This window comes from Klebsiella sp. RHBSTW-00484, from assembly GCF_013705725.1.
Lineage (GTDB): Bacteria > Pseudomonadota > Gammaproteobacteria > Enterobacterales > Enterobacteriaceae > Klebsiella.
In genome coordinates, this window is the sequence record NZ_CP055481.1 from 1,369,623 (window position 1) to 1,484,965 (window position 115,343).

The window sequence follows — 115,343 nt, forward strand, 5'->3', positions numbered from 1 at the left end:
CAGAAGGCGAAGATCGAGAAGCTGGCCCGCGATCACGGGCTGATGAATGCCGTCACGCCGCAGCGTGAAAACTCCATGGCCTGCGTGTCGTTTCCGACCTGTCCGCTGGCGATGGCCGAAGCTGAACGCTTCCTGCCATCGTTTACCGATAAAGTCGAGGGAGTGATGAGCAAGCATGGCGTCGCTGATGAGCATATCGTCACCCGCGTGACCGGCTGCCCGAACGGCTGCGGCCGCGCGATGCTGGCGGAGGTGGGTCTGGTGGGTAAAGCGCCGGGCCGCTACAACCTGCACCTCGGGGGTAACCGCAGCGGGACGCGTATTCCGCGCATGTATCGGGAAAATATTACCGAGTCGGAAATTCTCGACTCCCTTGACGAACTGGTAGGGCGCTGGGCGAAAGAGCGTGAAGCGGGTGAAGGCTTCGGCGACTTTACGGTGCGTGCGGGCATCATTCGCCCGGTGCTCGACCCAGCCCGGGATTTCTGGGAATAACTCAGCATCGCCCGGCGGCGCAACGCTTACGGGTGTATGAATTTTGTAGGCCGGGCAAACGTAGTGCCGCCCGGCAAAACAGGCAAGCGAGGTTCTTATGTCCGTACTGGATCTAAACGCTCTGAACGACCTGCCGAAGGTAGAACGCGTGATGGCGCTGGCGGAAACCAACAGCCAGTTAGAAAAGCTGAGCGCAGAAGAGCGTGTCGCGTGGGCGCTGGAAAACCTGCCGGGCGAATACGTGCTCTCTTCGAGTTTTGGTATTCAGGCGGCGGTAAGCCTGCATCTGGTCAATCAGGTTCGCCCGGATATTCCGGTCATTCTGACCGACACCGGCTACCTGTTCCCGGAAACCTACCAGTTTATCGACGAGTTAACGGACAAACTCAAACTCAACCTTCAGGTCTACCGCGCAAAAGAGAGCGCCGCCTGGCAGGAAGCGCGCTACGGCAAGCTGTGGGAGCAGGGCGTTGAAGGCATTGAGAAATACAATGACATCAACAAGGTTGAGCCAATGAACCGGGCGCTGGAAGAGTTGAACGCGCAAACCTGGTTTGCGGGCCTGCGCCGCGAGCAGTCCGGTAGCCGCGCGCATTTACCGGTGCTGGCCATCCAACGCGGCGTATTTAAGATTCTGCCGATCATCGACTGGGATAACCGCACCGTCTATCAGTATCTGCAAAAGCACGGGCTGAAATATCACCCGCTGTGGGATCAGGGTTATTTGTCGGTGGGCGATACCCACACTACCCGCAAATGGGAACCGGGAATGGCGGAAGAAGAAACGCGGTTCTTTGGGTTGAAAAGAGAGTGCGGGCTGCACGAAGGTTGAAAGATTAATATGAATCCCGGCGCTGCCGGGATTTTTTTACGTAAATGGTTAATGAGTTATTCGGTGCCTTTCTAAATTTTTCCGTTATTGTTGAGTGCGGTAAACTCCGGCTGCGGGCAATTCTGACCAAAGTTTTCTGCCCACGGAAACGGTGCACCGTTTTTCACGTAGCGCTTGTACAGACGTCGTGCTGATTGGGGATCCCGAGCCCATATCCATCCTGTCGCATTGCACAGTACGGCGGCATAGGCCTGTGATTTGCGCGGCAATAAATCGGCGGCTTTCTCTGCAAGCTTCACCGCCTGCCAGCGATAGTGCATAAAACGGTTATCCTGCTTGGGTTGCGAGAGCTGAACGCGATACCGCTCACCGGCGCTAATCCATGATTTGGTCGCCGGATTTTCTTCCGGGCCCCAGTCGTAATAGGGCCATGAATACCAACCCTCATAGAGCGCAAAATCCGGGGCCATCTCATAGCCCGTCAATTCCATCCCCTGATGGCGCAGAATCAGCGCGGCTTGCCACCAGTCCTGCGCTGTAGCCGTTTTTTGCCCTTTTTTTGGCAGGGTATTGATAAATGAAAGCGCCCTTTCCCGATCCTCAGAAATGGCAAAATAAGTCAGTGCTTTTTGATACTGACCTTCACGCATCAGACGGCGGGCGAGCAGGGCGCGCAGTTTGACATCGGCGGTGTAGCGATTATCGTAACCCGTGTTTTCCGATCGAGCGGATAAAGGCGGATTCGGCGCAGGAACATATTTATCCACAAACGCGGTAAGCTCTTTTACTGTCAGCACCTGCTCAGCGATCTGCGCCAGATCCGGCCAGTAGCTGTCTTTGGCTTTGTACATTAAGCGCATCGCGTCCAGATAATCGTTGCGGTTTAGCGCCAGTACCGCCTGCTCAGCATTGATGCGGCAGAGTGGGATAACAAACTCATCGCCAACAATCTCACTATTATCAGGCTGAGGGCCCCATACTTCGTTTACTGGAAACGACGCGGCGGCTTTTGCATACCATGCGGTCGCGGCTTTTACATCTCCCTCTCGCAGCGCCATTTTGGCTTGCACCCATGCGGTTAGCCCATTTTCTTTAGCATTTTTCAGCAGCAGGGTCACCAGAGGGTACTGACCATTGCGGTAGGCAAGGGCGATCAGACGATCGCTGCCGGGCATGTCGTAATTTATTTTCTGCGCCAGCTTCGCTATCACCTCATTATGGTAATTTTTGATCTCTTTCTCGTTATTGGGTCTGGGTTCTGGCTCGAACAAGGAATTGGAAGAGCGCGTGAAAAAACTCACAATAAGCAGTTGCTGAATAACCGGATCGTCAATGCCCGGTTGCAGGAAGTTCTCGTTTTCCGGATGGCTCAGAATGTCGGCGGTATAGCGTAAGGAGAGGCTGCCTGTGGGTGAGCCCTGAGCCGCTTGCTGAGCATAGAGGTGCGCTGCAACAAGTGGCTCATTAAGCCACATTTTAATCCTCCCCTGCTGACCGAGGCTTGCCAGCGAGAGCAACTCCGGGTCTTCTTGTCCATTGCGCACAGCGTCGATGATTTGCTGATAGAGTTCAAAAGCTTCGCGGAGCTCCTGCTCATTGCCGTGAGAATTATCTTTGCTGGAAAGCGGATATCCGCTCTCAGAGCGAGGCGCAGGATAGTCACCCATTAAATCCCGGGCCAGCGAGTAGCGAGCTTTTAGCCCCCATTCACCCTGCTGATCTACAGGAAGCGCTATCACCTGGCGAAAGTAGTCGCGCGCCCGATTGTCGTAAGTAGCAAAGGCTACCGCCCCGAGCACATACAGACGTGCTGCTGTCGGCAGGCTGACCGCCATCTTTTCTGCCGCCTCTACTGAGCCACTGGCGCGGATCTCTTTGAGCAGGACGTCCTGTGCGGAGGGAGGCTGGGTTTTATCGCCAGACGTATCAAGCCATTGCGGCAGACGCGGATCGGCAGGCACCAGGCGGCTACTCTCTAAATCAAAGCTCCCCTCCGGGAGATAAAGCAGGTTGGCGTTACGGTTTTGCAGTAAATAGTTGGGGAAGTACGGCCCGCAGGCATGGCTATTGATGGCGGCCAGCGCGGTGGTCAGGAGCACGGCCAGAGGTAATTTACGGGTTAACATGAAACTCTCCTTGCGGTGGCGATGGGCATCTTGCCCAGCCGATGGCCCGTGTCTGCCCGGCGCGCAGCAGTGCCGGAGAGGTCAGGTAAAATGTCTGCTCGTCAAAGCGGTAGCTGCCCATACCGTCCGCGGTGAGACAATCTTCAGTCTGCAACGTAATGCTTGCCGGGAGCGGTGCATCAATGTCGCCCGCATTTTTAATCGCCAGTTCGTAGAGCGTGGAGTCTGCGCTGGCGCTCGTTTTGTCAGGAACCGCCAGCCACTGCCAGCGGGTGCTTAATGGCCGGTGGTGGATAACCGCTTCCAGGGTGGAAAGCGACCAGGCGCGGCTGTCGCTCTCCAGCGGCAGGCGGAACCAGGCGATGCCCGCAAAGTTTTTCGGCGGATGTTGTTCGAGTTCGCGGGTAAAGGCGTCGATTTGCGGCGGCGATACGCTAAGTTCTTGTTTCTCGCCCGCGATGCCCAGCGGCGACTCGCTTTCTACCCGAGCGGGCTGTCCGGGCGTGGAAACCAGCGCGGAACCATAGGCCGGGAGCGCCAGGTAGTACGGATGTGGGGAGATCAGTGCATATTGCCCGCTCCAGCGCAGCGCTTGCACCGGGTCAAACAACCCCTGCTGCGGCGACAGCACGCTGTGCAGTTGCAGCACGGAACTGTCGACCGTTGCCAGTAGCGCAGGAAGTTGTGGCGAAGAGAGCCAGGTCGGCAGCGCGGTCAGGCTGAGCGCCATCTCTGAAGGCAGCGCCTGGCGTAATGCAGCAAGTAGACGCTGGTATTCGACGAGGCGCGAGGTGGGGGCATCGTAATCTATCTCTATCGCGGTGAGGTTCACGCCAGCGCTGCGCCAGCGGTCGATGATGGTTTTTATTTGCGGAATAATCGCCGCCGCATCCAGCTGCGTCAGGCTACCGTCGAGGCGAACCACCAGCCACACCGGGCGGCCATCCTGCTGTAATAATGGTGTGTCGACCCGGGCAATGCGCGAACCTTCCTGGGGATGGATTTGCAGCCCCAGTACGCGCAAAGTGGAAAAAAGATCGTGGCTTTGGCGCAACGCCGTTTCATGCCCGGCGTTCCAGACCCGCTGCCAGATATAGACCTGGCTGTCGGCAACAGAATGTCCGCTGACAACCAGTAAAAGAAACAACAACATGAAAAAACGAGCGTGCATCATGGCGACAATCCTTGTGGCCTGGCTTTAATAACAGCCTATTTTGATTGAAGTTTCTTCTCCGCCTTCGCCAGCTCTTTAACCAGCGGCAGCATAATCTTCATCACATCGCGACTGCGCTGCGCAATCCGGCCCGGCAGGGCTTTATCAATATGCTGCTGGTTATCCAGTTGCACGTTGTGCCAACTGGTGCCGTCGGGGAACGAACGGGATTTCGCACGCTGCTGGTAGCCATCTTTGCGTCCGAGAGACCAGTTGGTGGCTTCCACGGATAGCACCGGGATCCCCGCCTCATCAAACACGCTGGCATCATTACAGCAGCTGGTTCCCTGCGGATAGTCCGGGTTCTTACCGGGATTGCTGGATGCGGTAATCCCTTTGCTACGGGCGATGGTCAATGCCCGGTCTCGGGTTAGTTTACGTACTGAGGCCGGCGTGCTGCGACCGCTATTAAAATAGAGTTTGTCGCCGACGACCAGGTTATCGAGATTAATCACCAGCAGAGTGTTTTTCTTCTCCGCTTCGCTCATGCGTTTGAGCATATTCTGCGCTCCGAGACGACCTTCTTCTTCGCCGCTGGTCGCAACGAAGCGGATTCCGTAACGGGTAGGGATGTTCTTTAGCTGCTCGGCAAGTTCCAGCATGATGCCCAGCCCCAGCGCGTTATCATCGATACCCTGCAACGTCAGGCCGCCAAGGTTATTTTCGACGTCGGCATCGGTCTGCGGTGCGTAGGTATCAAGGTGCGCCATGATAATAATCTGCTGGCGATCTTTACCTTCATGCGCGGCAATAACCGTGCTGCCGGTAACGTTTTGCCAGTTTTTGCGCTGATCGTTGTTGGTGTAAATATAACGGGTATTAAAGCTGCGAATATCGCTCTTGTAGCCCATTTCTCTGAATTGTTGGCGCAGATAATCGGCCGACAGCATCTCGGCGGGTGAGCCGGTCATTCTTCCGGGAAAAAGGGTGGCGATGTGACGAGCCTGCGCATTGGCGGTGTCGCCCAGGGCGCTCAATGCCGGGGCGGCGGAGAAGACAAAACCTGCGCCCAACGCCAGGGGGAGCAGGCGACGGCACAATGCGGAAAACATAGGGGGTCCTTACGCGATCAAAACAATTTTACCCGCGTAGTATGAAACTGTGACCGAGGTTAAACAATTTCAATCGCTCTTAAATCCCGGAAAAACCGCGTGTTAAGCACTTTTTGATATTTGCTTTTCCAGGGCGTTATTCCTTTGAGTAACAACTCATTCCATTTCGTAATTTCATTTGCTCGAACCCGCACCCTATAGTCGCTCTATGACTGATTGTAAGAGAGTTGTTGCGCTGTGGACTACTTGCCGATATTTGCCGAATTGAAAGACAGACCCGTACTGGTTATCGGCGGTGGCGAGATTGCCGCACGCAAGATTACTTTCCTGCTGCGTGCCGCAGCGAAGGTGCAGATCGTCGCCGACGCGCTGATACCGGAACTTGCTGAGAAGGTTGAGCACCAGGAAATTCAGTGGCGAGCAACCGCATTTGTAGAACAGCAGCTTGATGATGTTTTCCTGGTGATTGCCGCAACCGAAGATGATGAACTCAACCAGCGCGTTTTTGCTGCGGCGAACGCGCGCTATCGGCTGGTCAACGTGGTGGATAATCAGGCGCTGTGCTCATTTGTGTTTCCATCAATTGTCGACCGCTCTCCGCTGATGGTGGCTATCTCTTCCAGCGGGAAAGCGCCGGTGCTGTCGCGTATTTTGCGCGAAAAAATTGAGGCGCTGCTGCCGACTAACCTGGGGCGTATGGCCGAAGCGGCGAGCTACTGGCGTCACCATATCAAAACTCATCTCAAAACCACCGCCGAACGCCGCCGTTTTTGGGAACGCGTGTTTACCGGCCGTTTTGCCAGCCTGATGCTGGCAGGCAACAAAGCCGAAGCGGAAAAGGCGCTGGAAGAAGAACTTAAACAGCCGGAAAAGCGTCCTGGAGAAATTATTCTTGTTGGGGCAGGGCCGGGCGATGCCGGACTGTTGACCCTGCGTGGTTTGCAGGCGATTCAGCAGGCTGATGTGGTGTTTTACGACAACCTGGTTACCCCAGAGGTGCGTGAGCTGGTGCGACGCGATGCTGAGCTAATCTGCGTTGGCAAAAGCGCTGCTGGCAGTTCTGTGCTCCAGCCGGAAATTAACCGCATGCTGGTGGACGCGGCAAAAGAGGGCAAAACGGTGATTCGCCTGAAGGGCGGCGACCCGTTTATTTTTGGCCGCGGCGGCGAAGAGCTGCAGGCCGCTGCCGAAGCTGGCATTCCGTTTCAGGTCGTCCCAGGCGTGACGGCGGCGGCGGGCGCAACGGCCTATGCCGGTATCCCGCTGACTCATCGGGATTATGCGCAGAGCGTGACCTTCGTCACCGGACACTTCAACGCGGAAAACTCTCCGCTCGACTGGGCGCGGTTAGCGCAAAGCGGTCAGACTCTGGCGATTTATATGGGCAGCCTGAAGGCGGCGGAAATTAGCGCTCAGTTGATCGCCCATGGTCGCGACGCCAACACCCCGGTAGCGGTGATCTCTCGCGGGACTCGCGCCGATCAGCAAGTGAAGACCGGCACATTACAACAACTCGAAAACCTGGCGAAAGACGCCCCGATGCCCGCGCTGCTGGTGGTGGGTGAAGTGGTGCAATTACATCAACAGCTCGCCTGGTTTCAACACACAACGACAGCAGAGGGGTTTAACTCTTCTGTGGTAAATCTGGCTTAAGGAACGGTTATGGACCAAAAACGACTTACTCACCTGCGGCAACTGGAGGCGGAAAGCATCCATATCATTCGTGAGGTGGCCGCCGAATTCTCTAACCCGGTGATGATGTACTCCATCGGCAAAGACTCCAGCGTGATGCTGCATCTGGCGCGCAAAGCGTTTTATCCCGGTACTCTGCCGTTCCCGCTGCTGCACGTCGATACCGGCTGGAAATTCCGCGAAATGTACGAGTTCCGCGACCGTACCGCTAAAGCCTACGGCTGTGAGCTGCTGGTACATAAAAACCCGGAAGGGGTAGCAATGGGCATTAGCCCATTCGTGCACGGCAGCGCTAAGCACACCGACATTATGAAAACCGAAGGTCTTAAGCAGGCGCTGAACAAATACGGCTTTGATGCCGCGTTCGGCGGCGCACGTCGTGATGAAGAGAAATCCCGCGCCAAAGAGCGTATCTACTCTTTCCGCGATCGTTTCCACCGCTGGGACCCGAAAAACCAGCGCCCGGAGCTGTGGCACAACTATAACGGCCAGATTAACAAAGGCGAAAGCATCCGCGTGTTCCCGCTCTCCAACTGGACCGAGCTGGATATCTGGCAGTACATCTATCTGGAAAATATTGAAATCGTTCCGCTGTACCTGGCGGCAGAGCGTCCGGTGCTGGAACGTGACGGCATGCTGATGATGATCGACGACGATCGGATTAATTTACAGCCCGGCGAGATGATCAAAAAACAGATGGTGCGCTTTCGTACCCTCGGCTGCTGGCCGCTGACCGGCGCGGTGGAATCCAACGCGCAAACGCTGCCGGAGATCATCGAAGAGATGCTGGTCTCCACCACCAGCGAACGACAAGGACGCGTGATTGACCGCGACCAGTCAGGCTCCATGGAGCTGAAGAAACGTCAGGGTTATTTCTAAGGAGCCGCCATGAATACCACTATTGCACAACAAATTGCCGATGAAGGCGGAGTCGAAGCCTACCTGCACGCCCAGCAGCATAAAAGCCTGCTGCGTTTTCTGACCTGCGGCAGCGTCGATGACGGCAAAAGTACGCTGATTGGCCGGCTGCTGCACGATACTCGACAGATTTACGAAGATCAGCTCTCTTCGCTGCACAATGACAGCAAGCGTCACGGTACTCAGGGCGAGAAGCTCGATCTGGCGTTGCTGGTGGATGGCTTACAAGCCGAGCGCGAGCAGGGCATTACTATTGACGTGGCCTATCGCTATTTCTCCACCGAGAAGCGCAAATTTATTATCGCCGACACCCCGGGGCATGAGCAGTACACCCGTAATATGGCGACCGGCGCATCGACTTGCGACCTGGCGATCTTGTTGATCGACGCGCGTAAAGGCGTGCTGGATCAGACCCGTCGCCACAGTTTTATCTCCACGCTGCTGGGGATCAAGCACCTGGTGGTGGCGGTGAACAAAATGGATCTCGTCGATTTTAGCGAAGAGACCTTTAACCGCATTCGCGAAGAGTATCTGACTTTCGCCGAACAGCTGCCGGGCAATCTGGATATTCGCTTTGTGCCGCTGTCAGCCCTGGATGGGGACAACGTTGCTAACCAGAGCGACAAAATGCGCTGGTATAGCGGCCCAACGCTGCTGGAAGTGCTGGAAACCGTTGAAATTCAGCGTGCGGTCGAAAATCAGCCGCTGCGCTTCCCGGTACAGTATGTTAACCGTCCGAACCTCGATTTCCGCGGTTTTTCCGGTACCGTGGCGTCCGGCACCGTGACGCTCGGTCAGCGCCTGAAGGTGCTGCCGTCGGGCGTGGAATCCAGCGTCGCGCGTATCGTCACCTTTGACGGTGACCTGCCGCAAGCGGGCGCCGGGGAAGCGATCACGATTGTGCTGAAAGACGAAATTGATATTAGTCGTGGCGATCTGCTGGTTGATGCAGCGGTCTCTCTACCTGCGGTGCAGAGTGCCAGTATCGACGTGGTTTGGATGGCGGAACAAGCGTTGACTCCAGGCCAGAGCTACGACATTAAAATCGCCGGTAAGAAAACCCGCGCGCGTATCGATGGCGTTCGCTATCAGGTGGATATCAATAACCTGACCCAGCGAGAAGTGGAATCGCTGCCGCTGAACGGTATTGGCCTGGTGGATTTGACCTTTGACGAACCGCTGGTGCTGGATAAATACCAGGATAACCCGGTGACCGGAGGGCTTATCTTTATCGACCGTCTGACTAACGTCACCGTTGGCGCGGGCATGGTACGCGAACCGAACGAGCAGGCGCAAACGGGCGCTTCGCAGTACAGCGCATTTGAGCTTGAGCTGAACCAGCTTGTTCGCAAGCACTTCCCGCACTGGGACGCTCGCGACCTGCTGGGAGGCAAATAATGGCCCAGCATGACGAAAACGTCGTCTGGCATGCGCATCCGGTGACCCAGGAGCAGCGCGAGCAGCATCACGGCCATCGCGGCGTGGTGCTGTGGTTCACCGGGCTTTCGGGCTCGGGGAAATCCACCGTTGCCGGTGCGCTGGAAGAGGCGCTGCATCAGCTTGGTGTGAGCACTTATTTGCTGGATGGTGATAACGTGCGTCATGGCCTGTGTAGCGACCTTGGATTCAGCGATGATGACCGCAAAGAAAACATTCGCCGCGTGGGTGAAGTGGCGAAGCTGATGGTCGATGCCGGGCTGGTTGTATTGACGGCATTTATATCTCCGCATCGTGCGGAGCGGCAAATGGTGCGCGAGCGGCTAGGCGAAGGGCGCTTTATCGAGGTTTTTGTCGATACGCCGCTGGCTATCTGCGAGGCGCGGGACCCGAAAGGCTTATACAAGAAGGCGCGAGCGGGGGAGTTGCGTAATTTTACCGGGATTGATTCAGTATATGAATCCCCGGAGAGAGCGGAAATCCATCTCGACGGTGAACAATTGGTAACAAATTTGGTGCACCAACTATTAGACCTGCTCCGACAGAGCGATATTATCAGATCCTGAAACGGCGACGGCATCGATGGGTGCCGGTCGCCCGGTCAACAGGATTCGATATGCGTAATACCCAGAACATCACTATTTTTCGTTCAGAACCGCCCCCCGTGGCTAATGACGAGACCACCTGGTCTCTGTCAGGCGCTGCCGTGGGTTTTATCTCATGGCTGCTGGCGCTGGGTATTCCCTTCCTTATCTATGGCGGTAACACGCTATTTTTCCTCCTCTATACCTGGCCCTTCTTCCTGGCAATCATGCCGGTTGCCGTGGTGGTCGGGATCGCGCTGCATTCCCTATTGGACGGTAAACTTCGCTACAGTGTTGGTGCGACGATTTTGACCGTCGGACTGATGTTCGGTCTGCTGTTCCTCTGGCTGCTGGGATAGTCCTTTTTACGAATGAATCTAGCCTGGGTATCAACGGTAAAAATGTGGTACAGTCCCCGCGTTACGCGGCGTCGTCCGCGCGCCAGAGTAGAGTACTCGGGCGAGTTATGGGATGATGATGCCGTTTTTCAGGGGGCAGGATGGGTAAATTAACGCTGCTATTATTGGCTTTGCTGGTCTGGCTGCAGTACTCGCTTTGGTTCGGCAAAAATGGTCTGCACGACTATAGCCGGGTTAATGACGATGTCTCCGCTCAGCAGGCAACCAATGCCAAATTAAAAGCACGCAACGATCAGCTGTTCGCCGAAATTGACGACCTCAATGGCGGCCAGGAAGCTATCGAAGAACGTGCGCGCAATGAACTCAGTATGACCCGCCCGGGCGAAACGTTTTATCGTCTGGTGCCGGATGCGTCAAAACGCAACCAGGCGGCGGGACAACAGCAGAATAATCGATAGACAGGCCCAGGATTACGACATGGCAGCCACTTTTCCGGGCGTTTGCGCCGTGGTGCCGGCAGCCGGTTTTGGCCGCCGCATGCAAACGGAATGCCCAAAACAATATCTCTCAATCGGTAACAAAACGATTCTCGAACACGCAGTTGCTGCGTTGTTGGCGAACCCGCGCGTGCAGCGGGTGGTCATCGCCGTCAGCCCCGGCGATGTGCGTTTTAGCCAACTTCCGTTAGCGAATCACCCACAAATTACCGTCGTTGATGGCGGCACCGAGCGCGCGGACTCCGTCCTCGCGGGCCTGAAGGCGCTGGATGAGGCCGATTGGGTGCTGGTGCACGATGCCGCGCGCCCCTGTCTGCATCAGGACGACCTCAGCCGCCTGCTTCAGCTGTGTGAAACCAGCCGAGTGGGTGGCATTCTGGCCGCTCCGGTTCGCGATACCATGAAGCGCGCGGAGCCGGGCAAAGTCGCTATCGCCCATACCGTCGAGCGCAACGATTTATGGCATGCGCTGACGCCGCAATTTTTCCCTCGTGAGCTGCTTGTTGATTGCCTGACGCGCGCGCTCAATGAAGGGGCAACCATTACCGATGAAGCCTCGGCGCTGGAGTACTGCGGCTTCCATCCTGAACTGGTTGCCGGACGAGCTGATAATATTAAAGTGACGCGCCCGGAAGACCTGGCGCTGGCCGAATTTTACCTTACCCGTTCCCGACACCAGGAGAAGGCTTAATGCGAATTGGACATGGTTTTGACGTACACGCTTTTGGCGGTGAAGGCCCAATCATTATTGGTGGCGTTCGCGTGCCTTATGAAAAAGGGCTGCTGGCACATTCCGATGGCGATGTGGCGCTGCATGCGCTGACCGACGCGCTACTGGGCGCGGCTGCGCTAGGCGATATTGGCAAGCTGTTTCCGGACACTGACCCGGCTTTTAAAGGGGCCGATAGCCGCGAGCTGCTGCGCGAAGCGTGGCGGCGGATTCAGGCGAAGGGCTATAGCCTTGGCAACGTTGACGTCACCATCATCGCCCAGGCACCGAAAATGCTGCCGCATATCCCGCAGATGCGCGTCTTTATCGCAGAAGATCTTGGCTGCCATATGGACGACGTTAACGTCAAAGCCACGACGACCGAAAAGCTGGGCTTTACCGGGCGCGGTGAAGGCATCGCTTGTGAAGCGGTGGCGCTATTGCGTAAGGCTGACAAATGATTGCGTTTGACGAACTCACTTATCTGCATGGAAAACCGCTGGCTCAGGGGCTGCTAAAAGCGAACCCGGAAGACTTTGTGGTGGTTGAGGATCTCGGCTTTGAGCCTGACGGTGAAGGCGAGCACGTACTGGTGCGGATTCTGAAAAATGGCTGCAATACGCGTTTTGTTGCTGAAGCTCTGGCAAAATTCCTTAAAATTCATGCGCGTGAAGTGAGCTTTGCCGGACAGAAGGACAAACACGCGGTCACCGAGCAGTGGCTGTGTGCCCGAGTGCCGGGTAAAGAGATGCCTGACCTGAGCAAATTTCAGCTCGAAGGCTGCCAGGTTCTCGAATACGCGCGCCACAAGCGCAAGCTGCGTCTGGGAGCACTGAAAGGCAACCAGTTCACTCTGGTGCTGCGTGAAGTTAGCGCCCGTGATGATGTCGAAAAGCGCCTGCAGGCGATTGCTGATCAGGGCGTTCCGAACTATTTTGGCGCTCAGCGCTTTGGTATCGGCGGTAGCAATTTGCAAGGTGCCCTGCGCTGGGCTGAGAGCGGTGCGCCGGTGCGCGATCGCAATAAACGCAGTTTTTGGTTGTCGGCGGCCCGCAGCGCATTGTTTAATCAACAGGTTGGTATTAGATTAAAAAAACCGGAATTTAATCAGGTTGTTGATGGTGATGCGCTACAATTAGCGGGGCGCGGAAGCTGGTTCGTTGCGACCTCTGAAGAATTCGCGGAACTCCAGGAACGGGTTGATAACCGTGAACTGATGATCACTGCTGCGCTTGTGGGTAGCGGCGATTGGGGAAGCCAACGGGATGCGCTGGCCGCCGAGCAGGCGGCAGTAGCCGAAGAGACGCAGTTACAGGCGCTTCTGGTGCGTGAAAAAGTGGAAGCGGCTCGCCGGGCGATGCTGCTCTACCCGCAGCAGATGAGCTGGAGCTGGTGGGATGACGTCACCGTGGAACTGCGTTTCTGGCTGCCAGCAGGCAGCTTTGCTACCAGCGTGGTAAGGGAGCTTATCAATACAACGGGTGATTATGCGAATATTGCTGAGTAACGATGACGGGATTCATGCGCCAGGGATTCAGACCCTGGCGAAGGCCTTACGGGAATTCGCTGAGGTTCAGATAGTTGCACCCGATCGTAACCGCAGCGGAGCATCGAACTCCCTGACGCTGGAATCCTCACTACGCACCTTCACTTTCGATAATGGCGATATCGCCGTGCAGATGGGCACTCCGACGGACTGCGTTTATCTCGGCGTTAACGCCCTGATGCGCCCGCGTCCGGATATCGTCGTTTCAGGTATTAACGCCGGGCCCAACCTCGGCGACGACGTTATTTACTCCGGTACCGTAGCCGCTGCAATGGAAGGCCGCCATCTGGGCTTTCCGGCGCTGGCCGTGTCGCTAAACGGCTATCAGCATTATGACACCGCCGCCGCGGTCACCTGCTCTATTCTGCGAGCATTAAGCCGCGAGCCGTTGCGCACCGGGCGTATTCTCAATATCAACGTACCGGATCTGCCTCTTGAGCAGATTAAAGGTATTCGCGTGACCCGCTGCGGCAGCCGTCATCCTTCCGATCAGGTGATTCCGCAGAAAGATCCGCGCGGCAATACGTTGTACTGGATTGGTCCGCCAGGCGAAAAGTACGATGCCGGGCCGGATACTGACTTTGCGGCCGTGGATGAAGGCTACGTTTCCGTCACTCCGCTGCATGTCGATTTAACCGCCCATAGCGCACATGAAGTGGTTAGCGGCTGGTTGGAACGCGTCGGGGTTGATACGCAATGGTAAGTAAACGTGTTGAAAGTCTTCTCAATCAGCTTCGCACTCAGGGCATTGTCGACGAGCGCGTACTGGACGCTATCGCTCAGGTGCCGCGAGAAAAGTTTGTTGATGAAGCCTTTGAACATAAAGCGTGGGAAAACACCGCATTGCCGATTGGTCAGGGGCAAACTATCTCGCAACCCTATATGGTAGCGCGGATGACCGAGCTTCTGACGCTAACACCGGACTCAAGGGTGCTGGAGATTGGCACTGGTTCAGGCTATCAAACGGCAATACTGGCGCATCTGGTGCACCATGTTTGCTCGGTTGAGCGGATTAAGAGTTTACAGTGGCATGCGCGCCGCCGCCTGAAACAACTTGATTTACATAATGTTTCAACCCGTCACGGCGATGGGTGGCAGGGTTGGCACGCGCGTGCGCCGTTCGACGCGATTATCGTTACCGCTGCGCCGCCGGAAATTCCGGCCGCACTGCTGGCGCAACTGGATGATGGCGGCGTGCTGGTATTGCCAGTGGGCGAAGAGCATCAGTTTCTGAAGCGGATCCGTCGACGCGGCAACGATTTTGTGATTGATACTGTCGAAGCCGTGCGCTTTGTTCCTCTTGTCAAAGGGGAGTTGGCCTGAACCCGGATTATTCCAGGTTTTTTTGCTTAAGTTTAGGCATAGGGTGGACGCATTTTTCGTGTCCTGGCCGGGCGCTGCCCGGTGAGCAAGATATTGGCAGTTAACATATTCCTGGGGGATAAATGAGCGCGGGAAGCCCAAAATTTACCTTAAGTCGCATTGCGGCTTTATCACTGGTGTCACTCTGGCTGGCAGGCTGTAGCAGCTCCAATAATGCGCCAGCGCCGGTCAGTTCAGCTGGCGGTGCTTCATCTTCCAGTACCAATTCCGGAATGCTGATCACGCCGCCCTCCAATACCGGCACTTCCACCGTTCCACAGGCGCGCCCGGTACAAACTCAACCGGTACAGACGCAGCCTACCCAGGTTCAGCCGATGGCCCAGCAGCCGGTACAAACGGTTGATGGCAAGATTGTTTACAACCGTAAGTATGGGAATATTCCTAAAGGTAGCTATACCGGCGGCAGTACTTATACCGTTAAACGCGGCGATACGCTGTTCTATATTGCATGGGTCACCGGGAACGACTTCCGCGACCTGGCTCAGCGCAATAATGTCCCGGCACCGTACGGTTTGAACGTCGGTCAGACGCTTCAGGTCGGTAATGCGTCAGGCCAGCCGATCACCGGCGATAATGCCGTTGCACAGGCCAGCGCGCAGGCCAGCAGCGGTGGGATGCTGACCGCAAATTCTGCACAAAAATCGACCGCGGTGGTTGCGTCACAACCAACTATTACGTATTCTGAATCTTCAGGTGAACAGAGTGCTAATAAGATGTTGCCGAACAACAAGCCTGCGACGACGACTACAACCGTCGCGCCAGTTACGGCTCCAGCTGTCAGCACAACCCAATCGACTGCAAGCAGTACGTCAACCAGTTCGCCGATCTCTTCATGGCGCTGGCCGACTGATGGCAAAGTTATCGAGAACTTTAGTGGCTCCGAAGGAGGCAACAAAGGTATCGATATTGCAGGCAGTAAAGGACAGGCTATTGTCGCGACCGCAGATGGGCGCGTCGTCTATGCCGGTAACGCACTGCGCGGTTACGGTAATCTTATTATCATCAAACATAACGATGATTACCTGAGCGCCTACGCTCATAACGATACGATGCTGGTAAAAGAGCAACAAGATATCAAAGCGGGGCAGAAAATCGCTACCATGGGTAGCACAGGTACAAGTTCGACACGTTTGCATTTTGAAATTCGTTACAAGGGGAAATCCGTCAACCCGCTGCAGTATTTACCGCAGCGATAATTTGGCGAAGTACGCATAAGCGTAGCATCAGTGAAAAGGCGTCAGGGCGGGAGATATAGATTACCGTCCGGGTGTCGTTTGAATGATGTTTAGCGAAGGTGCTTTGCTCAGGGATCACGGGTAGGAGCCATCTTTATGAGTCAGAATACGCTGAAAGTTCATGATTTAAATGAAGACGCGGAATTTGATGAGAACGGAGTCGAGGTTTTTGACGAGAAAGCCTTAGTTGAAGAGGAACCCAGTGATAGCGATCTGGCTGAAGAAGAGCTTCTTTCGCAGGGAGCAACCCAACGGGTGCTTGATGCGACGCAACTCTACCTTGGTGAGATTGGTTATTCCCCACTGCTGACCGCCGAAGAAGAGGTTTATTTTGCTCGTCGCGCGCTGCGTGGTGACGTTGCGTCACGCCGCCGGATGATTGAAAGTAACCTGCGTCTGGTCGTCAAGATAGCCCGTCGTTACGGCAATCGTGGTCTGGCTCTGCTGGATCTGATTGAAGAAGGTAACCTGGGGCTGATTCGCGCAGTTGAGAAGTTTGACCCGGAACGTGGGTTCCGTTTTTCGACTTATGCGACCTGGTGGATTCGTCAAACGATTGAACGGGCGATAATGAACCAAACCCGTACCATTCGCTTGCCTATCCATATTGTTAAAGAGCTGAACGTCTATCTGCGTACCGCACGCGAGTTGTCCCATAAGCTGGACCACGAGCCAAGCGCGGAAGAGATTGCCGAACAGCTGGATAAGCCGGTTGATGACGTGAGCAGGATGCTTCGTCTGAACGAGCGCATTACCTCGGTGGATACGCCGCTGGGTGGTGACTCGGAGAAAGCGCTGCTGGATATCCTGGCCGATGAAAAAGACAACGGCCCGGAAGACACCACGCAGGACGATGACATGAAACAATCCATCGTCAAATGGCTGTTCGAACTGAACGCCAAGCAGCGTGAAGTGCTGGCTCGTCGCTTTGGTCTGCTGGGTTATGAAGCCGCAACGCTTGAGGATGTGGGCCGTGAAATTGGTCTGACCCGCGAACGCGTGCGTCAAATCCAGGTTGAAGGTCTGCGCCGTCTGCGGGAAATTCTGCAAGGCCAGGGGCTGAACATCGAAGCGCTATTCCGCGAGTAAGATACCTTTCCTAAAAAAGGCTCAATCATCTGATTGAGCCTTTTTCTTTTTAGCGCCCCGCTATCCCTGAGCTGTTTCGTGCAGATGCTGCCAGATGACTTTCTTCTCTTGCTGGCGGAAGATAACCGTCGACCAGCGCACGCTCTTCTCTTTACCCGGAAGATATTGGGTTTCGCGATACTCAACTGCTGCGCCATCGTGCCATTCGGCGAGCAGGGCGGTACTATCAACGACAATCTTTAAACCAGGTCGTCTGGCGCTGGCACCCTTGAAAAAGGCGCTAACTTCCTGACGGCTCATCCGAATGCCGCTTGTTGGGATCATCGTAAAATCGGCGCTAAAACGGAGCATTAACGCCTCTATGCTCCCTTCGCCCTGACTTAGCCAGTTTTCGATGACTACGTGCGCGTCGAGTACTTCCTGGATATAGCGATTCATTGGTTCTCCATTTTGCTCTGTAGGTGCATGACTATAGCCCGGTTATTAAACCGCAGGCAGCTCAGTAGCGGCACGAGGGTAACCATGGCGGCGCTGATAAATACGCCGCGCCAGGCCAGTGCCGTTGGGTAGTAACGCAGAAGGGCACTAAGCAACGCAGCCAGTACTGCTGAGCCAATCAGGAAGCTAAGCTGGCGATTGATATTCCACAGCGCGCTGGCGTCCGGCATATCAGGGTTCGCCACGTTAAGAAACGCGCTGCTCTGCGCCGAACTGCTGCACAGGCTGCCGCCTGCGCCCATTAAGGTAAATGCCAGTATTAGCGTACTGCCGGCGGTATGTGGATCCACGCCGACCAATATGAAGATCCCAGCGGCCTGTAGCAGGCAGCCCGTAGCAATTAACGGGCTCGGGCCTAGACGATTAAAATAACGACCGGTTATTGAGATAGCCGCAAACGAGGCCAGCGACCACGGCAGCATCAGAGAGCCGATGGCGGAAGGTGACAATCCGGTGACGTTTTGCAAATAAAACATCCCGACGACGTTAATGCCAATAAACGTCCCCGGTACGCAGAGATACACCAGCATCGAAAAACGCAGCAGCGGATCTCGCAATAAAGAGAGATGCAGGAAACGACGCGTTCGCGGGGTGTTGTTCTCATCCTTCAGCCACAGTGCGGCCAGGCCAAGCGTGATGAATGCGAGCGGCAGGCTGACAAAGAACACCCATCGCCAGCTAAGTGATTGGACTAATACTCCGCCCAGGGCCGGAGAACATGCCGGAGCCAACAAGCCGACCATCATCACCGCGGCGGAAAGTTTAGCCCGCTCGTGAGGCTTAAACTGCTGCCATGTTAGCGCCTGACCTATTGGAATTAACAGCCCGCCGCCCATCCCTTGCAACGCGCGCCACAAAATGAGGCTTGTCAGCGAATCAGCCAGTCCTGAGGCCAGCGCCCCGACGCTGAACAGGCCCAGTGAAAGCAAAAAGATGCGCCGGGCACCAAATCGCTGGCTGAGCCAGGCGCTGAAAGGCAGTACCAGGGTGAGTCCGGCGATATAGCCATTGCTCACCCACGCCAGTTCGCCCACCGATGCGTGCAGCGCCTGACTCATCGCTGGAAAGGCGACGCTGGCGATAAACATATTGATTAAGTCGAGAAAGAAACCAAGCAGAAAAACGGTTGCGACCTTGCTGCGATACGTCATTTTAAATTCCTCTTGAAGGCCGCTACTCTAAACCTCGACGGTAGGGCGGATAAATGCGACGTTCGGGGATATACTGTCTAAAATTTTTTGACAATAAGTGATGGCATGCTGAATCTACAGCGAATGACCATGTTTGTGGCGGTGGTGGATAGCGGCAGTTTTACCGCTGCGGCAGCGGCGCTTGGGCAAACTAAAGCGGTGATTAGCTTTAACGTCCGACAGCTGGAGAGCGAACTTGGCGTCACGCTGTTGTTGCGATCCACGCGCAGGCTGACGCTGACTGAGGCCGGTTCGCTGTTTTATCATCGCGGCGTTGCGTTACTGAAAACGGCTGAAAACCTGCAAGATGAGGTGCGGGCCAGCCACTCGGGGTTGAGCGGAGAACTGCGGATGACCACGACGCCAGAATATGGTGCGCAGGTGATTATTCCTGCGCTGGCGGAGTTCAGTGCGCGGCACCCGGCGCTGCGCGTGCGCCACGTTTCCTCTTCGCATCACGCGGATTTAATCTCCGGGCGTTTTGATGTGGCGATTCGCCTCGGAACGCTGGCGGATTCACGTTACCGGGCGGCGTTGATATCCCGCTTTGCCATTATCCCGGTAGCTGCCCCGTTATGGCTGGCTGAGCATCCTTTGAAAACCCTTGAGGCGCTGGCTCAGGCGGATTGGATTATTCATGAGCGCCTGTCCGCACCGCTACGCTGGCAGCTCACCGGGCCGCGCGATGAGAGCATCGCTTTTGACATTAAAAAGGTACCGCGTCTGTCGGCAGACAGCGCCAGTGCGCTGATGGCATTTGCGCTGGCGGGTAGCGGTGTTGCACTGTTACCCGAGTGGCTGGTGGCGACTGCGCTAAGAGAACAAAAACTGGTTCAGGTGGTGCCGGAATTTACTTTTCCGCATCAGGGTGTGTTCGCGGTCTACCCGGATGCGCAGCATGTACCAACTAAGGTCCGGGCGTTTATTGATTTTTTACGCGAACGCCAGGGTTAATCTTTTTGTTCTTGCGCGATCAGCTTATGGATAATATGTGAAAACTGCTGGCGCTCTTCGTCGCTCAGACGACCCAAAAACTCTTCATCAACGGCGTTTCCCAGTGGCATGGAGTTTGCCAACAACAACTGGCCTTCCTCGGTTAAATAGACAAAACGGCGGCGTTTGTCGGCTGGATCGTGCTCACGACGCACCAGTCCCCGGCTCTCCATGCGGCTCAGCATTTCCGCCAGCGTCGCTTTGGTGCTGACTGCCGCCTCCGTCAGCGTCACCTGTTCAATGCCCGGATGCTCCGCAATCGAGCGCATCACCGCATACTGTGGTTTGGTGAGATCCGGCAGTACGTGCTGCCAGCGGGCGGTGTGCCGTTGAAAAAGCTGGCGCAATAGATGGAACGCCTCGTTTCTTAACTCCATGACAACTCCGTAATAAAACAGTCGGCTCTATGATAGCCTTTCGCAGTGCTTTTGCGCATTTTTCCTGTTTTGATTAAAAATGCGGACGTATATAAACAACCTTGCGTAGATGGCCTTGCAAGCGTAGGGTTAATAAAAATGTTCGTATACGAACAATGTATGAGGTGATGATGAAGTTAATTGTTGGGATGACCGGGGCGACGGGCGCTCCGCTGGGCGTGGCGCTGCTTAAGGCGCTTCGTGAGATGCCGGAAGTGGAAACCCATTTGGTGATGTCTAAATGGGCTAAAACCACGATAGAACTGGAGACGCCGTACAGTGCGCGCGAAGTGTCTGAACTGGCTGATTTCTCGCATAGCCCTGCCGACCAGGCCGCCATCATCTCATCTGGTTCATTTCGTACCGACGGCATGATTGTCATCCCTTGCAGTATGAAGACGCTGGCCGGTATTCGTGCCGGATATGCTGAAGGGTTAGTTGGTCGGGCGGCTGACGTGGTGCTGAAAGAGGGCCGCAAGCTGGTGCTGGTCGCACGCGAAATGCCGCTGAGCACCATCCATCTGGAAAATATGCTCGCTCTGTCACGCATGGGCGTTGCGATGGTGCCGCCGATGCCCGCTTATTACAACCACCCTGAAACCATTGAAGACGTCACTGACCACGTTGTCGCGCGGGTGCTGGATCAGTTTGGTCTGGATTATCACAAAGCACGTCGCTGGAACGGGTTACGGACGGAAGAGAATTTTTCACAGGAGAATGAATAATGGCTTTTGATGATTTGCGCAGCTTCTTGCAGGCGCTGGACGACCAGGGGCAACTGCTGAAAATTAGCGAAGAAGTTAACGCGGAGCCGGATCTGGCTGCCGCCGCTAACGCCACCGGACGTATTGGCGATGGCGCACCGGCGCTGTGGTTCGACAATATTCGCGGTTTTACCGATGCTCGTGTGACGATGAACACCATCGGTTCGTGGCAGAACCACGCTATTTCGATGGGTTTGCCGCCGAATACGCCGGTGAGAAAACAGATTGATGAGTTCATTCGCCGCTGGGATAAATTCCCAGTGACGCCGGAGCGTCGGGCAAACCCAGCGTGGGCAGAAAATACCGTCGACGGTGAAGACATTAATCTGTTTGATATTCTGCCGCTGTTTCGTCTGAACGATGGCGATGGCGGCTTTTATCTCGACAAAGCCTGCGTGGTTTCTCGCGATCCGCTGGACCCGGACAATTTTGGCAAGCAGAACGTCGGTATCTATCGCATGGAAGTGAAGGGCAAGCGTAAGCTGGGCCTGCAACCTATTCCAATGCATGACATCGCGCTGCATCTGCACAAAGCCGAAGAGCGCGGCGAAGACCTGCCGATCGCTATCACCCTCGGTAATGACCCGGTTATCACCCTGATGGGCGCCACGCCGCTGAAGTACGATCAGTCAGAATATGAGATGGCGGGCGCGCTGCGCGAAAGTCCGTACCCGATTGCCACCGCACCGCTGACCGGATTTGACGTGCCGTGGGGCTCGGAAGTGATTCTTGAGGGCGTTATTGAGAGCCGCAAGCGCGAGATCGAAGGGCCGTTTGGTGAATTCACCGGTCACTACTCCGGTGGGCGCAATATGACGGTGGTGCGGATCGATAAAGTCTCTTATCGCACCAAACCGATTTTTGAATCTCTCTACCTCGGTATGCCGTGGACAGAAATCGACTACCTGATGGGCCCGGCGACCTGCGTGCCGCTGTACCAGCAGTTGAAAGCGGAATTCCCGGAAGTGCAGGCCGTCAACGCCATGTACACTCACGGCCTGCTGGCGATTATCTCCACTAAAAAACGCTACGGCGGCTTTGCCCGCGCGGTTGGCCTGCGGGCGATGACCACGCCACACGGTCTGGGCTATGTGAAGATGGTGATTATGGTTGATGAGGACGTTGATCCGTTCAACCTGCCACAGGTGATGTGGGCGCTGTCTTCGAAAGTGAACCCGGCGGGGGATTTGGTCCAGTTGCCGAATATGTCCGTGCTGGAACTTGACCCTGGCTCAAGCCCGGCGGGGATCACTGACAAACTGGTTATCGACGCGACTACGCCGGTTGCGCCGGATCTTCGTGGTCACTACAGCCAGCCGGTACAGGACCTCCCTGAAACCAAAACCTGGGTTGAAAAACTGACCGCCATGCTGGCCAACCGTTAATAAGGAGATAAAGATGATTTGTCCACGTTGCGTCGATGAACATATTGAAGTGCTGGCGAAGTCGCCGGTAAAAGATGTCTGGACGGTATTTCAGTGCCAACACTGTTTCTACACCTGGCGCGATACCGAGCCGCTACGCCGCACCAGCCGCGAGCACTATCCGGAAGCGTTTCGTATGACGCAGAAGGATATTGATGAGTCGCCAATGGTACCGAGTATTCCGCCGCTGCTGGCGGAAGATAAGCGCTAAAAGTAATGGGTCCGCTAAGTCGGGCCCGTTTTATATTTGATTTATAAATTAAAGCTGGGACTAATAGATATAAACTCTTGCGAGCATTATCGCAACCTGCAATAAAAAGATGGAATTCAACTTACTCAAGGTAATTTTCGTCATCAGCGGGTATAGAATAAACGCGGGTGCTTGAGGCTATCTGGCTTTGAGCATTTGTGAGATTTCAGATAGACGAAAGCCCCAGGAGATATTTCTATCAACTGAGGCTAACGGATGAACATAGACAACTCAGATGTTAGTCTCTTCTTTGCAGGGAGGCAAGACATGCTGACAAAATATGCCCTTGTGGCAATCATTGTGCTGTGTATCACAGCGCTGGGATTTACGCTGATGGTGCGCGATTCGTTATGCGAGCTGAGCATCAAAGAGCGTAGTATGGAGTTTAAAGCTGTTCTCGCTTACGAATCGAAGAAGTAGCAACAACGCGGGGGCGACCCCGCGTACTGGTTGTCAGGACCCATCCTCTAGCACCCATTTTATATCCACCTCGGCGGATCATCGTGTACGGAAGAACGAAACAAGCTCTTTTAGTCGATGATTGAGCAAAGAATAACAGCCATGAATATCTCCAGCCATCCATATATGATGGTAACGGTGAGATTCTATTTTTAATAGCACGCCACCGTCATTTTTACTCCGGCTAAGTGAGTGTTTACTATTTTAAAATGCAATTGTCTCTGTAAGGTAATATGCGTTTTACGAGCGTGCTCGCAAGTTATAATAAATATCTGTAAAACTCTTTTTCATTTATAAACATCACGCCAGCCGGGTATAGAATAAACGCGGGTGCTTGAGGCTATCTGGCTTTGAGCATTTTTGAGGTTCCAGATAGACGAAAGCCCCAGGAGATATTTCTATCAACTGAGGCTAACGGATGAACATCAACAACTCAGATGTTAGTCTCTTCTTTGCAGGGAGGCAAGACATGCTGACAAAATATGCCCTTGTGGCAATCATTGTGCTGTGCATCACAGCGCTGGGATTTACGTTGATGGTGCGCGATTCGTTATGCGAGTTGAGCATCAAAGAGCGTAGTATGGAGTTTAAAGCTGTTCTCGCTTACGAATCGAAGAAGTAGCAACAACGCGGGGGTGACCCCGCGTACTGGTTGTCGGGCTTCATTCTCATGCACCCATTCTTTCACCCGCGCTATTTCTCCAGCGTTTTTTTCGCTTGCTGGTGACCATTATTGGCGGCGAGCTGATACCAATATGCGGCCTGTTTTTTATCTACCTGAACGCCATCTCCTTCGTCGTATATTTCTCCGACAATATATTGTGACTCGGAATCATTTTGTTCGGCGGTTTTGCGAAACCAGGATAAGGTCTGCGCTTTGCTTTTTGTTACGCCGTTACCATCGTTGTACATTACGCCTAAATTAAACAGGGCGTTAACATCGTTCTGTTTTGCCGCCTTCATAAACCACTCCCAGGCTAAAGCATAATTTTGCGGAACGTATTGACCGAAGTAATAGAGCTGACCGAGGGCGAACTGCGCGGAGGCAGAGTTTTGCGCTGCCGATTTTTTATACCAATGGATAGCCTGCTCAATATCTGGCGCAACGCCAAGGCCTCTTTCATAGCTTCGGCCAAGATTTTGCTGACCTGAGGCATCACCCTGTTCTGCGGATTTTTTATACCAACTGACAGCTTGCTGCTGGTCTTGCTTCACACCATCTCCGGTCATATACAAGACGCCAAGATTGCTCTGTGCGGTGGAGTTGCCGTTGTTTGCCGCTATCAGATACCAACGAGCGGCCTCCCGGATATTTTTCGCTACGCTATAGCCCAGATGATACATATTGCCTAACCAGAGCTGGGCAGGGGCGTAGTTTTGCCCGGCGGCCAGCCGCATCCATTTTTCCCCTGTTTGCGGGTCATAAATATTTCCCGCTTTCTTTTCCAGATAATATGCGCCGAGCTTATATTGGGATTTTGGATTATCGCGAATCGCGGAAATTTCCAGAAAAATACCCGGCTTGTTTATACCTTTATCAACGGCGGGGGAATTAATTAAGCTAACGAGATAATTTAATGTGGCTTTATCACGGCGAGAGGTTTCTGCCGATTGGAGTATATACATAACTAATGTCGCAATGCATATTAATAATATATATAAATATTTCTTTTTCATTGTCAGGATATTTTTCACCATATCAATATATATGGTGTTAATCGTTTTTGTTTATGGAGGTTGTCATTATATGGGCAACCGAAGCTGCCCATATATATGACTACATCAACTACACCAGACTTTTTAGTCTATAAATCCACTCCAGAGCCTGACGTGGGGTCAGTGAGTCCGGGTCGAGATTTTCCAGCGCCTCAACCGCAGGCGAAGCTTCTTCCGGAGCGGAAAGCAGCGACATCTGCGTACCATCTACTTGAGTAGCGGCGGTACTCGGGGCAATGCTTTCCAGCTCGCGCAGCTTCTGGCGGGCGCGCTTAATCACCTCTTTCGGCACTCCAGCCAGCGCTGCGACGGCCAGACCGTAGCTCTTGCTGGCCGCACCATCCTGTACGCTGTGCATAAAGGCGATGGTATCGCCGTGCTCCAGTGCATCAAGGTGGACGTTGGCGACGCCTTCCATTTTCTCCGGCAGTTGGGTCAGCTCGAAGTAGTGGGTAGCGAACAGGGTCAACGCTTTAATTTTATTCGCCAGATTTTCCGCACAGGCCCACGCCAGCGACAGGCCATCGTAGGTTGAAGTACCGCGGCCAATTTCATCCATCAGCACCAGGCTGTGCTCGGTGGCGTTATGCAAAATATTGGCGGTTTCGGTCATTTCCACCATAAAGGTCGAGCGACCGCTGGCAAGGTCATCCGCCGCGCCAACGCGGGTGAAGATACGGTCGATAGGGCCAATCTCGACTTTTTGCGCCGGGACGTAGCTGCCAATGTAGGCCAGCAACGCAATCAGCGCAGTCTGGCGCATATAGGTACTTTTACCGCCCATGTTTGGACCGGTGATAATTAACATTCGGCGCTGTGGCGTCAGGTTTAGCGGGTTAGCGATAAACGGCTCTTTCAGTACTTGTTCAACCACCGGGTGGCGGCCTTCGCTGATACGAATACCCGGTTTATCGCTAAAGGTTGGGCGACAGTAGTTGAGGGTTTCCGCGCGCTCGGCAAGGTTAACCAGCACATCAAGCTCCGCCAGCGCGCTGGCGCTCTGTTGCAGGTCGCCAAGATGCGGCAGCAGCATATCGAATAATTGATCGTACAGCTGTTTTTCCAGCGCCAGGGCTTTCCCTTTCGACGTCAGTACCTTGTCTTCATACTCCTTCAGCTCAGGAATAATGTAGCGCTCGGCGTTCTTGAGGGTTTGACGACGGACGTAGTGAATTGGCGCATGCTGGCTCTGACCGCGGCTGATCTGGATGTAATAGCCGTGAATGGCGTTGTAGCCTACTTTCAGCGTATCCAGCCCCAGGCGCTCGCGTTCGCGGATCTCCAGCTTGTCGAGGTAGTCCGTCGCGCCATCAGCCAGCGCCCGCCACTCGTCGAGTTCTTCATGGTAGCCGGGAGCGATAACGCCGCCGTCGCGAACCAGCACCGGCGGAGCATCGATAATCGCCCGCTCCAGCAGTTCGCGCAGTTCGGTAAACTCGCCCATCTTCTCACGTAGCTGTTGCACCGGTGCGCAGTCAACATCGGCCAGCATAGCGCGTAGTTCCGGCAGTTGTTGGAACGCGTGGCGCATACGTGCTAAGTCGCGCGGACGGGCGGTGCGCAGGGCCAGACGCGCCAGAATACGTTCGAGATCGCCAACCTGGCGCAGTATCGGCTGCAGTTCAGTGTAACGTTCCTGCAGCGCGCCGATGGTCTGTTGGCGTTCTACCAGCACATCGGTATCACGCGCTGGCATATGCAGCCAGCGCTTAAGCATACGGCTGCCCATTGGGGTGACGGTGCAGTCGAGCACCGCGGCTAGCGTGTTATCAATGCCGCCGGCCAGGTTCTGGGTGATCTCCAGATTACGGCGAGTGGCGGCATCCATAATGATGCTGTCCTGCTGGCGCTCCATGGTGATGGAGCGGATATGCGGCAGCGAGGTACGTTGGGTATCTTTGACATATTGCAGCAAACAGCCAGCAGCACACAGTCCGCGTGGCGCATTTTCCACACCAAAGCCGATGAGATCGCGGGTGCCGAATTGCATATTGAGCTGCTGGCGCGCAGTGTCGATTTCAAACTCCCACAGCGGGCGGCGGCGTAGACCGCGGCGGCCTTCGATCAGTGAGGATTCGGCGAAGTCTTCAGCGTACAGCAGTTCGGCGGGATTGGTGCGCTGAAGTTCTGCCGCCATGGTTTCCCGGTCAGCCGGTTCACTCAGGCGAAAACGCCCGGAGCTGATATCCAGCGTGGCATAACCAAAGCCTTTGCTGTCCTGCCAGATAGCGGCCAGCAGGTTATCCTGACGCTCCTGCAATAGCGCTTCATCGCTGATGGTGCCGGGCGTAACAATGCGCACCACTTTACGCTCGACCGGCCCTTTGGTGGTGGCCGGGTCGCCAATCTGTTCGCAAATGGCGACTGATTCGCCCTGATTAACCAGCTTGGCGAGATAGTTTTCCACCGCGTGGTGCGGGATCCCGGCCATCGGGATCGGCTCGCCCGCCGACGCTCCGCGTTTGGTCAGCGAGATATCAAGCAGTTGTGATGCGCGTTTAGCATCATCATAGAACAGCTCGTAAAAGTCCCCCATCCGGTAAAACAGCAGGATCTCCGGGTGCTGGGCTTTCAGCTTGAGATACTGCTGCATCATGGGCGTATGGTCTGATAAATCCTTGTCAATAGACTCATTCATATTGATTTTACTCGTTTTTTAAGTCTGCTGAGTACTCAAGTGGCCCTATGTGAAACCGCTTTAAACCCATGTAAATCGATAAATTTGTATACCAGTAGTATACCGGTTAGTATCGGGTATACACTCTGAATTGCTGGTATACATTTATGAAAATGACACTTACTCAGTCGATTATAATCAATAAGTTATCTATCGACGTGAAACCAGATCTCGACCAGCAAGGGCGAGTTGTCTACTTACCCAATCCTGAACGAAAGCCGTATCTTATCACTGACAACCACAGGGATTCACCCGTTGGTTTTGGTGTCAAAATCAGTGCGACCAAAAAAACCTATATCATTCAACGAAGAGTGTCGTCAGCAGACAATCGACCGGAGACAGGGGGCAAAGCTCCGAAACAAGTTATCAGATCTACCATTGGTAATGTCTCAGATTTCGCCAGCATTGATCAGGCACGCGAGACTGCTCGCAAGTTCGTTGAAACGATGAAGTTGACCAAAAGGAACCCTAACAAGATAAAACGGGAGTCCGATGCTTCTGAGCTCACTATCAGTGAAGTGTTTGCTCAATATCGTCAACACCTTCTTGGCAGGTCTAAACCAGCTAAACCCAACACACTTAATGTCCTGAACAAAGCAGAAAACAGGCTTTCTGAATGGTCAGGACTTCGAGTGAAGGATTTAACTGGTAATGAAATTCTTCGTAAGTTTGATGAGATTGCCAGCAGAGCCAGGACAGCAGCCGAGCAAACTTTTAGATGGGCCAATGTTGCTGTCAGACATGCCATCGAGATTGAAGCAAGTAATGCACAGACCCAGCAACGACAACCCTCCTTGTCCTACAATCCATTCTCTATCTTGAAAGTTCAGAAGAAGTTCAGGACTCGTTCTGAGCTTGAAGACAGCTACAAAGCGAAAGGTGTCAGAAATCCGCTTTCGCCAAAAGACACACTTGGTCGGTTCTTGAATGCATTGCACAATAAAAGAAGCTTCAATCGGTTAGGGTGTGACTATCTGCTACTGACAGTCCTGTTAGGTGCTAGGAAAGAAGAAACCGCTTCTTTATGTTGGAGAGAAGCTTTAACAAGTGAAGAAGCTAAAACGACAAGTTATGTTGACCTGAGTAACAGAACTATCCGTTTTTACGACACGAAAAATCGAAACGATCACGAGCTTCCGATTTGTGATGCCGTCAAAAGAATTTTGGAAGATAGAAGAGACATTGTTCAGGAAACAGAAACTCGTTCAGAAAGACTGAAGTGGGTTTTCCCAGCCCGATCCAAAAGAAGCAAAGTCGGGCATTACTCTGACAGTAAAAGCTTGCGAGAATACTTGTGCCAGGAAGCTGGTATTACAAAACTTGGTATGCATGACCTGCGACGAACTTTCGGCAGGATTGCAGAAGAGCTTACTTCTTATGCTGTCGTTAAGAGACTGCTCAATCACCGTAATACTACCGACCCGACAGAACGATATGCTGTTCCCGATGAAGAACGAATCTATGAGGCATTACAACGGATTGAGTTGCATATGCTTATCACTGCACCTAAATTGTATAATGCACTTTTAGCATCAGCAAAATATCCACCATTCTTAAATGTAGACGTTTGAGTTTTCGAAAAAAAATAGTAAGAGGAAGGTATTGTTTCACACTAATACATCAATATTTTCCTATTAGGCTGGGGGTATATAGCTACTTAGTCCATGCTCTAAGTCTTTAAAATTACATGAAATATTTACTAAGGCGGGAACCTTTTTATTTATAACAATGTCATATAACGTATTTGCTTTATTAATTAACAGAGTGCTGTGTGTACGGATGTAATTAATTTCTTTATTTATTAATGATTGATATTTGGAATCATAAATCGAAATGTCAAATTTATTTATAACAATGTTATTCACAGGAATCATGTTGTTTAACTGTACAACGGATATTAATTTTGGCTCAACTGACGTATCAGACTCATCATATATTTTGAAGGCTGCAGGGTTACTATTTTTTATTGATTTGTGTTTGTCTTTGGCAGAAGTCAAAGGTGCTATGTAATTTATTTCACCAATGGAAAAAAGAACACCAACAAAAGGTTTACCCATCGCATAGTTATTTGGAGTTTTACTGTCAATTTTTTTTAAAAATTGAATATAAGTATCACTTACAGTGAAAAATTCAAGTTTCAATAGGTTACTCCAGATGTAAAAATGCCCCACAAAAGTAGGGCAAGAAATGGTTCGCACTTGATGGCAGCGAATCTCCAATTTTATGGTTCGCACTTGATGGTAGCGAATCTCCAATTTTATGGTTCGCACTTGATGGTAGCGAATCTCCAATTTTATGGTTCGCACTTGATGGTAGCGAATCTCCAATTTTAAAGCCGTATCTTATCGGCTTAAAATGATACTACTACATTACTGTCATCATGTCAAACTGTTATTGGCTTGTGAGATGTTGTCTTTACGTTATTCGCTGTATAATGTTAAGGCATAACCGCTTTGCACATAACCATTATCGAGGTGCGTCTTTTAACTATATGTTTTAAAAGGATTAAATATGATTTCGGTGGAGATTTTAAGAGAATTGTCAGAGGTCTGGAAACTCTTTGGCGATCTTCCTGATGACTCAGTGCTCAATGTTGACTTGGCTGCTGTGTACCTTGGTGTAAGCGTTAAAACACTAGCTCGTTACAGACAAAATGGTGGAGGGCCTGAATACATACAGTATCAAGCCGAAGATAGTAAGGCTCGTAACCAACGAATAAATTATCTTTTAGGAGATCTAAGAATATGGAGAAATAATCATAAAGTTAAAAATAGTATGCAAGCGGCACAAGTTCGAGGACTTGCTTTCACTTCACTGAGCGATTTTACGGAAGAACATCCTTTTATTGTTAAAAATAAAATCATCCAAAAAAGGAAAATAAAAAGGTTAGGAGTTAGAGATTCAGATACTGAGATATACGATGATGTTATCTTAGGGCATATACTCTGTGTGGAAGAAACAGTTTTAAAAATCGAAATATCCAATAACGACTTGCAAGTTATTTGGATTTCAATTGAAGAAGCTTTGAAAAAACATTGGGAATATAACGATAATAAAAATATTTTTTTAGATTGTTTTAAGTTGTGCTCACAAGAAATCATTACAAATGCAGAAATAATTAGTGATTATAATTTTTTAAAACAGCAATTGAGGTGATAATGAAAATTACACAAATGGAGATCAAAGGCTTTAAGAGCTTTGATAATGTAGGGCAAACTATAAATATAAATTCATTCACCAGCTTAATTGGAGGGAATGGAACAGGTAAAACTGCTGTTCTCCTCGCATTGACAAGGATGTTTGGTGTCAAAAGCTCCGATAGAATTGTTCAAGTTGATGATTTTTATGTTCCTCCTGGAGATGAAATCGATACTCAAGATGAAAGAGAATTATCAGTTCGTGTGAAATTTGAATTTGCAGATCTGCAAGATGGTGAGGACGATTCAGTCGCTGATTTCTTTAAGCATTTGGTCTCAAATGAAGCAGACCAGATCCCATACTGTATAGCAAAATTAAAAGCTAAATGGACAAAAACTAATCTTGCAGAAGGGGATATAGATAGTGATTTAGTATGGGAAATAGGAAAATATGAAAAAAATATTACAGCATATGAAAGATCAAAAATCCATGTTCATTATGTCCCTGCTTATCGCGATCCTGCTCAACAACTGAAGCAAACAGCCGGAACCATCATGCACCGTTTGATAAATGCAGTTGAATGGTCTGAACAGATGAGTTCAACGGTTGATGAGGTTGCAGAATCAATCGGAAACCAGTTCCAAGAAGAAATTGGGGTTCAGACAATAACATCTTCATTGAGCAGAAATTGGAAAACTCTTTTTAGCGGAGGGTATTTTGAACAGCTTAAAATTCAGCCAGTAATGAATGGAATAGAAGATGTATTAAAGCATATAGATACTGTTTTTATGCCTACTCCGGTGACTCAACCATTACCAACTGAAAGATTAAGTGATGGTATGAAGTCATTGTTTTATCTTTCGTTAGTCAAATCTGCATTTGATATTGAAGATGAGATCATAAATTCAGGAGAAAATGAATTATCGATATCAGTAGAAGCATTAGATCCTCCAAATTTAACGATAATATTAATCGAAGAACCAGAAAATCATCTTTCACCCCAATATTTAGGAAGAATAGTTAAACTATGTGAAGATATATCTGAGAATGATCGAGCACAGGTTGTTTTAACAACACACGCACCTTCATTACTCAATAGAGTAGAACCAGAAAATATAAGGTATTTTCGGCTACATGATAATAAAAATACTGTTGTCAAACCAATATTATTACCAAGCGAAGATGAAGACGATGGAGACAATGTTGATACTTTCACTTATGTAAAAGAAGCAGTGAAGGCATATCCAGAAATTTATTTTGCAAAAGTTGTAATACTTGGTGAAGGTGATAGCGAAGAAATAGTAATACCTAAAATAGCTCAAGTAAACGGTATAGAGCTTGACACTTCATTGATAACATTTGCGCCATTAGGTGGGCGATATGTTAACCATTTCTGGAAACTTTTGGATGAGCTTTCAATCCCTCATGTGACACTTCTTGATTATGACCATAGAAGAGGTGGTGGAGGCTGGGGAAGAATTAAATATGCATTAAAGCAACTTGTTTCCGTTGGTAAGGATAAGAATAAATTATTAATAATAAAAACTGGTGTTTTAAGTGATAAAGAACTTGAAAAAATGCATACATGGGGAGAAGACAAGGATAATGAAATTGCATGGATGAATCGTCTAAAAGAGTATAATGTATATTTTTCATACCCCTACGATTTAGATTGGCTAATGCTTAATGAATTCTATGAGGATTATAAGACTTTTGTTCCAAAAAAAGGTGGGCCAAAATTACCTAAGGATGATGACCCTGAATATAACGACAAAGTTAGAGCCGCAATTGCTTCAGTATTGAAAAAAGAAGTAAGTGATATTGAAATTGATGATTTTGATGATCATGATAAGTATTTTTGGTACCGATATTTATTTTTGGGTAGAGGTAAGCCATTATCACATAATTATGTATTATCAAAGCTGGAAGACGGTAAATTAAGAGATAATAGCCCTGAAATACTTGATGAACTTATCGAAACAGTGAGGGGGTTACTTTAATGCCAACTATTAAAGATGGAGATTGGGTATTAAAGGATATCCAAGAAGTCGAAGATGAAGCAATGAAAGTGATACGGAATAGTACAGAGCATAATCTCGTTCTTGCAGGTCCCGGTTCAGGTAAAACTGAATTATTGGCTCAAAAAGCATGTTTTTTAATTGAAACGGGAAAATGTAGTAAGAAAAAAATCATCGCACTATCTTTCAAAAAAGATGCGGCAAAAAACCTACAAGATCGAGTCAACTCACGGCTTGATTTAAAATTTAGGAATAAGTTTGAATCCACGACATTTGATGCTTTCTGTAAAAGTATTGTAGATAGATTTAAAGGTACTCTTCCGAGGTTTTATCGTCCTTCAGACGATTATGAAATTATTTCTCTTAATAAAAAAGAAGTTATAGCAGAAATAAAAAGAGAGGCATTAGGTTTTGAGGGGTTGACATCATTTGAATTGAATAAAATAAAGCATTCAAATTTTGAAGAAAAATACATTGTAATTCCTTATAAACAAGAAGAAAGGCATACAATTAATGGAAGGATAAGATATTTTGTATGGACTCATTTATTGAAAGATAAGTCAAGAATTTCATTCAAAATGATAAATTATCTTGCTAATAGAATTATAAAGAAAAATAGTTTCCTATCAAATGCCATTAATTCAACATATGAATATGCCTTCATTGATGAGTTTCAAGACACTACATCTAAGCAATATGAGATATTTAAAAGTATTTTCTTTGATCGAGCTATAAAAATAACAGCCGTTGGTGATACAAAACAAAGAATAATGGGGTGGGCAGGGGCATTGCCTAATGCTTTTGATGTCTTCAAAAAAGATTTTGAAGTTGGTGACAATAATGAATTGATAAGCAATAGAAGGTCATTAAAAAATTTGATAAGTTATCAAAGATTGATGGAATCCTTCATGAATAAAACTGAAAATAAGACAGAAATCACTTTTTATAAGGGAGAAGGTTTAGCCAGGTTAATGCAGTTTGAGGAAGTTGACCAAGAGGCATCTTATATTGTTTCACTTATTAAAAAATGGATTGATGAAGGTATTGAACAAAGGGATATCTGCATTTTATCCAAAAGTGTGGCCGGACAGTACTCTCAAAAAATAATCTCAGAGTTAGACAAGTCTGGTGTCAAATGCCGTATTGAAAATGAATACCAAGAATTATTAAACGAAGCAATAGTACAATTAGTTTTACAGCTTCTAATGTTTGTTTGTAATAGAAAGTCTATAGAAGGCTGGGCTTCTACAATGGATCTTTTGTGCAACATTAGAGGTGTAAGTAAAAGAGGTGATGTTACTCGTTTAGAAAAAGAGTTAAGTAACTTCATCAAGGCTAATAAGGAAGTTAAAAGTGATGTTGTTGATTATTTAAAGGGCTTACTAACAATATTTGGTATCCCTGAGTTAAAATCTTATTTTCCGCAATATATGAATGGTAATGGCTTAGAGCATAATATTAATACTCTATCTAAATATCTCGAAGCATTAGATATAAAAAATAACATGTCAAATGCTATAGATATGTTGAGTGGAAATAAAACTGTACCATTTATGACTATCCATAAAAGTAAAGGTTTAGAATTTAAAAAGGTCGTTATAGTAGGACTTGAACCGGATGCTTACTTTGGTGATGAAGAAGGACAGATAGAAAATCAAAAAACAGTTTTTGTAGGGTTTTCAAGAGCTATTGATGAAGTGTTCATGACTCGTTGTAAACTAAGGAGGGATAATTTTGGTAATGTCTCCAGACAAGACTTTAATAGAATACCGCTGATAACCGATATGCTAACTTATTGTGGTATCGAGGCTGAGAGCTATCCAGGTTGAATAGATGATGGCGATTTCAGATCGCCATCATTTTTTATTTTGCTTTTTGCATATTTAAATTAAAATTGCTTCCGATTTCGTTAATAACTTCCAATGTTAACTGGCTTTTTGAAGATTTTATTATTTTATAGGATTGGTTTTTCCCACCTGCCATACTCTCCTCAATAGTTGGTAACTTTTTATTGTTTATCACCTCTATTTTCAGCGGATCAAGATCTTTGTTATTTAAAACCAGCTTTATGGGTTTTGTTTTTAAGCTATTTAATGATGTAATTAACTCATTATCATATAGTTGCCAATCACCAGCACCGTCAGAAAGATAGTCTATGAATATATGGTCACCTGGAGCATAAGAGTCAATAGAGATACTGCCATGAAAGTTGTATTTTCCATTAGAGAAGAAGGTCGTTTTTCCATTAACCCTAACGGTATTACCTTTTACTGTGTAAGAGTAATCAGATAGCCAGCTTCCTACAATACTGTCGTATCTCTGAGTAGAAGGGGAGGTCGGGTTGTAATGCGCATAGATTGCGAATGCTGTCGCAATGATCCCGCATAAAGAACCAGTAACTCCTATTATCTTTAAAAATGCAGAAATTTTTCGTCCCATGAAACATTACTCATATAATATAGATCGTTAGATGAGTAATTTTATCATCATAAAGTTGCCTTTAACACAGTTGGTTAAGTTTTCGTAAACCGTACATTTCAATATTTACTAATTTCTTATTTGTACATTACAAAACAAATTACACTTTCCGATTATTTATTTTAAATCAACAAGTTACTAACTAAGGTAAATATAGGGGGTTATATATTCACCTTAAGGTGAATATATGGCCGATTCGTTATTGGAGCCGCAATTAATAAGGTTGTTAGAAATAATGGAAAATAAATTTGTAACTTGCTAAAAAATTATGTTACCTATAAATAAAAAATAAATTATGGGGTAATAATGAATAAGAGATATTCAGTAAAGAAAATAATGGCGAGTGATGGAAACAGATTTTGTATGATTTTGGATTCAAAAAACGGTTTGCCATTGTATTATCAAAATATATATCTTAGTTTGCTATATAAGCAAAAGAATAAGTCATTCAATACTGTATTGAGAAATGCTTACACTTTGATTGCTTTTGAAAATTATCTGATAGAATCAAATATAAATCTTATCGAAAGAATTAGATCTAAGACCTTCCTTAGCTTTACTGAAATCTATTCATTGTCAGAACAACTTAGAGTTAAAAATAAAAAACAAAAAGTTATAGATATAAAAGAGTATAAAAAGATCAATCAAGAAAATCTTCATTATAGATTGACAGTAATTAGTTCCTACATTTCTTGGATTTATGAATCATATTTTAGCACTACAATATATGAGACAAACATTATATTAAAAAGTGTTAATTTACTTTTTCGTAAACATAAACCTAAATTAAACTCTCAACTCTATTTGAATAATGATTTTAAGTCATTAGAAAAAGAGAGCTTAGACATTCTATTGCAATGTTTAGAACCTGAAAGCCAATACAATCCATTTGTTGATATCAGTTGCCGTAAAAGAAATCAACTCATAATCCTCATTCTTCAGGAAACTGGAATGCGAGGGGGTGAGCTATTGAACTTGAAAATTTCTGATTTTAACAAGGAGAAAAGATATCTTAAAGTTTGTAAAAGAGTGAATGACCCAGCAGATCCAAGGGTTTTTCAACCACTTGTTAAAACATTTGAACGAGAATTAAATATTAGCAAAAAATTGTCTATGCAAATCTCTTCATATATAGACAATGATAGGTCTTTCTATTCGAAAAGCTTAAATCATAATTACTTATTTATTACTCAAAAATCTGGTCCTACGGAAGGGTTTCCTCTATCAATAAGTGCATATCATAAGGTAATTAAGCAAATAAGTAGAATTGAATTCAATGGAGTATCTTTTCAAAATTTCACAGGGCATTGTCTACGGCATACATGGAATTATATTTACAGTTTGAAATACATAGGGGTCACTGATCAATACAGATTGACCCAATTAGATAGAATCAGATGTGTAAGAATGGGGTGGAAAATGAACTCCAAAACGGCTTTGATTTACAACAATCGTTATATTAGCGAAGAAACTTTAAAAGCTTTTGAAGAGGCAGACTTAGTAAATAATGAAATCATAAATAAAATTGAAGGAGAAATAGATGAAAGCATTAATGTTAGAAAATTACTTGGTGTTAAAAGCAAAAGACAGCAGAAATAATTTTAGTTTAAATGACAGTGTTTGGTTTCTGAGCAAAGATGTTAAATTAAATTTCTCATATTTCGAAAGCAACATTAATGCTAACTTATTAGCATCTATAAAAGAAACACTTGCATATACTGCTGTTAATTTTAGTTCAGCTTATGCAAGGAAGTTTTTCTTTTCTATAAAGAAACTTGTTGTTTTTAATCAAGGGAAGTTGGACAAATTTGATTATGGTTTACTAAATAGATTTTACAATGCGTATTACAAAATAAGTTATACACATGTTGAAAGTTTAAAGTACTTTTTAATAAAACTTTATGAACTAAATAATGAATTCTTAGATCAAGAAATGCTGGATTTGATTTCCAAATGGAAAGTAACTAAGCCCAACAAGACAACTGCCTACATTGAGCGAAAAGAGTCGTTAAGACCATTATCAGAGTATGAATTGAAGAATCTAATCGGGTGTATGACAAAGGAATACAAGGAAGGAAGTATGACTATGAATGACTACCTTTTAGTCATGCTAATGATATATTCAGGTAGAAGACCAATGCAGATAGCCCAATTAAAAAGGAAAGATCTCTATGTTAAAAAAAATGGTAATTATTTAAACATACCCAGATTAAAGCAAGGAGATAGTTTCAGAACAGAATTTTCAGAATTGCGTATAGGGGATAATTTGTTCAATTCACTATCAGAACTAAAATCAGTAGTTAAAGTTTTTGTGCAGAGTGAGGTAGGAGATATATTAACTGAAGAGGAATTAAACAATTTACCCCTATTTATTGATCCTTATTTTTTTAATTCAACTTACAAGCTTGATGAATTATATGAAAATAATTTCTTCAATTTGCATATGAGCTCTAAGAGAATAACCCGTAGGGTTCAGGCCGTTTGCAAGAGAGTAAGTAAAGATAAAAATAAAAAAATTAACTCTCGTCAACTTAGGGTTACATTAGCCACAAGGCTTGCACTTAAAGGTTATGGATTAGGAACGATAGCAAAAGCTTTAGATCATAGCAATTTGAAATCAGTATTATCGTATGCAAAAAACAATGAAGAGTTTTCATTCAGAATTGATCAGGCGATAAATGATTCAGTAAGTCCTTATATCGCTTCATTTTCAAAAAAAAGTGACGACATTACACTTGGATTGGTTGACGATTTGATAATCATAAAAGAGCTTACTAAAGAATTAATAGCAGGTTATACGAAGCAAGCAGAGTTTGAAATTTTAACGGATTTTTCCTCAATCTTAGAATGCAAAATAAATAAAATAGTTGAATTGCTCAACTGGGAGGGCATGAATAATGAGTTATTATAAGAATTATGAAGTCTTAGCTAATGAAGTAAAGACACAGGCAAAAAAAGAAAATATTATAAATTGGGATGATTTGTCATGGGGTAAAGGGGTTTCATTTAAAAATAACAATCACATAAAAAGATACAACGAAATGGGAGAACATTTTCAACAATTATCCAAAGTTATTATATATAGAGAATGCTTCCCTAATGTGGGCAAATCTTTGCTTTATTTGGCGACAATAAAGATAATGGAATATTCATTTATTAATATGAAAATAGAGCCACACATTGTCAATATTAACCCAGACATTATTAACGATATAATACTTCAAGGTGAAAAGAAATTCTCAAATGATCGGGCAGGGGCTATTGAGAAAGCATTAAAGAATATTTTAGATGTATTGGCTATCAATAATATAGTGAATCCAAAGCTTAGTAAGTTTAACTCCAGAGTGAGAAAAAATAGAAATAAAGCTATCAGGGATATTCCAGAACAAAATAGAGTTAAAAATAAATTACCAGAAGATAAAGTGATAGATCTTGTTGGTAGGGTTTTTAGTTCTAATGATAAAAGTCAAAGAGATATATTTACTACATCTATCATTGCACTGCTTCTTTGTGCTCCAACACGAATATCTGAGGTATTGAGCCTTGAGGTTGATTGTGAAGTAGAAGGGAAAGATAAAGAGGGGAAAGGAACCTATGGCATTCGTTATCATAGTGCAAAAGGCTATGGAGAAAGTATAAAGTGGGTTCCAAGGAATATGCACTCAATAGCAAAGTTATCCATTCAAAGATTAAAGGTATTATCCAGGATGGCAAGGTGTATAGCAAGCATACGAGAAAAAGGGGAGTTGGAGTTCTATAATAGTTTAGATACTGAAGAGAATGGAAGATATTTTCATGAAAAGTTGTATGAACTTTTAAATATAGATAGTAAGAAGTGCTTCAATGCTAAAACCAAAAATATTTTAATGCGGGTTGAGAGTGGGGTCCTTAGTGCAAAGGAATTTTGGAATGAAGTTTTTAATTATAATGATAAAACTAAACCCTGGGATACATTTTCAAAAGCGATAAAACTTAGTAATAGATTATTACTCCTAAATAAAGACCAATTACATTTGAAGAAAGGAGTCGATTTATTCTGTATCTTGCCCACAAGTGATAAGATATTTTATTCTGACTTTAAAAAAAGGTCAGAAAAGGAGACTACTTTAAATTTTTTTCAACGGCACAAGGCATTACATCCTAATGGTATGAAAGAGGTTTTTAGTAGTCATCAGCCAAGACACCTTTTAAATACTCTTGCTCAAAGAGCTATGCTTTCTGATATAGAAATAGCTTTTTGGTCAGGGAGGAAAAATGTCGAACAAAATAATGTGTATGACAATCGAACTTGGGAGGAGTTGAGACAAAACGAGCGAAGAGTATTGTTTGCTGATGAAATGATTTCGGAGTTAGGTGGAGGAAGTAAGGAAGAAATCATTTGCAAACTTAAAGACCATTTAAAAACACTTGAAGAAAAAAACAATTTATACAGAAGCCAATATAATTCACAGAAAGCAAACTATGTTGAAAGAGAAATTCAAGAAGTTGGTAGAGTTATAAATCATATTGTTAGTTATTATCTTAGAGGAGAACATAATGAGTAAAAAGTTTAACAAGGAAGATATTGAATTCGTTCTCGATAAAATAAATGGCTGGGAAGGCGATTTAACCTGGGTTAGTCTTTGTGATTCCGTAGAGGAACATTTCGGTAAAAAACCAACGAGACAGGCTCTTTCAAGACATACAGTAATAGCTTATGCATATCAGCAGAAAAAGAGAATTAAAGGTGAAACTGTTAAGCATATTAAAAGTGCTCAAAGTCTTGCCTATGCTTCGAATAAAATAAATAAATTAGAAAAAGAAAATGCGAGATTACTAAATGAGAATAATAGACTTCTTGTTATGGTTAGAGACCTTCAGATGGTCGCATACAGCAAAGGTCTTAGAGAAGATCAAATTTTTTCCCAAAACAAAAAATAATTTTAATATTAATAGGTTTTGTCTATTGATATTTTTTAAATGTGTGGTAACTATATATATTGTCAGGAAGACAAAATCAAATTTTGCAAGGATGCAATTTTATGGACAAAAAAAATTTTAATTCAGTCGTGACACTTGAAGAACAGCTTGTTGTCATCATAGATAAATACATATCAAAACGATATCAGCCACATGATAAAAGTTTTTCTCACCAGTTGTATTTGATATTTGTTGGGTACCATTTGAAATATTTTTATCCCAGACAGATCTACACCCGTTCTAACCGAAACATAGACAACATCATGACGATGTTTAGTTCAGTATATAAATGCCTTACAAGTAATCTGTTACAGCGATTAAACAATAAAGAAGCTGTTCTTAGAGAACTAAACTCTCTTGTTAATTATATAGATAATAATCAAGAAAAAGCAGAAGAAATCTATACAACCTTTAAAACTCAATATGAGATAAAAGCAATAGAGAAAGAACTAACCCATGAAGTTGTTAGAGTAAAAAATGTTAGATTATAAAAGCTCCCGAAAGGGAGCTTCATTTTACTAATTTACTTTATTAATAACTTCCTACTTGCCAGCCATCATCTGATTTTATTAATTTAACTGTTCCAGCTTGCTTTGTTCCGCTCATATCCATAATTATATTGCACTTATAGCTTATATCAGATTCTTTTGTGCAATCTACTTTTTTTACTGAAGTCAGATAGCTTCCAGTCCATTTTCGCATAGCTTTAAAAATATCATCTTGGGAAGGCTCACTGCTACATGCAGTAAGAACAAAAGCAGAAATAATAACAGCAAGAACCGAAGATATTTTCATTAGACTTGTTCCTGATTAAGTATTTTACTGGAGAATGCCAGATTTTGTATTGTTATTATCAGTAGAGAATGTCCATTTGCTTACGGTTTCTCCATTGAAGTCGATTTCGAGAGTTCTAGACTGAGTCTGGGAACCGCCCGTTAGCAAACCGACAACAGGGATAAAAGTCGAGGCATTGAACTGATTGTTATACATGAAATATCTCCATTGCTCGTTGCCATCGTCAAGAGTCGTTCTAGTGTCAGGCTCACCAAGTTGAGCAAGTAGCTCTGCCTTAGTTGTTTTGTTTTTAATTATTTTTGATTGTAGACTTTGAGCAGTTTCATTTTTAATCTTTTGGTTCCCTGATGTTGAGCAACCGGTAATTAAGCATATTGCAATAAAAAAGGATGTAACAATAATTTTTTTCATTTAATGATCCTTATTATATTTAACCAAGGTTAGCTTTTATGTGTGAAAACGGCTCTGTGTGCAAATTTCTTACGTAAATAAAATCTCAAAGAAATTGCTGATGCAAAATAGATAACGACAGTTAATATAAAACTTTGACTGATAGCGAATATGAAGAAAGCAATCGCTAACAGCACAATTCCTATTAGTAAAGCTAACCAAGCTGAAACGGCTCCATATTTGATGGTTGAATGACAACCGGTGCAGACAAGGACACCAAACGGACTCTCCTGAAAGCAGAACGGGCACTTAATTGTTTCGTTTTTCATATTAACTCCATTTTTACAATCGGTTCCTGATACTGCTATTGCTTAAAAATCATCAGGCTCTTTTCAGGGATTCTCGATGAATAATTATCTTTAGTAAAATCACTTGTACCGATCGATGTCTAAGTAGTGATAGGTATAGACTATCATACTCTCAATATCGATCTGTAATAACGATCAATATTTTCTTGACTAAACACAAATTGTTCACTAGAAGGCAAAGTGCGTTTACAGAATTAATTTGTAATTGACTGTTTATAAATGAATTTTTCTTGCAGGTTTAAGATGATGTGCTGAATAGACTTCTAAGAAGTTTGTAGGAGTCTTATGAAGGATGCTCTTCCCATAACTTCTGAGAAGCTCTATGAGCCGTTGTAATAAAGGAACCCATCTACTGAGTCTGTGATGCTTTTGCTGTTGTACTGCATTCTTTTGAAGAATCTTTTCTACAATCTCGTTTCGTTTGCCTTCTCTGAGTTGCAGTTCGAGTTCAGCAAGTTTTTCACTGATACTTTCCTTTCTCTCAGTGGTTTTTAAAACTGTTGCAGGAACAGGAACAGGAACAGGAACAGGAACAGGAACAGGAACAGGAACAGGAGCAACTGACTTGGCATTTAGTAGAAGTGGGTTGTCGCGTTCAGGTTCGTAGTTGAGGATCTTTTGAAGATTCGCCCATGAATACATCTTCCCAAGCTGGGAGGCTTTAAATGCGATGTTTTGATATTCGAACGAGAATCCATTCATCTTTCCTGTTTTTGAGACATTCGCCGTCCATGCAACCTGAGCTTCTCTGATTCTTTTGATAAAAGTTTCTAGATTGGGTTTATCCTTCAAACATTTATCAATGATCTGTTGCAGGGATTTCTTGGGGCAGGGCAAGCCTGTCCGTTGAGAAAGCATCTCTTCATTACGTGAAAGCTTACGCTTTGTTTGTTTCGGTTGTACTCTTACTGCTGGGGTTTGAGTAAGGCCATGAGCGATTTCAAGTTCCTGAATTATTCGGCCACTGACTAAACTCTCATGCCGACCAAGATGAACTTTACCAGACACGGCATCGACTCTATTAGCAATGATGTGTATGTGCTGACCCATACTGTCGTCGTGTAATACATAACAACGAAGATGAGTGTCACTGAACCCCATTTGATCCATGTAATCGTCAGCTATCAGCTTCCATTGTTCGTTTGTAAGCTCTTCACCTTTAGGAAGGCGAAGCGAGTTATGCCATGCAGGTTTTGCAATGTCGGTTCTGAGCCTACTGGCCGTATCAAACTCAGCTATCAGTTCATTGGCACAATCACCTGTCATGTTGCCACCTATGATACTGGGAGCTTCTCTATGGTGAGAAGCTGATTTCAACACATACTTCACGACATTGATAAAGTTCTTGTGTCTTTTTATCCGTTGCATTCCCTTCATAGGAATACCTACTTATCCGAATGACAAACAGAAGCTGTCAGGCACAAACGAAGTTCTTTGATCTGTTTCTTTACAGCGAAGATCTCTGTTTTAGTTAATTCACTATTGCTACTTTTTGTATCGAGATGAATGATTAACCTGTTTAGCTTTTGTGATATATCAGACAATGATTTCCATGCTTCAATATTTATTTCGGGAACAATGGCAGGAAGTTTATCAAGGGAAGTTAAACGAAGCCATTCACCTTTGCTTTTGTTTCCACGATTAGCATTCAGAAGCTCTAATTCGGCTTGATTGAATCGAACACTGACACAGTGTATTCGCAACGATTGAGCAGGGGGGATATGATTGTTGATTGGCTTAAAATCATTTGTATAGGATAAGGTTATTGTATTACTCATAGAAACTCCTTTTCATATGTGTATTCGATGACGGCGAGCAATCCTTGCACACCTCTAATACAGTTATAATAGAAATGCAATTTATGTCAATGAGTTAGGTAAGACTTAGACTTTCTTTTTCAACCGAAGGGCGAAAAACAAGGGACTAAGAGAAGCGGAGCTTCTCTTAGTCATACCTTGCAGATTATATTATTTACAGATTATATTATTTAATCCTCATTTCGCTGAGATAATATCATATTTAGTACAAACTCTTTTTCTTCGTAATCACTAAAGTCTTCAAAACCCCACTCATCCATTCTTTTGAATTGTGGGAAGAACTTAATGAAGTTATCAAAATTTTTTTGTTGACTAAATTCAACTTCATCGCTTTTAAATAAAGGTATTATGAAGATATAAGTTAGAAATGTATAATGAAATTCCCCTACGGCATAAGGAAGACCTTGTTTTTTGTTTTTAGAAATATAAACAATTAAGGCTGGTTCTGTGCAATAAAATTGGTAGTTTTTTAATATGGCTATTTTAGGAAGTTTTTCATAAAATTTAGTAGGTGATTTTATCCATTCTATAGTTTTATTGAATTCACTTAAGTCTTTCCTGTCATGAATGACACTTAAAGAAAACTTCACGAGTGATTTATAAATATTTTGTTTGCGAATTTTTTGATGGAAACATAAATCTACATTTTTAGGTGGTTCTGAATCAGAATTACAATTTTCTGGATTGGTTGGTGTATGTGCCAAAACGAAATCGACATGGCGGTCATGCCCATCAATAGTTCTATTAATATATTCAAAGGAAAAGTTTTTCCCTTTTATTTTAGAAACCTTGTTGTCTTTGTTTTTCACTCTAAAAAATGATGAGTATAATTTTAAGTATGTATCTATATCTCTTTCAATGTTCTGGTCGAAATATTCATTGCAAAGATCACACTCTTCATTGAGAATTATTTTTTTATTGCCAAGAGACTCTGAAATTGCATGAGCTTCTTTTGAAAATGTTGTGGGCTTCTCGTTTTTATTATTACAAAATCGACATACTCTGTTAGCTTTGAATCCTTCGCCAATCTTTTTCTTTCCTTTTAATTCCTTCGGGTCAATCCCATTCATAGAATATTGATCTATAAAGCCACTAAAATTAGAATTAAAACTTTCAATATAGGCATCTTTACTTAATTTATCAAGATGGACTAATGAAAGAGATGTTTGTAATTTAATTAATTGGGTCTGATTAACATTTTCTATCACTGGTAATAGATAAAAATTTTCATTTTCCTCAAGGGTATTAATAAAAGTGTTTAATCGGTTCAGATTTGGAGATTTGTTTTTATATTTATTAATGTATTGGTTAATTCTAAATCTAAGCTCTTTGGTGTTTTTTATTAACGACAACACACATCCTATATCTTTATCGAATTCATATTTTGGGTCTAAAGCAAAAGTTATTTCACTCATTGAAAGAAAAAAATCATATGAATCAGACATTATCCCTAACATATGATGCTTATTCTTTGATATGAAGTTGAACCAAATTCTAATTTGTATTTGATACATTATAGCGATCCTTTTCTTAATAAATGTAGTGTCATGTATCTCAGTTCATGATAAGCCAAGATAATTGAAGTCAATAGTCTTTTTTAAGTATGCTGGGTGTATATTTAATTGCATAAAATAAAGTTATTTAGTTAATTATCAATTAGTTACAGTATTGAAATTATACTGCTGCATCATAGGGGTATGGGCGTCAAGGTTCTCTAGTGTACTCATCAGTTTATGATGTCCATTTTCTTAAGTTTTAATGAGTTAGCGGAGTTTATTGTTCTCATTACGTCGCACTCCGCCTCATTGGTTCCTGTGAAACTCTGCATTTCTTTTCATCTGTACATAGGCAGCATGATAACGGAGTCTGAATGTCAGGAAAACAAGAAGGAAGAGGTGGGGCCAGAGTGGGTGGCATAGTGAAGTTAAAGATGGGGAATTGCGTGCTTATGGCAGCATAGCGGCGAGCTTTGTTCGATGTCTGCTATCTGTCCCAGAAACGCCATGAAACATATTGTTTCTTCAATATGTTTAGCTATTTTCTATCATGACATGGATTGAATTTATTTTAATGTTAATTAAATGTAATATAATTTACAATTATTCAACGGCCATTTTTTATAGTTTTTAATCTATTAATAACCTTTCGTAATTTGTTTTTAGGATGTATCTCAATGCTCTGCGAGTTAATTTTCTGGGCTAACAATGTTCGCGAGGTTAAATGTTTTTTTAATTGCCTGTTCAATGTATTACTTTTTACATGGAAAATGATTTGATAATCTTTTGTCGACCAGGGGATCTGGCTTTAATTAAATCTTAAATAGTGGCGATTTAATTATTAAAACGGATTTTACGGTGATGCGGAGGGCTGCAGGTCGTTGGGCAAATATAATACCACGACTTTATCGCTCTTTACTTTTTAGGATAAAAATTTATAACGCAGGAATTTTCTATGAAACTGAATAAAGTTGCTATGGCTGTGGCATTAACTGCTGCTCTCGGTTCTATGTCTGCTCTGGCTGATACAACTAACGGTCAGATTGAACTTCAGGGTGAGCTGGTCAATACCGCTTGCGGCTTAGCCCCGTCGTCCAGCCCGGTAACCGTTGATTTTGGTCAGGTTCCTGTTTCCCTGCTGCAAGGCGGTGGTCAGGCAACTGAAACCAAAAACATCGAACTGCAGTACTGCGATACCACCATTGCCAGCAGTGCCGTTGTTTCCTACACCCCGACTTCGGTTAACCCGAACGATCCTACTCTGGCAGCATTCACTTCTGGTTCCGCATCTGGTGCGGGTATCGGCCTGAAAGACAGCGCTAGCCAGACTGTTACCTGGGGCGCGCAGACGACTCCGGTAACTCTGGTTGATGGAACTAACACCATTCCTTTCGTGGCCTTCCTGAAAGCAGAAGCAGCAGCAACCGGTTCTACAACTACCGTGACCGCTGGTGCATTCCAGTCAACGATCAATTTCACTATCGATTATCAATAATCGATTTTGAGTTATCGTTCGCGGGGAGATTTCTCCCCGCGATATTTGGCTATATACCAGATAATATGGAATTCTGAGTATGGTAAAGGATACAGAGAAAAAGAGACTGATAGGGTTATTCGTATCTGTATTGCTCTTTTCCGGACATGCTTTGAGTACTAATTTTACCCCAGGAAAGCTGGAGCTTTCAGGCGAGCTGGTTGCCGCCGCATGTGATATTGATCCTGACTCGCGAGAGCTATGGGTGGATTTTGGCAATATATCCGCTCGCGATATTAATATGGATCAAGAGGGCAAGCTTACCCGGCCTTTTCTGGTGCGCTTAATCGGCTGCGAGTCTTTCGGCAGTGATAATCAGTCAAGTCCAGGCGCTTTTGCCACGATTACCTTTACAGGAAACGCCTCTTCGCAAGATTCTACGGTATTAATACCTGATGGCGAAGGAAAAGGGTTTGGTATACAGATTCGCGATCGCCATGGAGAGGTTTTAACCTTTGGGGAACCCTCTTCGGGATATCTTTTGAGTGATGAGAATAATACGCTGAAATTCACCGCTTCACTGGTTCCGGTTCAGCAACATATTAAGGCAGGGGATTTCTACGCCGTCACTCGTTTCTTTATGGATTATAACTAGAAACAAGCCAGTTATTCTTGTTTTAGCTTGTTTGTCGCGCACGATATTTTACTGAATGATTCGGGATGAATAGTCATGTCAGCAGAACAAAAAATAAAAATAAACGTAATCCTCTCTCAGATACTTTTCTTCTGCTGCACTTCTATGGCTTGCGCTTCCTCGGATGTAGAATTCAATACCGACGTACTGGATGCCGCCGACCGCGGCAATATTGATTTAACCCGTTTTGCTACCGATAACTATGTTCCTCCAGGCGAATATCTCTTAGACATTAAAATTAATGGCCAGGCAGTGGGGCAGCAAAAAGTTCGTTATCTGGCCTCCAAAGACGAGAAACATACCCAAGCCTGTATTAACGGCGAAATTCTCTCAAGATTAGCGTTGAAAGAGGAAGCACAACAGAAGGTTGCACAGCCGTTTGCGGATTGCTATGACCTGCTGAGTCTTCCTGGCGCCACGTTGAGTAACTATGCCGGGGTGCTGGACATCACCGTCCCGCAGGCATGGATGAAATACAATGATCCAAACTGGGTGCCACCAGAGCGCTGGGACCAGGGAATTGGTGGGTTTCTGCTCGACTACAGCCTGACCGGGCAATATACCCGCCAGCTTGATATGCACGAAGATTACAGCACCTTGAGCGGCTATGGTCAGACCGGGGTCAACCTCGGTGGCTGGCGTTTGCGTGGTGAATATCAGACCAGCTATTACAGCTCGACGCACCAGTTCGATTTCGACATGAATCAGGTCTACGCCTATCGTCCGCTGCCGATGCTGGCGGCAAAATTGACGGCAGGGGAGATCTACCTCGATTCTCAGGTCTTCGACACCGTACGTTTTACCGGGCTTAATCTCGCCAGCGATGAGCGCCAATTGCCGCCGAACTTGCAAGGTTATGCGCCAGAAATTCGCGGTCTGGCCAAGACTAACGCCAAAGTGACGGTGAAGCAGAGCGGGCGCATTATTTATGAAACCACGGTCCCTGCCGGGCCGTTTAATATCCAGGACTTACGTAGTTCTGTGCGCGGTACGCTGGATGTACAGGTTGAAGAGCAGGATGGTTCAATCTCCACTTTCCAGGTCAACACCGCCAATATTCCTTATCTCACGCGTCCGGGCTATGTGCGCTACAACGTGGCGATCGGTGCGCCATCCCGCTACAGCCATAAAATTCAGGGACCGGGATTCGCTTCTGGCGACTTCTCCTGGGGGATAAGCAACGCCTGGTCGCTATATGGTGGGCTACAAAGCGCGGGGGCTGAATATACTGCGGTTTCCGCTGGTATTGGTCGTGATTTAAGCGTTCTTGGCGCGCTCTCGCTGGATGCCACAGAATCTTATAGTCAGCAGTCGAATAAGAAACGACTTAAAGGCACCTCATTTAAGCTGAGCTATGCGAAAACCTTTGACGAATATAACAGTTCAATTACCTTCGCCGGATATCGCTTTTCTCAGGAAGATTTCCGCTCTTTCTCGCAATATCTCAACGAGCGTTATGAGGGATATGACAGCCTTGGTCGCGAAAAAGAAGTTTATACCATTACCGGGAATAAAACGTTCTGGGCCGATGAGCCGGGCAAGGCGACCACTGTATTCCTGACCTATACCCACCAGAATTACTGGAATCGCAGCAGTCAGGATCGCTACGGCATCTCTTTAGGGCGCTCGTTTAACGTCGGTAATATTCGCGGGATCACCACCAATATTTCAGCATATCGTTCTGATTATGAAGGACGTAAAGACGACTCGATCGCTATTTCGCTTTCTGTTCCGGTTGGCGATAGCAAATGGAGTGGTCTGGACGTGCAGACCAATAACGGCAAAACCAGCCCGATGCTCTCATATACCGATAGCAGCGACTACAACAACCTGTGGCGACTGCGTGCAGGGGCGAGCTAGAGCGGTTATGCCAACGTCGACGGCTATTATCAGCGCCGCTCGCAGTATGCCGAAATCAACAGCAACGCCAGCTATCAGCAGGATCACTATATCTCTCTGAGCAGCACTCTGCGCGGCGGCTTTACCGCCACCCGACATGGCGCGGCGATCCACAACAGCGGCGCGACGCTCAACACCGCTCGCGTGATGGTGAATACCAACGGCATCGGCGACGTCCCGCTAAATGACGGGAAATCAAGAACTAACAATTTCGGTATTGCCGTTATTCCGGACATCGTGAGCTACAACAGCTTTGATACCCGGGTTGATGTCGATGCGATGTCGGAATCGATTGAACCGGCAAAAGCCATCAGCACCGCCACGCTGACCGAAGGCGCTATCGGCTATCAGACCTTTGGCATGGCGAAGGGCGAGAAGATGATGGGCATTATTCGCCTGGCTGACGGTACCTATCCTCCGTTTGGCGCCGAGGTTATTAACGGCGATGGCGTTAGCGTGTCGATGATTATGGAAGGCGGACAGGGATGGCTGGCGGGCGTGAACCCACAAGAGGCGCTAAGCGTGATGTGGAGCGGGAAAAAGCAGTGTCAGATAACCATTCCGCCATCTATAGAGCGTCGTTCGACAACCGCGCTATTGCCGTGTAAATGACAGTGACAGTAATAAAAGGCCAAAAATGAGCATGACAAGTAACAAACTCTGCTGGATGGGCGCCCTGATGCTGACAGCGGTAAGCAGTACCGCTCAGGCGGGCGTTTCACTGGATCGCACTCGCTTGATTATCACCGGTAAAGATAGCTCGGCAAGCGCGAATTTGACCAACACCAGCCCGGATATTCCGTTTCTGGCGCAGTCCTGGGTCGAGGACAGCAAAGGCAATAAAATCACCTCTCCGCTGGTGGTGCTGCCGCCTTTGCAGCGAATTAACGGCGGGCAAAAAGGCGTCGCGCGCGTGACCAAGACTGATGGCATCAATCAGCTGCCGCAGGATCGTGAAAGCCTGTTTTATTTAAGCGTGCGCGAAATTCCACCTAAGCCGGATAAAGCGAATGTCCTGCAATTAGCGATGCAGTCGCGGATTAAATTATTTTTCCGCCCAACCGCCATTATCCCAAAAAGCAAAAGCGAGATTTGGCAGGATCAGGTCGTCTTTCAAAAAAGCGGCAATAAAATGAGCGCGCAAAACCCGACGCCTTATTACATCACCATTATTAGCCTGTCGCGGACGAAGGGTGAAAAAATAACGAAATTTCCGGGAATTATGATTGCACCGAAATCCAGTCTGGAGTTCAACGTAACAGATGGCGGAATTAGTGATTTTTCCATGATGTACGTGAATGACTATGGCGGCCATCCGGAACTGAAATATCGCTGTGCGGGAAATACCTGTAAAGCTCTGCCGCCGTCGCAGCAAGGGTAATTGAGAGGAACCTGATGATGAAAACGCGTTTATCGCTATTCGCACTGTTTGTATTCGGTCTCAGCATGCCAGCGCTGGCCGACGCTGATATTCCGCTACAGCCGCAGCACTATAACCAGGATCATCAGGGGGAAGATGGCGGTAACGTGATATTTCAGGGCTCCGTTTACGCCTCGCCGTGCGTCCTTGCCCCGCAGAGCCGTCTGCAAATCATCGAACTGGGTGAAATTAGCGCCCGCCGTTTTCATCAGGCGGGCGATCGTAGCCAACCGGTACTGGTACGCGTTGAACTGCGAGATTGCCTGAAAGGGGCGTCACAGGCGCGAGACAGCATCGCATCAAGGACTACGGGAAATAGCAAGCACCTCTATACCACTGGCGAGCAAGCGGTGCAGATGACGTTTATCGGCGAGTCGGACGAGAATAATCGTCAACTGTTACGCCTGACTGGCAGCACCTCCGGAGCCGGTATTCGTCTGCTGGATATCAAAGAGCGCGCGCTGGATATCAATCAAACCCAGCCGCCGTTTATTGTGAAAACCGGCGACAGCAGCCTGACGTTTATTGCGGTACTGGAGTCTACCGGTCGAAACGTGACCGCCGGTAATTTTAGCGGACTGCTGCGTTTAAAAATGGAGTATCTGTAATGGCTGCTATGGTTATCTGGCGTAAAACCCGCGTCGCTATTTTGCTATGCGGTGGCCTGCTGTCCTGGGAAACCGCAGCGGCAGTTGAAGGGGAAATTACGCCGGTTGGCGGACCTAAAATGTATAATATTGACGTCGCCAACCAGGATATTACCAACAACAGTATCGGGGCGACCATTCCTTATACTTTTGCATTAGGCGGCCAATACTCTGGCGTAGCCAGCTGCACTATCCCCATGGAAAATCAGGCCATCTATTATTCTGCTACTGCCTCGTTACTTCAGCAGGGTAGTTCGGCGGGATATTTAAAGCTCAATGATTACATGGATGTAAAAATTGAAATTTATATCCGTGGTCAGCGCATGGCCTATCTTCCGGTCCCTTTTAATAATGAGTCAAACGATGCATTTCAGAACAAATGCGTGCCACCAACCACTCAGTTTAATAACTTTGAATCCGGCGCTCAGGGGCGGGTGACGTTTATGATCACCAAGCCGATTGTTAACGGCGTAAACCTGTTGGGTACCGAAATAGCTAAACTTTACGGTCGCCTGGGCAATTATAGCGCCGGGATGGGGACCACGCCAATGTCGATTGTCTCTATTAACTCTGGAGTTATTACCGTTCCGGACAAATGTATCGTCAACTCCGGCTCGCCGATCACTGTTGATTTTAACACTATCCCCAGTTCTGGTTCACTGCTTAACGGCAACAACTATAGCCAGTCCGTGCCGATTCAGGTGAAGTGTGAAGGGGGAAGTTTTGCGACCGGTAACTTGAATATTCGCCTGGGAATTCAGCAGGCTAATACCGCCAGTTTTAATAGCGATTATTTAGGTACCACCGGCGCCGTCGACCGCTCCAACCTTGGCATTATCTTGAAGGATTCCGGCGGCAATTTAGTGGCCGCGAATAAGTTTTATGACGTCCCGGGTTTTAATAATAACCAGGGAACCTGGAATCTGACCGCCGCACCGATTGCCAATGCCGGGACCAACGTACTTGAAGGGGATTTCCAGGCATCGGCCACCGTGGTCGCTGAGTTTCAGTAAGGGGACAGCATGCGTCAATTAATCGCATCAATGATACTCATATGTTCGCTACCGGCAGTCACCCCGGCGTATGCCATCGGAGAGCTGATCGGCGGCGATTTAAACTTCAAGGGAACCGTTGTTGCCCAGGGCTGCAGCATTGTCCCTTCGTCAAAAAACATCGCCGTGGATTTTGGCCAAATTTCAACCCGCTCGCTGTATGCCGAAGGAAAATCGCTGCCCAAAGCGTTTGTTATTGAGCTACAGGATTGCAGTACCGATGTCTTTAATTCCGTCACTGTGACCTTTAGCGGGACGGAAAATGCCAATATGAGCGATCGCCTGGCGATTACGCCGGTAGCGCCCAATTCCGCCAGCGGGATTGGTATTGGCTTTGAAGAGAGTAACGGTACGGCTATTTCACTGAATACGCCGACGACCGCGGTTGCCATTTCCGATGCCACCATGCAGTTAAATTTTAAAGCTTTTGTGGAAGGGGAACCGGATGCCTTGAGTAACGAAACCTTGCAAACCGGTGCCTTTCAGGCCACGGCAAATTACACCCTAAACTACCAGTAGAACCGATCAAGGATGATTAAAAATGAGCCGTCATTTCTTTCTCTACGATAAAAATATTTTTTTCTCTGAAGGTGTGCGTTCCGCAGTTGCCGATCTTACTGCCCGCGAGCCGGACTGCTCTTTCTCAAAGATCGAACATTTTTCGCAGCTGATTAGCACGCTGCGTTCACCAAAAAAGAGAAATGAGCTGCATTGGATCCTCTGTGATGTCGACAGCTTACCGGATGAACGCTTTAATGCGTTATATACCATTAAAGAACATTATTGCCGGGAAAATCAGCAACTGGTTATTCTGTTAGATAGCAATAATCTCGCTCTCTTTTTTGCGCTGCATTCGCTTCTCCCGGAAGCCAGTTGGTTATTAAAGAATGAATCACTGAGCAACTTTTCTAGCTTTATCGAAGATTCTCAGGCATTAGTAGCAAAAAAAATATTCTTTAGCCGTTCGTTGATTAACTACACACGGCAAAAATGGTTGGCAAGAGATTTTAATAACAGCATCTCCAGCGATGACTGGTGGTTAATGGAAGAAATATTCAAAGGAAAGTCGCTTTCACAAATTTCCTCTGAGCAACAAATTGATGTTCGTCGCTTAAGCCGCAGTAAACGAGGGCTGATGAAAAAATTAAACGCCAAAAATAACGTTGAGCTGTTTAATATTTTCAAGTGTATCGTCGCCACGCCTTGCATATAGCAGCGTGCAACGTATGACATCGACAAAATTACTGGCAGGTATCTAAGCCAGTAGGTAAGTGTAAGAAAATACATTTCAATATAAATAGTTAAGGAACTAACAAATGAAAAAATTAAGCATGATTGAAGCAGCGGGTATTATTGGCGGGACCTGTAAGGAAACTTGCACCAGTTCTTACGAAACTGTGGTTGTTGGCGGCGTTTCTTCTTGTAAAGAAGTGACCACCTGCACGGATAAGCACGGCAACTCAACCGTTAGCATGAAAGATGCTGCTGATGGTATGTGCGTAGTACCGAACCGCATCCGCCAGTAATTTCTGCAGTAGTACATGGAGGGGTAACCCTCCATGTACCCGTCATACTTCAAGTTGCATGCGCGTTGGCTTTGTTACTCGGCTCATCCATGAGCCTCGCCCTGGCGGGCCGCCGTTATACGGCGTTCAAATCTGTTCCGGACAGATTTGTCGCTCACCCCAGTCACTTGACTTGCGTAAGCTCCTGGGGACTCTCTGCGTCGCCGCCTTCTCGCAACTCGAATTATTTAGGGTATATTTCTACGCCTTTTTCGCGAGCCTGGTATCGAAATGAAAATAAAACCTATTACCGCTGTTGGCTACACGTTTCTGGTGGCGTTAATTTCGTCGCTGATGACTGTTCTGTGTTATCACATCTTTGTATTTAATACTTTTTCATTAGATAGCAGTAAGCCTTCGGCGCTACGGAAAATTGATGAGACAATTGTTGCCAGTAGCCCAATAAAACATGAGAGCAGTATTATTGAAGTGCTGTCCTATGGCTGCCACTACTGCGCGTCGAATGAGGAAAATATCGAAAAATTTGCCGCCACCTTACCGGTAGATAGCACCTTCGAAGTTATCCATATCACCGCTGAAAGAAATGGTCTGGCGGTTTATGCACCGGTTTTTGCGACGCTTGAAGTGATGGGCCTTGAGCGTCAGACGCGCGACTCGGCATTTAACGCGGTAATGGTTCGCGGTATTAATTTAGCTGATGATGAAGCGCTGAATACCTGGCTGAAAAAGAACGATATTGATGTGGCGAAATATCATCAGGTACGCCAAAGCAAAGCCGTTGCCGAACGGCTGGAATATATGGCGAAAATCACCGAGCTCTATGACATTAACGCGACGCCGTTGTTTATTGTTAATAAAAAATACGTCGTGGCGAAGGATCGTCAATTTCCTGAATTTGCCGACTATATGCGCCAGCTGTTAGCTCAGGACAAGGAGTAAGCGTGACGCGCTTTCTGATCGTCTGGGGCGTCTTCAGCGTAAGAAAATGGTCCGCGCAGCTTGCCTGGCGACACCGTCCTTTTACCGGCTACGGGCAAAAGGCGGTGCGGGCAGTGATGCGTTATACCCCTATGTCGCTGCTGTTGCTAACCGTTCGCGCGCTGTGCACGCTGCGGTTGTTGGGCAGACAATATCGCGGGCGCACCGCCGTGGCGACGCAGAACTATCGCTGCCTGACCGGTGGCGATGGGCGAGTTGACGCCGCGTGGATCGCAATGCGCCGCCAGTTACTGGAGATGGGCGCGACCTGGGGTCAGCACTCGACAACGTTGCGCCAGATGCAGGCGTGCACGCAAGAGCTTGATGCGGTGGTTGCGCCACTGGTGGTGCAAAAGACGCCGGTGGTCCTCGCGCCGCTGCACTGCGTTTCCGATATTTTAGCCGCGATGGTCGGGGCCGGCGTGACGCCGGGCAAAGCCAGCGTGGTGGTCTCATCCAGCGCGGAAAGCTACACCGCCGCCAGCCGCGCAATGGGCGGCGTTGCGCTCTCCTACTGCTCCATTCATCAGGATAATACATCGCTGGCCAGCGAGCTGATGGCGCTAATGACTAACGTCTCAGAAGGAAGGGAAAACATGATTATTTTCCCCGATATTCCAGCCGATTACACCGTACAGACCCACGAAGCGCAGTCCGGAAAAATAAGCTGTCGGCTATTTGGCCGTCCGGCAAAACTACACAACGGCGTACAGCGGTTTTCGCGCATCGTGTCGGCGCAGGTGGTTTTTTATCACCTCTATTATCAGCAAGGGATAAAAATAAAAATCTATTCCCCGCTGTCGCCAAAAGAGGTCGCGGCAACGTTGCCGACGATTATTGAAAACACCCTGCGTGATTATCCGCAGGATTGGCTTTTGTGGCACAGCCATTCGCTCTATTTTATTAATCACTGATGTATCAATATGAAAAATATTATCCCTGATATGGTTTTTCAGGAAGAGACCAATGAGTGTGGCCTCTCCTGTATTGCGATGCTGGCGCAAACCCAGAATATTCAGTGCTCTCTTCCAGCATTGCGGGAGATTTTCCCGGCGTCCGATCATGGGACATCGTTGAGTGATTTATCCGTCATCCTGCAACAGGTTGGCATTGCCACTGCTCCAGTGCTCTTCGATCACGACGAGCTACATGGGTTGCCGTTCCCCTCCATTTTGCACTACGGTGCCAGTCACTATGTCCTGCTGGCGTGGCGCAAGGGGGACTACGTCTGCGTGATGAACCCGGCAATTGGTCAGCAGTGGTTGCCGTTCTCAGCGTTAAAAAAAGAGATTAGCGGCTATGCGCTGATCCTCGAAGAATCCCCCTCATCAGGAGTCATCCCCAACCCTGTTATCGCCGAAGCGCAGCAGGAGATGCCGCGGGCCATGAGCCTGAAGGAGACGGCGGCGGTTCCGGGCATTTACAAGCTGATGCTATTAACCTTCCTGGTGGCGTTAACGCTGTTTTTAATGCCGACGATGGTCAGCCGCGCGATTAATCAGGCGTTCTCAGATGCGCAGAATACGGATTTTCCATATCTGTGGTTTATCCTCGCCTTTGTGGTCTCTACGCTGTTAGCACTGGGCGTCAGGGTGATTAGCGAGCGTTTCATCCGCCGCTTTGTGTTGCTTAATAGCGATATCGGTTTTTCGCGATTGCTGAATAATCCGCTGCGCTTTTTTGAAAAACGCGCGCCGGGGGATGTTTTCAGCCGCTTTATTGCCTGGCAGAGCGGCATGCTGCAAAAAATTGAGCTGGATAACGGCCTGCGCTCGGACTGGATTATTTGCGTTATCGCCATCGGCATCATGTTCTGGATCTCCCCGGTGCTGGCGCTGATTTCCGCCGTGGGCATTGTGGTGATGGGGTTAATTAGCGTCTGGGCGATATTTCGCGACCGCTGGTATACGCAGCAGCTTCAGCTCAAGAGCGCGGTGCTAAATGACTTTTTTATGGAGACCCTTCAGGGGGTATTAACCATTAAAACCGCCGGGCTGGAAACCCAGCGCAAAGCGCAGTTTGCCCGCCTGTCGCATGACCTTTTTACCTGCCTGCAACGGCAGAAAGTCTATCAACAAGTGAAAGACGGGCTGTATCAGCTGACCGGCAGCCTCGAAATGGTAGTTTTTATGCTGGTAGTGCTGCCGCTGGTGCATGCAAAACAGATCTCCCTGGGCGACTTCTTTGCCTACAGCTTTTTGCGGCAAATTTTTACCTCCTACGTCACGCGGATGTTCTATGCCGTTATCCGTAAGTCGCAACTGCATGTGATTGATACCCGCGCACAGGGATTGTTTACGAAGCATGAGCTTGCTTCTCCCCTGATTTCTCCGCTCAGCGGAACAGCGGTTCCGCGACTGGCGTTCGAGCGGGTGAGCTTTCATTACAACCCGCAAAGGCCAGTATTAAACGCGGTGGACCTCATACTTGAACCTGGCGATCAGATAGCCATTGTCGGCGATTCCGGTGCCGGAAAAAGCACTTTGCTGCGGCTGATGACCGGGCTTTTTCCCGCACAGCAGGGGCGGATTTTGTTGAACAATGCAGAGGCAAGCGCTCCACAGCTGACGTCGCAGGTGTGGTTGCAGAGTCAGGAGGACATCCTGTTTAACGCCTCGGTGCTGCAAAACATCACCCTGTTTGACCCGTGGTACAGCGACAGCGAACGTGGGCGCGTGGAAGCACTTGTCAGCAAAATGGCGCTGGGGCCGGTGGTTCAGGCGCTGCCGGGGGGAATGGAAGCGCTGATTCGCGAGAGCCACTCTGCGCTCTCTTTAGGCCAGCGCCAGCGGCTGATGCTGGCGAGGGCGCTCTACAGCACCCGACCGATTTTACTGTTCGATGAGCCTACCGCCAATCTTGATGATGAAACCGCAGAGACGGTGATCGCCGCGCTGTGTCAGCACTGCCGCGAACAGGGCAAGACGCTGATTGTCGTGACCCACAGCGAGCTGATTGTGAACCACTTTGCGCGAGTATATCGCCTGAACGAAGGCGAGCTGCGCGATATCGGGCAGGGAGCGGCGGGCCAATGATGCGAGGATTATTACGCCAACGCAAAACGTGGCTGTTTGCGCTGATCGCGATCGTAGCCATCATCGTCGCCGTTCTTTATCAGCGCGCGCTGCCGGCGCAGGCCGAATCGCTCTATACCGTCGCCCTCGATCGTGGAGATATCGAAAAAGTGGTGCTGGCGAGCGGCATCATCAAACCAGCCGTCCAGGTGAGCGTTGGCGCTCAGGTCAGCGGGCAGTTGCGCAAGCTGTTTGTTCGTCAAGGGGAGCGGGTGCAAAAAGGGCAACTGCTGGCCGAAATCGACCCGACTTTACAGCTTTCAGACTTACGTAACGCCACCGCACAGCTGGCCAGCGCCAGAGCGCAGAAGTTAGCCTCTGAAGCGACGCTGGTGCAGTACCGCAAAGCGCTGACCCGCGAGCAGACCATGAACCGCGATGGCTCTGGTGTGAACAGCGACCTTGAACAGGCGCAGGCGCAATATGCCGCGCAGGTTCAGCAGATTGCGGTCAATGAGGCGCAGATTGTGCAAGCGGAAATGAGCGTGCAGACCGCCAACGCCAACCTCGGCTATACGCGCATTCTCGCCCCTATGGACGGCGAAGTACTCGGCATTGTCACCCGTGAAGGGCAAACCATCGTATCTTCACAAATTGCGCCGACTATTCTGGTGCTTGCCGACCTCGATAAAATGCAGGTGCAAACGCGTATTTCCGAAGCCGATATCCAGAAAATCCATCCCGGACAGCCGCTGTGGTTTTACGTGATTGCCGACCCGCAAACGCGTTATGAGGGGGAGCTTGGCTATGTCCAGCCCGCGCCGCAGGAGGCGCTGGAAGAGCAAAACTCAGGGGCTTCCGCCAGCAATCAGCAAAGCACTGCCATTTACTACAACGGCACCTTTGAGGTGGATAACCGCCAGCGGCTACTGAAAACCTCGATGACCGCGCAGGTGTTTATCCGCATTGCGCAGGCCAAGGAGGCGCTGCGGGTTCCAGTTGCTGCGCTGGGGCGTTCGCTGGGCAATGAACGCTATCTGGTGGTGGTGCAGAAGGCGAACGGCAGCGAGGAGCGCACCGTTCGTATCGGCATTAACGACCGCCAGTACGCACAGGTCCTTGAAGGCTTGCAGCCCGGTGAGCGGGTGGTGATCCCGCAGGATGCAGGGTCAATCTGATGGTGAAGCCTTTAATCCAGCTTAATAACGTCACCCGCTCTTTTATCGCCGGAACGCAGACGATACCGGTGCTGAAATCGGTGTCCCTGACCATTATGCCCGGCGAAATGGTAGCGATTATGGGCGCTTCCGGCTCGGGTAAATCGACGCTGATGAACATTATCGGCTGCCTGGACAAACCCAGCAGCGGCGAGGTTTATATCAACGGTATTGCCACTCATCAGGCCGATAGCGCGGCGCTTGCCGAACTGCGTAGCCGCTGGCTGGGATTTATTTTTCAGCGCTATCACCTGATGCCTTATTTAACGGCGGAAGAGAACATCGCCATTCCCGCCTTATATACCGCGATGCCTGCAACTGAACGTCAGGCGCGAATCGCGCTGCTGGCGGGAAAGTTGGGCATTGATACGCGCTTAGGGCATAAACCCGCGCAGCTCTCCGGCGGGCAGCAGCAGCGGGTCAGCGTGTGCCGGGCGCTGATCAACGGCGCGCAGATTATTCTTGCTGATGAACCCACCGGGGCGCTGGATAGCGCCAGCGGCAGGGCGCTAATGGATGTTCTGCACCAGCTGAACGCCGATGGCCACACGGTGATTATCGTGACTCACGATCGCGAGGTGGCGCAGCAGGCGCAGCGGATCGTCGAGATCAGCGATGGGCAAATTGTTGCCGTTCGCACGAATTGCGCTCAGGACAAGCGTGATATTCAGCGGTTGCCGGCGGTGCAGGATAACGGTCGGGCGTCGCTGTCGCGCAGCGTAGGCGAGTCGGTACGAATGGCATGGCGTGCGCTGTTGGGCCATCGGATGCGCGCCTTTTTGTCGATGCTGGGGATTATTATCGGCATCTCATCTGTGGTTTCTTCGATGGCGGTAGGAGAAGGTGCCCGACAAACCATCATGAACGAGATTGGCAAACTGGGTAATACCACGCTCGAAATTCGCCCCGGTACCGGTTGGGGCAGCAAGCGCCCGGATATGGAACGCGCGCTGTCGCTGGAGGATATCACCAGCCTCAGCAAGCAGCCCTGGGTGCTGGGAGTGTCGCCGATTGTCTCAAGCATGACTACCGCGGTGCGCCAGGGCCTGGATTCTTCGATGATTCTCTCCGGGGTTTCCGCCGACTATTTTTCGTTGCAGGGGATTCGCTTTATTCAGGGCAACGGTTTTACCCTGCGCGACGTCAACGACCGGGAGCCGGTACTGGTGCTGGATGAGACCAGTAAAGAGACGCTGTTTCCCGGCAATGAAGATCCGCTGGATAAAATCGTGCAAATCGCCGGTGCGCCGTGGCGGGTGATCGGCGTTGCCAGCAAGCCGGGGCCGAAAGTGGTCAGCGGGTTTATGTCGGCGTGGATCCCCTACACCTCGCTATTACAGCGGATTTCCGGCGATAAGCCGCTGGAGGCGCTAACGCTGCGCTTTCAGGAGACGCTGTCGCCGAGAGAGGCCGCGCAGCGTGCGGAAAGGCATCTTATTCGCGAGCACGGCAAAAAAGATTTCTTTGTCCAGACCGACGAACAGCTCGCCAAAGCGCTGCAAAAAACCTCCGATTCAATGTCGCTGCTGATCACCGCGATTGCCGCTATCTCACTACTGGTCGGCGGCGTTGGGGTGATGAATATCATGCTGGTTTCCGTTACCGAGCGAACCCATGAGATCGGTATCCGACTCTCGGTTGGCGCGCGTCCCTCCGACATCATGCATCAGTTTTTGATTGAGGCGGTGATGATCTGCGCGCTCGGCGGGCTGACGGGGGTCATTGGCTCCTGGGCCGCCGGGAACCTGTTTGCTCTGCTGACGCAGGAGTTCTCGATGGTCTTTACGTGGCTCCCGGTGGCGATGGCCTGCGGCTTTTCCGCTCTGATTGGCCTGACGTTTGGCTATTTCCCGGCGCGGCGAGCGGCGCGACTCAACCCGACGGAGGCGCTGGCCCGCGAATGAAACTAGGGACTTTTTTACCGCTGATCCTGCTGCTCACGGGCTGCGGGAACCTGACCCGCAGCGATTATCAGCGACCGCTGTTGTCGGTGCCGGAAAACTGGCAGCGAACGGAAGAGCAGAATATCGCCCCTTCGCAGGTGGAAGATGGCCGCTGGTGGGATCGATTCGGCGACGAGCGTTTGTCGCGCGTGATGGGTCAGGTACTGGAAAGCAATAACGATCTGGCCGCTGCCGCATTAACTCTCAAGCAGGCGCGCATTTCTGCCGGACTAACCCAGACCAATATCAGTCCCGACGCGACGCTCAACGGCTCCGGCAGCAATTCGAAGCCGTTAAACAGCGGGCGTTCGCAGGAGAGCTACAGCACCTCGTTGTCGCTGAGCTATGAACTGGATCTCTGGGGCAAGCTGGCGCGTATTCGCGAACAAAGTGAGTGGGAAGCGGTTGCCAGCGAGCAGGATTATCACGCGACGATCCTGTCGACGATTGATACCACCGCGCAGCTCTACTGGAACATCGCCCTGCTAAATCAGCAAATGGCTTATCAGGAGGTGAGTTTCGATATTGCCAGGCAGACGCTAGCGCAGATTGAGTCCTGGCAGCGGGAGGGGAAAGTTGGACGACTTGATGTTCTACAGGCCCGGCAGACGGTGATCAGCCGCCAGAATCAGCTGCTCGCCCTGAAGCAGCAGCGGGCGATTTCGCGCAACGCGCTGGCGCTGCTGCTCAACCGCCCACCGTCGCAGCATACCGATGAGGCCCATACGCTGGATGTTCGCCAGCACGTCGCCATTGCCAACGCCACGCCGTTGGCCGCGCTCGCCAGTCGTCCGGATCTTCAGGCGGCGGAATCGCGCCTGCGTGCGGCGCTGGCGGGCTCAGATGCCGCGCGGCTGAGCTTCTATCCCACGCTTTCGTTGCAGGGAACGCTTAGCGCCGGAAGCCAGATTTTTCACCAATGGTTTAACGATCCGCTACGCACCGTCGGCGGCAGCGTGAGCGCGCCCTTTATCCAGTGGAACACGGTGCAGCTCACCGTGGAACAGGCCAGCGTAAAGGTGCAGCAGGAGGCAGTGAACTTCCGCCGCACGGCCTATACCGCGCTGTCGGAAGTGGACAACGCCATGGAGAAGCGGCTCAACGCCGACGAGCAGCGAGATCGCTTGCTGCAATCTCTACAACTGGGCCAGCAGCGCCTGACGCTTACCGAGAGCCGCTATCGTGCAGGCGCGGTGGATTATCAGACCCTGCTGAACGCCCAGGATGCGCTGCTTGATGTGCAAAACAGCCTTGCGCAAAACCAGTACGACTATCTTTATGCCACTTTGCAGCTTTGGCTGGCGCAAGGTGGCAGTAACCCGCAACAGAGGACATCCCAAAATGAGTCACAGTAAACCCCCTTATCGCGTGGTAATTACCGGCTATGGCGCGGTGACTCCCCTTGGCGACAGCGCCGCCGAAAGCTGGCAGGCGATCATGGATTACCGTCACGGCTATCGCTATGTGGATTTGTCGTCCTACGGTATCCACACCCATTTTATTGGCCAGGTAGAGAACGAACCGAGCCTCAAGGGCGTTCCTGCCGCCATTCGTCGGCGTCTGCCGCGCCATGCGCGCCTGGCGCTGGCCGCCGCGCGCGAAGCCATGGCGATGGCTTTTGCCGGTGAATCGCCCGCCGCGTTCTACGATCCGCTGATGTGTGGCGCGATTATCGGTTCCGGCTGGGCGGGGCTGGATGAGAGTTACCTGGCGGTGCCGGAGTTTGAGAAAAAAGGCGTCTCTTCACCTTTTAGCTGCTTCTTTTCGATGCCGAACGTGACTACCGCAGCCTGTAGCCAGCTGTGGAATCTGCGCGGCTATCAAAATACCCCTGTCGCCGCCTGTGCTACCGGCACTATTGCTATCGGCGAGGCCTATGATGCGATTCGCTTTGGTCGCGCCAGCATGATGCTTGCCGGGGCCGGGGAGTCGTTGAACAGTACCTGCGCTATCTGGAATATCGACGTGCTTGGCGCGCTAAGCCGGGAAACGGAATCGCCGGAACGGGCCAGCTGCCCGTTCAGCCAGCAGCGCAGCGGGTTTGTGCTCTCGGAAGGGGGCGCGGTGCTGTGCCTGGAAGAGCGCGAGAGCGCCCTCGCGCGCGGGGCGACGATCCTCGCGGAAGTGACCGGCTATGCCAATTTCTCCGATGCGGTAGATTTTACCTCGCCCGCAGAAGACTGCGTGGCCCGCGAACAGACCATTCGCTGGGCGCTGCGCAGTGCGGATCTCCAGCCCTCTGACCTCGACTACATTAATGCCCACGGCACCTCCACGCCGCTTAATGATATTAATGAAACACAGTCGCTGAAAAAGGCGCTGGGCCACGAGGCGTATCGGATCCCGGTCTCCAGCACCAAAGCCTACTCCGGGCATTTGATAGCAGCGGCGGGAAGCTTCGAGACCATTGTCTGCCTGCAGGCGATGGCGAACGGGATCATGCCCGCGACGGCGCATTTAACCCAGCCCGACCCGCTGTGCGATCTCGACTATATTGCCGAAGGGCATCGCCAGGGAGAGATTCGCCGGGCGTTGAATCTGAGCTTTGGTTTTGGCGGCGCGAACGCCGCGCTGGTGCTGGAGAAACACGCGTGACGCGGCTGTACTACACCCTGGCCGATGCTCATCAGTGGGCGGCATTTTCCGGCGATGACAACCCCATTCACTTCGATCTTTCGGCAGCGCGTGCGATGGGCGGCAGTCAACTGAGCGTCCACGGGATGCGCGCGCTGCTGGATGTGAAACGTGATGTTCAGTCGCGGCTGGCGTATCCGTCATCCCGCGCTGAAGGTTATCTGAAATGTCAGGTACGCCTGCGCAGGCCGCTGTGGTGCGAAGCCGACTGGCTGTTAACGCCGGGACCAGCAAAAAACCGCGTGTTATCCGCCGCGTCGGTCACGGATCCGCACAATGATGAAGTCTGTTTGTCATGCCAGATGAGCCTGGCGGCTGAACCGGAATCGCTGGTGGGGAAACAGCCCAGCGAACTTGATTCTAAAACGCTGCTTGCTCTGCAATCCCACTTCAACAGCGCCTGGCCCGACCTGGCGCAGTGGCAATTTCTTGATGCACTGCTCTTTCGTCAGCTGATTAGCGATAAAGCGCTGCTGAATCAGGAGAACATTGCGGCCCTGCTCGACCAGGGGGAAACCTCGTTACAGCAAATTTTTACCCGCTATCCGGTGTTGCAAACTCATCAGGAGGTGATTTTCGATGCCCGATTTGCGGGTAAAGGAGCACCGATCTGGCCTGAATCCCTGTCGCTCTGGCTGCTACCCTCGCTGGTGGTCGGACAGGTTGAACAGGGTGCGCTGGTGCGTATCGCGGCAGCGGCACAGCTCAATGACCAGATTATGACCAATGTGATTACGCTGAAAGTTGGCCCAATTAATAATTGATAATTAAGGATAATTTTATGATTCAGTATGATGAAATTCTGCAAAAAGTATGTGAAATGATCTGTGATGCCAAAGACCTGGAGCCCGATGAGGTCGATGAGAATACGCCCCTCGTGCGGCTGAAATTAGATAGCCTCGACTACGTCGAGCTGATGGTACTGGCAAAGCGTGAATTCAACATCACGCTGGAGGCGGACTGGTTTATTCACAATCCGGGGATCACTCTCGGCGAGCTGTGCCAGCACATCAGTAAAGAGTCAGGCCACTGATATGGCGCAGAAATGGATACTGGTTACCGGTGGTAGCCGCGGCATCGGTCGGGCGCTGGTGATGGGGTTGGCGAAAAGCTGGAATGTGGTGTTTACCGGTCGCAATGAAGCGGCGATCAACGACATCCAGGCGCAGGCGAGCGGAGACGATTCATCCCATTGGGTGCGAGGTTACGCCTGCGATGGCAACGACGAAGCGTGGGTTGAACAGCTTGCGCAGTCGCTACTGGCCGAGTGGGGCGCGCCGGAGGCGATTATCCACAATGCCGGGATCGCCCGTGATGGCCTGCATATTCATCAGAATGCGGCAATCTGGCGCGAGGTGCTGGAGACTAACGTTATCGCAATGATGAACTGGAACCGGGTTCTGCTGCCGGCGATGCTGATGCAGCGACGCGGTTCTATCGTGATGATGTCATCGGTCAGCGCGCTCAAGGGTAACGTCGGTCAGACGGCCTATGCTGCGAGCAAAGCGGCGATGGGCGGTATGGCGCGTTCACTGGCGTTGGAGGTCGGGCGTTTCGGTATCCGGGTGAACTGCCTGGCGCCGGGCTTGATTCGTACTGAAATGCTTGAAGAGATCCCGGCACAAAAATTAAAAGAGATGCGCCAGTCGATACCGCTGCGCAGATTGGGTGAAACGGATGATGTGCTTCAGGCGGTGGCGTTTTTAATCGGTGAGGGGAGTCAATATATCACCGGCCAGACCCTGGTGCTGGACGGCGGACTGAGTGCCTGAATATGATCGGGCCGGACAATCGGCTGGCCTGATCTTAAGTGCGGGGGGCGAGTTGTTCGATACGCGTTACTAGCTCTTTTATCTCTGTTGCGGTCGCGCGATAAATTTGAATAATCTGCGAAGAGTTTTGTGCGACCAGAGATACAACCAGCTGATGTATTTCATCCCCCTGGTTATGTTTAATTAACCGAGCCAGCGATTTCTCTTCTGCCCGTGAGTTGGTTAACGCATGGACCACCTGACGACTGACTGCGATAAGTGCCGCATACGGATTGGGGCTATCTTGCAGGATACCCCACTCAGCAATATCATCAATTTCTTCAATTGGATAGAGTGAACGCAGCGCTTTATCTGGCGAAGCCGAACCCTCATGCGGCGGGCTATGATCAAGACACGCAATATTATGCAATAACCCACCAATCTCAACTTTTAGGCTTTGCATCGCGCTCATGTCCATTTTTGTCGCCAGATAACCGGCAATATGTCCGACAGCAGAGGAGTGCCAAGGTGTCTGCTGGCTGAACTGATCGATAATAAACGAGAGCAATTCGGCAATATCACGTAGGTTGTGTAAAGAAATAGTATCGTTATGAATTCTTGGGATTTCTTTAATGTAATCCCGATAGTCAGAGGAGGCCATCACCGACCAAAAGTGTTCATTGCTGGAGAGGGTTCTGAAGGCCTGAATGTACTCTTCTTTATAGAGAATATTTGCCCCGGCAGTCACGATTTCGAGGAGTTTCTTGCCTAAGAAGGGCACATGACTGGTGCGGTGCTGGCAATAAAGGACATCCAGCCGATCGGCAAAGAATAGCAGATGGCTTTCTTCGGGGACCAGTTCCCCTTCGATGTAATGCCCCAGGCCTTTTCGCCAGTGGGTGTGGTGATAGCGGACAATCCTGTTCAATGGGCGAAATAGAGGAATTCTGCTGAGTAATTCGCTGCCAATAAGCGCATGGTTGTTATGTTCATCATCAATGTAACTAAGCGGTTCAAGACGCGATTTTTCATTCAATCCGCCGATATCATGGATGAGGGCCGCAAGAACGGTTTTACGACGCTGAGCCGAAGAGAAATGAACTAAATTAGCCAGGTGCGATACGATAAAAGCAGTTCTGACATGATGCAGATTCAGCTTAGGATTAATCATATCAAGGGTATTTGCGATGCTGGCTAATGTAGGAAGTAAATGTATCTTCATGATATCGTTATAATATGCAATTTATGAGATAAATCTCAATCGATTATTATTTGCGCTCGCAGCCATATTGCGGGAACGTTTGGTTGCCGAATAAAATAGTATCATCATTGACTCGATTTATATAGATGATTCTATCATTAGTTTGGCCGCCAAAGAGAGTCTGTTGTGCAATGTTTTCCGGTGTATTATCGGCGCTGTGACGAATTATCCTGGCATCAGCAATATGAAAAAGAGAGCTGCTGGCAGAATGTTTTTTTAATGTGTAGGTGATGCTGCGTGAGATGATATATTTATCCCTATCACTGGTGAGTAATCCTTCAGCGCTGATTAAAAACCGATCGTTTGAATATTCTACAGATAGCAAGCCTTGTGAGCGTAGAATACTCTCATTTGTGTTCTCCGTCAGATCGTATTGCGACTCACAGGAAAAAGGCGGATGACTGTTGAGGCGAATATAAAAAATTAACAATGCTATTAGTGTTGGTATACAAATCGCAAATATTAAGACATATTTACGCATTTTTTATTTCCTTATAGTAGTAACTATGGCATTTTTGGTACTTAAGATCGCATTCCAGTATGAATATGTCCATATAAATGCCTAAGTCCTGTTCTTCGCTCATCTGCCGATTGAAAAAGTATATTTTCTTTGGCGTAGAACAATCGAGCCCGGAGGGGAGCAGTTTTTGATTCCTGAGTATTTCTGTTGCAGATATGCTGCCTGTGCCGTAAATGGTGCATTTATCCTGAGTGAGGAAAATGCCAGATGATTGTTTTTTATGGATAAAAAAGTAAGAGAGGAGCATGAGACCGGCAGCGATCAGGATAAATAAAATGATCGTTTTGCGATGTTGCCCGATCGTCATAGGCTCAGGGGGTTCTGGGGAAAGAGTCGGGAGAGAGAAAGATGTGTGATAATCACTATCGGTGGTAATAATAATTTCATTAGAAATCTTAAAACCGATTCGCGGCACCGTAATAATCACATTTTTCTCAATTCCAAGGTCAGACAAGCTACGGCGCAGTGTGGATATATATTGATTCAGATTACTATTAGAAGGTCTGGCACCATATTGTTCAAACACCGTCTGAAAAATATCAACACGCGAGATAATATCTTCCCGATATTGCAGCAGACAGCTAAGAAGGCGAGTAGATGTGGCTGATAGTTCAATACAATCGCCAGTCAACAAGTTGACCAGAGAGGCCTCCTCAGTGTCAAAAGTAATAAATCCCTCTATATCGAACCGCATTTTTATCTCCACACGGAATTAAAAATTCACTCTTTATATCAGGGGTTTTATCATAAAAAAAAGTGAATTTCAGATAAATGTACTGTTTAAATTGAAATTTAAAGCTAATGTTGCCGTTTTAGTGTGGTCAATCCATACTGCAGTTCATTGAATGACAGAAGGAACTGACTCATGAAGATTGTAACTTCATCCCGTATCCCTGATTTACATCATGGTTCTGGCGCTGCTGTTGAAAGCTTAAGGTCATTGATGACCGCCATGGGTATCAATAAATTCTCTGGAGTGAACGTTCCAGAGCAGGAGTATATTCTTTTTGTATTAAAAGAACATGAGCCTGAGGGGCTACTTACTCGTGAATTAGCTGACAGATGTGAAATGTCAATATATAAAGTCAGACATTTGTTGCTGCCTTTGGAGAAGTATGGTCAGGTGAACAGAATAAAAATCAAAAAACATCATAAGTGGTATATTTATAATAAACATATTGATTGAGAGTCATACTAACAAGAGGCCTGTAAATTTGCAATAAACACAGGTCTTTTAGATGCTTTTTTCAATATTTTAATGTTTTTTTAGAATTAATATCTCGCAAATAATGGAGAATATTCTTAACGAAGTGATATGCCACTTCTTAAATAGAGCGTTTTGCATTTCATATGTTGATAAGTATTTATCAATAATGTTGGATAATTCTCATTTGTTGATTTTATGCGGCAAGCGATGGCAGGCGAGCGCTCGATCGTTTTGTTGATGAAATGATGCTTTTGTTTCTAAATTGTTGCTTTTGTGGCGTGGCAATCTGATTCAATCAACGTCGAGGGGGAATTTGGCTAAGAAGTCGCATAAGAAAAAGAATGCAATATTATCTAAGGCCATTGTTATTCCGTACTCACTTCAGTTCACTGACGCTATCATGTTCGCTTTAGCACTCCCTGCCTGGAGTTTTCCATAAAAGAGAAAATAGTGTGATCCAGTTCAATAATATCTTATGTGAGATAAATATTTCCCGATTGCTTATATTGGATACCGTTGCGTATGAGCATGCGTAAAGCACGGTGATGACTGCTGTCCAGTATACTGGACTAAATTCCCATATTATGGGAGGTACGTTAGTTAACTGAGTCAGAGTGCAGGGCAATTGAGGTGTTATTTGATATGAAATAATAAAAAGTTCGTATCAGTCACGTTACTGTGGGCCAAATATTGTGGTTATCAAACACTCAGCTTGAAGGGAGCATAAAATGGCTTACAGAATGATTTTAAACGAAACTTCTTATTTTGGTGCGGGATCGATTAGCTGCATTGTCGATGAAGTCAAAAAGCGCGGCTTTAAAAAAGCGCTGGTGGTCACTGATAAGGATCTGATTCGCTTTAAGGTCGCGACAAAAGTATTCGATATCCTCGACAGCGCTGGCCTGGCCTACAGCGTCTTTGATAGCGTGATTCCTAACCCGACCATTGAAGTTGTACAACAGGGCGTTGAAGCGTTTAAACAATCGGGTGCAGATTATCTGATCGCCATCGGCGGTGGTTCCCCGCAGGATACCTGCAAGGCAGTAGGGATTATCATTAATAACCCTGAATTCGCCGATGTTCGCAGCCTGGAGGGCGGGGCCGACACCAAAAATGCCGCAGTGCCGATGATTGCGATCCCAACCACCGCCGGTACGGCTGCTGAAGTGACCATCAACTACGTCATCACCGACGTACAAAACCGCCGCAAGTTTGTTTGCTATGACCCGCACGATATCCCGGTTGTGGCGATTATCGATGCTGAAATGATGGCCAGCATGCCTGCCAGCCTGAAGGCGGCGACCGGCGTCGATGCGCTGACTCATGCGATCGAAGGTTATATCACTAAAGGCGCATGGGAATTAACCGACATGCTGCATCTGAAGGCCATTGAAGTGATTGGCCGCTCGCTGCGCGCCTCAGTGCAGGGCGATGAGCAGGGCGCGGAAGGGATGGCGCTGGGGCAATATATTGCCGGAATGGGCTTCTCTAACGTCGGACTGGGCTTGGTTCACGGCATGGCGCACCCGTTGGGCGCTTTCTACGGTACGCCGCATGGTGTCGCCAACGCAGTGCTGTTGCCACATCTTATGGCTTACAACGCTGAATTTACCGGTGAGAAGTATCGCGACATTGCGGTGGCTCTGGGAAATAAACAGGCGGCGACCCTACCGATTGCCGAAGCGCGTAAGGCAGCCGTTGAGGCCGTGGCGCAGCTTAACCGCGACGTTAATATCCCGGCGCGTCTGCGTGATGTGGGTATGAAAGAGGAGGATATTGATGCCCTCGCCGCCGCCGCGCTGGCGGATGTGTGCACTGGCGGTAACCCGCGCGATACAAATCTGGAAGAGATTAAAGCGCTGTATCGGGCGATTTTCTAAGGTAGCAATCTCAACCGTAGCCGGTAGAACGCTCTATCGGCTACGGTGTTATTTAGGCTGGGCGTGTGCGCTATATCCGAACTCGTTTATACCCGTCATACTTCAAGTTGCTTGTGCGTTGGCTGCGTTCACTCACCCCAGTCACTTACTTTAGTAAGCTCCTGGGGATTAATGAGAGGCTCCTGCCTCTCACCGGAGGCCAGCCTTCGGCTGGTCAAATTCGTTCCCGACGAATTTGTCGCTCTCTTGCCGCGTGATTCGTCCCTACGGGACTCACCCTTTCAGGGCCAGCGCAAGCGCTGTTCAAAACGGTTAACCGTTTTGTCCTGCAACTCGAATTATTTAGGGTATATACCCAGTCATCAATCTCTATCTGTTTTAGCTTTAATCTTGTCAATGGCGGTGACGTTTTCCGACATCGCTTCATTAAGGACCTTCACCGCCGTGTTGGCATCGCGATTTTTAATCGACATATAGACTTTGATATGGGCTTCCACGCTTTCAAGGGTAATGCCCAGCGCGCGGTTAAGTTCTTCAAGGTAGTAGTAATAAATATCTTTGATGGAATTCATTACGTTATAAAAGACGCTATTGTGCGATGCCCTGACAATCGCCAAATGGAACGCGTAATCCGCTTCAGAATATTTTTTGTAGTCACCCTTGTTGATGAGCATATTGTTGAGCGCTTGCTCAAGCTGGAGGATATCTTCATCGGTGGCATGAGTGACGGCCAGCTCCACGCATTTGAACTCTACGGTCTGGCGGAAGATCATCATGTCGTGAAACTCTTCGCGGCTAAGATGCATGATAGGGCGAGGATCGTTGCTCAGCATCTGCGGTGTGAAGTGATCGCTAACGTAGCTGCCGCTCCCTTGGCGGGTGACGACAATGCCGAGATCGCGAAAGCGCTGGACCGCACTGCGCACGCTGACCCGGCTGACGTTGAAGGACGTGGTCAGCTCCGCTTCAGATGGCAGGCGGCTACCCGGCGGCCAGCTACCATCCAGCAGCTTTGCGCTGATCTGATCATAAATTTCATTTACAACATTCTGTTTTTGAATGGATTTTATGCTCAAGATCGCTGTCCGTGTGAGTTATAAAGCGTCAGCCAATATACCATTTTTAAAAACAAAGCGCCCGTTCGGGCGCCTAATATTAACAGGTCTGAACTTTTGTGCTGCTGGACTCTTTACTGGTGAAAGCCGTGACTGATGTCAGTAAAACTGCCAGGACAAGCGAGCTGCCCATAAAAATGTAAGAGGCGCCTGGACCACCGGTCAAACCATTGAGGTAGCCGACAATCCATGAACCAACGAACGAGCCAAGCGCACCGAAACTGACGATAAACGCCATCGCTCCAGCCATCACATTCCTTGGGATCATGTCAGGTATTGCTGCAAAAAATGGACCGTATGGCGTATACATCGCCCCACCCGCAATCATCAGTAGCACATAGGATAACCAGAAGTTGGAGGTACCGATGGTAAAGGAACCGATAAAGCAGATCGCGCCAAGCCCTAAGAAGAGAAGAACAATGATTTTACGATTCAGAAATTTATCTGAATACCAGGAGGCACCCAACATCAGTGGAACGGCGAGCAGATAAGGTGCTGCGGATAACCAACCTGTTGCGACAATACTTAGCCCTGATGCTGATTTTAAAATAGACGGAAGCCACATAATGAAACCATACATTCCGATATTCCAGAAAAAATGGATAAAGGAAAGGGAAAGTACTTTACCTGAACGAAAAGCCTCACTGTAGTTTTTAATTTCTTTTATATTAGTTTGCTCAGCGGCAAGTGCAGCTTCAATATCGATTTTTTCTTGTGGAGTTAACCATTTTGCATCAGCAGGGCGATCAACAAAAACAAACCACCATATTGCCGCCCAAATAATTGCGGGTACGCCTTCAATGATGAACATTCCACGCCAGCCGAACGCATCAACAAGATAACCTGACAGAACGGACATCCACAATACGGTAATAGGGTTACCAAGGAACAGAAATGTATTGGCTTTTGAACGTTCTTTCTTAGTAAACCAGTGACTTAGGAAGACAAGCATTGCGGGCATAACGACACTTTCGGCGACACCAAGAAGAAAACGTATCACCGCCAGAGTTTTTACATCATGTACCATGCCAGTTGCTGTTGCTAAAATACCCCACAGGATAAGACTCCAGAATATCAGTTTCTTCGCACTACGTTTTTCAGCGTAAATACCTCCTGGAACTTGAAAGAAAAAGTACCCCAGGAAGAATAAAGCGCCAAGTAACGATGATATCCCAGGGGTAATATTGAGGTCTTCTGCCAAACCCGATGCGGCACCAAATCCATAGTTAGCACGATCCAGATAGGCCAGGCTGTAAGTGATAAATGCCAGGGGAATAAGTTTTTTCCAGCGTAAAGGGGCCAGTTTTCTTTGTATTTTATCAATCATAATCTCTATTCCAGAGTAGGTTTTTTATGCATCTGCTGACGGTTATTGAATTGAATCACAGCACTGCCAGCCAGCCACCATCGACGTAAATAATCTGTCCGTTGATATAGTCAGAGGCTTTTGATGACAGAAAGACCGCGGTGCCAATTAATTCATCCGGACGGCCCCAGCGCTGTGATGGATTGCTGCTTTTTACCCAGTTGTCGAACTGCTTATCTTCAATCAGCGCAGTATTCATGTCGGTCAGAATGTAGCCAGGTCCAATGGCGTTGCTCTGGATATTAAATTGCGCCCATTCAGCCGCCATGGAGCAGGTGAGCATTTTGATCCCGCCTTTCGCCGCCGTATAGGGAGCCACGGTTGGTCGGGCTGCCTGACTGGTCAGCGAACCGATATTGACAATTTTGCCCCCGGAGTTGCGTGCAATCATCCGTCTTGCGGCGGCACGAGAAACGAGGAAAGCGCTGGTAAGGTTGGTATCAATCACCTTTTGCCACTTTTCCAGCTCCAGTTCCACCATCGGCTTACGATACTGAATACCGGCGTTGTTTATCAAAATGTCGATGTAGATACCCTGTGCGTCAAGCTCTGCAAAAGCTTTTTCAATCGCCTCTTCGTTTGTCACATCAAACGCCACGCCGTGTGCGCGATACCCTTTACTTGCCAGTGCATCGACGGACTCGGCCAGCAGCGTGTCGCGAATGTCGTTCAGAACGACCCTGGCACCCGCAGCGGCGAGCCCTTCGGCATAGGCAAATCCCAACCCACGCGCCGATCCGGTGACCAGTGCCGTTTTCCCCGTTAAATCGAATAATGCGCTCATCTCATTTCCTCATTGGTTTAATTTGTATGACGACTGTCTTATTTAAGGTTGGTTTTTTGAATGATAAAAAGCAACACCCTAAAAATAAATTTGCAATACGGATCACGAATGCAAGGTGTCGAACATATTTTTATTTTTATATGTAATTGTATTTTACTGTTTTTATTTTACTGGATGTCGCTGATTTGATCGCGATCACAGAATGTAATATTCCAGAGACGCTCACGGATTAAGCGTGATATAACATCGCAAAGTTGTAGGACAACTTACAAATTATGTATTGTCATTCGCTTGCAGCATGGCAGGCAGTTAGTTCGCAAAACTGAGGAGTTAAAGTGAGTAACCTGAAAATCACTAATGTGAAAACGATTCTGACGGCGCCGGGTGGCATTGATCTGGCCGTGGTGAAGGTCGAAACCAATGAGCCAGGGCTGTACGGTCTGGGCTGTGCGACATTTACCCAGCGTATCTTCGCGGTTAAAAGTGCCATTGATGAGTACATGGCGCCTTTTCTCATTGGCAAAGATCCGACGCGTATTGAAGATATCTGGCAGTCTGGCGCGGTCAGCGGCTACTGGCGTAACGGGCCGATTATGAACAACGCGCTATCGGGCGTTGATATGGCGCTGTGGGATATCAAAGGTAAGCTGGCGGGGATGCCGGTTTATGATTTACTGGGCGGTAAATGTCGCGACGGTATTCCTTTGTATTGCCATACCGATGGTGGCGACGAAGTGGAAGTTGAGGACAATATCCGCGCCCGAATGGAGGAGGGATACCAGTACGTACGCTGTCAGATGGGGATGTACGGCGGTGCAGGAACTGATGATCTCAAACTGATTGCGACCCAACTGGCGCGGGCGAAGAATATCCAGCCCAAACGTTCTCCACGGAGCAAAACGCCGGGGATCTATTTTGACCCCGACGCCTATGCGAAAAGCGTTCCCCGCCTGTTTGACCATCTTCGCAACAAGCTGGGATTTGGCATTGAGTTCATTCATGACGTCCATGAACGCGTAACCCCGGTCACCGCGATTAACCTGGCCAAAACGCTTGAGCAATATCAGCTCTTTTATCTTGAAGATCCGGTGGCACCGGAAAATATCGACTGGCTTAAAATGCTTCGCCAACAATCCTCCACGCCGATCTCCATGGGGGAACTGTTTGTGAATGTGAATGAGTGGAAACCGCTAATCGACAACAAGCTTATCGATTACATTCGCTGCCACGCCAGTACCATCGGCGGTATTACGCCAGCGAAGAAACTGGCGGTTTACAGCGAGCTGAACGGCGTGCGTACCGCATGGCATGGGCCTGGCGATATCTCACCGGTCGGCGTCTGCGCGAATATGCACCTTGACCTGAGTTCGCCAAACTTCGGTATTCAGGAGTACACGCCGATGAATGACGCACTGTGCGACGTCTTCCCGGGTTGCCCGGAAATAGACCACGGCTATGCGTATCTGAACGATAAGCCAGGGTTGGGCATTGATATCGATGAAGCCAAAGCGGCGAAGTATCCGTGCGAAGGTGGGATCCCATCCTGGACAATGGCACGGACACCGGATGGCACCGCTTCAAGACCGTAAGTGGCGTAAACGTCTTGCTGACAACGTGCGTCCTCCTGCAATCCCCGGGTCGCGGCTAACGCCTTACCCGGGCTACCTTGACGGGCATTATTCCCGGAGGTGGCGCGTTGCGCCTGTCCGGGCTACCCGATCGGATGAACCGGTAGCCCGGACAGATGCGTAGCATCGCCTCCGGGGAAATCGTCAGACCGCACGAATTATGGCACCAAATACACCTGCGGGGCGGCGGTATCCGGGTGTGCGCCCATTCTTACCTCAGCCCCGTACCAGCGGCTAATAATTGGCTGCTGAACCACCTCCTGCGGCGTGCCCTGCGCCACCAGCTTCCCCTGATGCAACAGCAGAATGCGATCGGCCCACAGCGCCGCCAGGTTCAGGTCATGCAGCACCACGCAGACATGCAGTTGGCTGCTGCGGGTCAGGCGCTTGAGCAGGCGCAGCAGATGCTGCTGGTAATAGAGATCGAGCGCCGAAGTAGGCTCGTCGAGAAACAGCCAGCCCTCAGGCGTACCGTCGCGCCACAGCTGCGCCAGACAGCGGGCCAGCTGCACCCGCTGCTGTTCGCCGCCGGAGAGGGAAGGGTAGCGTCTCCCGGCCAGATGATCGCAGCCGGTCTCCTCCATGACCTGACGGATCATCTCCGCGTTCGGCGTGCTGCCCCACGGCGAACGGCCCATGGTGATCACCGTTTCAATCGGCCAGTCGGCATGAAGCGAGGTGCGTTGCAGCATCACCGCCCGGCGGCGGGAGAGTGCGTCTGCCGACCAGGCTTCCAGCGGACGGCCTTCCACCAACCGTTCGCCGCTGTCCGGCGTTAAAAAACCGGTTAACAGGCGCAGCAGGGTTGATTTACCCGCGCCGTTGGGGCCAATCAGCGCCGTCATCTCGCCGCCGCGCAACTGGAGCGAAACATCATTAATAATCTGGCGCTTGCCCATGCGCAGCGAAAGCGAACGCGCGCTATAGCGGTTATCCATGCGTTTCTCTCTCCCGGCGAAAAATTAGCCACAGGAACCACGGCGCGCCGAGGACGCTGGTCAACAGACCAACCGGCATCTCGGCAGGTGCGGCGACGGTGCGCGCCAGCGTATCGGCCAGCAGCAGCAAAATTGCGCCACACAGCAGCGAACCGGGGATCAGACCGCGATGGTCCGGCCCCAGCCACATTCGCATCAGATGCGGCACCACCAGGCCAATAAAACCAATAATGCCGCTGATCGCCACCGCCGACGCCACCAGCAGGGCGCTGCACAGCAGCAATAGCCGCTGCAGCGCACGAACGTTAACGCCGAGGTAATGTGCCTCTTCATCACCCAATTGCAGCAGATTAAGGCGTGAAGCCATCGCCCATATCAAGATAGAAGCCGGGATTATCAGCGTGGCCGCCACCAGCAGGGTGGACCACTCCGCCTGGCCGAGGCTGCCCATGCCCCACAGGGAAAGCTGGCGCAATTGGGCATCGTTGCTGATCCACGCCAGCACCCCGACCAGCGCGCTGCAAAGCGCGTTAATCGCGATGCCGACCAGCAGCAGGCGCGAGAGCGAAGCGTCACCCGCCCGGCTGAGGATAAAAATCACCACCATCACCGCCATACTCCCGATAAACGCCGCCAGCATCGGGGCGTACAGCGCCACAAGCACCGGTACCGACAGGGGCAGCACCAGCCAGCAGGCTACCGCCAGCGCCGCACCGCTACTGATACCTAAAAGCCCAGGGTCCGCGAGCGGATTGCGAAACAGCCCCTGCATCACGCAGCCGGAGAGCGCCAGAGCAGCGCCGACCAGCAGCGCCAGCAGCACCCGCGGCAGGCGAATGGTCAGCCAGATGTTTCTCAGGATTTCATCGCCGGAAGGCAGCAGGCTGGCCAGCGGCAGGCGCATCGCCCCAAGAGTGGTGGCAAGTAGCGTCAGGATGACCAACAGCAGCGTCATTAACCACAGATGACGAGTAAGGTGGCAACGCATCAGGGCAGCAACTCCGCTTTTTGCCGTAGCGCGAGTACCGCCTGCGGCGTGCGTGGGCCAAAGCCGAGCAGAGCCATATCATCAATAACCTGCACCTGCTTATTGCGCCCTGCGGGCGTCTGCGCCAGTCCCGGTAGCTTCCACAGTCCGGCTTCACCACCCATACCTTTCAGGCCCTCGGCGGAGATCACCACCAGATCCGGTCGGCTTGCGATAACGCCTTCCTGGGACATGCTGCGATAATGGTCGAAGTCCTGCATCGCATTCTGCAATCCGGCGGCTCGGATGGCTCCATCCGCCGCCGTTTGCTTACCGGCCACCATGGTGTTCATGCCGCCGTGGCTGAGGATAAACAGCACTCGCTTGTTAATGGGCTGCGAAGGGATTTGCGCGATCTGCTGGTGGAGCTTCTGGCGCAGGGCTTCACCTTCACTCTGTTTGCCGAGGGCCGCGGCAATCACGCCAATCTTTTTCTCGATTGCCAGAAAGTCGTAGCCGCCCGGTACGTTGACCACCTTAACTTTGTTCTCTTCGACCTTTTTCAGCACCAGCGAAGGCTGCGCCTGGGCGCTGGCTAGCACCAGCGTCGGGCGTAGAGAAAGGATCCCTTCAGCGTTTAGCTGGCGGATATAGCCGACATCCGGCAGGCTCTGTGCGGTGGCAGGCCAGGTGCTGGTGCTGTCTTTCGCCACCAGTTGCTGCTGGGCATCAAGCGCATAAACCACTTCCGTGACGTCGCCGCCGAGAGAGACAATCCGCTCGGCGGCGGCGCTGGCAAACAACGGAAACGCCATGAGTAACATCAGCCAACGTTTCATGCGATCAGCCCTTCGGTGGTCAAACGTTCGACCTGCGCGCGCCACTGCGCCTGCTCCGGGTGGCCTTCGGTACGTTGACCGTACAGCTGGGCAATCTGCGTGCCGTCTTTGGCAAACAGCTCGACGCTGGTGACGTGGCCGTCGGAGGTCGGTTTACGGGTGACCCAAATCTCATCCACGCTGTCCTCGCGCAGATGCAGGGTAAAGGCGGCGTTGAAGATATTCAGCCAGCCGCGCATCGGCGCGACTTTTTCCAGCGCGCCGGTGAAGATCTGCACGCAGCCGCGGTTGCCGACGAAAATCATGATCTCGTTACCATCCTGATGAATAGTACCCAGCAGGCCCGGCAGAGCCTCTTTCTCGATACGGCAGGCGAGGTCGCCGCTGACCAGACGGAACGCCTGCTGGCGCGACAGGTTATGTTTTCTCAACAGGCCAAAGAACTGGTGGACGTCGGTCATGGCGCGCCATTCGTTTTCCAGCGTCGTGCCGTCGGCAGAATCAGCATATTTCAGCGGATCGACCGGGCGAACGGTCAGCGGAGCGGGGGTGTCTTGCGTATGTTCAGCGATCAGCGCATCCCAGGCCGCCATATTGGTCTGCGCAGTTGCGTAGACTTTCAGCAGCGCATCACCGTGCGGGTCGAAGAACTGAATGCTCTGACGACCGTTGTCGGTCAGGTGGAAAGCGCTGGCCCACTGGCTGAGGAACAGGCGCAGGTCGAGGGCGCGCGGGTTGAGCACCAGCCCGGCGTGGCCGCTCAGATGCTGGTGGGTAAATTCGCCGACCTGTTCATGCACCGCGTATTCGTTGCGACAGATACATTTGGTTTCGCCCACGGCTTCCAGCGCAGCCAGAATGGCGCGCGCATCGTCAATCAGACGTACGGCATCGTGGCCGAGGCGAGCTTCGGTCAGCTCAGCTTCGCTAATCCCCATTTCGGCGGCGATATCGCGGGCGTATTTTGCGCAAGATTGCGCTTTAGTGGTCAGATAGCGTTGCCACAGCGGAGCATGTTGCGGTTGGGTGTTTTGCATAATTCACATCCTTCTCGACGATGAGTATCCCCGGCGCGCGGCCGGGGAGCAGGTTTCTTATTATTTGGCCTATCAGAAATCGACGTTAACGCCTAACTGCCAGGTACGCCCAGGCATCACTGACAGCGCTTTATCGTTGGCATCCTGATTGGTTGCCGTTTCGATATTACGGCTGCTCAGATAATCCCAGTATTTACGGTCGGTAATGTTGTACACGCCGCCGTTCACGCGCACATTCTTCGCCACCTGCCAGTAAGCGGTCCAGTCCAGCATGCCGTAGCCCGGAACGCGCATATATTCGCTGGTCGAATCGGTAATCGCCGAGCCGGTGTTGGTATAGCTTTCGCGGTTGGTGGTGGTTGCGCGTTTGCCCTTAACAAAAGTGGCGGTCAGCGCGGTGCCGTACACTTTGGCCGGATCGTCCCATGCCACGCCGACGATAGCCTTCATTGGCGCGACGCTATCGAGGTCGACGTACTTGTCGCCGCTGTAGCTGGATTTCGATTGCCCTTCGCTATAGCCGTAGGCGAGGGTGGCACTCAGGCCGTTAACCTCTTCAAACCAGGTGCCAAAGTTGAATTTGGCGCTGATTTCGCCGCCGTAGATATAGGCTTTATCGCGGTTCTCCGCCTGGTAAATGGTATAGATGTTCGATGGTACGTTAGCGAACTGAACCGGGTTATTGGCGCGGGTGTAGCGGGTATAGGCGATAAAGTTCTTATAGCTGTTGTAGAACAGCGCGGTGCGCATAGTGATGCCTTCGGTGACTTCGCCCTTCATCCCCCACTCAAAGTTATCGCTGGTTTCGGTTTTCAGATCGGTATTACCGATCAACGCATACTGTGCGCGTCCGGCGTAGCTGGAGCCGAGGTTCCAGGAGCCATACAGCTGGCTGGCGTTCGGGAACTGCGCCCCGCGCTGGTACTGCAGGTAGGTCATCAGGCGTGGAGCTATATCGTACTGGAAGGCCAGCGACGGCAGCGCCTGGGTATCGGAGTTCTTACCGTACAGATTTGAGACGGCAGAACCGGTCAGCACGCTGCTGTTGTTGGCAAGGTCGGAGACGCTCTCCGGCCTGGTCGACTGATGCACCACGCGAATGCCCGGGATGACGGCGAAGTTATGGCTGTCGAGGTCAAAGTTAATCTTGTCCTGCATGAAGCCTGCAACGATGTAGCCTCGGCTGTCGGCGTCCGGCTGCATGATTTCGCTAAAGGCGCTCGGGGTTGGCGACTGGGTTAATGGCCGCTGGGTTTTGGTGGTGCTGGCGTTAAAACCGGCGCTCAGGTCGTGGCGGCCAATGGACTTCGCCAGCGTACTCTGAATACCCCAGGTATCGGTATCGTAGTCGGAGCTTACCGTTTGCATCGCGCGGGTGATGCTGTCCGGCATATACGTCCAGTCATGGGACTCAGTGTGCTGGTAGTAGACTTTGGTCGACACGCTGTCGATATAGTCGTTCATCGGCGTCCAGTCATCTTTCAGGCTCAGGCCCCAGCGACGGGTCTGGCTGGTCTGGTTAGAGGTGCCGATAACGCTGTTGCCGCTGGTGTCCCAGGCGTCGTAGTGGGTGTGATTAGTTTTATGGTAATAATCGAAGGTGCTGGTCAGCTTATGTTCGTCATTCGGCTGCCAGATCCCGGAGGCCAAAAAGGCGTCGGAGTGCCAGTTAGCCGGGTATGAATCCACGGTCCCGCTGTTATTTTCCGTTTCCTGGCCGTCACGGCGGCTGTAGACGAAGATCCCGCGCAGGGTTTCGTCGCCACCGGCGACGGTGACGCCGTTGTGCCAGCTGCGGTTCGAGGAATCATAGCCGCTGCGGTAGCCGAAGGCGCTGGTTTTGCCCGGGTGCAGATAGTCATCTGCGGATTTCGGACGGAAGGAGACGTTACCGCCGATAGAGCTGTTGGCGGTTTCGGTCGAGGTGGCCCCGGACTGAATATCGATGCTGCCGTACATGTAGGGATCAATGTAGTCGCGGCCCATACCGAAAGTATTGAGGCCCGCGCGACTGGCGTAGCTGCGCCCGGTGGCGTTCGGCTGAGCGATGCCGTCGACGTCGATACCGACGCGGTTGCTCTCCATGCCGCGGATGTTGTAGCCGGTATAGCCGCCCCGGTCGAAGCCGCTTTTGCCGTTGCCGGAACCGCCGCTGGCGCCAGTCGCGCCAATCAACGGTTCGTAGCGCATGATGGAGCCAAAGTCGTTGGCCCCTTTATCCTGTAGTTCCTGAGCGCTGATGGAATGCTCGCTGCCCGCTTTCAGCACTGGGGCTGGCGCGGTCACAGTCATCTGTTCTGAACTATCGTCGGATGATGAATTATTGGTGGTATCAGCCGCCCCGGCGGAGGTCTGATAGATTGCTGCAAGCAAAGAAGTCACCAGCAGGCTTTTTTTGAACCATGCTGTTGATTGAGTGGAGTTATACATAGTAGCCACGCCTTGATAATTATTAGTATCGGCTCACGCGTTACTTCCAGAGTGCAGGTGTGTCCCGTTATTCCGTTACTGGACGTTTTTTACTCCATGCTTATTGATTGCGAATGGTAATGATAGGTATTATCATTTGCAACAAAATAATCATTTATTCCTCAATTAATCTGCAAGTTGTTTACAATTTGCCCTTTGATCAACATCGAGAAACCTATGAGCCACAAAGCCGCTATTACCATTACCTACTGTTCGCAGTGCAACTGGATGCTACGCGCCAGCTGGATGGCCCAGGAACTACTGCATAGTTTCAGCACCGATATTGGCTCAGTGACCCTGGTGCCGGGAACCGGGGGGATCTTCGTGGTGACCGTTGACGATGTGCAAATCTGGGAGCGCAAGCAGGATGGTGGTTTCCCCGATGCGGCGGAGCTGAAGCGTCGGGTTCGCGACGTTTGCTTCCCGGAGAAACCTCTGGGGCACGTGGACAAGCCGGCATAATCCTCAGGAGGTAACCGGCTGCGCCGCACTCTTTAAAGGTGTATTATTAACGCATCTTTATCGATGAGGAACAGGCGATGGCGGGCAAACGTATTGCGCGGGAAAAAAAGACCATTAGCAGCATGATTACGCTCTACCAGCGCCGCTGCCCGGATGCCCATGAAGATGCGGAATATTATCAGGCGCTTAACGCCTACGCTGATAAGCGCCTGGATAAGTGCGTATTTGGTGAAGAAAAACCCGCCTGTAAGCAGTGCCCGGTGCACTGTTATCAGCCCGCCAAACGTGAAGAGATGAAGCAGATTATGCGCTGGGCGGGGCCACGGATGCTTTGGCGGCACCCTATTTTGACCATTCGCCATTTGATTGATGACAGGCGCCCGGTGCCGGAGTTACCGGAAAAATACCGACCCAAAAAATAGCGGCGAACGTCCCCCGGCTCGCGCTGCGCTTAGCCGGGCTACCGAACTGTGCGGTTTGGTGCCGTTGGTTTTCCCGGAGGCGATGCTGCGCATCTGTCCGTATATGGACACCTCCCGTGATGCAAGCTATTTTTTGTGTGAGTCACCAGGGTAAGTTGCGTTCGTATATCCGGCCTCTCGTTCGGTACCGTCGTACCCGGGCCATGATGTGTTCTGCGCACCTGCTTCCTTTCGGGCTATCGGCTTTGCTTCGCAGGGAGCCTTCGGACAGGCCGGATTTCTCAGGTGCTGGTCTTACCGGTTACTCATCACGCTAAATCGCTTCGCAATCTCACGACAGGGTTACTGCTCTTTTTACTGCATGGCTCACGGGGCGTCGGTTAACCGGCGACCCGTGAGCCATGGTAATCTTCTCCGCGACTCATCACCGCCCACGCTATCCGCACATTCTTGTTCGCCAGCGCCACCGTCGCGATATTCCGGTTCCGTCTTTCCGCCACCGACTGCAGCCACTGGCTCCGCCGGTCTTCTTTGCCTGCACATGTCTTCAGAACTGACCGTGCCCCGTGGATGACCAGCGTACGCAGGTAGCTGTCACCCCGCTTGCTGATATGCCCCAGCTGCTGCTTACCGCCGCTTGAGTGCTGCCGGGGAACCAGCCCCACATAAGCCGCCATCTCCCGACCGTTCTTAAACTGCGTCGCGTCACCCAACAACGCCACCATCGCGCTGGCGGTTATCACGCCGATACCTTCTATTTTCATCAGCCGCTGGATGCAGATATCTTCCCGCGCCGCCTCTGCGAGCCGCCGGTCATGCCCCGCCACCCGGTCATCCAGCATCCGCAGCTCTTCGGCCAGCTCGCACAGCAGGCGCATAAACCGGTCATCCCACTGCTCCTGCTGTGACAGTATCTCCGGCAGCGCCTTACGCAACTGGCTGATGCCGACCGGCAGCACCACGCCGAATTCGCCCAGAAAGCCCCGTATCTCGTTGCACAGCGCCGTGCGGCTTTTTATCACTCTGGCCCGCACGCGATGCTCCGCCTGAAGGGTCTGCTGGCGCTCTGTCTTAACCGCGACGAAGCGCATGGCGGGGCGGCTGATGGCTTCACAGATGGCTTCGGCATCGTTGGCATCATTCTTGTTGCCTTTGAGGTAAGGCTTGACGAATTTCGGGGGAATAATGCGCACGGTATGCCCCATGCGGGTGAGTTCGCGGGACCAGTAGTGGGATGATGCGCAGGCTTCAATCCCGATGGTGCAGGGAGCCAGCTGAGAGAAATAAGCGTGCATGTGGGCGCGGCGGAGAGATTTCCGCACGACGACATGTTCATGGTGATCCACAGCATGGATCTGAAAGACATTTTTTGCCAGGTCAAGACCGATACGTTTAATATTCATGGTGGACACCTCCTCCTGTGGACTGCAGGTAACACTTCCAGTCTGGCACGTTCTGATGCCGTAAGGTGGGAGGTGTCCATCACATCGGGCTACAAATCTTCAGCCGTCTGCAAGCCCGTAGCCCGGGTAAGGCGTTAGCCGCGACCCGGGGCCTCGTCGGAATCGGCTTGGGTTTGACTATCGCGAACCGATGTACAGACAAACGCAATAATAAACAACAGGGTAAACAACACTACGATGGTCGGTGCCGGGGCGCTGTCGAGATAAAACGACAGCCACACGCCGCCCAGAGAACAGCCCACCGCAATCGCCACCGCCAGCAGCAGGGCGCTGACAAACCGCCGCGTCAGCAGCAGCGCAATTGCCCCCGGGGCTATCAGCAGCGAAATCGACAAAATAATCCCCACCGCTTTTAGCGTCGCCACAATGGTCAGCGCAATCATGCACAGCAGCCCGTAATGCAGCAGCCCGCAGCGCAAACCGCTGGCTTTCGCCTGGTTCGGGTCGAAGGCGTGCAGCAGAAAATCGCGCCACTTCAGGCCGATAATCAGCGCGATCGCCAGCGCAATCAGCGACGTTTGCACAATGTCGCTGGCGGAAATACCCAGCATGTCGCCAAACAGAATATGGTCGAGATGCACCTCCGACTGAATCGACACGTACAGCACCAGCCCTGCGCCAAACATCCCGGAAAACACAATTCCCATAATCGTATCGCGCTTGATGCGGCTGTTATCGTCGAGATAACCGGTGGCGATGGCGCAGAATAACCCGGCGATAAACGCGCCGATAGCGAACGGGATGCCGATGATATATGCCATCACCACGCCCGGAAAAACCGCGTGACTCATGGCGTCGCCCATCAGCGCCCAGCCTTTTAACACCAAAAATACCGACAGCAGCGCGCAGGGAATGGCAACGATAATCGCCACCAGCATGGCGTTAATCATAAAAGAGAACTGGAACGGTTCGAGCAGAGTGGTCAGCATGTGGCCTCCCTGGCGCGGCGACGGCTGGCGAGCAGGCCGTGCTTCGGCGCGAAAACGAAAGCGACTAAAAACAGCAACGTCTGGGCCACAACGATAATCCCGCCGGTTGCCCCGTCCAGATAGTAACTCAGCCACGCGCCGAAAAAGCTGGTCAGGCTGCCGATAGCCACGGCGATCGCCAGCAGGCGCGGAAAGCGGTCGGTCAGCAGCCAGGCGGTGGCACCGGGCGTGACGACCAGGCAAATCACCAGAAATGCGCCGACGGTTTGCAATGCCGCGACGGTACAGGCCGCCAGCAGGGTGAAAAATAGCAGCTTCAGCCCGGTGGTGTTCAGGCCAATCGAGCGGGCGTGGTTCTCATCGAAAAAGGTCACCATCAGGTCTTTCCACTTCAACAGCAGAATCGCCATCGAAATAAAGCCAATCGCCGCCAGCTGAATAATATCCTCTGGAGCAATGGCCAAAATATTGCCGAGAATAATGGTCTGGATATTCACCGAGGTCGGGTTAAGCGACACCATAAACAGGCCGATACCGAAAAATGAAGAGAAGATCAGGCCGATAATCGCGTCTTCCTTCAGCTTCGAGCGCTGGTTAAGAAACAGCATGCTGCCCGCCGCCAGCCCGCCGGAAAGAAACGCCCCCAGCGCGAAGGGCAGGCCGAGCATATAAGCGCCCGCCACGCCGGGTACGATGGAGTGGGAGAGGGCATCGCCAATCAGCGACCAGCCCTTGAGCATCAGATAGCAGGAGAGAAATGCGCACACCCCGCCCACCAGCGCCGAAACCCACATCGCGTTGAGCATGTATTGATAACCAAACGGCTCCAGCAGCCAGCTCATCTTTCGCCTCCCGCCGCCCGGCGGCTGATAAACGGGCGCTCATCGTCGGTAATGATCCTCTCTTCCGCCCCGCTCAGCACCACGTGGCGCAGCACGCCGCTAAAGGCGAGTTCGAGGTTTTCCGCGGTAAAGGTGGTTTCCGTCGGGCCGCTAGCCAGCACGGTGCCTTTTACCATCACTGTGTAGTCGCAGAACTCGCTTACCGAACCGAGGTTATGCGTTGAAACCAGCATGGTGCAACCTTCGTCGCGCAGCTCCCGCAGCAGGGTGATAATGCGCGCTTCGGTCTGCACATCGACGCCGGTAAAGGGTTCATCCAGCAGAATGACTTTCCCCTGCTGGGCGATAGCGCGGGCGAGAAACACGCGCTTTTTCTGCCCTCCGGAGAGTTCGCCTATCTGCCGATGGCGATACTCGCTCATGCCGACCCGCTCCAGCGCGGCGTCGACAATCTCATGGTCGCGTGATTTTGCCCGCCGCAGCCAGCCCATATGGCCGTAGCGGCCCATCATCACCACATCTTCCACCAGCACCGGGAAGGACCAGTCCACCTCTTCCGACTGCGGAACATAGGCCACGAGGTTCTGGCGCAGAGCGCGGTTAACCGTTTGACCAAGAATGGCGATATCGCCCCGGCCCACGCGCACGAAGCCCATCAGCGCTTTAAACAGCGTCGATTTTCCCGAACCGTTCACCCCGACCAGCGCGGCAATTGAGCTGCGCGGGACGCTAAATGAAGCATCGCGCAGGGCGGTATGCCCGTTGCGATAGGTTACGCTGACGTTGTTGACCGCGAGGCCCGGCAGCTCGTGACTCATGCCTGTTTCCTTAGTCCGTCGTTGATACCCTGGACGATGGTTTCGGTGGTGACGCGCAGCAGGTCGAGGTAGGTCGGAACCGGACCGTCGGCGGCGCTCAGGGAGTCGACGTACAGGACGCCGCCATAGTGGGCACCCGCTTCCCGTGCTACTTGACGCGCGGGTTTATCGGAGATAGTGCTTTCGCTAAAGATAGTCGGGATACGCTCTTTCTTCATGGTGTCGATGGTTTTGCGCACCTGCTGCGGCGTGCCCTGCTGGTCGGCGTTGATCGGCCACAGATAGAGTTCCTGCAGGCCGTTATCGCGGGCCAGATAGGAGAACGCACCTTCGCTAGTCACCAGCCAGCGCTTATCCTGCGGCAGCTTCGCCAGTTCCGCCTTCAGCGGCGCCATGGTCTGGCGGATCTTCTCTTTGTAGGCTTCGGCGTTCTGGCGATAGGTATCGGCATTGACAGGATCGTATTTCACCAGCGCGTCACGAATATTATCGACATAGATCAGCGCGTTATCCGCCGACATCCAGGCGTGCGGGTTAGGCTTGCCGTTATACGGACCATCACTGATGCCCATCGGCTGAATCCCGTTGCTGACCACCACTTCCGGCACGTCGTTCAGGTGCTGATAAAAACGGGCAAACCACAGCTCAAGGTTCAGGCCGTTGGTGAGGATCAACTGAGCGCCCTGTGCGCGTTTAATATCGCCGGGAGTAGGCTGATATTCATGAATCTCGGCTCCCGGTTTAGTAATTGAGCTGACGTCGGCGGCGTCACCCGCGATGTTCTGCGCCATATCGGCGATCACGGTGAAGGTGGTGATGACTTTGAATTTGTCTTTCGCCTGCGCCGGAGTGATGGCAAAGAGCGCCAGAGTCGCAGCAAACATCAGGTGCTTCAGAGGTGGCAGATGCAGCATAAGGTCCCTCATAATATTGTGGTTAATTAATCATCATTTATAGCCGTTGCTATGTTATATAGCACAAGCTATTTATAAATGAAAATAATTCTTATTTAGATGTAAGGGAAATGATTAGCATGGGAATAAAGCGATATAGGAGGAAGACCCGGTCAGAAGAGAGACCGGGGCAAAGATTAAGATAAATCAGCCACCGACTGGCGTGGGATCAGGCGACCCGTCAGCGTGCGTCCTTCGAAGGAGAAGGTAGGGCGCTCGTCGATCAGGCTGCGGATGCGCTGAATACAGTTTTCCATCAACTGCTCCAGCGGCCAGGAAATGCACGTCAGCGGCGGATTCAGCAGCGAGGCGAGGGGAGAATCCTCAAGGCTTAGCAGCGAGACCTCCTGCGGCACGGCGACGTTAAATTCGCGCAGCAGACGCATCGCTTCCGCAGCGTAGCGGTCGCGTTTAACGATAATCACCGAATATTTGCTGAAGCTATTAATCAGCGTCAGCAGCGCCTGCTCGACGTTGTCGTTGGCCGCCAGCATCAGCTGTCGGTTAAACGGGATAGAGTAGTTTTGCAGAACGTTGCGATAGCCTTCGAGCATCTGGCGGCTGGCGTCATCGCTGTCGTTATCGGTCAGCAGGGCAATATTGCGGTGGCCTTTGCCAATCACGTAGCGGCAGGCGCTCTCGGTGGCAAATGCATAGTCGTAGCCCTGATTATTGACCCCGGCGACGCTAAACCTGTCGAAGGAGATAACGTTGCGTGGGGTATCGGCAGCGACGGCACCGAGCACCACCACCGCGACGCACTGGCGCTGTAAATCGTCAACCACCGCCGCCTGTTCAGCCGCATCCGTCACGTATTGCACAATCAGGTTTTTATTCAGCCCCTTCAGCGCTAATGACAGCATCGGCAGCAGGCGTGCGCCGCTGCTTTCGTCGTTCGCCGGAATCACCAGCCCCACGTGATTGGATGTCTGACTGGCGAGGTTTTGCGCGGCAAAGCTTGGGCGGTAGTTGAGTTCTTCTACTGCCCGTAAAACGGCCTCGCGGCTCTCTTCGCGCACGCCACGTGTGCCGGTCAGCACGCGGGATACCGTCGCCCGGGAGACATTCGCTAATCTTGAAACATCATCAATGGTTGGCATGGCATTTTCTGTCTGAATATTTTCGCCTAGCTTAGCATACCTGCTGAAAAAAGTGTCTATCGCCAGCGGCCTTCAGCGCTTGCCTGAACTGGCAATCAGCCCGCGCCACCGCCCGGTTTTCCCCCTCTCCCTTTTGGGGAGAGGGCCGGGGTGAGGGGCAGCCCTACGCGTGCAACGGTCGCCCGGTTTTCTCCCTCTCCCTTTTGGGGAGAGGGCCGGGGTGAGGGGGTAAACCTACGCGTGCAGCGGTCGCCCGGTTTTCTCCCTCTCCCTTTTGGGGAGAGGGCCGGGGTGAGGGGGCAGCCCTACGCGTGCAGCGGTCGCGAGCGGTAAATCGCAATCAGCTCGCCGATCAGCTCTTTCGCCAGAATCGAAGTCATCAAATGATCCTGGGCGTGAACCATCACCAGCGTCATTTTGGTCTTTCCCTCGCCTTCGTCGGCTTCAATCAGCTGCGTCTGCACCAGATGCGCCTCGCGGGCAAAATGCGCCGCTTCTTTCATCTTCTCGTCGGCTGCGGCGAAATCGCCCTCTTTAGCGCAGCTCAGCGCTTCGTAGCACAGGCTACGCGACTGCCCGGCGTTGATGATGATACCCATCACCTGTTCTTCTAATTCCATGACAAACCTCTGAATAGTATGAATTATGCGGATTGCGGCGCGCCTTCGGCCTGCGCAACGGCGTTAGCGTGTTCTTGCTCCAGCAGCTGTTTTTCGTAGGCTTTGAGGAACGGCAGATACATCACCATCGCTGTCGCCATACAAATCAGGCACATGATCACCGGGCTAAAGCTCCAGTTCGCCGCCCAGGAGGCACCGATAGGGGCCGGAGTCGTCCACGGCGTCATCGACACCACGCGGCTCACCAGGTCCAGCTTCAGCGCGAAGTACGCCAGCGTTGCGTTGATCATCGGTACCAGCACAAACGGCAGGAAGAACAGCGGATTCATAATGATTGGCGCGCCGAACAGAATCGGTTCGTTGATGTTAAATACGCCCGGCACCACGCCCATACGGCCAATAGTACGCAGATGAATAGCCTTGCTGCGCATCAGCATCAGCGCCAGCGGCAGCGTGGAACCAACGCCGCCAATCAGCAGATAGTGATCCCAGAAACCTTGCACGTAGATATGCGGGATCGCCGTCCCTGCGGCCATCGCCGCCTGGTTGATCGACAGGTTGGCCATCCAGAACGGGTTCATAATCCCGGTAACGATCAGCGCTCCGTGGATCCCGGCAAACCACAATACCTGGCACACCAGTACCGACAGCAGGATCGCTGGTAAGGTATCGGAGGCCGCCACCAGCGGTTTTACCAGCGACATGATCGCTTCCGGAATGATCATCCCCAGCTGAGCTTCGATAAACAGGTTCAGCGGATGCAGCGTCAGCACGATCGCCAACACCGGGATCAGGATTTCAAACGAGCGCGCCACGCCAGCCGGCACTTCCGGCGGCAGACGAATGGTAATGTTGTGACGCTTGAGGAAGGCGTACAGCTCGGTGGAGTAAATCGCCACCAGAATGGCGGTGAAGATCCCCTGACCGGAGAAATAGGCGGTGGAGATCTGCCCATCTTTCAACGGCGCGGCCACCAACAGAAACGACATCAGCGATAGCATCCCGGCGGTTAGAGGGTCCAGATTGTGGTGCTTCGCCAGGCTCGCGGCGATCCCGACGGCGATAAACAGCGTCATCACCCCCATGCTGAAGTTAAACGGCAGCATCAGCGCGTCGCGATGATCGAGAGAAAATTGCAGCCAGGCGCGGGCAAAGCCCCAGCTGGTATCCGGTGAAAACGGCGGGAATATAAATACCAGTAAAAACGAGCCGACGATCATAAAGGGCAGGGCGGTAATAAAGCCGTCGCGGATCGAGGTGACATATTTTTGCTGGCCGATCGCCCCCGCCATGGGGGTGATCTTCTGTTCAATCACGGTGATCAACTTAGCGTACAGAGAGCTCATGATCTTTCCTTAGTTTTTGTTATCAATAAGGGAAAGCGCGAAATCCAGTACGGCACCGCCTTTTTGCATGCCGTAGTCCATCATGTTGATGGGTTCCACGCGGATCCCGTATTTATCGGCCTGTTTTTGCAGGTCTTTCTGCATGTATTTCACCTGCGGTCCCAGCAGTACCACCTGGTAATGACCGACCTGCTGATCGAATTCCGCGACGCCAAAGGCATTGATCTCTACCGGCAGCCTGCGCTGCTCGGCTTCGGCGACCATTTTTTTCACCAGCAGGCTGGTGGACATGCCCGCAGAACAACACAACATTATCTTTTTCATAAACCGCTCCTGATGAGTTGGATGTGCCGACTATAGTCATAATGGATATAAAACGGAAAGCGCTTTCCGTTCGTGGATTTATTTATTGTGACCACGATCACCTATGGCGGGCTTTTACTTTACTCAGGAGTGCGCGATCATCCCGGCGATAAAACTATTCCTATAAGGCAGGACTATGAACATTCAGTTGATGAATGTTGTCGTCGATATTATCGAACAGCGGCTGGCACCGCTGGCCAACGTTCTGACGCGCAATAACCACATTACGGCGATGCGCGACAGCTTTGCGCTGGCGATGCCGTTTGTGATTGTCGGAAGTTTGCTGGTGCCAATTTTGTTTCCGCCCGTTTCCATCGATGGCGCATCGGCTTTCGGCCAGTTCTATCTCCAGCTGCGGCCCATTCTGCTGCCGACCTTCGAACTCACCATCGGGCTGGTGGCGCTGATTGTGGCCTTTGGCGCCAGCGCCAGCCTCGCCAAGCAGTACCGGTTGCCGGAGCGGCTCTGCGGGCTAACCGGCTGTCTGGCGTTTTTGCTGTTTATCGGCTTTCGCGATAACGGGGCGACCAATATTTTTCTCGGCGGGATGGGGATTTTTACCGCGCTGATTTCAAGCACCTACTCGATTGAAATTATCCGTTTTTTCTACAAGAAAGGCTGGTGTATCCGTCTGCCGGAAGAAGTGCCGGTGATGACCCGCAATGGTTTTCAACTGCTGATCCCGTTGCTGGTGGTGATGCTCTCTATCAGCGTTATCAATGCGTTACTGTTGCAAAGCACCGGACGCATTTTACCAGAGCTGATTAGCGAAGCGGTACGCCCGCTGGTGGTGGCCTCCGATACGCTAACTGCGGTATTAATCTCGTTATTTATCTGTAATTTACTTTGGTTTGTCGGGATTCACGGCGCGCTGATTATCACCGGGATTATGAACCCGTTCTGGATGACCTATCTGTTTGAAAACCAGCAGGCGCTGGCCGCCGGTTCCGCCACTCTGCCGCATATCTACCTCCAGGGATTCTGGGATTTTTACTTGCTGATTGGTGGTATCGGCTCCACCCTGCCGCTGGTCTTTATGGCGATGCGTAGTCGTTCGCGGCAGTTGAAAAGCGTTGGTAAAATCGGCCTGTTACCCTCGTTGTTCAACATCAACGAGCCGATATTATTTGGCTTCCCCATCATCATGAACCCGGTTTTCCTGCTGCCGTTTATCTTTGTACCGCTGATAAATGCCTGTATCGCCTGGTATTTAACTCAGCTGGGAATTCTCGATCGGGCGGTGGCGATGCTGCCGTGGTCGATGCCGTCGCCGCTCGGTGCGGCCTGGTCAGCCAACGGTAGCTGGAAAAATTTATGTATGTGCCTGTTCGCTATTTTTAACGCGTGGATGCTCTATCGTCCGTTCTTCAAAGTCTACGAGCGCCAGCTCGCCGACGCCGAACGCTAAGCTTTTCCCCTGCCTGAATCGGCCCGCCGCGTGCGGGCTTTTTTATTTCCGCCTGGTTATGTGAACCTCATCACGAATATTTGTCATCTATCGTCAAATTTGTGAACTCATCCGGCAATTACGGAAAGCGCTTTCCGTTTGTGGATGTACATTTCCATTTTTGATCCGTAAATTTCCTTCCGTTCTCAGGCAGTGTTAATAAAAAATAACCAAGGAAAAAAAATGATCAGGCTAAATCATTCAATACCTCTGTCTTTACTCGCCCTCGTGGTCATGAGCGACTGCGCGAGCGCCGAGCAGAAATACGATTTTATGCTCCATGGCTATATCCGTTCGGGGATCCTCGCTAACTCTGATGGCAACCGCGCCGACTCCGTTGGCCTGATGCCGGACGGCAAATGGCGTTTGGGCAACGAAGAGGACACCAAGATCGAACTGATCCCGACGGTGACGTTAACCTCGGATACCGGCGTGGTGGCTAAGATTCAAGCCAACATCACCCACCAGTCAAAATGTACCTCTGACTGGAACTGTCAGGATGATGACGGGCATGATGTTCAGTTCCGCGAAGGCTTTGCCGAGCTGTCGAACCTCGACTTCGCCCCGGAAATGACCTTCTGGGCCGGTAAGCGCTACAGCAGTTCCAACACCTCCAGCCACCAGTTTGACTGGGAGTACATTCAGTACAACGGTACCGGCGGCGGCTTCGATAACATGGATCTCGGCTTCGCCCGCTTCGACGCCGGGGTTTACGCCTTCTCGCCAACCGACGAAACCAAAGCTTATCCCGTTGATAAAGGCGATCAGGGCTATCCGGATGACTACTCGCTCAACCTGTGGCTGAAAAAGATTGGTGGCACGGGCTTCGATCTGGAGCTGATTGGTCACCATATGAACCGCAATGAGAAGCACCCGACCTCGGCGGAAAAGGGCTACGGCGTGACCGGGGTCTACAACTTTGACAGTTTTTACGGCCTGACCGGCGGCTACTCTCGCGTGGTCTTCCAGTACGGGCGCGGCCTGGCGGCAGGGGATTCGCTGGGTAAAAACGGCTGGGGTTGGGCTAACCTCGAAGACACCCAGTCCTGGCGCGTGGTGCTGGACAACATGGCTTCCCTGGGCGACTGGGAAATATCGACTTTCGCTTATTACCAGAAAGACAAGAACTACCGCTGGTGGACGGAAGATGCCGACGGCTGGGGACGCTCCAGCTGGGTGGCCGGGATCCGTCCGTACCAGCAGATCACCAAAAACTTCGCCATGCAGTATGAGCTGGGCTACGAATATCTCGACGACAAAAACTACAAAGGTGTGGACGGCAAAGGCAAAGGCGGTCTGACCAAAGTGACCATCGCGCCGACCCTGACCTTTGACTCCGGCTTCTGGACCCGCCCACAGCTGCGCTTCTTCGTCACCTACGCCAAATGGGATAAAGGGGTGTCTGACGCGCTGGACGGCAACTACGACTGGAGCACTAACACCATTTCCGCAGGTGGCTACTCGCGCAGCGGCGACACCGACACGCTGAACTTTGGCGTGCAGGCTGAAGTCTGGTTCTAAGGAGAGATAACGATGATCAAGCCGGTAAAAAAATTAATGCTCGTGGCGCTGCTTTCGGCGCTGGGAAGCGCAGGGGCGATGGCCGCAGAGCAGTCGCACTTTGAACACTTTATTACCCGCGACGGCGCAACGCTAAAAGACGGCGACAAGGTCTTCCGCTTTGCGGGTATCCACGCGCCGGAGCTGCACCGTATTGAAGACGATGCGCGCGGTACCTGCAAAGCCGACTCGCGCGGCTGGGGGCAATATTTTCGCTGGCCGACGGCGGACGAACAGGAAAACTGGATTAAGGCGCAGGTGCAAACCGGAGCCAAAGCGCAGCGAGTGTATGTGCTCTCGGTGCAGCAGGAGTTTGACCAGGCCTGCGGTCGCGAAACCCATATCTTGGCTCCGGAAAGCGCCGACGGCATGCCGCGCCTCAACGAAAAGGCGATGCGGGTTTACGACAATATGATCGCCGAGGCGGACAAACAGGGACTGCGCCTGATCCTGCCGTTTATCGATCACTGGTGGTGGTGGGGTGGCCGCGAGCAGCTGGCGGCGTTCTATCATGAAAAGCCGGAGGATTTTTATCGGACCGACAGCAAAACCTTCAAGGCCTATCTTGACGTGATTCGCCAGGTGATCACCCGCACCAACAGCGTGACCGGTCGCCCGTATTATGACGAAAAAGCGATTATGGCCTGGGAGACCGGCAACGAGCTGGAGGACACCAATGCCGCATTCCTCCAGCAGACCGCCGCGTGGATCAAAAAGTGGGCGCCGCATCAGCTGGTGATTGACGGCACCTACAAGAAAATTAATGCGTTTGCGCTTAACGATCCGAACGTCGATATCGTCAGCAACCACTACTACACCAATGCCGACAACAACCATCCCGATCAGGTGAAAAAAGATCTGACGGCGACTGCGGGCAAGAAAGTGTACATGGTGGGCGAATTTGGCCTGCTGGACGCGCAGCAGCTCAACGCCATTATGCAGTCGATCGTGCATAGCGACGTCAACGGCGCGCAGGCGGCAGGCGGACTGATTTGGGGCTTCCGTGGCCATCGTCACGAGGGGGGGTTCTACTGGCATAAAGAGTCCACTGGTCACTACAGCTACCACTTGCCGGGCTTCCCGGTAGAGGGTAAAGCCAACCAGGAAATAGACGTGGTCGACCTGGTGCGGACCGCGGCGGCGCAGATGAGCGGGCAGGAGAAAGCGCCGCCGCTGCTGAAGCCGGACGCGCCGAAACTGCGGGCGACGGATTCGCCGTTTGCCATCAACTGGCTGGGGGCGGCGGTAGGACGCACTTATGACGTGGAGCGCGCTGATTCGGCAAAAGGGCCGTGGAAAGTGGTGGGGCGCGATATTTCCGATGGCGTTAACGAGTGGAATCCGCTGACGATGGATCTGTTCCGCGATGACTATCGCAGTCTGCAACTGGGGAATACGTATTATTACCGCGCCATCGCCAAAAACGAGAGCGGTAGTTCGGTGCCTTCGAACGTGATTAGCGTCAAGCACACCCAGCAGAATCAGGCTCCGGTGGTAACGCTGGTCGATAAGCTCACCACGACTCAGGATCAGGGCGTGCAATTAACCGCGAGCTGGCGCGATGATGCGTTACCGGACCGTAACGTGAAGGTGGGCTGGAGCAACGGCAGCAACGCGCAGGCCCATTTTTGTGCCACGGATAAAGCCGAAACCCGCGCCTGGTTTAGCGCGCCCGGTGAATATGACCTGACCTTTACAGCCGATGACGGCCTGCTGAAAAGCAGCAAAACCGTTAAGGTGACGGTGACGCAAGCCGTTGGTAAAGCGCCTGCCGATTACTGCCGCTTTGGCGGTGGGGTGTTTAACGTTATCCAGGGCAAGATTGAGGCGGCTAAAAGCGAGAAAGATGCGCTGACGTTGGGCGACGATGGCTTCCTCGGACCGTTCGCCAACGATGGCGATAAGGTGAGCTGGCAGGTTGCGGCGCCGTGGGCTGGAAAGTATCAGCTGCGGGTGACGTTCAACGGCAAATGGGGTGGTAAGAAAAACTCGTTTATCGTTAACGGCGGTGCGCCAATCGCGGTGGAATTCCCGCAGACCGATGAGCAGGGCCAGCAGCTGCTGGTGCCCGTTGAGCTGAAGGCCGGTGATAACCGTGTCGACTTCGGTAAATTCGCCGGTGACTGGGGCTATATGTTTATCAAGTCAATTGAAGTGGTTGCAGAGTAGTGCTTATTGGCTGCGCTCGTTGGGTGCAGCCTTTTTTAACTTACAGGAGGCGTTATGACCCGGTATCAGTTTCCGGAAGGCTTTTTTTGGGGCGCGGCGGCATCAGGCCCGCAAACGGAGGGCATAAGCAACAAGCCGCACCGTTCGATTTGGGATAGCTGGTTTGCCGAGCAGCCGGAGCGTTTTTATCAGCAGATTGGGCCGCAAACCGTCTGCGACACTTATCATCAATATCCGCAGGACGTGGCGTTGATGAAGCAGACCGGCTTCAACTCCTTTCGGACATCGATTCAATGGTCGCGGCTCATTGACGACTTCGAAACCGGCGCGCCCAATGCGGACGCGGTGCGTTTCTATAACGATTACCTGGATGAAATGATTGAAAACGGCATTGAGCCGATGATCAACCTCTATCATTTCGACATGCCGGAAGTCCTGCAAAAGCAGTACGGCGGCTTTGAGTCGGCGCATGTGACGGATCTTTTCGCTCGTTTCGCCCGCACCGCTTTTGAGCTATTTGGCCACAAGGTTAAATACTGGATTACCTTCAACGAGCCGATTGTGCCGGTTGAGGGCGGCTATCTGTATGACTTCCACTATCCGTGTAAAAAAGACGGCAAGCTGGCGGCGCAGGTGGCTTTCAACATTATGCTGGCCCACGCCAAAGCGGTCCGCGAGTTTCGCACATTGGCGCTGAAAAGCGAGATTGGCGTGGTGCTGAACCTGACGCCGTCCTATACCCGCAACGACAGCGCGGAGGACAAAAAGGCGGCGTGGTATGCGGATCTGTTTTTTAACCGCAGCTTCCTCGACCCGCTGGTGAAGCATCAGTTCCCGAAAGAGCTGTGCGAAATTCTGGTCGTTCACGATTGCCTGCCGGTGGTGACGAAAGCCGATGTTGAGCTCATTTCCAGCTCGCACGTCGATTTTCTCGGCGTCAACTACTACGTGCCGCGGCGGGTGAAGGCGCGCGAAAGCGACTATGCGCTGGACTATTTCACGCCGGAGTTTTACTTCGAAAACTACGTGAATCCAGAAGGGCGCTTTAACCCGTATCGCGATAATAATGAAATTCTGCCGCAGGCGATTTACGACATTGCCGCCAATATTCGCGATAACTACGGCAATATAAAGTGGTTCCTCGCCGAGATTGGTATCGCGATGGATATTGAGTCGGAAGGCGAGCCGGGTGAAGACGGAGTGATTGATGATTCGTTCCGTATCAGCCTGATGGAGGAGCATCTAGTGCAGCTGCATCGCGCCATTGCCGACGGTGCCAACTGCTTTGGCGTGCACCAGTGGACCTTTATCGATAACTGGTCGTGGATTAACTCGTTCAAGCGGCGCTATGGTTTCTGGCGGCTCAACCTGCAAACCGGAGAGCGGCAGATAAAACGCAACACGCTGTGGTTTGCCGAACTGGCGGCCAGCAACGGCTTCAGTTCTGATAAATAGCTTCGCAAAATCCCCCGGGTAAGGGGGGGCGCATTTCCCCTCACCCTAACCCTCTCCCCAAAGGGGCGAGGGGATCGTTCCTCTGCGCTGTTTCATTGCATCACACGCATCATCGTGCAGTCCCGGCTCGGGCGGGTTTTCTCCCTCTCCCTGTGGGAGAGGGCCGGGGTGAGGGCATTAGTGCGCACATTTCACCCCCCTCTTCGCTGGCACTACTTTTTCATCTCCGGCAGCGAGGCAATCCAGTTCATTGCCAGCTGCGGCCATTCGGCAGCGGGCAGGCCTTTAGCTCCACGAATCCCAAACCCGTGCTTGCCCTCAGCGAACAGATGCAGCTCCGTCGGCACGTTATGAGCGCGCAGAGCGTTGAACATCACCAGCGCGTTATCCACCGGTACCGAAGGATCGTCTACCGCGTGCAGAATAAAGGTTGGCGGCGTCACGGAAGCCACGTTTTGCTCCGGTGAATAACGACGCTGCTGCTCCGCCGTTGGCGCATCGCCAATCAGCGCTTTACGCGAACCGGGGTGGGCGATTGCCGGATCCATAGAAATCACCGGATAGCCGAGTACCACAAAGTCTGGTCGCGCGCTCTGCTGGTCGATAGTATCCACAGCGCTGTAAACCTGCTCATCGTAGCGGGTCTCCAGGCTGGCGGCCACATGCCCCCCGGCAGAAAAACCCATGATGCCGATTTTCTGTGGGTCAATATGCCACTCAGCGGCACGCGCCCGCAGGCTACGTAGCGCACGCTGCGCATCGGCAAGCGGCGCATCGCTGCCTTCCGCATGACCATCCCCCGGCATCCGGTAGGTCATCACAAACAGGGTATAGCCCTGCGCGTTAAATACCGGGGCGAGATCGCTGCCCTCTTTATCCAGCACCACCCGTTGATAAGAACCGCCCGGCGTCACCAGCAGCGCAATACCGTTGGGTTTCTCCGGCGTATAAACGGTGATTTGTGGGGCGCGAATACCGGTTACCGCACGGTCGGGCAAAGAGGGGTCTTTGCTACGCTCCACAAGTGACTCGCTTGCAGGGCTGTTTTTCGCCCCGGGCGCTTCACCGCCGGGCCAGACAGAAAAAGTGGGCAGAGCCGCGAAGGCGACCTGAGAAGATAAAAGCAGAGTGATAGTCGCCGCCAGAGGTAAACGCGTCATAAGCATCTCCATGAGGAAAAAGCTTATTTATCATTGATTAGCGGCGGGTAACGCGAGTTGTCTCACAGAACGCTGTTTCATTTAAATCGAAATGAAACAGCATTTTGGAAATGGTTATAGCAGATCGTCTTTGTTGATGCCCAGCCGTTTCATTCTTGAAAGCAATGTTGTGCGCTTTAGCCCCAGGCGCTGAGCCGCGCCTTTCGGTCCGGCGACCACACCGTTGCTCTCTTTCAGTACCCGAATAATCAGCTGGTATTCATCTTCGCCGTCTTCCGGCAGTACTTCTGCCGCCAGCGGCTCCTGCTCGATACTCATTTCTGGTAATGATAGTTGCAGCACGCTGCCGCGGGTCAGCAGCACCGCACGCTCAATCACGTTCTCCAGTTCGCGCACGTTTCCCGGCCACTCCATGCGGCTGAGGGTGCGCAGGGTTTCTGCCGGAATGCTGTCGATATTGCGTCCCAGACGACGGGCGATTTTAAAGGTGAAAGCTTTTACCAGCAGCGGGATATCGTCCGGGCGCTCGCGCAGCGGCGGCAGGTGGATCGGGAAGACGTTCAGGCGGTAGTAGAGATCGCTACGGAATTCGCGATCGGCGACCATCTGCTTAAGATCGCGGTTGGTCGCGGCGATCAGCCGCACGTCGGTGTGAATCAACTTATTGCTGCCGAGGCGCTCGAACTCCTGCTCCTGCAACACGCGCAGCAGCTTCGGCTGAAGCTCCACCGGCATATCGCCCACTTCATCAAGGAACAGCGAGCTTTTATCCGCGAGTTCGAAGCGGCCGATGCGCTGGGCGCTGGCGCCGGTAAAGGCTCCGCGTTCGTGACCAAAGAGGTCACTTTCCAGCAGTCCGGCGGGCATGGCTGCGCAGTTCATTTTGACCATCCGGCGACCGTTGCGCCCGCTCAGGTTATGAATGGCGCGGGCAATCAGTTCTTTTCCGGTGCCGGTTTCGCCGAGGATCAGCACCGTGCTGTCGCTGTGCGCCACCATTTCGACCTGCTTGAGCACGCTGTTCATCGCTTCGCTGCGTCCGATGATTTCGCCAAACTCGCTTTCAACGTTATTGAGCTGTTCGGTCAGCGCGAGGTTTTCATCGACCAGTCGCTCCTTCAGACGCTGAATTTCGCGATAGGCGAGGGCATTATCGACTGCAATCGACACGCGCTCGGCGATTTGCCGCAGCAGCTTAAGGTTGGTGGTGGTGAAAACCTTTTCATCGCACTGCGCCAGCTTCAGCACGCCAAGCAGGGTATTGCCGGACATCAACGGCAGCAGGCACAGGGTCTGAATTTTGTTATCCCACATCTCGAAGAGCATTTTTTCGTACGGCGCCAGCGGGTCGTGCTCATGCAGGTTAAGCAGCAGCATCTCTTTGCTTTTGAACACCCGCTCGGTCAGGGTGCCGGCCTCGTCCACTTCGCTTTGATCGTGCACCGGATGGCTGGCGTCGAGATAGTGGGTGGAATAGATATTGAGCTTGCCCTTGCGGTTGCTGCGCAGCACCACGCTGATGGCGTCAATGCGGAAGTAGCGGTGGATCTCTTTTGCCACTTCGCTGACCAGCTCGTCGATATCCAGCCGCGAGAGTACGGCGTTGGTGATCGCCACCAGAATACGGAAATTATCGCGCTCGTGGCACAGCAGGTCGTAGTCAACGTTATTGCTGACCCGGCTTTGGATCTGCTCGGTCACCACGGCGATGATTTGCGTAAAGGTATGCAGCCGCTGGTACTCTTTTTCTGTCCACGGACGGTTGTCGTCGCGAATAAACTCGCAGCCGCCGAAGATGCGGCCTTCTGCCGCCAGCGGCAGAAGGCAGTAGTAGCCAAAAGCGGGATAGAGTCCGCTTTTGGCGAGCTGTGGCCAGGTTTCGGCGAAAGTGGTGCTATCGCAATGCAGCGCGTCCGGGCGCGACAGCAGGCGTCGTACCGGGCCGTTAGCGAGGACGGTCTCATCTTCGTAACTGACCGGATGGCCTGTGTCATCGCAGGCGTGGCGGACTGCGCGATGGTTACCCGCTTGCCACAGAATAATTGCTGCCCGGTCGGCGAGCGCAGACTGCTGCACCAGGCGGGTCAGCGTTTCGCTCAGCGCGGCCAGGTCCGGCTGCTGTAATAAAATACGGGTGATATCGAACAGACCCTGCTGCCCAAGATCGCCCATCGGTGTATACGACATTGCTTAAGTCCAAAAAGCACCACAACGCGGCGCAGAAGAAAGTGATGACACAAATAATAGTATGTTAATAAAGCGGTTGTTGCCGCCGTTAACCCATCCGTGGGTGCCCGATGATTTGGGCTGGATAATGATGCTGTCGTCCTGTCGCTTTCCCGGCTCGCGCTGCGCTTAGCCGGGCTACAGGTGTGCGCAGTTTTGTAGCCCGGATAAGGCGTTAGCCGCAATCCGGGATCCCGCACTATTAACAAATTCTTGGCAGCGGCTCGGCGTGGGGAAGATCGAGCGTGCGCTTCACGCCGTACAGGCCAATGGATCGCACTCCCCGGCGCTCAACAACGTCGCCAATTATCGCCGCATCTCGCCCTAATGGGTGAGACCGTAAATGCGCAAGTACGCTTTCCGCCGCCTCGCGGGCGACGACAATCACCAGCTTACCTTCATTGGCAAAATTTAGCGCGTCCAGCCCGAGCAGCTCGCACACCCCGCGCACGGTATCGTTCACCGGCAGCTTTTGTTCGTGCAGCTCAATCCCGCAGCCGCTGGCGGCGGCGAACTCATGGGCCACCGCGTTTACTCCGCCGCGGGTCGCATCGCGCAGTGCTTTGACGCCAGCGACGTCGCGCAGGGGCTGAATTAAGGGCGTCAGCACCGCGCAGTCGCTGGACAGCGCGCCGTCCAGCCCCATCTGCTCGCGCAGGTTGAGAATCGTCGCGCCATGATCGCCAAGCGTACCGCTGACCAGCAGGACATCGCCGGCGCTAATCTGTTGCACACCCCAGCGAATATCGGTGGGGATGACGCCGATCCCGGCGGTATTAATAAACAGCTTATCCGCCGCACCGCGCGGCACCACTTTGGTATCGCCAGTGACAATGGCGATACCCGCTTCCCGCGCGGTCTGCGCCATGCTGCTCACCACCGCTTCGAGAGTGGCCATCTCCAGCCCCTCTTCAAGAATAAATCCACAGGAGAGGTAGCGTGGGATCGCACCGCTCACCGCTACATCGTTGGCGGTGCCGCAGACCGCCAGCTTGCCGATATTGCCGCCGGGGAAAAACAGCGGATCGATGACGTAGCTATCGGTGGAGAAAGCGAGTCTGTCGCCCTGAGCGGTAAGCTGAGCGAGATCGAGACGCGCCTGATCCTCCTGCTCCGCCAGCCAGGGATTGGCGAAAGCTTGCATAAACAGGGAGGCGATCAGCTGTTGCATCGCCTGACCGCCGCTACCGTGGGCTAACTGGACGCTTTTCATGCTTCGATTTCCTGACTGCGATATTGATACCAGGCGGCGCAAGCGCCTTCCGATGAGACCATCAGCGCGCCGAACGCGCTTTGCGGGTTGCAGGTATTGCCGAACAGCGGGCACTGATGAGGTTTACAACGACCGGTCAGCACCTCGCCGCAGCGGGCGCGCGGATCGTCGCAAACGCGCTGCGGTGCCGGACGGAAATGCGCCTCGGCGTCAAAGTGTTGATAAGCGAGCGTCAGATGCACGCCGGAATCGCTAATCACCCCCAGACCGCGCCACTCGCTGTCGCCGCTGAGGCAGAAAACGTCGGCGATGGCTGACTGCGCCAGCGGGTTGCCTTCATCAGGCACCACCCGGCGGTACTGGTTTTCCACCTCGCTGTGCCGCGCTATTGTCTGCTCAACCAGCATCACTGCGCCTTGCAGTAGATCAAGCGGTTCGAATCCTGCCACCACTAATGGACGATGATAGTCGCTGGCGATAAATCCGTAGGCTTCGGTACCAATCACCATGCTGACGTGACCGGGGGCGAGAAAGGCGTCGATCCCGTTATCCGGCTGATCGAGCAGGCTGCGCAGGGTCGGCAGCAGGGTGATGTGCTGGCAGAAAAAGTAGAAGTTTGATACGCCGCGCTCGCGGGCCTGACGCAAGGTCAGGGCGGTGGCGGGCATGGTGGTTTCGAAGCCGAGACCGAAGAATACCACTTCACGCTCAGGGTTCTGCTGCGCCAGCTTCAGGGCGTCCATTGGTGAATAGACAATGCGCACATCGGCCCCGCGCGATTTTGCCTGCAGCAGCGAACCGTTTTTTCCCGGCACGCGCATGGCGTCGCCGAAGGTACAGAAAATCACCCCCGGGCGGCTGGCGATATCGATGCAGGCGTCGATGCGCCCCATCGGCAGTACGCACACCGGGCAGCCGGGGCCGTGAATAAACTCGATGTTTTCCGGCAGCAGCTGGTCGAGGCCAAACTTAAAAATGGCGTGAGTATGGCCGCCGCACACTTCCATTATGCGCAGCGGACGTTCGGCGGTATGCGGCAGCAGGTGCGCGCGCTGCTGGAGATGTTCCACCAGCTGCATCACCTGTTCCGGGGCGCGGTATTCATCAACAAAACGCATTTACCGCTCCTCGCCGTACAGCAGCGCGCCGACGTCCGGCTCCACTTCAAACATATTTTGCAGCGCTTCCAGGGTGTCGCGGGCTTCCGCTTCATTAATGATGCTCATGGCGAAGCCGACGTGCACCAGCACCCACTGGCCCAGGCGCGGCTGGCCCTGGTCGTCAACCGCGCCGACTAAGGTGAGATCGACTTCGCGCTGAATACCGCACACTTCAACCTTCGCCAGATTGCCGTCAATAGCGCAGATTTGTCCCGGAATGCCTATGCACATTGCTGCGCCTCCAGCCAGTTAAGCCACTGGTCCATGCCTTCGCCACTGGTGGCGGAAAGCAGGATGATTTCAATATTCGGGTTCACCTCGCGGGCGCAGGCGAGGCACTGTTCAACGTCAAAGTTGAGATACGGCAGCAGGTCAACTTTGTTGAGTAGCATCAGGCTGGCGGCGGCGAACATGTGCGGGTACTTCAGTGGTTTGTCTTCGCCTTCGGTCACCGACAGCACCGCCACTTTATGGCGTTCGCCGAGGTCGAAGCTTGCCGGGCACACCAGGTTGCCGACGTTTTCAATAAACAGAATGCCGTTGTCGGCAAGCGGCAGGCGCGGGGCGGCGTCGGCAATCATCTGCGCGTCAAGGTGGCAACCCTTACCGGTGTTGACCTGAATCGCCGGGGTACCGGTGGCGCGAATGCGCGCGGCATCGTTCACCGTCTGCTGATCGCCTTCGATCACCGCGCAGGCAGTTTTCTCTTTCAGCCGCAGCAGGGTTTCGGTTAACAGGGTGGTTTTGCCGGAGCCGGGGCTGGAGACCAGGTTGAGTACCAGCTGGCCTTTGGCGGTGAAGCGCGCGCGGTTGCGGGCGGCCAGACGGTTGTTTTTATCCAGCACGTCGATTTCGACTTCTAACATCCGCCGCTGGCTCTGGCCCGGCGCGTGGGTTCCCGCTTCGCCGTGACCGTAGTGCAGGTCGCCAGCATCCGAGCGGGTGGGGGCGAAGTTATCGGTTTTGACGCCGGTAATGTTCATCATCGGGCGCGGGGCAGGCGCGAAGGGGGCGCTGCGAAACGCCGAGTGTGGGTTATGTTCGTCGCCTTCTATATAAAGGTTGCCTTCACCGCAGCCGCAGGTTGTACACATAATTTACTCCTGATCTACTTCTATTCGCTGAATCTGTAAGCCATCGTCCGCCACGATCTGTAACTGGTCGCTCTGACACTGCGGGCAGCGGCGCACGTGCTGTGAGATAAGGTGCACGTACTGCTGGCAGGTTTCACACCAGCATTCAGCCTGTTGTTCGGCGATATGCAGTTTGCAGCCTTCCGCCAGCGTGCCGCGGCACACCAGTTCAAAGCAGAAGGTCAACGCACTGGCTTCCACGCAGGAAAACGCTCCCACCTTCAACCACACGCCGGTGACCCGACGCGCGCCGGCCTGCTGCGCCTGCTGTTCGATAATTTCCAGCGCCCGCTGGCTAAGAGTGATTTCGTGCATGGTGCCTCCGTATCGCGATGGCCCATAGATGCAATAACGATGCCAGGTCATAGCTAATGTCGGATAAATGTCGATGACAGCCGTCTGACATCGTCATCGACATGTCATTTTAACGGTTTGTTTATATTAAATTCGTTAAATATCAATAAATTAAAATATGGCACGGAAAATGCTTAAACGGTGCATCTCATACAACGGGGGAGCCGGGATGACTATTTGGGAATTAAGTGAAAAGGCGGACTACATCGCCGATCGTCACCGCCAGCATCAGGAGCAGTGGCACACCTACTGCAACTCGCTGGTTCAGGGGATAACGCTGTCGAAAGCGCGTCTGCATCACGCCATGAGCTGTGCGCCGGACAAAGAGCTGTGCTTCGTCCTGTTTGGCCATTTTCAGGTCTACGTCGCGCTGGCGGAAGGCTTTAACAGCCACACCATCGAATATTACGTCGAAACCAAAACCGGTGACGATAAGCGCTTGATTGCACAGGCAACGCTGGGTTCAGACGGCACCATTGATGGCCGTATTAGCAACCGCGACCGCGAGCAGGTTCTCGAGCACTATCTGGCGGCCATCGCCACCGTATACGACCGCCTGTATGAAGCTATGGAACAAGGCCTGCCGGTGGATTTAAACCACCTGACGCAGGCCCGTTAATCGTCAGGTGTCGACAAGTGTCGAAGCTGACACCTGCGCAACCTGTTTTCGTCAAAAATGACTTTCACCCGAGGATGACCCGGTGAACCGTTTTGTAATTGCTGACTCCACCGTCTGTATCGGCTGTCGCACCTGCGAAGCCGCCTGCGCTGAGACTCACCGCCAGCAGGGCCTGCAATCCATGCCCCGGCTGCAATTAATGCGCAATGAAAAAGAATCCGCGCCGCAGATGTGCCACCACTGCGAAGACGCCCCCTGCGCCGCCGTCTGCCCGGTTAATGCGATTAATCGCGTCGATGGCGCGGTGCAGCTCAACGAGAGCCTGTGCGTAAGCTGCAAATTGTGCGGCATCGCCTGTCCGTTCGGCGCGATTGAGTTTTCCGGCAGCCGTCCGCTGGATATTCCGGCCAACGCCAATACGCCGCTGGCACCCGCTGCGCCACCGGCTCCGGCCCGCGTCAGTTCACTGCTCGACTGGGTACCCGGCGTGCGCGCTATCGCCGTCAAATGCGACCTGTGTTATTTCGACGAACAGGGGCCGGCGTGCGTGCGTACCTGCCCGACAAAAGCGCTGCTGCTGGTGGATATCCGTGATATCGCCCAGGCCAGCAAGCGTAAGCGACAGCTGACTTTTAATACCGACCTCGGCGATCTGTCGCTGTTTCAGGCGCAACAAGGGGACGTGAAATGAGTGTGATTTCATTAGTGAATCAGGCGGTGACCTGGTACGCCGCCAGCGCGGTACTGGCATTTCTGTTCACCATGCGTAAACCGCTGAGCGGGGCGATTGCCGGGATTGGCGGGGCGGTAGCCAGCGCGATGCTGGTGCTGGCGGGCGGAACGGCGCTGCTGATGCCGGAGCGAGTAAGCGGTGGCATGTTGCAGATGCTGCATCTGACCATACGGGTTGGCGGCGTTAACGCGCTGTGGCTGCTGGCGATTGGCCTGTCGGCGCTGTCGATTTCACTGTTCAATATCTCCTGGCATCGCCATCCGCAGGTCAAAGCGAACGGCCTGCTGGTGAACCTGTTGCTGGCCGCTGCAACCTGCGCGGTGGTGGTGACGAACTTCGGCGCGCTGGTGGTGATGGCGGAGATTATGGCGCTCTGCGCCGCCTTTCTTACCGGCTGCGCGCAGTCCGGCAAGCTGTGGTTTGCGCTGGGACGTCTCGGCACGCTGCTGATGGCGTGGAGCTGCTGGCTGGTGTGGTCGTTCTACGGCACGCTTGAACTGGCACAGATTACCCAACTGGCGATGGCTGCGCCGCAAAACGCGCTGTTGTGGCTGCCGGGGCTGGTCGGTTTTGCGCTGCTGGCCGGGGTTATCCCGCTGCACGGCTGGGCACCGCAGGCCCACGCGGGCGCGAGTGCTCCGGCTGCCGCGCTGTTCTCGACGGTGGTGATGAAGGTTGGTCTCTACGGCATCCTGACGGTGTCGCTGGCCGGGAGCGTACCGCCGCTGTGGTGGGGCGTGATGCTGCTGGTGCTGGGGATGATCACTGCGTTTATCGGCGGATTGTACGCGCTGATGGAGCACAACATTCAGCGTCTTCTGGCGTACCACACCCTGGAAAATATCGGCATTATTCTGCTCGGCCTCGGGGCGTTTGTCACCGGCGTCGCTACCCATAACCCGACCCTGATGGTGCTGGGATTTATCGGCGGCATGTATCACCTGATCAACCATAGCCTGTTTAAAACCACGCTGTTTCTCGGCGCGGGGGCGGTGTGGTTCCGCACCGGTCATCGCGATATCGAGAAGCTCGGCGGAATAGGTAAGAGAATGCCGCTGATTTCGCTCTCCATGCTGGTGGGGCTGATGGCGATGGCCGCGCTGCCGCCGCTGAACGGTTTTGCCGGGGAGTGGGTTATCTATCAATCCTTCTTCAAGCTAAGTACCGGCGATGCCTTTATTGGTCGTCTGCTGGGGCCGCTGCTGGCGGTGGGCCTGGCGATCACCGGCGCGCTGGCAGTGATGTGTATGGCGAAAGTCTACGGCGTCACCTTCCTTGGCGCACCGCGCAGTAAAGAGGCGGAAAATGCCACCTGCGCGCCGTGGCTGATGACCTTTAGCGTGGTGCTTTCTGCCGTTTGCTGCGTGATTGGCGGGGTTGCAGCGCCGTGGCTGCTGCCGCTGGTGAGCGGGGCGTTCCCGGTTCAGGCGGAAGTTTCCAGCGTTGTCTCCCAGCCGCTGATCGCCATCCTGCTGATTGCCTGCCCGCTGCTGCCGCTGCTGCTGATGATCTTCTTCAAAGGCGACCGCCTGCCAGCGCGCTCTCGCGGCGCGGCCTGGGTCTGTGGCTACGACCATGAAAAATCAATGGTCATCACCGCCCACGGTTTCGCCATGCCGGTGAAAGAAGCCTTTGCGCCGATGCTGAAGCTGCGCCACTGGCTGAATCCGGTGCGCCTGGTCCCCGGCTGGCAGAGCGCCTCTGCGCCCGCGCTGTTTCGCGGCGTGGCGCTGGTTGAGCTGGCGGTACTGGTGGTGATTGTGATTTCGCGAGGAGCCTGAGAATGAGCGTATTAATTGCATTGTTGCAGGCGCTGGTGTTGTTTGCCGCCGCGCCGCTGTTGTCCGGGATCACTCGCGTTGCGCGTGCGCGTCTGCATAACCGCCGTGGTCCCGGCGTGTTGCAGGAGTATCGCGACATCATCAAACTGCTGGGCCGTCAGAGTATTGGCCCTGATGCCTCCGGCTGGGTGTTCCGCCTGACGCCGTACGTGATGGTCGGCGTGATGCTGACCATCGCCACCGCGCTGCCGGTGGTCACCGTTGACTCGCCAATGACGGGGTTGGGTGACCTGATTACCCTGATCTACCTGTTCGCTATCGCCCGCTTCTTCTTTGCCATTTCCGGCCTGGATACCGGCAGCCCGTTTACCGCTATCGGAGCCAGCCGCGAAGCGATGCTCGGCGTGCTGGTGGAGCCGATTCTTTTGCTCGGCCTGTGGGTTGCGGCGCAGGTTGCGGGTTCTACCCATATCAGCAGCATCACCGACACCATTTACCACTGGCCTGCCGCGCGCAGCATTCCGCTGATTCTGGCGCTGTGCGCCTGCGCCTTCGCCACCTTTATCGAAATGGGCAAGCTGCCGTTCGACCTGGCGGAAGCGGAGCAGGAGCTCCAGGAAGGTCCGCTCTCAGAATACAGCGGAAGCGGCTTCGGCGTGCTGAAGTGGGGCATCAGCCTTAAACAGCTGGTGGTGTTGCAGATGTTTGTCGGCGTGTTTATCCCGTGGGGGCAGATGACCAGTTTTAGCGTCGGCGGTCTGCTGCTGGCGTTGGTGGTTGCCGTCGTCAAGCTGGTGGGTGGCGTACTGATTATCGCCCTGTTCGAAAACAGCATGGCGCGTCTGCGCCTGGATATCACCGGGCGCATTACCTGGACCGGGTTCGGTTTAGCCTTTTTAGCCTTCGTCTCCTTGCTGGTGGCGTGATTTAAGAGAGTTTGAGCATGTCTGAAGAAAAAATCGGTCAACACTATCTCGCCGCACTGCATCAGGCCTTTCCGGGCGTGGTGCTGGATGAAGCCTGGCAGACCAAAGACCAGCTTACCGTGACGGTGAAGGTCAACTATTTACCGGAAGTGGTCGAGTTTCTTTACTACAAGCAGGGCGGCTGGCTGTCGGTGCTGTTTGGCAACGACGAACGCAAGCTGAACGGCCACTACGCTGTCTACTACGTGCTGTCGATGGAGCAGGGGACGAAGTGCTGGATCACCGTGCGCGTAGAAGTAGATGCCAATAAGCCGGAATATCCGTCCGTCACGCCGCGCGTGCCCGCCGCCGTTTGGGGCGAGCGCGAAGTGCGCGATATGTACGGCCTGGTGCCGGTAGGGCTGCCGGACGAACGTCGCCTGGTGCTGCCGGACGATTGGCCGGATGAGCTGTATCCGCTGCGTAAAGACAGCATGGATTACCGTCAGCGCCCGGCACCGACCACCGATGCTGAAACCTATGAATTCATTAATGAACTGGGTACGAAAAAGAACAACGTGGTGCCGATTGGCCCGCTGCACGTGACTTCCGATGAACCGGGCCACTTCCGCCTGTTCGTTGACGGCGAAAACATTATCGACGCCGACTACCGCCTGTTCTACGTCCATCGCGGCATGGAAAAGCTGGCGGAAACCCGCATGGGCTACAACGAAGTCACTTTCCTGTCGGATCGCGTGTGCGGCATCTGCGGTTTTGCCCACAGCACTGCCTACACCACCTCCGTCGAGAACGCGATGGGCATCGTGGTGCCGGAACGTGCGCAGATGATCCGCGCCATTCTGCTGGAAGTTGAGCGTCTGCACTCGCACCTGCTCAACCTCGGCCTGGCCTGCCACTTCACCGGCTTCGACTCCGGGTTTATGCAGTTCTTCCGCGTTCGCGAAACGTCGATGAAGATGGCGGAAATTCTCACCGGGGCGCGCAAAACCTACGGCCTGAACCTGATTGGCGGCATCCGTCGCGACCTGCTGAAAGACGACATGATCCAGACCCGTCAGCTGGCGCAGCAGATGCGCCGCGACGTGCAGGATCTGGTGGATATGCTGCTCAGCACGCCGAATATGGAGCAGCGTACCGTGGGCATTGGTCGTCTCGACCCGCAGATCGCCCGCGACTTCAGCAACGTCGGCCCGATGGTGCGCGCCAGCGGCCATGCCCGCGACACCCGCGCCGATCACCCGTTTGTCGGCTACGGCCTGCTGCCGATGATCGTGCACAGCGAGCAGGGCTGCGATGTGATTTCGCGCCTGAAGGTGCGTATCAACGAAGTCTATACCGCGCTAAACATGATCGACTTCGGCCTCGATAACTTGCCGGGCGGCCCACTAGCGGTAGAAGGTTTCACCTATATTCCTAACCGCTTTGCGCTGGGCTTCTCTGAAGCGCCACGCGGGGATGATATCCACTGGAGCATGACCGGCGACAACCAGAAGCTATACCGCTGGCGTTGCCGGGCGGCGACCTACGCCAACTGGCCGACTCTGCGCTATATGCTGCGTGGCAACACCGTGTCCGATGCGCCGCTGATTATCGGTAGCCTCGACCCTTGCTACTCCTGTACCGACCGCATGACCGTGGTCGATGTGCGCAAGAAGAAGAGCAAAGTGGTGCCGTACAAAGAGCTGGAGCGCTACAGCATCGAGCGTAAGAACTCGCCGCTGAAATAATTGAGCCATTGCGTGGGGATTCCCCTCACCCCGACCCTCTCCCCATGGGGGCGAGGGGGAAGGGCAGATCGAGTGCGAACTTACTGACCGTGCAGATCTGTCCCCTCTCCCTTTCAGGGAGAGGGCTAGGGTGAGGGTAAAAACACCGCACGTAAGCTGGGAGCAACTAATTAATGTTTACCTTTATTAAAAAAGTCATTAAAACCGGCACCGCGACGCATTCATACCCGCTGGAGCCTATGCCGGTGGATAAAAATTTCCGTGGCAAGCCGGAGCACAATCCGCAGCAGTGCATTGGCTGTGCGGCCTGCGTGAACGCCTGCCCGTCTAACGCCTTGACGGTCGAAACCTGTCTCGCCACCAACCAGCTGGCGTGGCAGTTCAACCTTGGGCGCTGCATCTTCTGCGGACGCTGTGAAGAAGTTTGCCCGACGGCGGCAATCAAGCTCTCTCAGGAGTACGAGCTGGCGGTGTGGAAGAAAGAGGATTTTCTCCAGCAATCCCGTTTCGACATCTGCCACTGCCGGGTGTGCGAACGCCCGTTCGCCGTGCAAAAAGAGATCGACTACGCCATCGCGCTGCTTAAGCACAACGGCGATACCCGTGCCGAGCTGCATCGCGAAAGCTTTGAGACCTGCCCGGAGTGCAAACGCCAGAAATGTCTGGTGCCGTCCGACCGTATTGAACTGACTCGCCATATGAGAGAGGCCAGCTGATGAGCAATTTATTAGGCCCGCGCGACGACAACGGCATCCCGGTGCCGATGACGGTGGATGAATCCATCGCCAGCATGAAAACCGCGTTGCTGAAGAAAATTAAGCGCTCCGCCTACGTCTACCGCGTGGACTGCGGCGGCTGCAACGGCTGCGAAATCGAGATTTTCGCCACCCTGTCGCCGCTGTTTGATGCCGAGCGTTTTGGGATCAAAGTGGTCCCTTCGCCGCGCCATGCCGATATTCTGCTGTTTACCGGAGCGGTGACCCGCGCGATGCGTTCGCCTGCATTACGCGCCTGGCAGTCTGCGCCGGACCCGAAAATTTGTATCTCCTACGGCGCATGCGGCAACAGCGGCGGCATCTTCCATGACCTCTACTGCGTGTGGGGCGGGACCGACAAAATCGTGCCGGTAGATGTTTATATTCCCGGCTGCCCGCCGACGCCAGCCGCGACGCTGTACGGCTTCGCCATGGCGCTGGGGCTGCTGGAGCAGAAAATCCACGCCCGTCTGCCGGGCGAGCAGGACGAACAAGCGGCTGAGATTCTTCACCCGGACATGGTGCAGCCGCTGCGCGTACGTATCGACCGCGAAGCGCGCCGCCTGGCGGGCTATCGCTACGGCCGCCAGATTGCCGACGACTATATGCGCCTGCTCGGACAGGGCGATAATCAGGTGGTACGCTGGCTGGAGGCGGAGAAAGATCCGCGTCTGACCGAGATCGTCACCCATCTTAACTTGGTGGTAGAGGGAGCGCGTATCCGATGAGCGAAACGGTGGTGTTCAGTCAGTTGAGCCGTAAATTTATTGATGAGAACGATGCCACGCCCGATCAGGCGCAGCAGGTGGTCTATTACAGCCTGGCGATTGGCCACCACCTCGGCGTGATCGATTGCCTGGAAGCGGCGCTGAGCTGCCCGTGGGAAGCGTACCTGGCGTGGGTTGCTACGCTTGAAGAGGGCAGCACCGCGCGGCGCAAAATGGAAGGCGTGCCGAAATACGGCGAGATTGTCATCGACAGCAATCATGTGGCCATGCTCGCCAACGCCTTCGATAAAGCGCAGGCCGGGCAAACCCCTGAGCAGCAGGCGTGGAGTAAAATTATGCTCAGCATGCTGCATGATATTCACCAGGAAAGCGCCATCTACCTGATGGTAAGGAGACTCCGTGACTGACGTTTTACTCTGTGTCGGCAACAGCATGATGGGTGACGACGGCGCAGGCCCGCTGCTGACGGAGATGTGCGCCGCTAATCCGGTTGGCGATTGGGTAGTGATTGACGGCGGCAGCGCCCCGGAAAACGACATTGTCGCTATTCGTGAACTGCGCCCCGACCGGCTGCTGATCGTCGATGCCACCGATATGGGGCTCAATCCAGGCGAAATCCGCATCGTCGACCCGGACGATATCGCCGAGATGTTTATGATGACCACCCACAATATGCCACTTAACTATCTTATCGATCAGCTGAAAGAGGATATCGGCGAGGTGATCTTCTTAGGCATTCAGCCGGATATCGTCGGCTTCTATTACCCGATGACCCAGCCGATTAAGGATGCGGTCGAGGTGGTGTATCACAAGCTGAACGGCTGGCAGGGGAACGGTGGGTTTTCGCAGCTTGAGGCGGCGGAAGAGTAGGGTTAATGCCGGAGAGTGTGAGACTCTCCGGCAAGATTCGCTTCAAAAGGCACGGCTGGTAAATATTAATGAAACCGCCATGGCTGGTTTGTTTTGGAAACGGAAATGTATCGTTATTTTTATTTGTGTGAAACGTATATTAATACGCTGACGCTTTATCTTAATAAAGCAAAAGCGTCGCAGAATGTATTATTCATTAACCTGTTCGATAATTAACTTCCCTTGCATCACCAATACTTTTACCGTCGTACCTATAGGAAATCCCGCCGCTTCCAGCCAGTCTCCATTGAGATTCAACGATGAATGCTGCTGACCGCGTTGGCTTTGCCGGGTTTTGCGCCTGATATAACCCACTTTTAAATGACGAAAGGGCCTGGTAATAAGCGACTCCGTTTTATTGTTTTCTTCTGTCATGGTTTTCTCCATACTTTATTTATTTGTCGCTGGGCAAGCGATATGCGGTGAAACTCTATTTTGCGTTTAAAAACTACTGAATAAAATGCCAGTAAAAAAACAGAATGGCAAACCTGAAACTGGAAGCAAGCTCGACAAAATAAAATGCAAAAAATGAAACTGGAAATATTAGGTTGTGATTGGCTTGAATAAGATTTTTCAGGTTATTTTATTTAGGGTAATAATAGTGGCGTGAAATGAATAGTGTAAAATATTATGTATGGAATATTGGGGCTGCCGGGTGCCATTCCCGGAGGCGATGCTGCGCATCTGTCCGGGCTACCGGCCCGCAGGCGTTGATGAACTCGTAGCCCGGCTAAGCGCAGCGCGAGCCGGGAAAAATTCCGTGCTACAGGTGTTTGTGAGGCTGAGGATCCCTCAGCCTGCGGGGCAAACTACGCCAAATCTTCTCCGTTGCTGGCAATCACCTTTTTATACCACCAGAACGATTTTTTGCGTTTGCGCGCCAGCGTACCGTGGCCTGCGTCGTCGCGGTCAACGTAGACAAAGCCGTAGCGTTTACTCATCTCACCGGTAGAAGCGGAAACCAGATCGATGCAGCCCCAGCTGGTGTAGCCCATCACCGGAATACCGTCTTCGATGGCGTCGCCCATCGCTTTAATATGCTCGCGCAGATAGCTAATGCGATAGTCGTCGTTAATCTCGCCGTTGGCGTCAATCTCATCGCGCGCGCCGAGGCCGTTCTCTACTAAAAACAGCGGCTTCTGATAGCGGTCATACATCATATTCATGGTGATGCGCAGGCCGAGCGGGTCGATACCCCAGCCCCATTCGCTGGCCTGAATATGCGGGTTCTTCAGCGACTTAACGATATTGGCGGCATTGGTGTTATTGGCGTTCATCTCCGCCGAGGCGCAGCGCGAGGCGTAGTAGCTAAAAGAGACGAAATCGACGGTATTTTGCAGGATTTCATCATCACCCGCTTCTTTCACAACCGTCACGCCTTTCTCGCGGAATACCCGTGCGGCCCATACCGGATACGCACCACGCGCCTGCACATCGATAAAGAACAGATTCTCGCGGTCTTTCTCCAGCGCCATCCATACGTCTTGCGGCTTACAGGAGTATGGGTAGAAATTGCCGCCCGCCAGCATACAGCCGACCTGATTTTGCGGGTTTACCTCATGGGCGATTTTGGTGGCTAAGGCGCTGGCTATCAGTTCATGATGCGCGGCCTGGTATTTCACCTGATCCTGATTCTCGCCCTCTTCAAACACCAGCCCGGCTCCGGAGAACGGGCTATGCAGCATAATGTTGATTTCATTGAAGGTGAGCCAGTATTTCACTAAACCATCAAAAGCTTCAAAGCAGGTGCGGGCGTAGCGGGTAAAAAACTCCACCATTTTACGATTGCGCCAGGAGCCGTATTCCGTCACCAGATGCATCGGCACGTCGAAATGGCACAGCGTCACCAGCGGCTCGATATTGTGCTTTTTGCACTCCTCGAACAGCGAACGGTAGAAGGCGATCCCTTCTTGATTCGGCTCTTGTTCATCACCTTTCGGAAACAGGCGGCTCCAGGCGATAGAGGTGCGAAACACGCTAAAACCCATCTCCGCCATCAGGGCGATATCTTCTTTATAACGATGATAAAAATCAATGGCCTCGTGGCTTGGGTAAAATTCATCGTCGCGTAGCTCAAAACGCTTCTCCAGCCCCAGCTTGACCGGCAGGCGGTGAGCGCCGTGGGGAATGGTATCGACGGTGGTCAGCCCTTTACCGCCGTCCAGATATGCCCCTTCGGACTGGTTGGCGGCCAGTGCGCCGCCCCATAAAAATCCCTGTGGAAAAGTCGCCATGCGTTACCTCATTATCAAAATTGTGTTCAGGCGTGTGATGTTTGAGCCGTGGCCTGGCGTTGTCTGGCGTCAGCAGCGGCCTCTTCAACTGGAATATCTTCGAAGCCGAGCAGTAGGGTCAGGATAAACGACAGCACTACCGCCAGCGCCATGACGCCAAAGACCCAGACGATAGTCATCGGATTAGCCGGGTCGAAGAACTGGACGCTGGTAAACAGGCCCGGTGCCGCCATCGAGTGGCTGGCGAGCCCGGCAATCCCGGCCACCGCGCCGCAGATAAAGCCGCTGATCAGGCTGGCAATCAGCGGTCGCTTCAGGCGCACCGCCACGCCGTACAGCGCGGGTTCGGAAATCCCCGCCAGAATGGCAGAAGCCGCGGCCGCCAGCGCCGTCTGGCGCAATTCCGGGTTTTTGGTTTTCCACGCCACCGCCAGCGATGAGCCACCCAGCGACAGGTTCGCGC

The 115,343-nt window shown here is 51.6% G+C and carries 112 protein-coding genes and 1 pseudogene (2 of these 113 cut by a window edge); 67 read left to right on the forward strand and 46 right to left on the reverse strand.

Annotated elements, in window-relative coordinates; all coding sequences use genetic code 11:
• Together cysI and cysH are read left to right on the forward strand one after the other, a co-directional pair.
• On the forward strand, window positions 1-495 hold the end of the coding sequence (gene cysI, locus HV213_RS06590; protein WP_110275854.1) for an assimilatory sulfite reductase (NADPH) hemoprotein subunit. The gene continues 1,218 nt to the left of window position 1, outside the view; only the last 495 of its 1,713 coding nucleotides appear in the window; its start codon lies beyond the left edge, outside the window; its stop codon occupies window positions 493-495.
• Between the two features lie 97 nt (window positions 496-592).
• Window positions 593-1,327 (forward strand): phosphoadenosine phosphosulfate reductase, encoded by a 735-nt coding sequence (cysH, locus tag HV213_RS06595; RefSeq protein WP_181485112.1) that lies wholly within the window; start codon window positions 593-595, stop codon window positions 1,325-1,327.
• A gap of 71 nt (window positions 1,328-1,398) precedes the next feature.
• Here the strand turns inward: cysH and HV213_RS06600 are convergent, their stop codons facing one another.
• Genes HV213_RS06600 through HV213_RS06610 form a run of 3 tightly spaced genes read right to left on the reverse strand, consistent with a single transcriptional unit; the run spans window position 1,399 to window position 5,718 of the window.
• On the reverse strand, window positions 1,399-3,453 hold the full coding sequence (locus tag HV213_RS06600) for a hypothetical protein (RefSeq protein WP_181485113.1): 2,055 nt from the start codon (window positions 3,451-3,453) through the stop codon (window positions 1,399-1,401).
• Window positions 3,440-4,627 (reverse strand): DUF3142 domain-containing protein, encoded by a 1,188-nt coding sequence (locus tag HV213_RS06605; RefSeq protein ID WP_181485114.1) that lies wholly within the window; start codon window positions 4,625-4,627, stop codon window positions 3,440-3,442. The genes HV213_RS06600 and HV213_RS06605 overlap by 14 nt, the downstream gene beginning before the upstream one ends.
• Before the next feature lie 35 nt (window positions 4,628-4,662).
• The gene (locus HV213_RS06610; protein ID WP_181485115.1) at window positions 4,663-5,718 is read right to left on the reverse strand and encodes an aminopeptidase; all 1,056 of its coding nucleotides are present in this window, start codon (window positions 5,716-5,718) and stop codon (window positions 4,663-4,665) included.
• 246 nt (window positions 5,719-5,964) lie between these two features.
• On the opposite strand from HV213_RS06610, the gene cysG reads away from it, so the two are divergent.
• From cysG to rpoS, 13 genes are all read left to right on the forward strand, one after another.
• Window positions 5,965-7,371, forward strand: a complete 1,407-nt coding sequence (cysG, locus tag HV213_RS06615; RefSeq protein ID WP_181486347.1) for a siroheme synthase CysG — start codon at window positions 5,965-5,967, stop codon at window positions 7,369-7,371.
• 9 nt (window positions 7,372-7,380) lie between these two features.
• Window positions 7,381-8,289, forward strand: a complete 909-nt coding sequence (cysD, locus tag HV213_RS06620) for a sulfate adenylyltransferase subunit CysD (RefSeq protein ID WP_112213858.1) — start codon at window positions 7,381-7,383, stop codon at window positions 8,287-8,289.
• Window positions 8,290-8,298: 9 nt separating this feature from the next.
• Window positions 8,299-9,726, forward strand: a complete 1,428-nt coding sequence (gene cysN, locus HV213_RS06625) for a sulfate adenylyltransferase subunit CysN (RefSeq protein WP_181485116.1) — start codon at window positions 8,299-8,301, stop codon at window positions 9,724-9,726.
• Window positions 9,726-10,331, forward strand: a complete 606-nt coding sequence (cysC, locus tag HV213_RS06630; RefSeq protein ID WP_142514524.1) for an adenylyl-sulfate kinase — start codon at window positions 9,726-9,728, stop codon at window positions 10,329-10,331. Before cysN ends, cysC begins: the two co-directional genes overlap by 1 nt.
• Window positions 10,332-10,381: 50 nt before the next feature.
• Window positions 10,382-10,708 (forward strand): DUF3561 family protein, encoded by a 327-nt coding sequence (locus HV213_RS06635; RefSeq protein ID WP_110275845.1) that lies wholly within the window; start codon window positions 10,382-10,384, stop codon window positions 10,706-10,708.
• A 140-nt stretch (window positions 10,709-10,848) separates the two neighbouring features.
• Entirely contained in the window at window positions 10,849-11,166 is a 318-nt protein-coding gene (gene ftsB / locus HV213_RS06640; protein WP_004104977.1) for a cell division protein FtsB, read from the forward strand.
• A 19-nt stretch (window positions 11,167-11,185) separates the two neighbouring features.
• Window positions 11,186-11,896 carry a 2-C-methyl-D-erythritol 4-phosphate cytidylyltransferase gene (ispD, locus tag HV213_RS06645; protein ID WP_110275844.1) on the forward strand — a complete coding sequence of 237 codons (711 nt, stop codon included), beginning with the start codon at window positions 11,186-11,188 and terminating at the stop codon, window positions 11,894-11,896.
• Complete coding sequence (gene ispF, locus HV213_RS06650; RefSeq protein WP_110275843.1) at window positions 11,896-12,375, forward strand: 2-C-methyl-D-erythritol 2,4-cyclodiphosphate synthase; 480 nt, start codon at window positions 11,896-11,898, stop codon at window positions 12,373-12,375. The genes ispD and ispF overlap by 1 nt, the downstream gene beginning before the upstream one ends.
• Window positions 12,372-13,421: a tRNA pseudouridine(13) synthase TruD gene (gene truD, locus HV213_RS06655; protein WP_181485117.1), complete on the forward strand. Its 1,050-nt coding sequence runs from the start codon at window positions 12,372-12,374 to the stop codon at window positions 13,419-13,421. The genes ispF and truD overlap by 4 nt, the downstream gene beginning before the upstream one ends.
• Window positions 13,402-14,163 carry a 5'/3'-nucleotidase SurE gene (gene surE, locus HV213_RS06660; protein ID WP_110275841.1) on the forward strand — a complete coding sequence of 254 codons (762 nt, stop codon included), beginning with the start codon at window positions 13,402-13,404 and terminating at the stop codon, window positions 14,161-14,163. The genes truD and surE overlap by 20 nt, the downstream gene beginning before the upstream one ends.
• Complete coding sequence (locus HV213_RS06665; RefSeq protein ID WP_181485118.1) at window positions 14,157-14,783, forward strand: protein-L-isoaspartate(D-aspartate) O-methyltransferase; 627 nt, start codon at window positions 14,157-14,159, stop codon at window positions 14,781-14,783. The genes surE and HV213_RS06665 overlap by 7 nt, the downstream gene beginning before the upstream one ends.
• A 122-nt stretch (window positions 14,784-14,905) precedes the next feature.
• On the forward strand, window positions 14,906-16,039 hold the full coding sequence (gene nlpD / locus HV213_RS06670; RefSeq protein WP_181485119.1) for a murein hydrolase activator NlpD: 1,134 nt from the start codon (window positions 14,906-14,908) through the stop codon (window positions 16,037-16,039).
• 135 nt (window positions 16,040-16,174) lie between these two features.
• Window positions 16,175-17,167: an RNA polymerase sigma factor RpoS gene (gene rpoS, locus HV213_RS06675; RefSeq protein WP_110275838.1), complete on the forward strand. Its 993-nt coding sequence runs from the start codon at window positions 16,175-16,177 to the stop codon at window positions 17,165-17,167.
• A 60-nt stretch (window positions 17,168-17,227) separates the two neighbouring features.
• On the opposite strand, the gene HV213_RS06680 is transcribed toward rpoS, so the two are convergent.
• Window positions 17,228-17,605, reverse strand: coding sequence for a DUF4440 domain-containing protein (locus HV213_RS06680; protein ID WP_181485120.1), 378 nt, complete (start codon window positions 17,603-17,605; stop codon window positions 17,228-17,230).
• Window positions 17,602-18,816, reverse strand: a complete 1,215-nt coding sequence (locus HV213_RS06685; protein WP_181485121.1) for an MFS transporter — start codon at window positions 18,814-18,816, stop codon at window positions 17,602-17,604. Before HV213_RS06685 ends, HV213_RS06680 begins: the two co-directional genes overlap by 4 nt.
• A gap of 105 nt (window positions 18,817-18,921) precedes the next feature.
• Between HV213_RS06685 and HV213_RS06690 the strand changes: the two genes are divergently transcribed.
• On the forward strand, window positions 18,922-19,809 hold the full coding sequence (locus HV213_RS06690; RefSeq protein WP_181485122.1) for a LysR family transcriptional regulator: 888 nt from the start codon (window positions 18,922-18,924) through the stop codon (window positions 19,807-19,809).
• Here HV213_RS06690 and HV213_RS06695 read toward each other — a convergent pair.
• Window positions 19,806-20,225 carry a MarR family winged helix-turn-helix transcriptional regulator gene (locus HV213_RS06695; protein WP_181485123.1) on the reverse strand — a complete coding sequence of 140 codons (420 nt, stop codon included), beginning with the start codon at window positions 20,223-20,225 and terminating at the stop codon, window positions 19,806-19,808. The genes HV213_RS06690 and HV213_RS06695 overlap by 4 nt on opposite strands.
• 170 nt (window positions 20,226-20,395) lie before the next feature.
• Here HV213_RS06695 and HV213_RS06700 point away from each other — a divergent pair, with 170 nt between their 5' ends.
• The 5 genes from HV213_RS06700 (at window position 20,396) to HV213_RS06720 (ending at window position 23,783) form a co-directional block, all read left to right on the forward strand.
• Entirely contained in the window at window positions 20,396-20,989 is a 594-nt protein-coding gene (locus HV213_RS06700) for a non-oxidative hydroxyarylic acid decarboxylases subunit B (RefSeq protein ID WP_181486348.1), read from the forward strand.
• Window positions 20,989-22,413 (forward strand): non-oxidative hydroxyarylic acid decarboxylases subunit C, encoded by a 1,425-nt coding sequence (locus HV213_RS06705; protein WP_181485124.1) that lies wholly within the window; start codon window positions 20,989-20,991, stop codon window positions 22,411-22,413. The genes HV213_RS06700 and HV213_RS06705 overlap by 1 nt, the downstream gene beginning before the upstream one ends.
• Window positions 22,414-22,426: 13 nt before the next feature.
• On the forward strand, window positions 22,427-22,663 hold the full coding sequence (locus HV213_RS06710; RefSeq protein ID WP_112213845.1) for a non-oxidative hydroxyarylic acid decarboxylases subunit D: 237 nt from the start codon (window positions 22,427-22,429) through the stop codon (window positions 22,661-22,663).
• Window positions 22,664-22,969: 306 nt separating this feature from the next.
• Window positions 22,970-23,122 carry a Hok/Gef family protein gene (locus HV213_RS06715; RefSeq protein ID WP_112213844.1) on the forward strand — a complete coding sequence of 51 codons (153 nt, stop codon included), beginning with the start codon at window positions 22,970-22,972 and terminating at the stop codon, window positions 23,120-23,122.
• Between the two features lie 508 nt (window positions 23,123-23,630).
• Complete coding sequence (locus HV213_RS06720; RefSeq protein WP_112213844.1) at window positions 23,631-23,783, forward strand: Hok/Gef family protein; 153 nt, start codon at window positions 23,631-23,633, stop codon at window positions 23,781-23,783.
• 71 nt (window positions 23,784-23,854) lie between these two features.
• Here HV213_RS06720 and HV213_RS06725 read toward each other — a convergent pair whose 3' ends face one another.
• Together HV213_RS06725 and mutS are read right to left on the reverse strand one after the other, a co-directional pair.
• Window positions 23,855-24,856 carry a tetratricopeptide repeat protein gene (locus HV213_RS06725; RefSeq protein WP_181485125.1) on the reverse strand — a complete coding sequence of 334 codons (1,002 nt, stop codon included), beginning with the start codon at window positions 24,854-24,856 and terminating at the stop codon, window positions 23,855-23,857.
• 91 nt (window positions 24,857-24,947) lie between these two features.
• Complete coding sequence (gene mutS, locus HV213_RS06730; RefSeq protein ID WP_181485126.1) at window positions 24,948-27,515, reverse strand: DNA mismatch repair protein MutS; 2,568 nt, start codon at window positions 27,513-27,515, stop codon at window positions 24,948-24,950.
• Between the two features lie 146 nt (window positions 27,516-27,661).
• On the opposite strand from mutS, the gene HV213_RS06735 reads away from it, so the two are divergent.
• Window positions 27,662-29,125, forward strand: coding sequence for a tyrosine-type recombinase/integrase (locus HV213_RS06735; RefSeq protein ID WP_060617536.1), 1,464 nt, complete (start codon window positions 27,662-27,664; stop codon window positions 29,123-29,125).
• Between the two features lie 63 nt (window positions 29,126-29,188).
• Here the strand turns inward: HV213_RS06735 and HV213_RS06740 are convergent, their stop codons facing one another.
• On the reverse strand, window positions 29,189-29,695 hold the full coding sequence (locus tag HV213_RS06740; protein ID WP_063249555.1) for a type III toxin-antitoxin system ToxN/AbiQ family toxin: 507 nt from the start codon (window positions 29,693-29,695) through the stop codon (window positions 29,189-29,191).
• 370 nt (window positions 29,696-30,065) lie between these two features.
• Here HV213_RS06740 and HV213_RS06745 point away from each other — a divergent pair, with 370 nt between their 5' ends.
• Genes HV213_RS06745 through HV213_RS06755 form a run of 3 tightly spaced genes read left to right on the forward strand, consistent with a single transcriptional unit; the run spans window position 30,066 to window position 34,539 of the window.
• Window positions 30,066-30,710, forward strand: a complete 645-nt coding sequence (locus tag HV213_RS06745; protein ID WP_060617482.1) for a hypothetical protein — start codon at window positions 30,066-30,068, stop codon at window positions 30,708-30,710.
• A gap of 2 nt (window positions 30,711-30,712) precedes the next feature.
• Complete coding sequence (locus HV213_RS06750; protein WP_060617481.1) at window positions 30,713-32,692, forward strand: ATP-dependent nuclease; 1,980 nt, start codon at window positions 30,713-30,715, stop codon at window positions 32,690-32,692.
• A complete protein-coding gene (locus HV213_RS06755) occupies window positions 32,692-34,539 on the forward strand; it encodes a UvrD-helicase domain-containing protein (RefSeq protein ID WP_063249553.1) in 1,848 nt (615 codons plus the stop codon). Before HV213_RS06750 ends, HV213_RS06755 begins: the two co-directional genes overlap by 1 nt.
• 34 nt (window positions 34,540-34,573) lie before the next feature.
• Here HV213_RS06755 and HV213_RS06760 read toward each other — a convergent pair whose 3' ends face one another.
• The gene (locus tag HV213_RS06760) at window positions 34,574-35,149 is read right to left on the reverse strand and encodes a hypothetical protein (RefSeq protein ID WP_060617479.1); all 576 of its coding nucleotides are present in this window, start codon (window positions 35,147-35,149) and stop codon (window positions 34,574-34,576) included.
• Window positions 35,150-35,494: 345 nt separating this feature from the next.
• On the opposite strand from HV213_RS06760, the gene HV213_RS06765 reads away from it, so the two are divergent.
• From HV213_RS06765 to HV213_RS06785, 5 genes are all read left to right on the forward strand, one after another.
• Window positions 35,495-36,787 (forward strand): tyrosine-type recombinase/integrase, encoded by a 1,293-nt coding sequence (locus tag HV213_RS06765; protein WP_174260720.1) that lies wholly within the window; start codon window positions 35,495-35,497, stop codon window positions 36,785-36,787.
• Window positions 36,729-38,099: a site-specific integrase gene (locus HV213_RS06770; RefSeq protein ID WP_060617478.1), complete on the forward strand. Its 1,371-nt coding sequence runs from the start codon at window positions 36,729-36,731 to the stop codon at window positions 38,097-38,099. Before HV213_RS06765 ends, HV213_RS06770 begins: the two co-directional genes overlap by 59 nt.
• A complete protein-coding gene (locus HV213_RS06775) occupies window positions 38,086-39,732 on the forward strand; it encodes a hypothetical protein (protein ID WP_063249548.1) in 1,647 nt (548 codons plus the stop codon). Before HV213_RS06770 ends, HV213_RS06775 begins: the two co-directional genes overlap by 14 nt.
• A complete protein-coding gene (locus HV213_RS06780; protein WP_060617476.1) occupies window positions 39,725-40,108 on the forward strand; it encodes a hypothetical protein in 384 nt (127 codons plus the stop codon). Before HV213_RS06775 ends, HV213_RS06780 begins: the two co-directional genes overlap by 8 nt.
• A 101-nt stretch (window positions 40,109-40,209) precedes the next feature.
• Window positions 40,210-40,638 (forward strand): hypothetical protein, encoded by a 429-nt coding sequence (locus HV213_RS06785; protein ID WP_060617475.1) that lies wholly within the window; start codon window positions 40,210-40,212, stop codon window positions 40,636-40,638.
• Window positions 40,639-40,678: 40 nt separating this feature from the next.
• On the opposite strand, the gene HV213_RS06790 is transcribed toward HV213_RS06785, so the two are convergent.
• From HV213_RS06790 to HV213_RS06815, 6 genes are all read right to left on the reverse strand, one after another.
• Entirely contained in the window at window positions 40,679-40,942 is a 264-nt protein-coding gene (locus HV213_RS06790) for a hypothetical protein (RefSeq protein ID WP_001514484.1), read from the reverse strand.
• Window positions 40,943-40,966: 24 nt separating this feature from the next.
• Complete coding sequence (locus HV213_RS06795; RefSeq protein WP_001547654.1) at window positions 40,967-41,353, reverse strand: hypothetical protein; 387 nt, start codon at window positions 41,351-41,353, stop codon at window positions 40,967-40,969.
• A 29-nt stretch (window positions 41,354-41,382) separates the two neighbouring features.
• Window positions 41,383-41,661, reverse strand: a complete 279-nt coding sequence (locus tag HV213_RS06800) for a hypothetical protein (protein ID WP_060617474.1) — start codon at window positions 41,659-41,661, stop codon at window positions 41,383-41,385.
• Window positions 41,662-41,913: 252 nt separating this feature from the next.
• Entirely contained in the window at window positions 41,914-43,077 is a 1,164-nt protein-coding gene (locus HV213_RS06805; RefSeq protein WP_181485127.1) for a relaxase/mobilization nuclease domain-containing protein, read from the reverse strand.
• A gap of 8 nt (window positions 43,078-43,085) precedes the next feature.
• Entirely contained in the window at window positions 43,086-43,478 is a 393-nt protein-coding gene (locus HV213_RS06810; RefSeq protein ID WP_060617472.1) for a hypothetical protein, read from the reverse strand.
• A 209-nt stretch (window positions 43,479-43,687) separates the two neighbouring features.
• A complete protein-coding gene (locus HV213_RS06815) occupies window positions 43,688-45,031 on the reverse strand; it encodes an HNH endonuclease (protein ID WP_060617471.1) in 1,344 nt (447 codons plus the stop codon).
• Window positions 45,032-45,968: 937 nt separating this feature from the next.
• On the opposite strand from HV213_RS06815, the gene HV213_RS06820 reads away from it, so the two are divergent.
• The 19 genes and pseudogenes from HV213_RS06820 to HV213_RS06910 all read left to right on the forward strand — a co-directional run bounded on the left by HV213_RS06820 (window position 45,969) and on the right by HV213_RS06910 (window position 65,283).
• On the forward strand, window positions 45,969-46,508 hold the full coding sequence (locus tag HV213_RS06820; protein WP_181485128.1) for a fimbrial protein: 540 nt from the start codon (window positions 45,969-45,971) through the stop codon (window positions 46,506-46,508).
• 79 nt (window positions 46,509-46,587) lie between these two features.
• Entirely contained in the window at window positions 46,588-47,142 is a 555-nt protein-coding gene (locus HV213_RS06825) for a fimbrial protein (protein ID WP_142513222.1), read from the forward strand.
• 75 nt (window positions 47,143-47,217) lie between these two features.
• Window positions 47,218-49,692: pseudogene (locus HV213_RS06830) on the forward strand (fimbria/pilus outer membrane usher protein).
• Between the two features lie 25 nt (window positions 49,693-49,717).
• Window positions 49,718-50,461, forward strand: coding sequence for a fimbrial biogenesis chaperone (locus HV213_RS06835; protein WP_181485129.1), 744 nt, complete (start codon window positions 49,718-49,720; stop codon window positions 50,459-50,461).
• A gap of 17 nt (window positions 50,462-50,478) precedes the next feature.
• Window positions 50,479-51,108: a fimbrial protein gene (locus tag HV213_RS06840; RefSeq protein WP_112213839.1), complete on the forward strand. Its 630-nt coding sequence runs from the start codon at window positions 50,479-50,481 to the stop codon at window positions 51,106-51,108.
• Window positions 51,108-52,160, forward strand: a complete 1,053-nt coding sequence (locus tag HV213_RS06845) for a fimbrial protein (protein WP_181485130.1) — start codon at window positions 51,108-51,110, stop codon at window positions 52,158-52,160. The genes HV213_RS06840 and HV213_RS06845 overlap by 1 nt, the downstream gene beginning before the upstream one ends.
• Before the next feature lie 9 nt (window positions 52,161-52,169).
• Window positions 52,170-52,718 carry a fimbrial protein gene (locus HV213_RS06850; RefSeq protein WP_181485131.1) on the forward strand — a complete coding sequence of 183 codons (549 nt, stop codon included), beginning with the start codon at window positions 52,170-52,172 and terminating at the stop codon, window positions 52,716-52,718.
• Window positions 52,719-52,740: 22 nt separating this feature from the next.
• Window positions 52,741-53,412: a DNA-binding response regulator gene (locus tag HV213_RS06855; RefSeq protein WP_110275821.1), complete on the forward strand. Its 672-nt coding sequence runs from the start codon at window positions 52,741-52,743 to the stop codon at window positions 53,410-53,412.
• A 103-nt stretch (window positions 53,413-53,515) separates the two neighbouring features.
• On the forward strand, window positions 53,516-53,725 hold the full coding sequence (locus tag HV213_RS06860) for a DUF4762 family protein (RefSeq protein ID WP_181485132.1): 210 nt from the start codon (window positions 53,516-53,518) through the stop codon (window positions 53,723-53,725).
• Window positions 53,726-53,995: 270 nt separating this feature from the next.
• Window positions 53,996-54,664: a DsbA family protein gene (locus tag HV213_RS06865; protein ID WP_181485133.1), complete on the forward strand. Its 669-nt coding sequence runs from the start codon at window positions 53,996-53,998 to the stop codon at window positions 54,662-54,664.
• Between the two features lie 2 nt (window positions 54,665-54,666).
• Complete coding sequence (locus HV213_RS06870) at window positions 54,667-55,617, forward strand: lysophospholipid acyltransferase family protein (RefSeq protein ID WP_181485134.1); 951 nt, start codon at window positions 54,667-54,669, stop codon at window positions 55,615-55,617.
• Between the two features lie 9 nt (window positions 55,618-55,626).
• Window positions 55,627-57,738 (forward strand): peptidase domain-containing ABC transporter, encoded by a 2,112-nt coding sequence (locus tag HV213_RS06875; RefSeq protein ID WP_181485136.1) that lies wholly within the window; start codon window positions 55,627-55,629, stop codon window positions 57,736-57,738.
• Window positions 57,735-58,895, forward strand: coding sequence for an efflux RND transporter periplasmic adaptor subunit (locus tag HV213_RS06880; protein ID WP_181485137.1), 1,161 nt, complete (start codon window positions 57,735-57,737; stop codon window positions 58,893-58,895). The genes HV213_RS06875 and HV213_RS06880 overlap by 4 nt, the downstream gene beginning before the upstream one ends.
• On the forward strand, window positions 58,895-60,838 hold the full coding sequence (locus HV213_RS06885; protein ID WP_181485138.1) for an ABC transporter permease: 1,944 nt from the start codon (window positions 58,895-58,897) through the stop codon (window positions 60,836-60,838). The genes HV213_RS06880 and HV213_RS06885 overlap by 1 nt, the downstream gene beginning before the upstream one ends.
• Window positions 60,835-62,232: a TolC family protein gene (locus HV213_RS06890; RefSeq protein ID WP_181485139.1), complete on the forward strand. Its 1,398-nt coding sequence runs from the start codon at window positions 60,835-60,837 to the stop codon at window positions 62,230-62,232. The genes HV213_RS06885 and HV213_RS06890 overlap by 4 nt, the downstream gene beginning before the upstream one ends.
• A complete protein-coding gene (locus tag HV213_RS06895) occupies window positions 62,219-63,472 on the forward strand; it encodes a beta-ketoacyl-[acyl-carrier-protein] synthase family protein (RefSeq protein ID WP_181485140.1) in 1,254 nt (417 codons plus the stop codon). Before HV213_RS06890 ends, HV213_RS06895 begins: the two co-directional genes overlap by 14 nt.
• Window positions 63,469-64,275: a MaoC family dehydratase gene (locus tag HV213_RS06900; protein ID WP_181485142.1), complete on the forward strand. Its 807-nt coding sequence runs from the start codon at window positions 63,469-63,471 to the stop codon at window positions 64,273-64,275. The genes HV213_RS06895 and HV213_RS06900 overlap by 4 nt, the downstream gene beginning before the upstream one ends.
• Before the next feature lie 17 nt (window positions 64,276-64,292).
• Window positions 64,293-64,544 (forward strand): acyl carrier protein, encoded by a 252-nt coding sequence (locus tag HV213_RS06905; protein ID WP_181485143.1) that lies wholly within the window; start codon window positions 64,293-64,295, stop codon window positions 64,542-64,544.
• A gap of 1 nt (window position 64,545) precedes the next feature.
• The gene (locus HV213_RS06910; protein WP_181485144.1) at window positions 64,546-65,283 is read left to right on the forward strand and encodes an SDR family NAD(P)-dependent oxidoreductase; all 738 of its coding nucleotides are present in this window, start codon (window positions 64,546-64,548) and stop codon (window positions 65,281-65,283) included.
• Window positions 65,284-65,317: 34 nt separating this feature from the next.
• On the opposite strand, the gene HV213_RS06915 is transcribed toward HV213_RS06910, so the two are convergent.
• Genes HV213_RS06915 through HV213_RS06925 form a run of 3 tightly spaced genes read right to left on the reverse strand, consistent with a single transcriptional unit; the run spans window position 65,318 to window position 67,737 of the window.
• Window positions 65,318-66,484 (reverse strand): HD domain-containing protein, encoded by a 1,167-nt coding sequence (locus HV213_RS06915; RefSeq protein WP_181485145.1) that lies wholly within the window; start codon window positions 66,482-66,484, stop codon window positions 65,318-65,320.
• 46 nt (window positions 66,485-66,530) lie between these two features.
• Window positions 66,531-67,004 carry a FidL-like protein gene (locus HV213_RS06920; protein ID WP_181485146.1) on the reverse strand — a complete coding sequence of 158 codons (474 nt, stop codon included), beginning with the start codon at window positions 67,002-67,004 and terminating at the stop codon, window positions 66,531-66,533.
• Window positions 66,997-67,737 carry a winged helix-turn-helix domain-containing protein gene (locus tag HV213_RS06925; protein WP_181485147.1) on the reverse strand — a complete coding sequence of 247 codons (741 nt, stop codon included), beginning with the start codon at window positions 67,735-67,737 and terminating at the stop codon, window positions 66,997-66,999. Before HV213_RS06925 ends, HV213_RS06920 begins: the two co-directional genes overlap by 8 nt.
• A 171-nt stretch (window positions 67,738-67,908) precedes the next feature.
• Here HV213_RS06925 and HV213_RS06930 point away from each other — a divergent pair, with 171 nt between their 5' ends.
• Entirely contained in the window at window positions 67,909-68,229 is a 321-nt protein-coding gene (locus HV213_RS06930; protein WP_181485148.1) for a FaeA/PapI family transcriptional regulator, read from the forward strand.
• Window positions 68,230-68,978: 749 nt separating this feature from the next.
• Entirely contained in the window at window positions 68,979-70,130 is a 1,152-nt protein-coding gene (fucO, locus tag HV213_RS06935) for a lactaldehyde reductase (RefSeq protein WP_181485149.1), read from the forward strand.
• 362 nt (window positions 70,131-70,492) lie between these two features.
• Here fucO and HV213_RS06940 read toward each other — a convergent pair whose 3' ends face one another.
• From HV213_RS06940 to HV213_RS06950, 3 genes are all read right to left on the reverse strand, one after another.
• On the reverse strand, window positions 70,493-71,206 hold the full coding sequence (locus tag HV213_RS06940; protein WP_181485150.1) for a FadR/GntR family transcriptional regulator: 714 nt from the start codon (window positions 71,204-71,206) through the stop codon (window positions 70,493-70,495).
• A 79-nt stretch (window positions 71,207-71,285) separates the two neighbouring features.
• Complete coding sequence (locus tag HV213_RS06945; protein WP_181485152.1) at window positions 71,286-72,572, reverse strand: MFS transporter; 1,287 nt, start codon at window positions 72,570-72,572, stop codon at window positions 71,286-71,288.
• 55 nt (window positions 72,573-72,627) lie between these two features.
• Window positions 72,628-73,395, reverse strand: a complete 768-nt coding sequence (locus HV213_RS06950) for an SDR family oxidoreductase (RefSeq protein ID WP_181485153.1) — start codon at window positions 73,393-73,395, stop codon at window positions 72,628-72,630.
• A gap of 335 nt (window positions 73,396-73,730) precedes the next feature.
• Between HV213_RS06950 and HV213_RS06955 the strand changes: the two genes are divergently transcribed.
• Window positions 73,731-74,984, forward strand: a complete 1,254-nt coding sequence (locus tag HV213_RS06955; protein ID WP_181485154.1) for an enolase C-terminal domain-like protein — start codon at window positions 73,731-73,733, stop codon at window positions 74,982-74,984.
• A gap of 197 nt (window positions 74,985-75,181) precedes the next feature.
• Here the strand turns inward: HV213_RS06955 and HV213_RS06960 are convergent, their stop codons facing one another.
• From HV213_RS06960 to HV213_RS06980, 5 genes are all read right to left on the reverse strand, one after another.
• A complete protein-coding gene (locus HV213_RS06960) occupies window positions 75,182-75,961 on the reverse strand; it encodes a heme ABC transporter ATP-binding protein (RefSeq protein WP_181485155.1) in 780 nt (259 codons plus the stop codon).
• Window positions 75,954-76,949 carry a FecCD family ABC transporter permease gene (locus HV213_RS06965; RefSeq protein WP_142463398.1) on the reverse strand — a complete coding sequence of 332 codons (996 nt, stop codon included), beginning with the start codon at window positions 76,947-76,949 and terminating at the stop codon, window positions 75,954-75,956. Before HV213_RS06965 ends, HV213_RS06960 begins: the two co-directional genes overlap by 8 nt.
• Complete coding sequence (locus HV213_RS06970) at window positions 76,949-77,767, reverse strand: heme/hemin ABC transporter substrate-binding protein (RefSeq protein ID WP_181485156.1); 819 nt, start codon at window positions 77,765-77,767, stop codon at window positions 76,949-76,951. The genes HV213_RS06965 and HV213_RS06970 overlap by 1 nt, the downstream gene beginning before the upstream one ends.
• On the reverse strand, window positions 77,764-78,804 hold the full coding sequence (locus tag HV213_RS06975) for a hemin-degrading factor (RefSeq protein WP_181485157.1): 1,041 nt from the start codon (window positions 78,802-78,804) through the stop codon (window positions 77,764-77,766). Before HV213_RS06975 ends, HV213_RS06970 begins: the two co-directional genes overlap by 4 nt.
• 72 nt (window positions 78,805-78,876) lie before the next feature.
• Window positions 78,877-81,234 carry a TonB-dependent receptor domain-containing protein gene (locus HV213_RS06980; protein ID WP_181485158.1) on the reverse strand — a complete coding sequence of 786 codons (2,358 nt, stop codon included), beginning with the start codon at window positions 81,232-81,234 and terminating at the stop codon, window positions 78,877-78,879.
• A 216-nt stretch (window positions 81,235-81,450) separates the two neighbouring features.
• Between HV213_RS06980 and HV213_RS06985 the strand changes: the two genes are divergently transcribed.
• Both HV213_RS06985 and HV213_RS06990 read left to right on the forward strand, forming a co-directional pair.
• Complete coding sequence (locus HV213_RS06985) at window positions 81,451-81,735, forward strand: Rdx family protein (RefSeq protein WP_110275799.1); 285 nt, start codon at window positions 81,451-81,453, stop codon at window positions 81,733-81,735.
• A 77-nt stretch (window positions 81,736-81,812) separates the two neighbouring features.
• Window positions 81,813-82,157: a nitrous oxide-stimulated promoter family protein gene (locus HV213_RS06990; protein ID WP_181485159.1), complete on the forward strand. Its 345-nt coding sequence runs from the start codon at window positions 81,813-81,815 to the stop codon at window positions 82,155-82,157.
• Window positions 82,158-82,537: 380 nt separating this feature from the next.
• Here HV213_RS06990 and HV213_RS06995 read toward each other — a convergent pair whose 3' ends face one another.
• From HV213_RS06995 to HV213_RS07035, 9 genes are all read right to left on the reverse strand, one after another.
• A complete protein-coding gene (locus HV213_RS06995) occupies window positions 82,538-83,560 on the reverse strand; it encodes an IS110 family RNA-guided transposase (RefSeq protein ID WP_181482387.1) in 1,023 nt (340 codons plus the stop codon).
• Window positions 83,561-83,694: 134 nt separating this feature from the next.
• Window positions 83,695-84,549: an iron/manganese ABC transporter permease subunit SitD gene (sitD, locus tag HV213_RS07000; protein ID WP_181485160.1), complete on the reverse strand. Its 855-nt coding sequence runs from the start codon at window positions 84,547-84,549 to the stop codon at window positions 83,695-83,697.
• Window positions 84,543-85,391, reverse strand: coding sequence for an iron/manganese ABC transporter permease subunit SitC (sitC, locus tag HV213_RS07005; protein ID WP_181485161.1), 849 nt, complete (start codon window positions 85,389-85,391; stop codon window positions 84,543-84,545). The genes sitD and sitC overlap by 7 nt, the downstream gene beginning before the upstream one ends.
• Window positions 85,388-86,209 carry a manganese/iron ABC transporter ATP-binding protein gene (locus tag HV213_RS07010; protein WP_181485162.1) on the reverse strand — a complete coding sequence of 274 codons (822 nt, stop codon included), beginning with the start codon at window positions 86,207-86,209 and terminating at the stop codon, window positions 85,388-85,390. The genes sitC and HV213_RS07010 overlap by 4 nt, the downstream gene beginning before the upstream one ends.
• Window positions 86,206-87,123 carry a metal ABC transporter substrate-binding protein gene (locus tag HV213_RS07015; protein WP_181485163.1) on the reverse strand — a complete coding sequence of 306 codons (918 nt, stop codon included), beginning with the start codon at window positions 87,121-87,123 and terminating at the stop codon, window positions 86,206-86,208. Before HV213_RS07015 ends, HV213_RS07010 begins: the two co-directional genes overlap by 4 nt.
• Window positions 87,124-87,299: 176 nt before the next feature.
• Window positions 87,300-88,262: a LacI family DNA-binding transcriptional regulator gene (locus HV213_RS07020; RefSeq protein ID WP_181485164.1), complete on the reverse strand. Its 963-nt coding sequence runs from the start codon at window positions 88,260-88,262 to the stop codon at window positions 87,300-87,302.
• Window positions 88,263-88,567: 305 nt separating this feature from the next.
• Window positions 88,568-88,882, reverse strand: a complete 315-nt coding sequence (locus tag HV213_RS07025; protein WP_110275792.1) for a PTS lactose/cellobiose transporter subunit IIA — start codon at window positions 88,880-88,882, stop codon at window positions 88,568-88,570.
• Between the two features lie 23 nt (window positions 88,883-88,905).
• On the reverse strand, window positions 88,906-90,228 hold the full coding sequence (locus HV213_RS07030; RefSeq protein WP_181485165.1) for a PTS sugar transporter subunit IIC: 1,323 nt from the start codon (window positions 90,226-90,228) through the stop codon (window positions 88,906-88,908).
• 9 nt (window positions 90,229-90,237) lie between these two features.
• Window positions 90,238-90,552 (reverse strand): PTS sugar transporter subunit IIB, encoded by a 315-nt coding sequence (locus tag HV213_RS07035; protein WP_181485166.1) that lies wholly within the window; start codon window positions 90,550-90,552, stop codon window positions 90,238-90,240.
• 175 nt (window positions 90,553-90,727) lie between these two features.
• On the opposite strand from HV213_RS07035, the gene HV213_RS07040 reads away from it, so the two are divergent.
• The 4 genes from HV213_RS07040 (at window position 90,728) to HV213_RS07055 (ending at window position 97,222) form a co-directional block, all read left to right on the forward strand.
• On the forward strand, window positions 90,728-91,999 hold the full coding sequence (locus tag HV213_RS07040) for a PTS sugar transporter subunit IIC (RefSeq protein ID WP_139539519.1): 1,272 nt from the start codon (window positions 90,728-90,730) through the stop codon (window positions 91,997-91,999).
• 222 nt (window positions 92,000-92,221) lie between these two features.
• A complete protein-coding gene (locus HV213_RS07045) occupies window positions 92,222-93,559 on the forward strand; it encodes a maltoporin (RefSeq protein WP_181485167.1) in 1,338 nt (445 codons plus the stop codon).
• Between the two features lie 15 nt (window positions 93,560-93,574).
• Window positions 93,575-95,767, forward strand: a complete 2,193-nt coding sequence (locus HV213_RS07050) for a CBM35 domain-containing protein (RefSeq protein WP_181486349.1) — start codon at window positions 93,575-93,577, stop codon at window positions 95,765-95,767.
• A 54-nt stretch (window positions 95,768-95,821) separates the two neighbouring features.
• Entirely contained in the window at window positions 95,822-97,222 is a 1,401-nt protein-coding gene (locus HV213_RS07055) for a glycoside hydrolase family 1 protein (RefSeq protein WP_181485168.1), read from the forward strand.
• A 212-nt stretch (window positions 97,223-97,434) separates the two neighbouring features.
• On the opposite strand, the gene HV213_RS07060 is transcribed toward HV213_RS07055, so the two are convergent.
• From HV213_RS07060 to hypA, 7 genes are all read right to left on the reverse strand, one after another.
• Window positions 97,435-98,382 carry an alpha/beta hydrolase gene (locus HV213_RS07060; RefSeq protein WP_181485169.1) on the reverse strand — a complete coding sequence of 316 codons (948 nt, stop codon included), beginning with the start codon at window positions 98,380-98,382 and terminating at the stop codon, window positions 97,435-97,437.
• Window positions 98,383-98,496: 114 nt separating this feature from the next.
• Window positions 98,497-100,569 carry a formate hydrogenlyase transcriptional activator FlhA gene (flhA, locus tag HV213_RS07065; protein ID WP_181485170.1) on the reverse strand — a complete coding sequence of 691 codons (2,073 nt, stop codon included), beginning with the start codon at window positions 100,567-100,569 and terminating at the stop codon, window positions 98,497-98,499.
• 241 nt (window positions 100,570-100,810) lie between these two features.
• On the reverse strand, window positions 100,811-101,821 hold the full coding sequence (gene hypE, locus HV213_RS07070; protein ID WP_181485171.1) for a hydrogenase expression/formation protein HypE: 1,011 nt from the start codon (window positions 101,819-101,821) through the stop codon (window positions 100,811-100,813).
• Window positions 101,818-102,939: a hydrogenase formation protein HypD gene (hypD, locus tag HV213_RS07075; protein WP_181485172.1), complete on the reverse strand. Its 1,122-nt coding sequence runs from the start codon at window positions 102,937-102,939 to the stop codon at window positions 101,818-101,820. The genes hypE and hypD overlap by 4 nt, the downstream gene beginning before the upstream one ends.
• A complete protein-coding gene (locus HV213_RS07080; RefSeq protein WP_181485173.1) occupies window positions 102,940-103,212 on the reverse strand; it encodes a HypC/HybG/HupF family hydrogenase formation chaperone in 273 nt (90 codons plus the stop codon).
• Window positions 103,203-104,075 carry a hydrogenase nickel incorporation protein HypB gene (hypB, locus tag HV213_RS07085; protein ID WP_181485174.1) on the reverse strand — a complete coding sequence of 291 codons (873 nt, stop codon included), beginning with the start codon at window positions 104,073-104,075 and terminating at the stop codon, window positions 103,203-103,205. Before hypB ends, HV213_RS07080 begins: the two co-directional genes overlap by 10 nt.
• A gap of 3 nt (window positions 104,076-104,078) precedes the next feature.
• Window positions 104,079-104,429 (reverse strand): hydrogenase maturation nickel metallochaperone HypA, encoded by a 351-nt coding sequence (gene hypA, locus HV213_RS07090; protein WP_181485175.1) that lies wholly within the window; start codon window positions 104,427-104,429, stop codon window positions 104,079-104,081.
• A gap of 208 nt (window positions 104,430-104,637) precedes the next feature.
• Between hypA and hycA the strand changes: the two genes are divergently transcribed.
• The 9 genes from hycA to hycI all read left to right on the forward strand — a co-directional run bounded on the left by hycA (window position 104,638) and on the right by hycI (window position 112,607).
• On the forward strand, window positions 104,638-105,087 hold the full coding sequence (gene hycA / locus HV213_RS07095) for a formate hydrogenlyase regulator HycA (protein WP_110275778.1): 450 nt from the start codon (window positions 104,638-104,640) through the stop codon (window positions 105,085-105,087).
• An 82-nt stretch (window positions 105,088-105,169) separates the two neighbouring features.
• Entirely contained in the window at window positions 105,170-105,778 is a 609-nt protein-coding gene (locus HV213_RS07100) for a 4Fe-4S dicluster domain-containing protein (RefSeq protein WP_110275777.1), read from the forward strand.
• Entirely contained in the window at window positions 105,775-107,601 is a 1,827-nt protein-coding gene (gene hycC, locus HV213_RS07105; RefSeq protein ID WP_181485176.1) for a formate hydrogenlyase subunit 3, read from the forward strand. The genes HV213_RS07100 and hycC overlap by 4 nt, the downstream gene beginning before the upstream one ends.
• A 2-nt stretch (window positions 107,602-107,603) precedes the next feature.
• Entirely contained in the window at window positions 107,604-108,527 is a 924-nt protein-coding gene (locus HV213_RS07110; RefSeq protein ID WP_181485177.1) for a respiratory chain complex I subunit 1 family protein, read from the forward strand.
• Between the two features lie 17 nt (window positions 108,528-108,544).
• Window positions 108,545-110,254 (forward strand): formate hydrogenlyase subunit HycE, encoded by a 1,710-nt coding sequence (hycE, locus tag HV213_RS07115; RefSeq protein ID WP_181485178.1) that lies wholly within the window; start codon window positions 108,545-108,547, stop codon window positions 110,252-110,254.
• A 173-nt stretch (window positions 110,255-110,427) separates the two neighbouring features.
• A complete protein-coding gene (locus HV213_RS07120; protein WP_110275773.1) occupies window positions 110,428-110,970 on the forward strand; it encodes a formate hydrogenlyase complex iron-sulfur subunit in 543 nt (180 codons plus the stop codon).
• Window positions 110,970-111,737 (forward strand): NADH-quinone oxidoreductase subunit B family protein, encoded by a 768-nt coding sequence (locus HV213_RS07125; RefSeq protein WP_181485179.1) that lies wholly within the window; start codon window positions 110,970-110,972, stop codon window positions 111,735-111,737. The genes HV213_RS07120 and HV213_RS07125 overlap by 1 nt, the downstream gene beginning before the upstream one ends.
• Window positions 111,734-112,144, forward strand: coding sequence for a formate hydrogenlyase maturation HycH family protein (locus HV213_RS07130; protein WP_181485180.1), 411 nt, complete (start codon window positions 111,734-111,736; stop codon window positions 112,142-112,144). The genes HV213_RS07125 and HV213_RS07130 overlap by 4 nt, the downstream gene beginning before the upstream one ends.
• On the forward strand, window positions 112,137-112,607 hold the full coding sequence (hycI, locus tag HV213_RS07135) for a hydrogenase maturation peptidase HycI (protein ID WP_181485181.1): 471 nt from the start codon (window positions 112,137-112,139) through the stop codon (window positions 112,605-112,607). Before HV213_RS07130 ends, hycI begins: the two co-directional genes overlap by 8 nt.
• A gap of 189 nt (window positions 112,608-112,796) precedes the next feature.
• On the opposite strand, the gene HV213_RS07140 is transcribed toward hycI, so the two are convergent.
• The 3 genes from HV213_RS07140 to ascF all read right to left on the reverse strand — a co-directional run.
• Window positions 112,797-113,021 (reverse strand): SymE family type I addiction module toxin, encoded by a 225-nt coding sequence (locus tag HV213_RS07140; protein ID WP_181485182.1) that lies wholly within the window; start codon window positions 113,019-113,021, stop codon window positions 112,797-112,799.
• Between the two features lie 434 nt (window positions 113,022-113,455).
• Window positions 113,456-114,880: a 6-phospho-beta-glucosidase gene (locus HV213_RS07145; RefSeq protein ID WP_181485183.1), complete on the reverse strand. Its 1,425-nt coding sequence runs from the start codon at window positions 114,878-114,880 to the stop codon at window positions 113,456-113,458.
• A 26-nt stretch (window positions 114,881-114,906) separates the two neighbouring features.
• Window positions 114,907-115,343: the 3' portion of a PTS cellobiose/arbutin/salicin transporter subunit IIBC gene (gene ascF / locus HV213_RS07150; protein ID WP_181485184.1), read on the reverse strand. It continues 1,006 nt past the right edge of the window; the window shows 437 of its 1,443 coding nt (coding positions 1,007-1,443); its start codon lies off the right edge, out of view; it ends in the stop codon at window positions 114,907-114,909.

Coding starts and splice junctions, on each gene's coding strand:
- cysH (WP_181485112.1), top strand. CDS start 593: ATGTCCGTACTGGATCTAAACGCTCTGAACGACCTGCCGAAGGTAGAA.
- HV213_RS06600 (WP_181485113.1), bottom strand. CDS start 3,453: ATGTTAACCCGTAAATTACCTCTGGCCGTGCTCCTGACCACCGCGCTG.
- HV213_RS06605 (WP_181485114.1), bottom strand. CDS start 4,627: ATGATGCACGCTCGTTTTTTCATGTTGTTGTTTCTTTTACTGGTTGTC.
- HV213_RS06610 (WP_181485115.1), bottom strand. CDS start 5,718: ATGTTTTCCGCATTGTGCCGTCGCCTGCTCCCCCTGGCGTTGGGCGCA.
- cysD (WP_112213858.1), top strand. CDS start 7,381: ATGGACCAAAAACGACTTACTCACCTGCGGCAACTGGAGGCGGAAAGC.
- cysN (WP_181485116.1), top strand. CDS start 8,299: ATGAATACCACTATTGCACAACAAATTGCCGATGAAGGCGGAGTCGAA.
- cysC (WP_142514524.1), top strand. CDS start 9,726: ATGGCCCAGCATGACGAAAACGTCGTCTGGCATGCGCATCCGGTGACC.
- HV213_RS06635 (WP_110275845.1), top strand. CDS start 10,382: ATGCGTAATACCCAGAACATCACTATTTTTCGTTCAGAACCGCCCCCC.
- ftsB (WP_004104977.1), top strand. CDS start 10,849: ATGGGTAAATTAACGCTGCTATTATTGGCTTTGCTGGTCTGGCTGCAG.
- ispD (WP_110275844.1), top strand. CDS start 11,186: ATGGCAGCCACTTTTCCGGGCGTTTGCGCCGTGGTGCCGGCAGCCGGT.
- ispF (WP_110275843.1), top strand. CDS start 11,896: ATGCGAATTGGACATGGTTTTGACGTACACGCTTTTGGCGGTGAAGGC.
- truD (WP_181485117.1), top strand. CDS start 12,372: ATGATTGCGTTTGACGAACTCACTTATCTGCATGGAAAACCGCTGGCT.
- surE (WP_110275841.1), top strand. CDS start 13,402: ATGCGAATATTGCTGAGTAACGATGACGGGATTCATGCGCCAGGGATT.
- HV213_RS06665 (WP_181485118.1), top strand. CDS start 14,157: ATGGTAAGTAAACGTGTTGAAAGTCTTCTCAATCAGCTTCGCACTCAG.
- nlpD (WP_181485119.1), top strand. CDS start 14,906: ATGAGCGCGGGAAGCCCAAAATTTACCTTAAGTCGCATTGCGGCTTTA.
- rpoS (WP_110275838.1), top strand. CDS start 16,175: ATGAGTCAGAATACGCTGAAAGTTCATGATTTAAATGAAGACGCGGAA.
- HV213_RS06680 (WP_181485120.1), bottom strand. CDS start 17,605: ATGAATCGCTATATCCAGGAAGTACTCGACGCGCACGTAGTCATCGAA.
- HV213_RS06685 (WP_181485121.1), bottom strand. CDS start 18,816: ATGACGTATCGCAGCAAGGTCGCAACCGTTTTTCTGCTTGGTTTCTTT.
- HV213_RS06690 (WP_181485122.1), top strand. CDS start 18,922: ATGCTGAATCTACAGCGAATGACCATGTTTGTGGCGGTGGTGGATAGC.
- HV213_RS06695 (WP_181485123.1), bottom strand. CDS start 20,225: ATGGAGTTAAGAAACGAGGCGTTCCATCTATTGCGCCAGCTTTTTCAA.
- HV213_RS06700 (WP_181486348.1), top strand. CDS start 20,396: ATGAAGTTAATTGTTGGGATGACCGGGGCGACGGGCGCTCCGCTGGGC.
- HV213_RS06705 (WP_181485124.1), top strand. CDS start 20,989: ATGGCTTTTGATGATTTGCGCAGCTTCTTGCAGGCGCTGGACGACCAG.
- HV213_RS06710 (WP_112213845.1), top strand. CDS start 22,427: ATGATTTGTCCACGTTGCGTCGATGAACATATTGAAGTGCTGGCGAAG.
- HV213_RS06715 (WP_112213844.1), top strand. CDS start 22,970: ATGCTGACAAAATATGCCCTTGTGGCAATCATTGTGCTGTGTATCACA.
- HV213_RS06720 (WP_112213844.1), top strand. CDS start 23,631: ATGCTGACAAAATATGCCCTTGTGGCAATCATTGTGCTGTGCATCACA.
- mutS (WP_181485126.1), bottom strand. CDS start 27,515: ATGAATGAGTCTATTGACAAGGATTTATCAGACCATACGCCCATGATG.
- HV213_RS06735 (WP_060617536.1), top strand. CDS start 27,662: ATGAAAATGACACTTACTCAGTCGATTATAATCAATAAGTTATCTATC.
- HV213_RS06745 (WP_060617482.1), top strand. CDS start 30,066: ATGATTTCGGTGGAGATTTTAAGAGAATTGTCAGAGGTCTGGAAACTC.
- HV213_RS06750 (WP_060617481.1), top strand. CDS start 30,713: ATGAAAATTACACAAATGGAGATCAAAGGCTTTAAGAGCTTTGATAAT.
- HV213_RS06755 (WP_063249553.1), top strand. CDS start 32,692: ATGCCAACTATTAAAGATGGAGATTGGGTATTAAAGGATATCCAAGAA.
- HV213_RS06760 (WP_060617479.1), bottom strand. CDS start 35,149: ATGGGACGAAAAATTTCTGCATTTTTAAAGATAATAGGAGTTACTGGT.
- HV213_RS06765 (WP_174260720.1), top strand. CDS start 35,495: ATGAATAAGAGATATTCAGTAAAGAAAATAATGGCGAGTGATGGAAAC.
- HV213_RS06770 (WP_060617478.1), top strand. CDS start 36,729: ATGAAAGCATTAATGTTAGAAAATTACTTGGTGTTAAAAGCAAAAGAC.
- HV213_RS06775 (WP_063249548.1), top strand. CDS start 38,086: ATGAGTTATTATAAGAATTATGAAGTCTTAGCTAATGAAGTAAAGACA.
- HV213_RS06780 (WP_060617476.1), top strand. CDS start 39,725: ATGAGTAAAAAGTTTAACAAGGAAGATATTGAATTCGTTCTCGATAAA.
- HV213_RS06785 (WP_060617475.1), top strand. CDS start 40,210: ATGGACAAAAAAAATTTTAATTCAGTCGTGACACTTGAAGAACAGCTT.
- HV213_RS06790 (WP_001514484.1), bottom strand. CDS start 40,942: ATGAAAATATCTTCGGTTCTTGCTGTTATTATTTCTGCTTTTGTTCTT.
- HV213_RS06795 (WP_001547654.1), bottom strand. CDS start 41,353: ATGAAAAAAATTATTGTTACATCCTTTTTTATTGCAATATGCTTAATT.
- HV213_RS06800 (WP_060617474.1), bottom strand. CDS start 41,661: ATGAAAAACGAAACAATTAAGTGCCCGTTCTGCTTTCAGGAGAGTCCG.
- HV213_RS06805 (WP_181485127.1), bottom strand. CDS start 43,077: ATGAAGGGAATGCAACGGATAAAAAGACACAAGAACTTTATCAATGTC.
- HV213_RS06810 (WP_060617472.1), bottom strand. CDS start 43,478: ATGAGTAATACAATAACCTTATCCTATACAAATGATTTTAAGCCAATC.
- HV213_RS06815 (WP_060617471.1), bottom strand. CDS start 45,031: ATGTATCAAATACAAATTAGAATTTGGTTCAACTTCATATCAAAGAAT.
- HV213_RS06820 (WP_181485128.1), top strand. CDS start 45,969: ATGAAACTGAATAAAGTTGCTATGGCTGTGGCATTAACTGCTGCTCTC.
- HV213_RS06825 (WP_142513222.1), top strand. CDS start 46,588: ATGGTAAAGGATACAGAGAAAAAGAGACTGATAGGGTTATTCGTATCT.
- HV213_RS06835 (WP_181485129.1), top strand. CDS start 49,718: ATGAGCATGACAAGTAACAAACTCTGCTGGATGGGCGCCCTGATGCTG.
- HV213_RS06840 (WP_112213839.1), top strand. CDS start 50,479: ATGAAAACGCGTTTATCGCTATTCGCACTGTTTGTATTCGGTCTCAGC.
- HV213_RS06845 (WP_181485130.1), top strand. CDS start 51,108: ATGGCTGCTATGGTTATCTGGCGTAAAACCCGCGTCGCTATTTTGCTA.
- HV213_RS06850 (WP_181485131.1), top strand. CDS start 52,170: ATGCGTCAATTAATCGCATCAATGATACTCATATGTTCGCTACCGGCA.
- HV213_RS06855 (WP_110275821.1), top strand. CDS start 52,741: ATGAGCCGTCATTTCTTTCTCTACGATAAAAATATTTTTTTCTCTGAA.
- HV213_RS06860 (WP_181485132.1), top strand. CDS start 53,516: ATGAAAAAATTAAGCATGATTGAAGCAGCGGGTATTATTGGCGGGACC.
- HV213_RS06865 (WP_181485133.1), top strand. CDS start 53,996: ATGAAAATAAAACCTATTACCGCTGTTGGCTACACGTTTCTGGTGGCG.
- HV213_RS06875 (WP_181485136.1), top strand. CDS start 55,627: ATGAAAAATATTATCCCTGATATGGTTTTTCAGGAAGAGACCAATGAG.
- HV213_RS06880 (WP_181485137.1), top strand. CDS start 57,735: ATGATGCGAGGATTATTACGCCAACGCAAAACGTGGCTGTTTGCGCTG.
- HV213_RS06885 (WP_181485138.1), top strand. CDS start 58,895: ATGGTGAAGCCTTTAATCCAGCTTAATAACGTCACCCGCTCTTTTATC.
- HV213_RS06890 (WP_181485139.1), top strand. CDS start 60,835: ATGAAACTAGGGACTTTTTTACCGCTGATCCTGCTGCTCACGGGCTGC.
- HV213_RS06895 (WP_181485140.1), top strand. CDS start 62,219: ATGAGTCACAGTAAACCCCCTTATCGCGTGGTAATTACCGGCTATGGC.
- HV213_RS06905 (WP_181485143.1), top strand. CDS start 64,293: ATGATTCAGTATGATGAAATTCTGCAAAAAGTATGTGAAATGATCTGT.
- HV213_RS06910 (WP_181485144.1), top strand. CDS start 64,546: ATGGCGCAGAAATGGATACTGGTTACCGGTGGTAGCCGCGGCATCGGT.
- HV213_RS06915 (WP_181485145.1), bottom strand. CDS start 66,484: ATGAAGATACATTTACTTCCTACATTAGCCAGCATCGCAAATACCCTT.
- HV213_RS06920 (WP_181485146.1), bottom strand. CDS start 67,004: ATGCGTAAATATGTCTTAATATTTGCGATTTGTATACCAACACTAATA.
- HV213_RS06925 (WP_181485147.1), bottom strand. CDS start 67,737: ATGCGGTTCGATATAGAGGGATTTATTACTTTTGACACTGAGGAGGCC.
- HV213_RS06930 (WP_181485148.1), top strand. CDS start 67,909: ATGAAGATTGTAACTTCATCCCGTATCCCTGATTTACATCATGGTTCT.
- fucO (WP_181485149.1), top strand. CDS start 68,979: ATGGCTTACAGAATGATTTTAAACGAAACTTCTTATTTTGGTGCGGGA.
- HV213_RS06945 (WP_181485152.1), bottom strand. CDS start 72,572: ATGATTGATAAAATACAAAGAAAACTGGCCCCTTTACGCTGGAAAAAA.
- HV213_RS06950 (WP_181485153.1), bottom strand. CDS start 73,395: ATGAGCGCATTATTCGATTTAACGGGGAAAACGGCACTGGTCACCGGA.
- HV213_RS06960 (WP_181485155.1), bottom strand. CDS start 75,961: ATGGATAACCGCTATAGCGCGCGTTCGCTTTCGCTGCGCATGGGCAAG.
- HV213_RS06965 (WP_142463398.1), bottom strand. CDS start 76,949: ATGCGTTGCCACCTTACTCGTCATCTGTGGTTAATGACGCTGCTGTTG.
- HV213_RS06970 (WP_181485156.1), bottom strand. CDS start 77,767: ATGAAACGTTGGCTGATGTTACTCATGGCGTTTCCGTTGTTTGCCAGC.
- HV213_RS06975 (WP_181485157.1), bottom strand. CDS start 78,804: ATGCAAAACACCCAACCGCAACATGCTCCGCTGTGGCAACGCTATCTG.
- HV213_RS06980 (WP_181485158.1), bottom strand. CDS start 81,234: ATGTATAACTCCACTCAATCAACAGCATGGTTCAAAAAAAGCCTGCTG.
- HV213_RS06985 (WP_110275799.1), top strand. CDS start 81,451: ATGAGCCACAAAGCCGCTATTACCATTACCTACTGTTCGCAGTGCAAC.
- HV213_RS06990 (WP_181485159.1), top strand. CDS start 81,813: ATGGCGGGCAAACGTATTGCGCGGGAAAAAAAGACCATTAGCAGCATG.
- HV213_RS06995 (WP_181482387.1), bottom strand. CDS start 83,560: ATGAATATTAAACGTATCGGTCTTGACCTGGCAAAAAATGTCTTTCAG.
- sitD (WP_181485160.1), bottom strand. CDS start 84,549: ATGCTGACCACTCTGCTCGAACCGTTCCAGTTCTCTTTTATGATTAAC.
- sitC (WP_181485161.1), bottom strand. CDS start 85,391: ATGAGCTGGCTGCTGGAGCCGTTTGGTTATCAATACATGCTCAACGCG.
- HV213_RS07010 (WP_181485162.1), bottom strand. CDS start 86,209: ATGAGTCACGAGCTGCCGGGCCTCGCGGTCAACAACGTCAGCGTAACC.
- HV213_RS07015 (WP_181485163.1), bottom strand. CDS start 87,123: ATGCTGCATCTGCCACCTCTGAAGCACCTGATGTTTGCTGCGACTCTG.
- HV213_RS07020 (WP_181485164.1), bottom strand. CDS start 88,262: ATGCCAACCATTGATGATGTTTCAAGATTAGCGAATGTCTCCCGGGCG.
- HV213_RS07025 (WP_110275792.1), bottom strand. CDS start 88,882: ATGGAATTAGAAGAACAGGTGATGGGTATCATCATCAACGCCGGGCAG.
- HV213_RS07030 (WP_181485165.1), bottom strand. CDS start 90,228: ATGAGCTCTCTGTACGCTAAGTTGATCACCGTGATTGAACAGAAGATC.
- HV213_RS07035 (WP_181485166.1), bottom strand. CDS start 90,552: ATGAAAAAGATAATGTTGTGTTGTTCTGCGGGCATGTCCACCAGCCTG.
- HV213_RS07040 (WP_139539519.1), top strand. CDS start 90,728: ATGAACATTCAGTTGATGAATGTTGTCGTCGATATTATCGAACAGCGG.
- HV213_RS07045 (WP_181485167.1), top strand. CDS start 92,222: ATGATCAGGCTAAATCATTCAATACCTCTGTCTTTACTCGCCCTCGTG.
- HV213_RS07055 (WP_181485168.1), top strand. CDS start 95,822: ATGACCCGGTATCAGTTTCCGGAAGGCTTTTTTTGGGGCGCGGCGGCA.
- HV213_RS07060 (WP_181485169.1), bottom strand. CDS start 98,382: ATGACGCGTTTACCTCTGGCGGCGACTATCACTCTGCTTTTATCTTCT.
- flhA (WP_181485170.1), bottom strand. CDS start 100,569: ATGTCGTATACACCGATGGGCGATCTTGGGCAGCAGGGTCTGTTCGAT.
- hypE (WP_181485171.1), bottom strand. CDS start 101,821: ATGAAAAGCGTCCAGTTAGCCCACGGTAGCGGCGGTCAGGCGATGCAA.
- hypD (WP_181485172.1), bottom strand. CDS start 102,939: ATGCGTTTTGTTGATGAATACCGCGCCCCGGAACAGGTGATGCAGCTG.
- HV213_RS07080 (WP_181485173.1), bottom strand. CDS start 103,212: ATGTGCATAGGCATTCCGGGACAAATCTGCGCTATTGACGGCAATCTG.
- hypB (WP_181485174.1), bottom strand. CDS start 104,075: ATGTGTACAACCTGCGGCTGCGGTGAAGGCAACCTTTATATAGAAGGC.
- hypA (WP_181485175.1), bottom strand. CDS start 104,429: ATGCACGAAATCACTCTTAGCCAGCGGGCGCTGGAAATTATCGAACAG.
- hycA (WP_110275778.1), top strand. CDS start 104,638: ATGACTATTTGGGAATTAAGTGAAAAGGCGGACTACATCGCCGATCGT.
- hycC (WP_181485176.1), top strand. CDS start 105,775: ATGAGTGTGATTTCATTAGTGAATCAGGCGGTGACCTGGTACGCCGCC.
- HV213_RS07110 (WP_181485177.1), top strand. CDS start 107,604: ATGAGCGTATTAATTGCATTGTTGCAGGCGCTGGTGTTGTTTGCCGCC.
- hycE (WP_181485178.1), top strand. CDS start 108,545: ATGTCTGAAGAAAAAATCGGTCAACACTATCTCGCCGCACTGCATCAG.
- HV213_RS07120 (WP_110275773.1), top strand. CDS start 110,428: ATGTTTACCTTTATTAAAAAAGTCATTAAAACCGGCACCGCGACGCAT.
- HV213_RS07125 (WP_181485179.1), top strand. CDS start 110,970: ATGAGCAATTTATTAGGCCCGCGCGACGACAACGGCATCCCGGTGCCG.
- HV213_RS07130 (WP_181485180.1), top strand. CDS start 111,734: ATGAGCGAAACGGTGGTGTTCAGTCAGTTGAGCCGTAAATTTATTGAT.
- HV213_RS07140 (WP_181485182.1), bottom strand. CDS start 113,021: ATGACAGAAGAAAACAATAAAACGGAGTCGCTTATTACCAGGCCCTTT.
- HV213_RS07145 (WP_181485183.1), bottom strand. CDS start 114,880: ATGGCGACTTTTCCACAGGGATTTTTATGGGGCGGCGCACTGGCCGCC.